Source organism: Vibrio lamellibrachiae (assembly GCF_050337265.1).
Lineage (GTDB): Bacteria > Pseudomonadota > Gammaproteobacteria > Enterobacterales > Vibrionaceae > Vibrio > Vibrio kyushuensis.
Genome location: NZ_JAKJSU010000008.1, coordinates 1 through 115,343, shown reverse-complemented (window position 1 = coordinate 115,343; position 115,343 = coordinate 1). Strand labels below are relative to the sequence as shown.

The following is a 115,343-nucleotide window of genomic DNA, read 5'->3' as shown; positions in this document are numbered from 1 at the left end:
GGCCTCTAAAGCAGACTCCAGCATATAACCAGAGATACGAGTATCTTTACCTATGATTACTTTCTTGGTGCCTTGCTTAGCAAGTACACGACCCGCAGCCCAACCGAGTTTCAATACAAAATCTGGAGTAATTGGATATTGGCCTACTTTTCCTCGTACACCGTCAGTGCCGAAGTAACGTCTTTTATCTGACATTTTTATTCCTTGGTTTCTTATTTTTCGTTATACAGTTTTTGCGCTATACGTTTTTTCAGTTCTAAACTTAATTAGAACTATATATTGCTGTTCATCGTGGTAATGATTTTCATTGCTTCTAATGTTTCATCCACGTCATGAACTCGTATGATTTGTGCGCCTTTTAATGCAGCAATTGTTGCACAAGTGACACTTGCCACCATGCATTCTGAAGGTTTTTTATCTATTAATTTAAATATCATCGACTTACGAGACATACCCGCTAATATTGGCATACCTAATTGATGAAACTTATCTAAATGCGCAAGCAGATGGTAATTATGCTCTAAAGTTTTGCCAAAGCCAAAACCGGGATCAAGAATCAACTGAGATGAATCAATTCCAACGGATTTACACGCTTTAACACGCTCGGCGAGAAACAGACTGATATCTTCGATAATATCTTTGTAGTGCGGTTTATGCTGCATCGTCCGAGGTTGACCTTGCATGTGCATGAGACAGATCGGCACTTGTGCTTTTGCAGCGACTTCTAATGTACCGGGCTCTTGCAGCGCTCGAACGTCATTGATGATATCGGCACCGGCCTCAATCGCCTTTTCCATCACTTTCGCTTTGCTAGTATCGATGGATATCCAGACATCATGTTTATCACGGATCGCTTTAATCACCGGGATCACTCGATTCAACTCATCTTCTAGAGAGACGTCTGGCGCACCCGGCCTCGTTGATTCGCCACCGATATCAATGATGCTGATACCCGCTGCTATCATTTTCTCAGCTTGCTCAAGAGCTGTCGCCAATGAAGAAAATTGGCCACCATCTGAAAATGAGTCTGGTGTGACATTAAGAATGCCCATAACTTGTGGGGTCGATAAATCTAACTGCTTATTGTTTGCTGTAATTTTCATAGATCTAATATCTAGATAGCCTAAAACACAAAAACCCCGAGAGAGCTCGGGGTTTTATTAAAGGACGGTCGTTACTCTGCGTCTTTTTTGTCTGCTTTTTCTGCAGATTCTACAGATGGCTCTTCAGTGCTATTACTTTCAGATGATGCTGCTTCTGCTTTATCTTCTGACGTTTTTTTAGCTGATTCTTTATCGCTATCCGTTTGAGGCTTGTCTTGATCATCACCCCAACCAGCTGGCTCACGAATTTCTGATTTGCGCTCCATTAGATCATCAATCTGTCCCGCATCAATGGTTTCGTACTTAACAAGTGCGTCTTTCATTGAGTGCATTAGATCCATGTTATCTTCTAGAATCTGCTTAGCGCGTGCGTAGTTGCGATCGATAATCACGCGAACTTCGTCATCGATAAGCTTCGCAGTATCATTCGATACATGCTTAGTTTGCGTTACCGAACGGCCTAAGAACACTTCGCCTTCATCTTCTGCATACAGAAGAGGACCAAGTTTTTCAGAGAAGCCCCACTGTGTCACCATCTTACGAGCAATATCAGTTGCACGTTCGATATCGTTTGATGCACCAGTAGATACTTTATCCATACCGTAGATTAGCTCTTCAGCTAGACGACCACCGTACAGACTAGAAATCATAGATTCTAAATGCTGACGGTTCATACTTACACGATCTTGCTCTGGTAAGTACATAGTGACACCAAGTGCTCGTCCACGTGGGATGATAGACACTTTGTATACCGGATCGTGCTCAGGAACCAAGCGACCAACAATAGCGTGACCCGCTTCGTGGTATGCCGTTGACTCTTTCGTCTCTTCAGATAGAACCATAGAACGGCGCTCTGCACCCATCATGATTTTATCTTTCGCTAATTCAAACTCAACCATAGTCACGCTACGTTTATTACCACGTGCAGCGAATAGAGCTGCTTCGTTAACTAGGTTAGCTAGGTCAGCACCAGAGAAACCAGGCGTACCACGAGCAATCAATGATGGTTCAACATCGCCACTTAGAGGGACTTTACGCATGTGAACTTTAAGAATCTGCTCACGACCACGGACATCTGGTAAACCAACCACAACTTGACGGTCAAAACGACCAGGACGAAGCAGTGCTGGATCCAATACGTCAGGACGGTTGGTTGCAGCGATAACGATGATACCTTCATTACCTTCAAAGCCATCCATCTCAACCAGCATTTGGTTTAGTGTTTGCTCACGCTCATCGTGACCACCACCAACACCTGCGCCACGTTGACGACCTACAGCATCGATTTCATCGATAAAGATAATACAAGGTGCTGCTTTCTTCGCTTGTTCGAACATGTCACGAACACGTGATGCACCAACACCAACGAACATTTCTACAAAATCTGAACCAGATATAGTGAAGAAAGGAACTTTAGCTTCGCCAGCGATAGCTTTAGCAAGAAGTGTTTTACCCGTACCAGGAGGACCAACCAACAAGATACCTGTTGGAATTTTACCGCCTAGTTTTTGGAATCGGCTTGGATCACGAAGGTAATCAACCAGCTCTTTCACATCTTCTTTAGCTTCATCACAACCTGCGACATCGCCGAACGTTGTTTTGATTTGTTCTTCGCTCATCATACGAGCTTTACTCTTACCAAACGACATAGCACCTTTGCCACCGCCGCCTTGCATTTGACGCATGAAGAATATCCATACACCAATGAGTAAGATCATAGGGAACCAAGAAATAAAGATAGTCCCTAGAAGGCTTTGCTCTTCTGGAGGTGTACCTTGAACTTTCACGTTTTGGTTAATGAGGTCATCTAGAAGCTTTTGATCATATACCGGCATGTATGTGACAAAACGAGAGCCACCTCCACGACGAGTAAAGGCAATTTCTTGACCTTTAAATGTTGCTTCTTGAATCTGGCCTTGGCCAACTTCCTGTACAAACGTGGTGTAATCTACTGATCTACTGTTGCTTTCACCAGGGCCAAAGCTCTGGAACACAGACATCAATACGACAGCGATAACTAGCCACAGAATTAAATTTTTTGCCATGTCACTCAAGGTGCAAGCCTCTCGATAACTAATTGTAATTAAAGGTAGGGTACTACAGTTTGAAACCTGTAGCTATAGTGTTAACTTTCGCCTTTAGTGGCTAAATAGTTAACCTTTGTAACCAGTGGCTACAATGAATACTTCACGAGAACGAGCTCTAGAAGAATCAGGTTTTCTCACTTTGACGGTTTTGAACATTTCACGAACGTCTTTCACGTATTGATCAAAGCCTTCGCCTTGGAAAACTTTAACAACAAAGCTACCATTTGTGGCTAGAACTTGTCGACACATATCCAACGCTAATTCTACTAAATACATTGCTCTAGGTTGATCAACTGAATTATTGCCAGCGATATTGGGTGCCATATCTGACATCACAACATCAACCATATTCGGTTGAATTCTTTCAAGCAATGCTTCTAGAACTGACTCTTCACGAAAATCGCCCTGTAAAAAGCTTACGCCCGCAATTGGATCCATAGGCAATAAATCACAAGCAATTATTTGCCCATTGTCACCTACTATTTTAGCAGCATATTGAGACCACCCACCAGGAGCTGCGCCTAAATCGACGACGGTCATACCAGGTGTGAACAACTTATCTTTAAGATGGATCTCTTCCATTTTAAAGTAAGCACGAGAACGGTAGCCTTTCTTTCTAGCTTCGTTTGCATACTTATCGTCGAAGTGTTCCTTCAACCAACGACCAGAGCTGGCCGAATGTTTCTGTTTACTCATTAGATACCTAATTTAGTGGGTAAAACCCAATTGCTATATACATAAGACTAATAAATTATAGTCTTCAGCATTAGATGGCGTTAAAATGGTTTTTTTCAACCCTAATAGAAAATAAATTGGCCGCGAAATGAACCTAAGCAACAAACAAAAGCAGCATCTTAAAGGCCTAGCGCACAGTCTAAAACCTGTCGTGCTTATGGGCGCGAATGGACTCACTGAAGCTGTTCTAGCAGAAATCGAAATTGCACTTGATCACCATGAACTGATCAAAATTAAAGTCGCTTCTGAAGATCGTGATACTAAGCAACTGATTATTGATGCAATTATTCGTGAGACTAAAGCAGAGAAAGTACAAACCATTGGTAAAGTACTAGTACTGTTTCGTCCATCAGAGCAACGTAAAATCGAAATCCCACGCAAGTAATTACACTTTAGATTACTGCAGTGAGAAAAAAGGTCGCATGTGCGACCTTTTTTTTATCTTTAACATTTCAACCGACAAGAGCCAGCCTTTCTACTAGTTAAATATATTCTACTTTATCAATTTCGAAGTCTTTGTCGCCGCCTGGAGTCGAGATCATCACCTCATCACCTTCAAGCTTACCAATCAGACCACGTGCAATCGGTGATTTCACTGAGATACGACCAGATTTAATATTCGCTTCATCTTCAGAAACGATTTGATACTTAACTTCTTCGTCAGTATCAACGTCGATCAATGTAACAGTAGTACCGAAAATAACTTTTCCAGTATTTTCCATCTGCGTCACATCAATAATTTGAGCTACAGAAAGCTTGTATTCGATGTCACGAATTTGAGCTTCGCATATGCCCTGCTCTTCACGAGCGGCATGATATTCAGCATTCTCTTTTAAATCGCCTAGCTCACGAGCTTCACCAATCGCAGCTGAAATAATAGGACGCTGCTTAAGTAATTTTTCTAAGTCGTCACGTAGCTTTTTTTCGCCACGTACAGTCATTGGAACCTTTTCCATATATACCTCTATGCCAAAGGGAACTTTGGACAAAACAAAACTACCTGATCCAAACGGCCAGGTAGTTAATTTGTGCATTGATTTCTTTTAGTTTAAACAAACTTGGCAGGTAAATCATTAAAATTCCCCTGAGATAAATCCCAAAAAAGAAAATCCTCACAATTTTTACGCTAGCCAAACAATCCTAGTGAGGCTAAATAACCAACAGAAATAAAGAAAACTTATCAATACATATAAACTCACGCTCTCAAGAAGATTCACCAGCCAGCGCCTTTTAAAACCCAAAAACAACGCAATATCAACCACTTAAAACAAAAACCAATTTTCGACCTCATTTTTGTCTCTAAAGGTCACATTATATCACTAACGTTTTCAATCACTTAACGGTTAAAACGTAGTTGCGTCTGACTTCTTGCTTCATTTAGTAATAACAACTTCGTCTTAATCCATATATACGAAAAGTTAAAGCGAGAAGTCAGGCCAACACAATATAGTGTGAGGGCAGCTTGCCTTTACTCATAAACACTATTTATGGACATAAAATAGGACAACAAAATGAACAAAACTCTGATCGCTTTAGCTGTATCAGCTGCTGCAGTGGCTACTGGCGTAAACGCAAACACAGTTCAATCTGACAACGTTGAAGGCTCTTCTGTATACAGCAGCAATGGTCAATCTCTAGAGATCGGTGGCCGTGCTGAAGCTCGTCTATCTATGAAAGATGGTAACGCTGCAGACGCTAGCCGTGCACGTTTAAACTTCCTAGGTAAAACTGAGATCACAGATGGTCTATACGGTAAAGGTTTCTGGGAAACTGAACTGACTACAGACGGTACAGAAACTCGTTACGTATACGCTGCTATCGGCGGTCAATACGGTGAAGTTGCATACGGTAAAACTGACGGTGCTCTTGGCGTAATCACAGACTTCACTGACATCATGTCTTACCACGGTGCTACTGGTCTTTACAAATTAGACGTTGCTGACCGTGACTCACACATGATCGCATACAAAGGTTCATTTGCTGATCTAGATCTTAAAGCAAGCTACCGTTTTGCTGAACGCGTAAATACAGATGAAAGCGGCGCGATCGATAACGATGGTGAATTCTACTCAAATGATAGCACTGACGGTTACTCATTATCTGCTGTTTACACAATCGCAGACACTGGCGTAACTATCGGTGGCGGTTATGCTGATCAAAGTGGCGAGCGTAAAGTAGATGGCGAAACTATTTTTGCAGATAGCACTCAATTTGTTCTAGGTGCATCTTACAACACTGACAGCTACTACTTCGGTGCAGCCTTTGTTGATGGCCAAGATAAAGAACTATCAACTGGTGAAAAAATAGACATTACCGGTTACGAGTTTGCTGCGGCTTACAAGTTAAACAACATGGCATTCACTACAACTTACAGCTTCCAAGAAGACAAAATTGACGGTGATAAGCTAGACCTTGCAGACAATATTGCTATTGATGCAACATACTACTTTGCTAACAACGTACGTACTTACATCTCTTACAACTTTAACCTACTTGATTCAGACAAAGTTGGTAAAGCAGCAGCTGAAGACGAGCTAGCACTAGGTCTACGTTACGACTTCTAATTTTTCATTATTTGAATGAAAACATCTTTAAGCCTGCTTTTATAGCGGGCTTTTTTACCCTTAGCTCTTAAGCTTTTGGTTTCACTCGTTACTTTCCCACGACCACCAAAGAACACACATCGCAGTACTGATAGTCATTCTCATCACCATTCCTTCGCTGAATAAAATATCTTTATATGTTTCTGATGACATATAAATTCTTAAAATATATAAAAAACCATATAAACCCCACCACTCCAAAACTCGATAAAAAAACACTTAATAAACAATAGCTAACCTGTGATTTTATCGTAATAAAACACAATGCGATTAATTCGTTCAGATCATTTTACTAACGCTGTAGGGAACTTTAGGAGTAAAACGTAATAACACCTTATGCAGTTGAAATGCTTATCAATGTCATTATTGACATAAATCTTACATATGAAACTTGATTAAAGCTGATGTAGGGTCGACGATACTAGCGTGAAGGTTTTATTTACCTCGCAAAATAATAACTATTTATGGACAATAAAATAGGACTAATAAAATGAAAAAGACTCTAATTGCTCTAGCGGTGGTAGCTGCAGCAGGTACAACTACAGTAAACGCGGCTGAGCTATACAACCAAGACGGTAACTCAGTAACAATGGGTGGCCGTGCTGAAGCTCGCTTATCTTTGAAAGATGGCAAAGCTGACGACAAATCTCGTATTCGTTTAAACTTCCTTGGTAAAGCAGAAATCTCTGAAAACCTATACGGTGTTGGTTTCTGGGAAGGCGAGTTCACAACTAGCGAACAAGGTGGTGTTGATAACAGCAACAGCCTCAACACTCGTTATGGCTATGGCGGTATTGGTGGTAGTTTTGGTGAAGTTGCTTACGGTAAAACAGCCGGTGCTCTTGGTGTAATTACTGACTTCACTGATATCATGGCATACCATGGTAACTCAGCAGCGTACAAAATTGCCGTTGCTGACCGTTCTGACAACATGATTTCTTACAATGGTCAGTTTTCAGATCTAGCATTAAAAGCTAGCTACCGTTTTTCTGATCGTCTTACTGTCGATGAGAATGGTGTTTCAGACCCTGATGGTGAGTTTTATTCCGATAACAAAGCTGACGGCTTCTCGTTATCTGGTATCTACGCAATCGGTGATACTGGCATCAAATTAGGTGGCGGCTATGCAGACCAAAATACTGGTACAAATGCATCTAAAGATCAGTATATGTTGGCAGCTTCTTATTCAATCAACGATTTATACTTCGCTGGTACATTCGTTGATGGACAAGAAAAAGATTCAGGCTCAAAAACCGATAAGACAGGTTATGAATTTGCAGCCGCTTACACTATGGGTAAAACCGTCTTTACAACTAGCTATAACTATCTAGAAGCTAAGGCTTCTGGTATTAAAGAAGATGCTGCTGACAACGTAGCCGTTGATGCAACATACTACTTCAAGCCAAACTTCCGCAGCTACATTTCATACAACTTCAACCTTCTTGATTCAGACAAGGTAGGTAAAGTAGCTTCTGAAGATGAACTCGCTCTTGGTCTACGTTACGACTTCTAAGTTATTGCTACAAATTAATAATAACAATGCCTGCATCTAGCAGGCATTTTTTTATCTCGCTATACTCATCAGTCACAGTTTCTTCATGTTAATTTCTCATTAAAGCTAGCTTAGGTTTTACACCATGCACTCTATTTTTCGATTTAGCCCTGTTTTTGTCTTGTTTGTTTTATTCTCTGCGAACAGTGTTGCTTACCCACATGTATCAAAACTCCCTGACGGCAGCCGAAACAGCCTAGTACTTGAAAGTCTAGAAAGCCCACGTGCAACTTCTTTGTCTGAAAACACTCAGCAGTTTTTTCCACCCGCGAGTACCTTAAAGCTCGTCACAGCACTTGCTGCAAAGCTAGAGCTTGGCGATGAGTTTCACTATCAAACCTCACTGTTTCAGCACAGTGATGACCTTGTGATTGAATTCACCGGTGACCCAACCATCACCACACAAGATCTAAAAAATCTGCTTACAACTGCCAAGAAACAAGGCATTAAAAATATTAAAGGCGATATCTGGTTAGATGACTCTAGCTTTACTGGCTACGAACGCGCAGTTGGTTGGCCATGGGATATTTTAGGTGTATGTTACAGTGCGCCAGCCAGTGCTATTACACTGGATGAAAACTGCGTTCAAGCCAGTATCTATACGTTAGACAATGGGAAAACTCGTGTCTACGTGCCTGAACAATTCCCTATTCATGTATCCACCAAAGCTCAAACGGTCAGTAAATTAGAGCAAGAGAGCAGCCAGTGCGACCTTGAACTGACGACAGAGAACAACAACCAGTATCAGCTTAATGGTTGCTTAGTTGAGCGAAGTAAACCTCTTCCGCTTAAGTTTGCTGTGCAAAACCCTGCGCAATACACCACTCGTATGGTTTACACGCTGTTAAATCAGCTTGGTATTGATCTTCATGGTTCGGTTAAGGTCGGTCAACCTAAATATTCATTTGATAGCTCAACAGCAATGCTTATCGCCAGGCATAACTCGCCAAAGCTCCCTGAACTGCTCGATACCATGCTCAAAAAATCAGATAATCTCATTGCCGACAACTTAACAAAGACCATTGGCAGTACCTTCTACCTACAGCCGGGAAGCTTTAAAAACGGCACGTTAGCGATTAAACAGATTATCTTAGCAAAGACAGGAATTGATCTTGAAAAGGCACAGCTTGTCGATGGTTCAGGTCTTTCGAGAAACAACCGCATGACCAGCCAAGATATGGCGGATGTATTGCGTTATATTTGGGATCACGAATCAGATCTTAATCTGATTTCGGTAATGCCAACCTCAGGCGAGACAGGCACGCTGCAATATCGAAGAAGTATGCGTAAAGCGCCAATTAAAGGCCAATTGATTGCTAAAAGTGGTTCTCTATACGGTAGCTATAACATGGCAGGGTATGGGCTTGATTCACAAGGTCAACCTACCTCGTTATTTGTTCAGTTCGTCTCAGATTACCACCCAATAAAAAGGAGCAACGACAAACCTGTCATTGCTCCTATTACTCACTTCGAAACGCTCTTTTATCAAGATATCGTTTCATTTAGTCAGACTGTTTCTACTCAATAGCCAACGTTGCTCAATAACGATGCTTCTGCTTCCTACTCATCTGCTATTTAGCCGATGCCTAGGAAGTAGTTCACTACCGTGAAATAGATCCATATCCCTGAAATATCAACGATAGAAGCTAGAACCGGGCTAACAAGTACTGCTGGGTCTAGTTTCACCGCTCTTGCAATAATAGGTAAAATTCCGCCTAGCGTGGTTGAAATGGTTACCTGAATAAACAGAGCGATGGCGATTGCTAACGCTATGATATTAATATCAAAGCCGCCAGTGGATACGGAATCACTAAATAGCAAAATTCGCCCAATCATCACAATGGATATTGCCAAAGCAAGACAAACCGCTACTCGGCTCTCCTTCCATAAAACAGCTAACCACTGCCTCTTTTTCAGCTCACCAGTTGCTAACGCACGTATAACCAAAGTCGCCGCTTGTGTTCCCGTGTTACCACCAGCTGCCGCAATCACTGGCATATAAATAGCCAGTAAAATCAGCTGACTTAATGTATCTTCATACTGCGCAATAATAAGACCTGAAACGATGCCTAATAGTGCAAGTGCGATGATCCAACCTATACGCTGCTTTACGTGCTCAAGAACACTGGTTGTTAAGTAGCCCTCGGCGGTCTCCACTTCAGAGTGAATAATCCCAAGCTGGTGCGCATAGTGTCTGGCTCTTTTGTCGTGCCCTTCCGCTTCTAGCAAACTAATAAGTTGCTGAACATAACCGACAGAGCAGTGATGTAAGATCGCCACCGCTTCTTCAATTGGCATTACCGTTAATAGATGTAATTGCTTCTGTTGGTCATATTGTAAAAAAGCGTTGCGTGCTGCACCGATCTCTTCTTGTGAAAAGTTTGGTGTGTTTTCAATGTAAGTATTGCTCATTACCGTCATGGCGAATCTCCCGATTGGCAAAGGTAACGACCATCACGCATAAGTGTTTTAAGTGGTTAAAGAATAGTGACTCTGTGAATCGTTATTAATTAAAACTCATAACAAACCCTACAACAATATTTCGTCGCAAGCTTATGGTGTCTAGAGGGAAATGGAGAAAAATAGAGGGGAATATGAAACATGCCCTACCGCAAGGCAGGCGCGAAGATCGACAATACCGAAGCGGTTACTTTTCTCCCTTCATACTAGGAGGATGGTCGGTATTGTTCATAGTTATCTCCGAATGAACTGCTGTAATAGCAGCGCGCGCATAATATCAAATCTCAAAGATCAGATCAGCTAAATATCGACTATTTTTGTTAATAATTTGCCAATTCAATTCAACTCAACCAATACTCTTATATAACAACAAAGAACTAGCTAGGTGATGAATGAGTGATGGAAAAAAAAACCGTCCACTTTCCAAAGAATATGTAAAACGTAAAGGGTATATCTGTGTTGGTTGGACTTGCGTTATTCTTGGATCCATAGGTATCACCGTTCCTCTTCTGCCAACGGTCCCATTTATTTTATTAGCACTCTACTGTTTTGGCTCAGCCTCTCCAAAATTCCAACAATGGTTACTCGATCACCCACGTCTTGGACCTCTCGCTCGGCGATTAAAAGAAAACCAAGGTTTAACCCCTCTGGAGAAAACACAGTCTCTAATTTTAATTTGGCTCTCTATGGGCAGCGTTTTGTACTTCATTGCCTACGGAACTCATTGGCAATATGCCATTGCCGCTCTACTTATATTTGAAACATGGTTTATCCTGCGCTTTAAAACATGCATAAAAAAAGCGCCCTAAGGCGCTTTCTTGTGATTACATATCTACCATCGAACTTAAGCTAATTCGTTTTAAACAATTTAGCGTTAAAGTACGTCAGTTTTTAAGCAATCGTAATACGTGCAAATTTACGTTTACCAACTTGGAATACGTAAGTACCCGCTTCTGGTGTGAATTTCGCGTCTGCTACTTTCTCACCTTCAATCTTAGCTGCGCCTTGCTTAACCATACGCATCGCGTCAGAAGTTGAACCACAAAGGCCTGCTTCTTTTAAGATGTTTGCAACAGGTAGACCGGCTTCAAAGGTAAACTCTGGCATCTCATCAGGAATTTGGTTTTTAGCAAAACGGTTAACGAACTCTTGCTCGGCCGCATCTGCATCTGCTTCTGAGTGGAAACGCGCAATGATCTCTTTCGCTAGAAGCACTTTCACATCACGAGGGTTTTTACCCGCTTCAACGCCAGCTTTGAATTGTTCGATCTCTTCTAATGGGCGGAAAGATAGCAGCTCATAGTAGCTCCACATCAATACGTCAGAGATAGACATAATCTTACCAAACATATCGCTTGGTGCATCGCTAACACCAATGTAGTTGTGTGCAGACTTAGACATCTTCTTCACGCCATCAAGGCCAACTAGAAGAGGCATCGTCAATACAACTTGTGGTTTCTGACCATGACCTTTTTGCAGTTCACGACCCATCAGAAGGTTGAACTTCTGATCAGTACCACCAAGCTCAACATCTGTTTCCATGGCTACAGAGTCATAACCTTGCAGTAGCGGGTACATAAACTCGTGAATTGCAATTGGCTGACCACCAGCATAACGCTTTTTAAAGTCATCACGCTCTAGCATACGTGCAACCGTTAGGTTTGAAGCCAGACGAATCATGCCTTCAGCACCTAATTCAGACAACCATTCAGAGTTAAACTGAATTTTAGTTTTCGCCGGATCTAGGATCTTGAAAACTTGCTCTTTATAGGTTTCTGCATTGCGAAGTACATCTTCGCGAGTCAATGGTGGGCGAGTCGTATTCTTACCCGTTGGGTCGCCAACCATGCCAGTGAAGTCACCAATCAAAAAGGTAACGTCATGGCCTAGCTCTTGGAACGCTCGCAGTTTATTTAAAATAACTGTGTGGCCCAAGTGGATATCTGGCGCCGTTGGATCGGCACCTAATTTAATTCTTAGTGGACGGTTCTCTTTTAACTTCGCAATTAACTCTTCTTCTGGAATTAATTCGTCAACACCACGTTTTATTTCTGCCAATGCAGCTTCGATACTCGCCATTCTTGTTCACTCCCACAGATTTGGCAAAAATTTTATAGTTTGCCATCTTACTCGAATAGCGATGTGTTTTGAAACCAGTTAGACTAAACGGCTAGCTATTTTATTAACTTTTATAGAACGAACGCTAAAATGCTGTCTATTTTTAATCGTCTCCCATGGGTTCACCGTGCACTTATTGCCTTTTTTAGTGCGGTGATCACTATTGCTCTCTTCTTTCTTCCTGATCCAAAAGATTTACGACAGGAAAAAAGCACCTATGAAATAGGTCGTCATTACCCACTCACCATTAATGCCGAAGCTCTTTCACCGGGTACATCCATTTCACCTTTGGCTGGTTTACGTTGGGAAAAGCATAAGATTGGTTCTGGAGAAAGTGCCGCTATTTTGTTTCAGCGGTTAGGGCTTTCCTCTCGTCTGCTATATAACTTAACCACCACCAACGATGATATAAAAAATCAGCTGACTCGAATTAAACCCGGTGATGTTTTTCAATTTGGTTTTAATGAAAACAATGAGTTGATTCAACTGAAACGGAAACTGAGTGCTTACGAGACTTTCGTTATATCTAAAACAGCAGATGGTTTTGATTCAACCTTTGATAAAAAAGAGCTTCAGTACCAATACAACTACGCTGAAGCGGATATCACCTCTAACTTCTGGAATGCAGGCGTCAATGCAGGTTTAACCGCAAACCAAATTATGGAGCTAGCAGGGATTTTTGGCTGGGATATCGATTTTGCTCTCGACATACGCAGTGGCGACCAATTTAAGATGCTCTATCAAGAACAGGTCGTTGAAGGTGAAGTCATTGGCCGAGGTAAAATAATCGCCGCCATATTCAGTAACCAAGGGGATACCTTCACTGCTGTTCTCGATGACAACACAGGTAACTACTACGATGAGAATGGTCGAGCAATGAAGAAAGCTTTCCTTCGTTCCCCCGTTGATTTTCGTCGTGTGACGTCAAACTTTAACCCAACTCGTCGGCACCCAGTAACAGGAAAGGTTCGTGCACACAGAGGGACCGATTACGCGGCACCTGTTGGTACGCCTATTTGGGCCGCGGGTGATGGTATTGTACAGAAATCGAGTTACAACCAATTCAATGGTAATTACGTCTTCATTCGCCACAGCAGCACTTATATCACTAAGTACCTTCACCTAAGCAAACGACGAGTTAAAACCGGTGAACGCGTTAAACAAGGACAGACCATCGGTACACTTGGTGGTACGGGTCGTGTGACTGGTCCTCATTTACACTATGAATTCCTTGTTAATGGCGTACACAAGAATGCGCGAACAGTGAAGCTACCAGAGTCTAAGTCTCTAACAGGAAAAGCAAAAGCGACCTTTATTGCCAATTCTGAAATTCGTTTAGCGAGACTAGACCGTTACAGCGAGCTCTTGTATGCCAATAACTAGCCGCAGTATTAATTAGTAACGACTCAGCCGTGCGGAAAGTTAAATTACAGCGCGTTATCCATACAAAAATGCCCATCACGTGATGGGCATTTTTATCGCTAAATATACTCTAAGCATTAGTTGCTTGCTTCAGTTACCTCAATCGGTTTTTGGTCATTTCCCTCAAGCTTATGCTTTTTACTTAACATCAATAGGCAAGGTGTTAATACCAAGGTCAGTACCGTTGCAAATGCGAGTCCGCCCGCTATTGCTGTCGCCAGTTGTGACCACCACTGAGTACTTGGTGCGCCAAACTCTACCTTCTGATTAATCAAGTCGACATTCATCTCTAAGACCATCGGCATCAGACCTAAGATCGTTGTTACCGTTGTCAGCATAACTGGACGTAGACGTTGTACACCCGTTCTTAGAATCGCTTCTTGACGGCTTAAACCGCGTCGAACAAGTTGGTTAAAGGTATCAATCAGTACGATGTTGTTGTTCACAACAATACCAGCAAGCGCAATCACACCAATTCCCGACATCACAATACCAAATGGTTTTTGGAAGATTAGCAGACCAGCAAAAACACCCACTGTTGAAAACAGCACGGCACTTAAGATTAAAAACGCTTGGTAAAAGCTATTAAACTGAGTCACTAAAATTAGCGCCATAACAGCTAATGCAACAAGAAAAGCATTTTGTAAGAATGCCGAGGAGTTCTCTTGCTCTTCGTTCTGTCCGCGAATCTTAAACTCAACCCCACTTGGTAGCCCAAGTTCATTGATTGCCTGTTGGATTTTTGGCAACTCAAGCGCAAGGTTATAACCTTCACCAATGTCCGCCATTATATTGATAACACGATTACCATCTATACGACGAATTGTATCTTGCTTATGGTCAGGAACAATTTGAGCAAAGTTTGTGATGGGAACGAGTCCAGCCGCTGTCTTAACCCGCAACTGATCGAATCGCCCAATATCACGTTTCTCTTCAGGATATCGAACCAGAATATCTACTTCTTCGTTTGCGTCATCCGGTAAGTAATCACCAATTTTAAGACCATTTGTCACAAACTGAACCGTATTACCGACTAATGTCGCGTCTGCCGCAAAGCGAGAAGCATCATCACGTCTGATATCAATTCGCCAATCAATGCCCTCTTTACTAGAGGTATCACTAATATTGGTAAAGGCAGGATTATTATCAGCCCAGTGACGAACTATCTTAGCAGCGTCATCAAGTTGATCCGGTATTCTAGCCGACATCTCTATCACTAGATCATGTGCAACTGGCGGCCCTGCGTCTGGGAATTTATATTCAATCTCAACACCTGCAAACTTATCAGTGGTGAGTTTAAGATCTTCAATAATATCTTTGACGCGGCGACGGTGCTGCCACTCAACAGGAGTAATTTGAATCTGACCAATCTCTTCTGTACCGCCTGTCTTGGTGTAGACACTTTCGAACTCATCATGACCCAGCATAACGGTTTCGATTTCACGCATGATGACATCTTTTTCATTAATCGAGAGATCACCAAATGAACGTACTTTTACAGTAAAAAATGGCGGATCAACTTCAGGGAAGAACTCAGCCCCTAACCCGGCTTTAGAGTAAGTGAAGCCAACACTGATGGATAAAATAATCGCACCGAGCAAGATTTTAAGTGGATGCTTAATCGCGATCGCTAATGTGTTGTAATAAAGCTTGGTAAACCCTTCGGCTTTATCAAAGTCACCATCATGCAGTGCCACCATTCGACTACGGCTTGCCGTTGTGACATTTTGTGGCTTACCAATCAATCCACCAAGTACTGGAACAAACAGAAGCGCCATTACCAGTGAAGCGGATAGTGTGGCGATTAGAGTCAGTGGAAGGTACTTCATAAACTCGCCTGTAATATCAGGCCAGAACAGTAGTGGTGCGAACGCGGCGAGTGTTGTGGCTGTCGACGCAATAATCGGCCATGACATTCGTTTTGCAGCGTCTCGGTAGGCTTGCCTTCTTGGTGTCCCCTCTTGCATTCGCCTATCAGCAAACTCGGTCACGACAATCGCGCCATCCACCAGCATACCCACCGCCATGATCAGCGAGAACAGTACCACAATGTTGATAGTTAACCCGAAGAGCGACAGAACCAACAAGCCAGTAAGGAATGAACCCGGGATGGATATGCCCACCAATAAGGCGGTACGAACACCTAAAATTGCGATGATGACTATAACAACCAAGATGATGGCTGAAAGAATATTATTTTGCAGATCATTAAGCATCAACTTAACGTCTTTTGACTGATCCCAAGTGTATTTCACCAAGAGATTATTTGGCCACTCTGGACGTTTTTGCGCTTCAGCTAAGACCGTTTTTACTAATTCAACGGTATCAATAATGTTTTCACCAGCGCGCTTTTTAACGTCCATGACAACCGCTGATTTACCATCCAAACGGGCGTAGCTTTCTGGATCTCTAAACGCTCGTCTAACTGTCGCTACATCACCAAAGGTAATGACTTGTTTGCCATCTACTTTGACTGGTAGCTCAAGCACATCTTTCAGCGAATCAAAAACGGAAGGCACTTTAACCGAGAAACGGCCATAGCCAGTATCAACAAACCCTGCTGCTACTACCTTGTTATTCAGTGCTATTAAGTTGTAAATATCCCCTTGATCAAGACCATAGCTTTCCATTAGCAGTGGATCGACAATAATCTCGACAATGTCATCACGATCACCCGCGATATCAACTTCTAATACCTGTCGGTAGCTTTCAAGTTTGTCTCGTATCTGACGGCTAATTTGTACAATGGTACGCTCAGGTACAGTGCCATAAAGCACCACAGACAGCGCAGGCTCTTCTGACGCCAGAGTCACCTCGTTGACCGTTGGCTCATCACTCTCAGCAGGTAACTTAGGCTTGGCAAGATCGACCGCATCACGAACGTCCGCCATTGCTTTGGTTAGATCGGCACCAACATTAAACTCTAGAGTGACCGAACCGTGACCTTCAGAGGCAGTAGAGGTCATCTCTTTTACGCCTTCAATAGCACGTAGTTCTTGCTCAACAGGTCGAACTAATAGGCGCTCAGCATCTGACGGAGAGATACCTTGGTGACCAATCGAAACATAGATAATCGGGATGGTAATATCAGGGCTCGACTCTTTAGGAATCGTAATGTAAGTACCAGCCCCGGCGATTAAAATGAGGATCAGCAAGCTGATCATTGTCCGTGTACGAGACAATGCAGCATCAATTAATGAGTACATAATCGCTCCTAAAGCTGCTGTTCTGTCGGTAAGAACTCGACAGCTTCAACTGAGTCACCATCTCGAACAAAGCCTTGTCCAACGGTAATGATCTTCACTTCATCACCAAGGCCAGATAGCCAAACCCCATCTTGCTCTGCTTTCACTAACTGTATCGGAACAAATTGAACGATGTCGTTAGTCAACGTTTTAACACCAAGGTTGCCAACTTCATCGAGTGCTAACATTGCTGGTGTCACTTTTATCGCTAGTTTCTCATCGAGTGTCAGCTCTACTTCAGCGCTAATACCAGCTGGGATTTTTTGATCAGGGTTAGCAATTTCAATTTCAATGGGAAAGGTGTTAGTCGACGTTGACGATACACGAGAGATATAGCGAAGCTGACCTTCAACGGTTGCGCCATTGATAAAGCGAATCTGAGCTGTCTGTTTCGCAATGAGTTTTTGAATATGACGCTCACTTACATCAGCTTCAATAACCAAACGATTAAGGTCGATAACTTTGGCAACAGGATCGCCAATTCCTACAAAATCACCTTTTTCAATGAAGAGGTGCTCAACAATGCCGGAAAACGGCGCGGTAACCTGAGTATTATCAAGCGCCACTTTGACGTTACTGACCATTGCTTTCGCTTCAACTAAAGAGGCTTCGGCTGTCGCATAAGCAACCTCGCCTTGTAGACCTTTCTTTTTCAAAGACTGAGCAGCATCAAACTCTTTTTTACGTACTTTTAGCATCGCTTGAGCACGTTGAAGTTGAATGGCTAAGTCGCCTTTATCGATGGATGCTATTACCTGCCCTTTTTTAACAGAGCTGCCTTTGCGTACCACTAACTTGTCTATCTTTCCCGCTATCTCTGCACCAATTTGGGCTTGTTTATCCGGCGCGGTTCGACCGTAAAGATCAATTCTTCTTGGAGTTTGTTCGGCAATAAAGGTTTGGTAGACCACTTTAGCTAAAGGAATTGCAGGCTTTGAATCAGTGGGTTTACTCTCTTCTGCGTTGAGTGAACCTAAACCAAGCCAAGTCGTTAATAGTAGAACTAGAATTAAAGATACAAGCCATGGGCGCTGCGAAAAGAATCGAGCGATGGGGAAGCTGGGCATATAACATCCTTTTTGTATTACCCGCAATACATCCTCATTCGCGGGTTGCAGTTAGATCAAATACCTAACTGCATCATCATGTTTTATTACGTAAATATCTAAACGCTAAACGATGCTCCACAACCACACGTTGTTGTTGCGTTCGGATTATCGATAAAGAAGCGCGCACCTTCTAGCCCCTCTGTATAATCCACAACACCACCAACTAAGTACTGTAAGCTCATTGGGTCAACCACCAAAGTTACACCACTATTTACGATCGTTGTATCGCCATCATTTACATTTTCATCAAACGTAAAGCCATATTGGAAACCACTACAACCACCGCCGGTAATATAAACGCGCAGTTTAAGTGCTGGATTTTCTTCTTCTGAAATCAATGTCTGTACACGCGTTGCTGCTGCATCAGAAAAAGACAATGGTACATTTACTTCGCTCACGACGACCTCTCTTACTTCGTGTAATCCCCGCTCGCATCATTATGTGTTAATCAAATAACGAATGGGTGTATCTTTTTTAATAATGACTCGATTATCTAATACCTGACTTTTTCGTTCAAGTATTCCTAGCCTTGAATCGACTTTTCCATAAATTTATACCCGTAATTAACGATGAAGATGTGAAAAAGAGCAGAAAACGCAGCAAAAGATTTCTAGTTCCTAATCGGATCGGTACAATGCGAAGCAACTTGGTCCTAATAATCAAACGAGGATGTACCGATGACCAAATCAGCAGAACTCTATCAAAAAGCCCAGAAAACTATCCCAGGAGGAGTTAACTCTCCTGTTCGCGCTTTCAACGGTGTTGGTGGCTCTCCAATTTTTGTAGAAAGAGCAGATGGTCCTTTGATTTTTGATGCTGATGGCAAAGCGTACATTGATTATGTTGGCTCTTGGGGACCAATGATTCTAGGCCACAATCACGGCGTTATTCGTGAAGCAGTAATCGATGCAGCTCAACGCGGTTTAAGCTTTGGCGCACCAACAGAAACAGAAATCAACATGGCGGAGCTTGTCTCTGAGCTTGTCCCTTCTATGGAACAACTTCGTATGGTGAGCTCTGGTACTGAAGCAACCATGAGTGCAATTCGCCTTGCTCGTGGTTATACCAATCGTGACAAAATCCTTAAGTTTGAAGGCTGTTACCACGGCCACGCAGATAGCCTATTAGTTAAAGCAGGCTCTGGCGCTCTAACGCTTGGTCAGCCAAGCTCTCCTGGTGTTCCTGAAGATTTTGCTAAGCACACGCTAACAGCAACCTTTAATAACCTTGATTCAGTCCGTGAGCTATTTGCAGCCAATAAAGGTGAGATCGCATGTATCATCGTTGAGCCTGTCGCTGGCAACATGAACTGTATTCCACCGGTTGAAGGCTTTCACGAAGGTCTACGTGAGATTTGTGATCAAGAAGGCGCACTGCTTATTTTTGATGAAGTCATGACAGGATTTCGCGTCGCTTTAGGTGGTGCTCAAGCGCACTACAACATCAAACCAGATCTAACGACTCTTGGTAAAGTTATCGGTGGCGGAATGCCAGTCGGTGCTTTTGGTGGTTCTAAAGAAGTGATGCAACACATTGCTCCTACTGGTCCAGTGTATCAAGCAGGCACCCTATCAGGTAACCCTGTAGCAATGGCTGCAGGTCTTGCGTGTCTTAACTTGCTAAAAGAAGAAGGCAACGAAAAGCGTCTTGCAAACAAAACAAAATACATTGCGGATGGTTTCAAATCTTTGGCTGACAAACACGGCATTCCACTGGTGGTTAACCAAGTCGGCGGCATGTTTGGCTTCTTCTTTACAGAACAAGGGACAGTAACTTGCTATGAAGATGTGACTAAGTGCGATGTAGAACGCTTTAAACGCTTCTTCCACCTGATGATTCAGCACGGTGTTTACCTTGCACCTTCAGCTTTTGAAGCTAGCTTTCTTTCATTGGCTCATGGCTCAAAAGAGCTTGAAGCAACACTAGAAGCAGCGGATCGCTGTTTTGCACTGATTGCTCAAGAAGCATAAATAGATAGCGTTATCGCCCATTCTAATATGGGTTGATACTTGTTAGTTAAAGCGAGCTGAAATAGGCCCGCTTTTTTATTGCCAATTTACAACGACTAGCACGAGCAATATAAATAGTGTCAGTTTAAACCAGCTAATGGGAAGTCTCTTTTTCAGCGCTGATTTACGCTGGCCACATTGACCACTCTCATATTTATTGCAGCATCCCATTCGTTTTTCCTCATTAATGACAGATGGCTTTGTAATATCTTACTTCGCTTCCGTTGATAACATTTTGTTTTACGGTCATTATGTTTCTATACACATACAGAGATAGGCTACCCTGTGAACGATAAAATCAAAATAAACTCCAGTCATTGGGTGTTAATCGCCGCATTAATCGCATCCGCTTATGCCTGCTATTTACTTATTGAACCTTATGTTAACTCAATTGTAATGGCGTTTATTATTTCACTACTTATGTTTCCCATCCATGAGTGGCTTGAAAAGAAACTTCCTAAGCACAGAAACACAGTGTCTCTGCTCTCTTGTGTCATCTTAACCTTTATTATTGTGCTGCCCCTGCTTGTCGTCTTTGCGGCTATTGTTCAGCAAGGATCGACTTTTTCCCAAAGTACTTATCAGTGGGTCACTCATGGCGGTATCAATACCTTACTTGAACATCCACTCGTTGTTAAAGCACTGGCGTTCGCTAATACCTACTTACCATTTGACGAAATAAAGCCTCAAGAGATTGCTTCTAAGGTCGGTCAACTTGCCACGTCTCTTGGCTCAAACCTTGTTGCGATTAGTGCCAAGATCTTAGGCGATGCTACGCATTTCTTAATGGATTTCTTCTTAATGCTGTTTGTGCTGTTCTTTTTGCTTCGTGACCACGACAAGATCATTGGTGCTGTTCGCCATATATTGCCACTCTCTCGTAGCCAAGAAGATCGCCTGTTAACTGAGATTGAGCAAGTATCAAAATCGGCAGTGATGGGTTCATTTCTTACGGCCATCGCACAAGGTTTTGCCGGTGGTATCGGTATGTGGTTAGCAGGATTCCCAGGTCTATTCTGGGGAACGATGATGGGGTTTGCTTCATTTATCCCTGTCGTCGGCACCGCATTGATCTGGATACCTGCCACAATCTACCTTTATTTAGTTGGTGAAGTGAACTGGGCAATCTTCCTAGCGATTTGGAGCATTGCTGTTGTAGGGTCAATTGACAATATTTTACGACCACTATTAATGCAAGGTAGCGCAGGGATGAATACCTTAATGATCTTCTTCTCACTGCTAGGTGGCATTCAACTGTTTGGTTTAATTGGTCTTATTTATGGTCCACTTATATTCGCTATCACCATCGTCTTGTTTACTATCTATGAAGAAGATTTTAAAGGCTTTCTGACCAAACAAGATAATAGTTAGTCGTAACACTAAATAGCGACGACACAGGATAAACACTTCTAGCAGAGGGCAGATTATGAGAAAATCAGCCCTCACTTGACCTACTACTGAATTCAACCATGTCTGCTTATACTGCCCCTAGTCAAATTGCCCAACGTCAACTCGCCTACTTTGAAGGAAAGCACGTTCTTGTTGCTGGTGAAGCTGAGGATCTTTTTCCTCTTGAATTGGTTGAACACTGTGAATCAGTATCGATTTACACCACTAACTATGGCTACTACAGACAAGTAAAGCCTCATGCTCAAGTGAATTGCTATTTCGGTGCTGAGCTAACAGAGCAAACTCAAGCAGACATGATTTTGCTTTACTGGCCTAAAGCGAAAGCCGAAGCTGATTACCTACTTTCAATGCTCATGAGCAAGTTAGGTAAAGAGACAGAGATCATCGTGGTAGGTGAAAATCGTTCCGGGGTTAGAAGCATCGAAAAGATGTTTAAGCCTTACGGTCCAATCACTAAATTCGACTCAGCAAGACGCTGCTCTTTTTACTGGGGCCAATGCGTTGAGCAACCAGCACCGTTTGTCTTAAATGAATGGTTCAAAACTTACCAAGTCAGTTATAACGATCAAGACCTTATCATTAAGAGCCTACCCGGCGTGTTCAGTCATGGTGAGTTTGATATTGGCAGTAAGTTGTTGCTAGACACGTTGCCAACACTTAGAGGAAAAGTACTCGATTTTGGCTGCGGGGCTGGAGTTCTTGGCGCTGTAATGGCAAGCCTAAATCCTGATATTAAGCTTGAGATGTGCGATATCAGCGCCTTAGCTGTTGCATCCACTCAGCAAACGCTCATTGCAAACGGGCTTTCGGGCCATGTGTTTGCGACCGATGTCTATTCTGACTGCGCCAACGATTATCAGTTTATTATCAGCAACCCTCCTTTTCACTCAGGGTTAGATACTAGCTATAGCGCGACAGAGACCTTACTCGCTGATGCACCAAAGAAGCTTAAACCTCGAGGACAACTGTTTATCGTTGCCAATAGTTTTCTCAAATATATCCCGATTATTCAGCAAGCATTTAGTAATTGCGAGACGCTAAATAAGACCAGCAAGTTCGCTATCTATTCAGCACATAAAGCATAGCTTTCGTTAAAACCGACAAAGCTCAGCCTACAAACGGTTAAAACAACCTCAACTCAACGCATATTGGCGCTTTTATGCGCCTTTGAACACGAATTAGTAGTGACTTACTTGTCAAAGTAAAAAAACTCGTTAATTTTGTCATTTTAACGGTTTTACTTTGCTCGATGATTATTAGAATCATCACTCTGCCTCAGGGAAAGTCACCTTTTATTATGTTCAGGTTTTATCGTAAACAGAAATTCAAACGCCTACAGAATACGTTAATGTTGGCGTTTCTAGTCTTGAGTATTACTCCCTTAACAGTCGTAGCGCTGTTTTTTCTCCATTCCCACAGTAAAGACTTACAAGAACAGAGCACCTCTCACGTTACCTCTGTTCGTGATACAAAGCAGCAACAAGTTATCGACTATCTATATGCGAAAGAGTCTGAAGTTATGGGCTTTGTTCGTTCAGAACTTGCCTACGCCAGTGGCGGCCGATTTTATGGTCTGGTCAATGCATTCCAAAATTTAGGTCTCGATATAGAACAAGCCCGCGAACATGCCCAGCAACGCTACATTGAAGGATCTGGTGATCAGATTCGAACCTCCATTCTTCCTCAATCAAGCGCATATATTGGTAGCGAACGATATCGATTACTCCACAAGCGGTATCACTGGGCCTATCAAGAGCTATTAAAACGTTCCGACTTTGACGATATTTTATTAGTCGATCGTACCGGCAACGTAACCTATTCGATTTTTAAAAATGATTACTACGGGACTAACTTGGTCAGTGGTAAGTACAAAGATAAAAACTTAGGTGAGAGCTTTCAAAAGCTCAAAAGCCTTGTAAAAGAGAAACACTCAAAAAATCCAGATTTTACTCCGGTCATTATTTCCGATTTTTCTTCATCTGATGGAAAACCCGTTGCATGGCTAGGTGCTCCCATTATTCAGCAAGGCTATCTACATAGTTATGCGATGTTCCGCCTACCAAACAATGGCATCACAAAGCTCATCGCTGATATCAATAAAACCTCTTCAATGAGAACATTGTTGGTCGGTGAAGATCATCAAAGTCGTTCAATGGCCTTTCAACAAGAAGAGATCGACACCAGCATTGAAGTCATTGATCTCGCGCTTAAAGGGCTTAGTGCTGTCGGTACCTATACCAACACTGAAGATGAGCAAAATATCGCCGCGTATGCACCTATTTCATTTAAGGGCATAAATTGGGCAATGGTTGTAGAGGTCCCAGAAAAAGAAGCCTTTGCACGTGTAAGACAGTTAGAGAAACTGTTTGTCATCGCTATGTTTACTGCACTGGTTCTGGTTGTGATCGCCTCTCACTACTTATCCAACTTCATCACGTCCCCTTTGTTAAAGCTGACTTGGGCGGCTGAAAAGGTTTCTGCGGGAGATCTTGATGAGACGATGATCAATACCGAACGTAAGGATGAAATTGGGCGATTGGCAGTAAGTTTTGAGCGAATGCAGCGTTCTATTCGTGAGAAAATGAAACTGATCAAGTCGCAGAATAAAGAGCTTGAAAGCAACCTGAATTTAATCCAGAAGCAAAACGAAGAGCTTCACTTAGCCAATAAACTCAAAGATGAATTCCTAGCAACAACCTCTCACGAGCTTAGAACGCCATTGCACGGTATGGTCGGCATTGCTGAGTCTTTGGTCTCTGGTGCAAACGGCCCGATCACGGCCGATCATAAATATCAGTTAAATATCATTATTAGTAGTGGTCAGCGTCTTGCTACCTTGGTTGATGACTTACTTGACTACCATAAGATGCGTTACGGCAACCTTGATATTCAATGCTGCGCTGTCGACTTATCAAGTGCAACACGTTTAGTTCTTGAGCTGTCTAATCACCTTCTTGGTAACAAGCCGATTCGGATCATCAATCAAGTCCCTGACGAAATGCTATGGGTATCAGCAGATCCTCAACGTTTAGAGCAGGTACTTTACAACCTTATTGGTAATGCCATTAAGTACACCTCAGAAGGTAAGATCGTTATTTCTGCCAATGTGGTCGATGATAACCTTCGCGTACAAGTGGTTGATACCGGCCAAGGGATCCCCGCCGATCAACTTGAACATATATTTGAACCACTCATTCAAGCAGGTAGTGACTCTAGTCGTTATCGTCAAGGTACAGGGCTTGGGTTATCAATTAGTCGCCAACTGATAGAACTTATGCATGGCTCTCTATACGTAAGCAGCCAGCCAATGGTTGGAACAACCTTTAGCTTTACGCTTCCACTTGCTTTAGGCAGTGAGATTGAGGCCGCTGGTTTTGGAGAGACAAACCACTTCCATGTACCTGATCTCAACGAAGTAGTGCTTCCAGATCAAAGTAGTTTGCCAGAGAATCCACAAGGTCCGCTTCTTCTTGTTGCTGACGATGAACCCGTTAATTTACGTATTCTCGACAGTTTCTTGCGTATGGAAGGTTACCGAGTAAGAACAGCTAAAGATGGTAATGATACTCTCGAGCAAGTAGAAAAAGAGAAACCGGAACTTCTACTTCTCGATATTATGATGCCCGGGCTTTCAGGCTACAGCGTTTGTGAAAAATTACGCGAACAGTACGACCATTCTGCTCTGCCTATCATCATGTTAACCGCACTTAACCAAACAGATGACCGAGTTCGAGGCTTTGACGCTGGGGCAAATGACTATCTATCGAAACCATTCAACAAACAAGAGTTAGCCGCTCGAATTACCGCACACTTATCAGCAAGCCAAGCGGAAAAGCGTCGCATAGAGAACTCTCAACTACAGATAGAGTTGAAACGACGCGCAATGGTCGAAGCCAGCTTACTTGAAACACAAGGGCGTTTGCTAGAGCAACTAGAATCAGCTCCTGAAGCAATCGTGTGTGTGCGTGATGATAATAAAGTCCGCTTTGCCAATGAAGCGGCATCAAAGCTATTTAGACGCAGCCCTGAACAGTTAAAGCGTTCTAATGCCGATGAGATGATTGCGCCAAAATACCTCACGGTAGAACTCGAACATTACTGCGGTAACATTGATATCTACGTTGAAGATATTCGCCAAAATATTTCAACAGACATCCTTAAATTACCTGAAGAATCAGGACTAAAAGCGATGTACATCTTTAACGTAGGAGGAAGCGTCAACGCCGCTAGAATTGGCAACCTTGAAACAGCGATTGAAGCACTATCTAGCTATGCGTTTGAAGGTGATAAGGAAAAACTTCAACAGTTAAAAGAGTTAGGTGGCGAATTTACCAGAATTGCCGACCGTGTTGGTGGTGAAAATAAATCGAAGCAAGAAGTAATGAGAGAAGTCTTAGTCGAAACGATGACCAATGCCATTGATTATTGGGAGCGAGTGACAGGGCAAAGTAAGTTCGCATTTGCAGAGCAAAGTGGTTTGTGGCGTGTTTATCTCGACAGAAGCACCTTACAGACAAGAACTTTGGACAAATACCTTCGTAAAGAGACACTGCCTAAAACACCAAGATGGCGAACTGTACTGAGTTCTATTGAATACATCCTTGAACACTGCCAAGAGCAAGGCCCTGAGCGAACTCACATCATCGCATTGAGAGATAAGCTTCAGCATCTACTTACAAGCTAATCAATAATCACCCAATAACTCTATCTAGGCCTGCATCTTTGCAGGTCTTTTTTTGAGTGTACGAGCGCCGTGACTTCGATTAGTTCTCGATACCTACCCTGCAGCCCTTTCAAAGTCATCTAGGGTTATAAGCCAGCACAGAGAGTCGATCTCCTACTGCTAACAAGGTTTGTCTATTTGGCTTTTGTCTGGATTAATTGATATCTCAAACTAGTGGCAGTTTTAAGTAATGCAACGAAGCGCTAAGGCGATTTAATGGGGAGAAAAATTGGAACCATGATCATTTAATCTTTCATACCTCGTGACAAGCAACGCTCTTTCACTAGGCAGAAATTATACGCTCGCTATCGTTCTTTTACTGCATAAATTAAGCCACATATACGTGGTAAATATCACCTACATCCACACGAAAACTTGTACAAATCCATGAAACTTTCACGCCAAAATTCAAATATCAATTCAGTTTGCGAACTTTATCACAACAAATCGTCAGAATAATTTTGCACGGGAAATTTGACGTAACAACACACTAGTGAACTTGATCTCACTATACCCTAAAAACTCCACAGACCATAAAACCAGAAGATCAGCAAGTTAGTAAGCACTTACGAAAGACTAGGAATTACGTTAAAATGAGACATGACGCACTGAGCAAAAAACATGCTGTTATTGTTTTATTAGCACGCTTTTGACGTTTATAACGAGAACATAGGTGGTTTTAACGTTTTTGACGGGAATCGTAATTGCTAATTTTGTCGTTACGGTGTTTTCTTAGTGTGCCTAAGGCCTACAGGCCACTCCTATTTATTGATTCCTCCGATTAATAAATGATGAAAAGAGGTAGGTCTTAGAGAGTGTTAATCAATTGATAACATTCCTTCCATAAGTGAAACGAAAGCAAATAGTAAGGAACAGCTATGCTTGCCAATATAAAAAAAACAGTACTAGCAACTGCAATTATTGCAACTGCGACAACGGGTTTTGCATCAGTAGCAACTGCTGCTGAGCGTAGTGAACTAACAGTTCACCCAAAAGAGTTTACGACGTTTGTACGTAACTTTAACCCATACTTAGGTGCGACTAACCTACATACAACTACAGACTTCATGTACGAACCACTAGTTGTATTTAACGAAATGCACGGTAACACTCCTGTATTCCGTTTAGCGACAGGCTTTGAAATGTCTGACGACCTAATGAGCGTTACTTTTGACATCCGTAAAGGTGTTAAATGGTCTGATGGCGAAGCATTCAGCGCAGATGACGTTGTTTTCTCATTCAACCTAGTTAAAGAGAAACCTGAGCTTGACCAAAGTGGTATCAATGCTTGGATTACTGGTGTAGAAAAACTTTCTGACCATAAAGTTAAATTCCGTTTAAGCGAAGCGAACTCAAACGTACCTTACGAAATCGTTAAGGTTCCAGTTGTTCCTGAGCACGTATGGAAAGATGTTAAAGAGCCATCAACGTTCACTAACGAAAACCCTGTAGGTTCTGGTCCATTTACTGTTGTAGATACCTTTACTCCACAACTATACGTTCAGTGTGCAAACCCGAACTACTGGGATGCTGATAACCTAGATGTTGACTGTCTACGTGTTCCACAAATTGCGAATAACGACCAATTCCTTGGTAAAGTTATCAATAGTGAAATGGATTGGAGTTCATCATTCATTCCTGATATTGACCGCACATACGCAGCAGCAAGCGAAGAGCACCACTACTGGTACCCGCCTGCAGGTACTCAAGCGTTTGTAGTTAACTTTAAGAACCCAGACGCAGCGAAAAACGAAGCTCTAAACAACGTTGAGTTCCGTCGCGCATTCTCTATGGCACTTGACCGTCAAACAATCATTGATATCGCATTCTACGGCGGCGGTACTGTGAATGATTTCGCATCGGGCATGGGCTATACGTTCGAAGCTTGGTCTGATGAAAAGACACACAAAAAATATCAAGGTTTCAATACATACAACGCTGAAGGTGCTAAAGAGCTTCTAGCTAAAGCTGGCTTTAAAGATGTAAACAATGATGGCTTTGTTGACACTCCATCAGGTAAAAGCTTTGAGCTATCTATCCAATCACCAAACGGTTGGACCGATTTTAACAACACAGTTCAACTTGCAGTAGAGCAGTTAACAGAAGTTGGTATCAAAGCACGTGCTCGTACACCTGATTTCTCAGTGTACAACCAAGCTATGCTTGAAGGTACTTACGATGTAGCTTATACAAACTACTTCCACGGTGCTGATCCATACCTTTACTGGAACAGTGCGTATAACTCAGCGTTGCAAGACGGTGAAGGTATGCCACGTTTCGCGATGCACTACTACAAAAACACTGAGCTAGATAACCTACTAAACAGCTTCTACAAAACAGCTGATAAGAACGAGCAGCTTGCTATCGCTCACGGTATCCAGCAAATCATTGCTGCTGACCAAGTAACGATTCCTGTACTGTCTGGTGCTTACATGTACCAATACAATACAACTCGCTTTACTGGCTGGTGGAACGAAGAAAACTCGAAAGGTCGTCCAAACATTTGGGCTGGCATCCCTGAGCGTCTACTACACGTACTGGACCTAAAACCAGTTAAGTAATAGAAGTTCATTTCTAGCGACGTACATCCAGTGCGTCGCCTATTAAAATCCCCACTCTGTATTAAACAGTATGGCGCTAGTCGTCAGGGGATTTTTCGCTCTAAATTTTCGCTAGGAGCGACCTGAATCCAGAAACAGGGAAACAATCTGGGTGAGTAAGGTGTGAGTTATGGGTTATTTTTTTAGACGTTTGTCATTTTATTTTATTGCGCTGTTAGTTGCAGCTACACTTAATTTCATCATCCCCCGCGCTATGCCGGGTGATCCCGTTACCATGATGTTCGCTAATGCTTCGGTTCAAGTAACACCAGAGCGTATTGAAGCGATGAAACAGCTATTAGGTTTTGTAGATGGTCCTATTTGGATGCAGTACTTTGCCTACATGAAAAACATTCTTAGCTGGGAACTTGGTACTTCAATTCAGTTCTACCCGTTATCAGTAAATACACTTCTAGGTGGTGCATTTGGTTGGTCACTGTTCCTAGCTGGTACTGCGGTTGTTTTATCTTTCTCATTAGGTTCAATTCTAGGCATCTTTGCAGCCTGGAAGCGTGGTAGTAAATACGACGCTTTTGTAACCCCGGGAATGCTAATTCTTCAAGCTGTTCCTCAGGTTGTTATTGCGATGATTGCACTGTTTACTTTCGCAATTGGACTCAAATGGTTCCCGACAGGCTACGCTTACACGGCAGGGACTCTTCCTGACTGGACAAGCTGGACCTTTATTAAAGATGTCGCTTATCACGCATTCTTACCTCTACTTTGTGCCTCTGTCGTTCAAATTGGTGGTTTCCTTGTCAACATGCGTAACAACATGATCAACCTTCTTGCCGAAGACTACATCACCATGGCAAAAGGTAAGGGCCTAACCGAAAACCGCGTTGTCTTTAACTACGCAGCACGAAATGCACTACTACCAAGTGTCACGGCGTTATCGATGTCTCTTGGTATGGCAATCGGTGGTCAGCTCATTATCGAAATCATATTCAACTATCCAGGCCTTGGTAGCGTACTGTTTAATGCAATTAACGCTCGTGACTACCAAGTACTTCAAGGTCAACTACTTATCATGACGCTATTTATGCTGTTCTTTAACTTAGTGGCCGACATGCTATACGTTGTTCTAGACCCTCGCCTACGTAAGGGTGGTAAATAATCATGAAAGAATTTGCAAAACTAATTTGGCGCAATCCAATGGCGCTAACTGGGGTCATAATCCTAAGTACGTTTATATTCATCGCACTAGCGGCTCCTCTTATTACTAAGCATGCTCCAGATAAGCGTACTGGTAATCCACATGAATACCCTAGCTTTGTTGTAAAAGCTGCAAAAGCGAGCCCTGATGGTTGGGTTGCGGAAAACTTGGCAACAGACCGTCGTACGCTAATTATGTCGAAGAAAGCCGACCACGTATTAGGTACTTCACGTATGGGCCGTGATGTTTGGTCTCAGGTTGTATACGGAGCACGTGTTTCTCTAGCGGTAGGTTTTGGCGCGGGTATCACTGTATGTTTCTTAGCAACGGTTATCGGTGTTTCAGCCGGTTACTTTGGTGGACGGGTTGATGACATTCTGACCGCTGCCATGAACATCATGCTGGTTATTCCACAATACCCACTGCTCTTTGTAGTAGCGGCCTTTATCGGTGAAGCAGGGCCATTAACGATAACCCTGGTGATCGGCTTTATGTCCTGGGCTTGGGGCGCAAGGGTTGTTCGCTCCCAAACACTAGCACTACGTGAAAAAGAGTTCGTCAAAGCGGCTGAAGTTTTAGGTGAGTCATCTTTCCGAATCATCTTTGTAGAGATTCTACCTAACCTAGTTTCAATTGTAGGTGCAAGCTTCATAGGCTCAGTTATGTACGCCATCATGATGGAAGCAACACTGTCATTCCTAGGTCTTGGCGATTCAAACACCATCAGCTGGGGCATCATGCTCTACAACGTTCAAACGTCATCATCAATGCTAATCGGCGCATGGTGGGAACTACTTGCTCCATGTATCGCGATAACGCTACTGGTAACAGGTCTGGCACTACTGAACTTCGCTGTTGATGAAATTGCTAACCCTCAGTTACGTTCACACAAAGGCATGAAGCGTTGGAAAAAACTTGCGAAGCAAGACCAAGAAGAGCGTAAACCAGAACTTCCACCACAAAACGCACTTTGGAGCGGAGATAAATAATATGACTGAACCACTAATTTCGGTCCGCAACCTTTGCGTAGACTACATTACTGAAGCCGGTGATGTCCGTGCTTGTAACAATGTTAGCTTTGACTTAGCGCCTGGAGAAGTCTTCGGTTTAGCAGGTGAATCTGGTTGTGGTAAATCAACCGTTGCATTCTCATTGATGCGCCTGCATAAGCCGCCAGCATTCATCACCGGTGGTGAAGTTATCTTCAACGGTGAAGACATCCTGAAATACAGCGATGAGCAAATGCAATCATTCCGTTGGAGCCAGATGTCGATGGTGTTCCAAAGTGCAATGAACGCGCTTAACCCTGTACTAACAATGGAAGAGCAGTTTTGCGATGTGATCATGCGTCATACCAATATGACTCGTGAACAAGCAAAGCTACGCGCTGAAGGTTTACTAGAAATCGTTGATATTCACCCAAGTCGTCTGAATGACTACCCTCACCAATTCTCTGGTGGCATGCGTCAACGTTTAGTTATTGCGATTGCACTAGCACTAAACCCGAAGATGATCATCATGGATGAACCAACAACGGCACTTGATGTTGTTGTTCAACGTGAAATTCTACAAAAGATTTATGCACTAAAAGATGAGTTTGGTTTCTCTATTTTGTTCATTACTCATGATATCTCGTTAATGGTCGAGTTCTCAGACCGTATCGGCATCATGTATTCAGGTGAACTTATTGAAGTAGCTCCTTCAAAAGAGATACTGACCAGCCCTTACCATCCTTACACTAAGGGGTTGTCTAGCTCGTTCCCTCCATTAATCGGCCCTAAAACAAAATTGACAGGTATTCCAGGTAGCCCATTGAACCTATTGGAAATTCCACAAGGTTGTCGCTTCCAAGCACGTTGCGACCGTGTCCATGAGGCATGCACGAAGATACCGACAACTTTACGTCAAATAGAGCCTAATCGTTTATCAAATTGTCACCTATACGGTGAGCCTATTGCTCAAGCCAAAGCTTAAGTAGTTAGAGATAAAACAATAAAAAAGATTCTGGAGACAATTATGAGCAAACAATACGGTGAATTACTAATTGAAGGGAAGAACGTCGTAAAAGACTTCCCTCTAAACAGTAACTCCATAAAACAGTCAAAGATGCGTGCGATTAACGACGTTTCTTTCAAAATGTACAAAGGTCGCGGATTGGCCGTTGTTGGTGAATCAGGTTCTGGTAAATCAACTACCGCAAAAATGATCGCAAAAATGTATGCACCGACAGATGGTGTGATCGAATACAAAGGTCGCGACATTCAAGATATCTCGTCTAGAAAAGATCTTATGCACTACCGCGAAGGTGTGCAGATGGTTTGGCAAGACCCGTTCGGCTCGTTAAATCCAACACACAATATTTTCCATCATATTGCTCGTCCGCTGCTTATCCATAAAAAAGTAACGCCGGGTAATAAGAAAGAGTTGGAAGAGCGAGTTCACAGCCTTCTTGAACAGGTAGGTTTGATTCCACCAAAAGAGACTGCAGCTAAATTCCCACATCAGCTTTCTGGTGGTCAGCGTCAGCGTGTCAACCTTGCACGTAATATCGCTGTAGGTGCTGAAGTTGTTCTAGCCGATGAGCCAACATCAATGCTTGATGTTTCTATTCGTGCTGGTGTTTTAAACCTTATGGAAGAGATGAAGTTTGAAAAGCAGATGTCACTTCTTTACATCACTCACGATATCGCAACAGCGCGTTACATCGCTGAAGATATCTCCGTGATGTATGTCGGTCACATGGTTGAATGGGGCGACACAGATGAAGTCATCGCTAACCCACAGCACCCATACACTAAGCTGCTTATTTCAGCAGTACCCGATCCAAGTAAGTCGATCCATACCAAGCTAGACGGCAACAAAGGCGAGATTCCATTATGGACTCCAGCTTCTGTTGGTTGCCCATTTTCAGGCCGCTGTACTCACGCAACATCAAAATGTACTGAGCGTCTACCGGATGTGACACAGCTTTCTGACAATCACTTTGTACGCTGTTACTTATTTGAATCGTAATCATTGAATCCTAGCTACTCATTGGATTTATAACGCACAACCTAGAGCCTAATGAGTTCATTGGGCTCTAATTTAAACCCCATAATAATCATAATTAATTCGGAGATTTTTGATGCAATTACTCACTAACCATATCGGTTATGAAGTACAGGGTGCTAAACAAGCAATCATCATGACGAAGGCTGAAACGCTCTCTTCGATGAGCGCCACTCTTGTACGTGCAGGTGATCATCAAGTTGTTCTATCTCTTACCGTAAGTGAAGGGCAAAGCTGTGCACAGTGGCATCAAGGCCATTTTTATACTGTCGACTTTTCTCAATTAGTTACTTCCGGGCACTACTACATTACATTTGAAGATATCCGTTCAGAGACATTTGAAGTCTCTGAAGGTCTACTCATGCAGCGTACGTTCTCTGACGTATTGCATTACTTCAAATCTCAGCGTTGTGGTGGAATTTATGATCAACAAGACAAGCAAGTACCGCTGCTAGGCACAAATGTCACTGCCGACGTGCATGGCGGCTGGTACGATGCTTCTGGAGACGTAAGTAAATACTTAAGTCACCTCTCTTATGCCAACTACTTAAACCCTCAACAAATACCGATGGTGGTATGGAACATGTTGAAAGGGTTAACACTTTTAGAGAATCACTCAGGTTTTGCTCCATTTTCTCGCACTCGCCTTAAGGAAGAGGCTTTGTTTGGTGCTGACTTTTTAGTTCGGATGCAAAACTCTGAGGGATTTTTTTACATGACGGTCTTTGACAAGTGGAGCAAAGACATCAAACAGCGTGATATTTGTGCCTACGAAACTCAAGACGGGCACAAAAGTGAAGACTATCAGGCAGGCTTTCGCCAAGGCGGCGGGGTTTCTATTGCCGCACTGGCCTCTGCAGCTCGCTTAGAAGAGCATGGTGAATACACTCAAGCGGATTACCTAAAAGCAGCAGAAGCAGGCTACTGGCATCTAAATGAGTTGAATACTCAATACCTCAATGATGGTGAAGAGAATATTATTGATGAGTACTGCGCTCTGCTTGCTGCCATTGAGCTTTTCCGTACAACCAACAGTGAAAAGTATTTAATTGAGTCAAGAGCTTGGGCAAAACGCCTAATCGCTAGACAGCACTCAGACAACAACAACGAACACTTCTGGTCAGCCAATGCAGATGCATCTAGACCTTACTTTCACGCAGCAGAAGCCGGGTTACCCGTTATTGCTTTGTGTGAGCATTTGCAAATCGAAACAGATAAAGATGTCATCAATCAGGTCAAACAAGTAATTGAAGCAGCTTGTCAGTTTGAGCTTTCAATTAGTACAAAAGTAGCCAACCCATTTGGCTATCCTCGCCAGTACGTTAAGTCTGTTGATGGTGATAAACGCGACGCCTTCTTCGTTGCTCAGAACAATGAATCTGGCTACTGGTGGCAAGGTGAAAATGCTCGATTAGGCTCACTCGCGAGCATGGCATTTATCGCTCAAGAACACCTTGACGATAGCGCTCTTAAACAACAACTTAATCACTATGCACAGAATTCTATTAACTGGATTCTAGGCCTGAATCCATACGACATGTGCATGCTTGATGGCCACGGCCACAACAACCCTGATTACCTGCCTAATCTAGGCTTTTTCAATGCCAAAGGGGGGGTCTGTAACGGCATTACCGCTGGCTTTGATAACGAACAAGACATCGCCTTCAATCCTGACGGCCAAAAGGATGACATGCTACAGAACTGGCGTTGGGGTGAACAATGGATCCCACACGGTGCGTGGTACTTGCTCGCCATCATTAACCAATACAAGCATTTTGTTTCGAACGCGGGAGAGAAATAATTATGACGCTTTATTACGTTGGTATTGATGGTGGTGGCACTTCGTGCCGAGCACGTATTCGCACTCAAGACGGCCAGTTTATTGGTGAAGCCAAAAGTGGTAGTGCCAATATCCTGTTAGGGGTTGATGTTGCGATGTCCTCTATTATGAACGCTATTGACTCGGCCGCTCAACAAGGCGGGCTAAGCAGCAGCGATTACACGTCAATGCATATAGGGCTTGCTCTTGCAGGGGCTGAGCAAAAATCGGCATGGGTAGACTTCATGGCCCAGCCTCATCCATTTGCAAGCATGACACTCAATACCGACGCTTATGGCGCATGTGTGGGTGCTCATAATGGCAAAGACGGCGCAATCATGATCGGCGGAACCGGATCTTGTGGTATTTTGCTAAAAAACGGACAGCAGCATGTGGTTGGCGGCCGTGAATTCCCAATTTCAGATCAAGGTGGTGGCGCAGTCATGGGCTTAAGGCTCATTCAACAAGTGCTACTCACTCAAGATGGCATTCGCCCTGACTCTGCCTTATCTAAGCATGTTATGGAACACTTCAACAACGATGTCGATCAAATTGTTGAATGGTCTAAAACTGCTATTCCAAAAGATTATGGTCAATTTTCTCCGACCATCTTCCAGCTGGCCAATGAAGGTGACGATCTTGCTATTGAAATGCTCAAGCAGACTGCTGCCGATATAGAGATGTTTTTAGTTGCGTTGAATAAGAAAGGAGCAGACCGAATTTGCCTAATGGGCAGCATTGCACAACGTATCACCGCTTGGTTGTCTCCCCCTGTTCAACAGTGGATTGTTGAGCCTCAATTTGATGCGATTGAAGGCGCATTAATGTTTGCTGGCGACACCAAGCAAAATTTGTACTGAGGAATCTTAAATGAGCTATCGAGTAGATTTAGCAGTACTTTCCGAGCAAAAACAGTTTTGCCGATTTGGACTGACGTTACATAACCTAAGTGATCAAGACATCAATAATTGGTCATTTAATTTTATTATGGATCGGTTTATTCAGCCCGATAGCCTATCTAATGCTGTATTGAATCAAACGGGCAGTTACTGCGTTTTAACCTCTAATAACCAAACACTTAAAGCAAATGCACACTTTTACTGTGAATTTAGCATTAACACCGCGCCATTACGCTTCTACACCGATGGATTAAAAGATGCAGTTCTCATTAATACTACGACGGATCAACACCATACTATTGCCATCACTCCGATAGCTCTTGCCTCGCCTCATCGACATAGAACAGAGCTTCCTGTGGTTGAAGCGGCTGATATCGCAATTATTCCTAAGCCTTTAAAGCTAGAGACTTCGTCTGGTTATTACGTATTGAGTGATAAAAGCCAAATAACACTGCAATCAAACCGTGCTGAAGGTGCAGCTAATTGGTTACAGTTAGAGCTCAATGCCCTATTTAATATTGAGATGCACTCTATTGGCAAAGGGGACATTCGTTATCGTACTAGTCCAATACTCGATGAAAGTGAGTATCAACTAACCATTAATCAAAATGGTGTCTGCCTAGAAGCTAATTCCGCATCAGGTTTTGTTCACGCTAGTGCCTCTTTTATTCAACTTCTAAAACAGAGTGAAGATAAAAATCAGCTCACAGCACCTTTTGTAAAAATTTCAGATGCGCCACGATATAAGTACCGCGGCATGATGCTTGACTGTTCGCGTCACTTTCACCCAGTGGAACGAGTTAAACGTCTGATCAATCAACTTGCTTACTACAAGTTCAATACCTTCCACTGGCATCTTACCGATGATGAAGGGTGGCGTATTGAAATTAAGGCATTTCCACAACTGACAACCGTTGGCTCTCATCGATCTATCGAATCAACTTTAGCGCCACAATTTAGCCATATTGATCAACCCTATTCTGGTTTTTACAGCCAAGATGAGATCAAAGAGATCGTTGCATTTGCTGATCAACGTGGCATCACTATCATTCCAGAGATCGACGTTCCCGGTCACTGCAGAGCAGCAATTAAAGCTCTACCAGAATTACTGGTTGATCCTAACGATCACTCTGAGTATCGCAGTATTCAAAACTATACCGACAACGTGCTATCCCCAGCGTTAGAAGGCACTTATGAGTTTTTAGGCAAAGTGCTTGAAGAAGTTGCACAGCTATTCCCTGCTCCATGGGTTCATATAGGGGCCGATGAAGTACCCAAAGGCGTATGGGAAAAAAGCGCCAATTGCCAAGCGTTAATGAAAGAGCAAGGTTATAGCGATACTAAAGAGCTTCAGGGCCACCTACTTCGTTTTGCTGAGAAAAAGCTTCGCACTCTAGGAAAACGCATGGTCGGGTGGGAAGAAGCTCAGCATGGTGACAAAGTCAGTAAAGATACCGTTATTTACTCGTGGCTTAGTGAAGATGCCGCACTGAAATGTGCTAAGCAGGGCTTTGATGTCATTTTACAACCCGGTCAATACACCTATCTGGACATGGCACAAGATTATGCTCCCGAAGAACCAGGCGTCGACTGGGCCAATGTACTGCCATTAGAGCAAGCATATCGCTATGAACCTCTAGCCGATATCTCTGATGGCGATCCGATAAAGAAACGCATTCTTGGTGTTCAATGTGCTTTATGGTGCGAAATTATTACCCATCAAGAGCGCATGGACTACATGGTTTTCCCTCGTATCACAGCGATGGCGGAAGCGTGTTGGACCAACAAACCCCAACGAGATTGGACAGACTATTTAGCACGATTGAAGGGTCATTTACCCCTGCTAGATAAGCAGGATATTCAATACCGTTCACCGTGGAAATAAGACTAAAGCTAAGTGTTGCAGCAGCACTTAGCTAATTTCACTAGCATTAAATTTAGCTGTTGGATTAGCAGCTTATATAAAAGGATAGAACCATGAAATACGGCTATTTCGATAATGAGAATCGTGAATACGTCATTACTCGCCCTGACGTTCCAGCACCTTGGACTAACTACCTAGGTACTGAAAAATTCTGTACAGTAATCTCCCACAATGCCGGTGGTTACTCATTCTACAACTCACCAGAATATAATCGCGTCACTAAATTCAGACCAAATGCATCGTTTGATCGCCCAGGACACTACGTTTATCTGCGCGATGATGAGACGGGCGATTATTGGTCAATTTCATGGCAGCCAGTTGCTAAAAGCTTAGATGAAGCGAACTACGAAGTTCGACACGGTCTTTCTTACTCTAAGTTCAAATGTGAATACAACGGTATTACTGCTGAAAAAACTCTGTTTGTTCCAAAAGGCGAAGATGCAGAAGTTTGGGATGTAGTCATTAAGAACACATCAGATAAACCACGTACTATCAGTGCCTTCTCATTTGTTGAGTTCTCTTTCAGCCATATTCAATCAGATAACCAAAACCACCAGATGTCACTTTACTCTGCTGGTACTGAGTACAAAGATGGCGTTCTTGAATATGACCTTTACTACAACACTGACGACTTTGAAGGCTTCTACTACCTAGCATCTACGTTTGACCCAGATTCATATGATGGTCAACGTGACAGCTTCTTAGGTCTATACCGTGATGAAGCAAACCCGATTGCCGTTGAGAAAGGCCAATGTTCAAACAGCGCGCAAACTTGTTATAACCACTGTGGTTCTCTGCATAAGCAATTTACTATTCAGCCAGGTGAAGAAGTTCGTTTTGCTTACATATTAGGTATTGGTAAAGGCAACGGCGACCGTCTACGTACCAAGTACCAAGACTTAGCCAATGTTGATGCTGCATTTGCTGGCATTAAAGATCACTGGAATGAGCGTTGTGACAAATTCCAAGTTAAATCACCAAATGAAGGTCTAGATACCATGATCAATGCTTGGACTCTATACCAAGCAGAAACCTGTGTTGTCTGGTCGCGCTTTGCATCCTTCATTGAAGTGGGCGGTCGTACTGGCCTTGGCTACCGCGATACTGCGCAAGATGCGATTTCAGTACCACACGCTAACCCAGAGATGACCCGCAAACGTCTTGTTGATCTTCTACGTGGTCAAGTAAAAGCGGGCTACGGTTTACACCTATTTGATCCTGATTGGTTTGATCCAGAAAAAGCAGATGTCGTGCCATCTAAATCTCCAACTGTCGTTCCGACTCCATCTGATGATGACAAGATCCACGGTATTGATGATACCTGTTCTGATGATCACCTTTGGATTGTCCCTACCATCTGTAAATATGTGATGGAAACTGGCGAGCACAGCTTCTTTGATGAAGTGATCCCATACGCTGACGGCGGCGAAGCGAGTGTTTACGAACACATGAAAGCTGCCCTAGATTTCTCTGCAGAATATGTTGGTCAAACGGGTATCTGTAAAGGTCTACGTGCCGACTGGAACGACTGTCTAAACCTTGGTGGTGGCGAATCATCAATGGTTTCATTCCTGCATTTCTGGGCACTTCAAGAGTTCCTTGATCTAGCCAAGTACCGCGGTAACGACGCTGATATTGCAAAATATACCGAAATGGCAGCTAACGTTCGTGAAGCGTGTGAAACACACCTTTGGGATGATGAAGGTGGTTGGTATATCCGTGGTCTAACTAAAGACGGCGACAAAATTGGTACGGCACAACAAACTGAAGGTCGTATCCACCTTGAATCAAACACATTGGCTGTTCTATCTGGCGCTGTATCTCAAGAGCGCGGTGAAAAAGCGATGGATGCGGTTGATGAAAACCTTTACTCAGAATATGGCTTACACCTAAATGCTCCGTCATTTGCAACGCCAAATGATGACATTGGTTTTGTAACACGCGTTTATCAAGGCGTTAAAGAAAACGGCGCGATCTTCTCTCACCCTAACCCTTGGGCTTGGGTTGCTGAAGCAAAACTTGGCCGTGGTGACCGTGCGATGAAGTTCTATGATGCGCTTAACCCATACAACCAGAACGACATGATTGATAAGCGTATTGCTGAACCATACTCTTACGTTCAATTCATCATGGGTCGTGATCACCAAGATCATGGCCGTGCAAACCACCCATGGTTAACGGGGACATCAGGTTGGGCTTACTTTGCGGTAACGAACTTTATTCTTGGCGTTCGAGTGGGTTATGAAGGTTTAACCGTTGATCCATGCATTCCAACTGACTGGCCTGGCTTTGAAGTGACGCGTCAATGGCGTGGTGCGACGTACAACATTAAAGTTGAGAACCCAAACTCTGTGAGCAAAGGGGTTAAGTCTATGACACTAAACGGCCAGCCTATTGAAGGCGCTCTTCCAATACAGCAAGACGGCAGCGTTAACGAAGTTATTGTCACTCTAGGTTAATCAACTGACCAACTCTAGTTGCTACTTAAAGTCAGCCTCTAAACCTATTTAGGGGCTGATAGATCAAGTGGCTAAAAGGATTTAATTATGATCAAATTTGGTACCGGTGGCTGGCGCGCTTTTATTGGCGAAGAGTTTACCAAAGATAACGTTCGTCTTGTCGCTCAAGCACTTTCCAACATCATCAATAACGAAAACGTTGCTGAGAAAGGATTCATTGTCGGTTATGACCGCCGCTTTCTCTCTGATAAAGCGAGCCGTTGGTTTGCTGAAGTTTTAGCAGCCAACAATATTCCTGTGAGCTTTATCGATAAGTTTGTTCCTACCCCTATCGTTATGTTCCAAGCAAAAGAGATGGGATGTGCTTATTCAGCGTGTATTACCGCTTCTCATAACCCAGCAGATTACAACGGCATCAAGATCTTTATCGAAGGTGGTCGCGATGCAGATGAAATTATTACTGAAAAAGTAGAAGTACAAATCAATCAGCTGACGGCTTCTGATGTTAAATCGGTTGATTTTGAACAAGCTCTAAATGATAAATCAGTTGTCATCATTAACCCGATGAACGCCTTTGTTGATTCAATCATTAACTTTATCGATATCGAAGCAATTAAAAAAGCCAACCTTAGAGTGTTGATTGACCCGATGTTTGGCGTGGCTAAAAACGCTCTGCAAACAGTACTGATCAATGGTCGCTGTGATGTTGATGTAATTAATGATGGAAAAAACCCTGACTTTGGCGGGTTGATGCCATCACCGAATGCATCAACGCTATACCGTTTAAAGCACTTAGTTGCCGCGGAAGGTTATGACATCGGTATTGGCACCGATGGTGATGCAGATAGACTCGGCATCATCGATGAAAAAGGTAACTTCATACATCCAAATGAAGTGCTTATCCTGCTTTACTACTACTTGCTTGAGTACAAGGGCTGGAAAGGCTCTGTTGTCCGTAATATCGCAACCACACATATTCTTGATAAAGTCGCTGCCGACCATGGTGAAAAGAGCTTTGAGGTTCCTGTAGGCTTTAAGCATATTAGCTCACAAATGGAAGCTGATGATTCGCTTATTGGTGGTGAAAGCTCAGGAGGGCTTACTATTCGTGGTCACATCTTAGGTAAAGATGGTGTATTTGCGTCTAGCTTACTGGTTGAGATGATTTCAGTAACAGGCAAAAAATTATCTGAAATGTTAGATGAAATCTACGCTAAATACGGGTATGCCTATACCGCCGAAGGGGACTGTACTTTCAAACCCGCTCAAAAAGAGGCGCTATACAACAAGATCTACGTTGAAAAACAACTGCCAGAATTTGAATACGAGATAGAGAAAGTGAGCTACGACGATGGTGCTAAAGTATATTTTAAGAATGGCGGCTGGGTGATAGCTCGCTTCTCAGGTACTGAGCCTCTATTAAGAATTTTTGCAGAGATGCAAGACAAAGACACTGCCGAACGTGTTCTTCAACAGGTAAAAAGCTTCTTGTCTCTTTAAGTCTTAAAAGATATAGCTCTTTTAAGATCAAGCAAGACAGTGATTACCGAACTTCACGCTCAATTTGAGCACCCTATAGGTGGAGAACACTTGCCCGGCGAAAGCCGGGCTTTTTTGTGCCCACGAATAAAACCTAATTGATACGCAGGCTGTAGTAACCGACTACTACCACTAGGTGTAAACGAATTGTTAACTTAGTTTCTCGCTTACCCTAAATGGAAATTAAAATATGGCACGTATACTCATTCTTGCTGGTGATTTTGTCGAAGATTACGAATTGATGGTCCCTTTCCAAGCGCTCGGCATGGTTGGACACAGCGTCAGTGTCGTGTGCCCCGAGAAGCAAAAGGGCGACACCATAAAAACCGCGATTCATGATTTCGAAGGCGATCAAACATACACAGAAAAGCCCGGTCATCTGTTTACTCTCAATGCAAACTTCTCTGATATATCATCGGCTGAGTATGACGCACTTGTCATTCCAGGAGGAAGAGCCCCTGAATACTTAAGATTAAATTCTCAGGTCATATCACTGGTACAAGCCTTTGCTGAGCAGAAGAAACCAATAGCTGCTGTTTGCCATGGGGCACAATTGCTCGCGGCTGCCAATATTATTGAAGGACATTCTATTTCGGCCTACCCCGCTTGTGCGCCGGAGATTAAGTTAGCGGGTGCTCGCTACGCTGAATTACCAATGGATGAGGCCATCACTGATGGAATTTTCATTACAGCACCCGCATGGCCTGCTCACCCAAGTTGGTTAGCACAATTAAACCAATCACTTCTTTAGACTAAAGACGTAGTGAGTTATTAGAAAAAAGCACTAAGCTGACGTCATAAGGTTGTCAATGGAGTGAACCATGTGTGAGATATATTCGGGTGCAGAAGATAAACTTTTTGAACTGAAAACACGTTCAGTACGAATCGATGGGGTTGTCACCAGTATCCGGCTTGAAGCGGTATTTTGGAAAATTATTGAAGATATTTCAGCTGAGTCTCATATCTCCGTTGCAGAGTTTCTAACTCGCATCTACAACGAAGTCATTCAACGAAGAGGTGAACTAGGTAACTTCACCTCTTTGTTGCGTGTTGCCTGTACCACTTACTTAAATGGAGGTAAGAGAATTAATGTGTAAGTGAGGACTCGTTTTTGTATCCTGTATAAGCCAATTCGTTAAAACGCCAAGATACCTTGTTCGTCAACGTTAACCCTGACGGTTTGCCCAATAGATAAAGCTTGAGATGAGCTCGCAGTTAATTTATTGCCATTCACCTTAATAACGTAACGACAATGGTCCCCCATAAAATGCTGCTCTTGTATGCGGGTATCACTCTCTTGAGCCGCTTCAATTTGTATATGTTGCGGACGAAGCAATAACTCACAATCTTGATTCACTTCAATAGCATTTTTGGCAATTGCTTCGACTGTGCCTAGCACTGTTTCAAACTTATACTCAGAAACACGAGTCGCAGGTAAGTAACTTCCACCACCTAAAAAATCTGCAACGAACTTACTTGATGGATGGTAGTAAAGCTCAGATGCCGTACCATATTGCTCAATAACACCATGATTCATTACGGCCATTTTGTCTGAAAAGGCAAACGCCTCTTCTCGGCTGTGAGTAACAAAGATAGCAGTAACACCTTGAGATTTGAAAATCCGTCTGATCTCAGCAATCAATTCATGACGTACTTGAGTATCAATATTTGAAAACGGTTCATCAAGTAGCAATAGATCAGGCTTGTAAGCTAGCGTGCGCGCAATGGCAACCCGTTGCTGTTGGCCGCCAGAAAGTTGATGAGGAAAGCGGTCACCAAAGTCAGTGAGATGAACAAGTTCCAACATCTCTTGGACCTTGCTTTCTTTTTCTTCTTTGCTCGCCTTTCTTAAGCCAAATGCAATATTCTCTTTCACAGTTAAGTGAGGAAACAAGGCGTAATCTTGAAAGATCATACCAATATTACGCTGCTCTGGTGGCAACCAGTTCTCACCATCATCGATGGTCATGCAATTAAGGCTCATTACACCTGAACTCAATGGCAATAATCCTGCAACGGCTTTTAGTAACGTCGTTTTTCCGCAACCACTGGCTCCTAGCAAGCACACAATCTCGCCGTGGTTTACTTCCAAAGATAACTGTTCGAGCACCGTTTGAGTTTCGTACTTACACGTTAAGTTTTGAATAGAAAGAGCACAACTCATCAGTGGGTTTTCTCCAAAGAACGGTTAACAATAATAAGCGGAATTAATCCCACTAAAACTAATAATACAGCAGGCATAGCTGCTAATTCCAAATGCTCATCTGATGCAAAATTAAAAACATACGTTGCTAAAGTTTCAAAGTTAAACGGTCTTAATAATAGTGCAGCGTTAAGCTCTTTCATCGATTCGATAAACACCAATAAACCAGCAATCAATGAACCACGACGGATCAATGGGAAATGGACTCGCCAAAGCATTTTATTGGTATTGCACCCCATTGTTCGTGCTGCCATATCTAACGATGGCGGTATTTTACTTAGGCTACTTTCAATACTACCAATAGCAACTGCCGAGAAGCGGACAACTAGAGCAACAATAAGCGCAAACATTGAACCTGAGAAAACCAGTCCAGGGCGATTCCACTCCATAAACCTAGCAATGTCGTTGACAAAGTGATCCATAAAGATCACCGGAACTAACACACCAATCGCTAATACTGTTCCCGGTACAGCGTAGCCCATTGAAGAGAGTCTCATGTATGCCAAACTACGATGACTAGGGCTAACACGATGATTGAAGTTAACAACAAGCGCTATAAATACGCCGACAATAGCGGCGATCGTCGAGACCTGTAAACTGTTGATAGCATATTCTCTAAACTCTGCCGTCCAACTCTGTTCAAAGTACTTATAAGCATAAATACAGAGTTGCATTAAAGGCAAAATAAAGGCAATAGAAACAATTCCCCAACACCAAGTGAGTGCCGCCCACTTCTTCCAACCAGTTAAGCGGTAGCGAAAATCTTCACGGCTACTAAATTGATTTTGAAATAGTTTTTGTTTTCGACGGCTATATCGTTCTGCACTGAGCAATAAGATAACGATCATCAACATCATGGCGGATATTTTGGCCGCCGCATTGAGGTTTGAGTAGCCCAGCCAAGTGTCATAGACGGCGGTTGTTAATGTGCTTACGGCGAAGTAACTCACTGTACCAAAGTCACCAATCGTTTCCATAGCCACAAGTGATAGGCCAACTGCCATAGAAGGACGCACAAGCGGTAAAGAGATACGTTTAAAACTCTCCCAAGGGGTACACTTTAAAAGTCTTGCTGACTGTAGCAGCGAGACGTTCTGCTCCATGAATGCAGCGCGGCAAAGAAGATAAACATAAGGATACAACACCAGCGACAAGACAATAGTCGCGCCGGTTAAGGTGCGAATATCAGGGAACCAGTATTCACCAGGCCCCCAACCTGTCATATCACGCAGAAGAATTTGAATTGGCCCTGCAAAATCGAACCAGTCAGTGAAGATATAGCCAATGATATAACCCGGCATTGCTAAGGGAAGCACCAATGCCCATTGAAGAATTTTTTCACTAGGCAGCCGGCACATTGCCATAAACCAAGCACTTGGGATACCAAGCACTAAAGAGAGAACCATAACACCAACCGTCAATACAACCGTATTGTAGACATACGTTGGCATAACGGTGGACATCAGATGTGAAAAAACCTCATCGGTGTCACCCATTGAGGTATAGAAGATAGCTAAGATCGGCAAAACCAGCAGCAAAGCTAGGCTTGCACTACTGGTTTTCCATATATAATTTTTTTCGTTCATCGCCTAACTACAATAAGGCTGTATGAAACATAAACGCGATTGCAAATACATCTCATATCCTTTTGAAAAACAGGGGTACTTTATACCCCTACTCCTCATCAAAGGTCAAATTTCACTTCATCAAGAAGTCGAATTGCCGCTGAGTGATAAGATGCAATATCGTCTAAAGAAACAGCATCTGACTTAAATTCACCCCAAGAAGCTACAAGCTCTGAAGGCTTAACTTCTGCTTTTACTGGGTACTCATAGTTTACTTCAGCATACATACCTTGCGCAGTATCATTACTTAAAAACTCCATCAACTTCTGAGCATTCTCTTTATTTGGAGAGTACTTAGCCATTGCCATACCAGAGATATTTACATGAGTACCTTCAGCATTTTGGTTCGGGAAGTTAATGTAAACCGCATCAGCCCAAGCTTTTTGCTCTTTATCGTTAACCATTTTACCAAGGTAGTAGCTGTTACCTAAAGCAACATCACATAGACCTTCTTTAATTGCTTTAACTTGTGCACGGTCATTACCTTGAGGCTTACGTGCTAGGTTTGATTTAACGCCTTCTAGCCACTCTTTCGTTTCTGCTTCACCGTGGTGAGCAATCATAGAAGAAACAAGAGAAACGTTGTAAGGGTGCTTACCACTACGAGTACAAATCTTGCCTTTAAACTCAGGCTTAGCTAGGTCTGCGTATGTAAAATCATCACCTAGACGACCAACACGGTCACGTGATGAGTAGACAGAACGTGTACGAGTAGTCAGTGCAAACCACTCATTATCTGTGTCTTGGTACTGAGCTGGAATATTTGATTCTAAAACTGGGCTATCAACTTCTTGTACTAAGTCTTTCTTGGTCAGTTCAGCAAGGCGGCTGATATCGACTGTTAAAATAACATCAGCAGGGCTTAAATCGCCTTCACGAGCTAGAGTCTCTGCAAGGCCTTTCTTAGCAAACTTCACATTTACTTTAATACCAGTCTCTTTAGTAAACTCATTAAACATTGGTTCAACCAAGAATGGTTGACGGTAAGAGTAGACGTTTACTTCTTCAGCAAAAGCCATTGCTGTTGGAACTAGAGCGCTGCATGCAAGTGCAGAAAGAGTTAGCAGTTTTTTCATCAGTTTAATCCTTTACATCGTAATGATAATGTTTATCAGTTGCATTATTATATTCATGAAACTTTTAATTACAATAATCTTAGTCAAAAAAAACCGACATTTTTGGGAAGTTTTCCCCCATCACTTTGTAACAAAATATTATATGAATTAAGCAATTATCATAAAATTTCCAAATACTTGTTTTATTCCCAATAAAAAAACCTGCCAACAAGTGACAGGTTTTTCTAGTTAACCATCTCTATTTATCTAATGTTTTAACCATCTAGATAAAAAGCTTGAGGTGCTTATTTTACCGTAACAAACTCAGGGTAAGCACCAACACCACAATCATGCATGTCCATACCTTCTTGCTCTTCGTCTTCAGTAACTCGAATACCCATGGTTGCTTTTATTACACCCCATACCACAAGGCTTGCACCAAATACCCATGCGAAGATAACCGCTGCGCCAAGTAGTTGAGCACCAAACGTTGCATCACCATTACTTAGCGGCACAACCATTAGACCAAAGAAGCCACATACACCGTGTACTGAGATAGCGCCTACTGGATCATCGATTTTCAGTTTATCTAGAGCAATGATGCTAAACACAACTAGCGCACCAGATGCACAACCAATCGCTACTGAGTAAAGTGGTGACGGTGATAGAGGGTCTGCAGTGATTGCAACAAGACCAGCTAATGCACCATTAAGAATCATAGTTAGGTCCGCTTTGCCCCATGTTGTTTTACATACAAGTAGCGCTGCGATTGCACCGGCTGCGGCTGCAGCATTGGTGTTTAGGAAGATTTGACCTACCGCTGTTGCATTTTCAAAATCAGAAAGCATTAACTGTGAGCCGCCGTTAAAGCCGAACCAACCAAACCATAGAATAAATGTACCTAACGTTGCTAGCGGTAAGTTAGAGCCTTGAATTGGGTATATTTCGCCTTTCTTACCGTACTTACCTTTACGAGCACCAAGTAGTAGTACACCTGCTAGAGCCGCTGCAGCACCTGCCATGTGAACGATACCAGAGCCAGCAAAGTCACTAAATCCAGCTTCAGATAGGAAACCACCGCCCCAAGTCCAGTAACCTTCCATTGGATAGATAAACGCTGTTAGAACAACAGAGAACACTAGGAAAGACCAAAGTTTCATACGTTCAGCAACCGCGCCTGAAACTACTGACATTGCTGTAGCAACAAATACGACTTGGAAGAAGAAGTCAGACTCTAAAGAGTGATCCGCACCTTCGCCTTGTGTACCTATTAATGCGCCAAATGACGGTAAGTAGCCACCAGCGTTATTATCAACATACATGATGTTGTAGCCAACCAGTAGGAATGTTGTACAAGCAATCGCATACAAACAGATATTTTTAGTTAAGATTTCAGTGGTATTTTTTGAACGAACTAAACCAGCTTCTAGCATGGCAAATCCGGCTGCCATCCACATAACCAACGCACCTGAAATGAGGAAGAAAAAAGTGTCTAGTGCGTAACGTAGTTCCGTTACTGTTGTTAATAATTCCATAATATTACTCTCCAATCCTTAGAATCTTTAAAGTGCTTCAACGTCCATTTCACCAGTACGGATACGAACCGCTTGGCTAAGGTCATACACAAAAATCTTACCGTCACCAATTTTTCCGGTTTGCGCAGCTTTGGTAATCGCTTCTACAACGCGATCTACATTTTCTGCTTGAGTTGCAATTTCAAGTTTTACTTTCGGTAGGAAATCAACTTGGTACTCTGCACCACGGTATAATTCGGTATGTCCTTTTTGACGACCAAAGCCTTTCACTTCAGATACTGTCATCCCTTCGATACCCGCATCAGCAAGAGCTTCACGTACATCGTCGAGTTTAAATGGTTTGATTATGGCGTTAATTAGTTTCATCGTACCCTCTCTAGGTCATTAATCCTTTAACTGTTGCTTTCTATAATCCAAGGTACGTGCCAACTCTTTAACTCATTGTTTTAAAATGATTTAGATAAATTTTTATTTTATAAAACAAAAAAGACGCACCATATTGGTGCGCCTTTTTCACTATAACAATGCATTAACATCTCTCTTCACCATGACGGTGCAGGTGACCAGTTATTAGCGCATTATTCTATATCGTTGTTCATGCGCCCGACTTTTCAGGCTCACTTTGAGTCAAGTCACGCGTACTGCTACGCCTTGTTTGCATTCGGTATACTAACAGAGCCAGTAGTAATGCCGGAATGTAGACCAATTGCTTAGCAAAACGTTGATTTGGTTCTTGAACAGCGAGGATAATCTCATCAAAGTCCAGTCCGGCTTTTTCTGCAATACTTCCCCATCCAACCATATCAATGACGGTTTGACCTTTGTCATTTTCCTTCAGCATTAAGCCAGTTCCATCAAGGCGTTGCGTGCCTGTTCCTTCTGAAGGAATATCTAACACCACAACTCGCTGTTTCTCTTCACCTCTAAACGTGGTGGCACTAATGTGCAGTCTTAAACTCTGATTATCATCCAATCTCTCGATAACTTGAGCAATCTCGTTTGCAGGTTGATCGACAAACTCTGGCGCATAACGGTTTTGCCAGAAGTCAGGACGAGCTAAAGAGAATGCAGCGACGATAAGCAGTAAGGCTTCAACGCGAGTATTACGTGCGAAGAAGTAGCCTTGCATAGCTGCCGCAAAGAAGCACATGGCGATGAGTGTTGTTAAGAAAATGAACGCAGCGTGCCAGAAACTGTCTATTCCTACCAAAATAATATCGGTATTGAAAATAAACATGAAGGGCAGAACAGCGGTCAGCATCGCGTACTTAAAGGCTTGAATACCTGTTTTGATCGGATCTGCTTTTGATATTGCAGAAGCAGCAAAGGCAGCTAGACCAACAGGTGGCGTAATATCAGCCATAATACCAAAGTAAAATACAAACAAGTGAACAGCAATCAACGGTACAATGACACCGTGCTGCGCGCCTAAGGTAATAACCACTGGCGCCATCAAGCTAGATACCACAATGTAGTTCGCGGTCGTCGGTAAGCCTAAACCTAGTATCAGACTGATCACTGCAATCAAAACCAGCATGACAACAAGACTTCCGCCCGAGAGTATTTCTACAAGTTCAGTCATCACAGGGCCAAGGCCTGTAAGCGTTACCGCCCCCACAACAATACCCGCAGCTGCCGTCGCAACACCTATACCGATCATGTTGCGTGCACCGGTTTCTAAACCACTTTTTAGATCGTGAGCACCTGCTTTAAAGGCATCTGCGTAGTCGTTACTCTTTCTGAAAAAAGAGAACAACGGCTTTTGCGTCAGCAAGATAAAGATCATAAATGCGGTCGCATAAAAGGCAGATAGGCCAGGAGACAATTGCTCTACCATCAAGCACCATACTAAGGTCACGACAGGTAGCAGAAAGTGCAAACCAGACTTAACCGTTGGGCCTAACTCAGGAAGTGACACTACGGGTTGACTTGGATCATCGACTTCCAAATCTGGGTATTTCGCACTATGAGCCACCAAGCCAATATAAGCTGCCAAGACTAAAATTGAGACAACAAATACCGCCATACTTCCTAACGCTGATTGGATAAATTGAAGGCCAAAGTACACCACGCCAGCCAAAATGAGCAGGCTTGATAGCGTGATCCCTGAGCGTAGTAAACGAACCTTCCAAGGTGCAGGCTCTTTTGCTCGTTTAATACCTTCTAGATTCGCTTTTAACGCCTCTAAGTGCATGATGTATAGGAACGTAAGGTAAGCAGCTATTGCTGGAACAAAGGCATGCTTAATTACCTCAACGTATGGAATTCCCACATACTCCACCATTAAGAAAGCGGCCGCTCCCATTATTGGTGGCATGATCTGCCCGTAACAAGATGAAGCAACCTCAACCGCACCCGCTTTAGATGCAGGTAAGCCCATACGCTTCATTAGCGGAATAGTAAACGTACCCGTTGTAACAACGTTAGCAATGGATGAACCTGAAATAATACCGGTCATCCCTGATGCTAAAACCGCTGCTTTTGCTGGCCCGCCACGCATGTGACCTAGTAGCGCAAACGCCACCTTAATAAAGTAGTTACCCGCGCCCGCTTTTTCTAACAGAGCACCGAATAGAACAAATAGAAAGACAAAACTGGTAGATACGCCAAGCGCAATACCAAACACACCTTCGGAAGTGATCCATAAATGACTCGCGGCTTTAGCTAACGACGCGCCACGGTGTGAAATAACTTCTGGCATCATTGAGCCAGCAAAAATATAAAACAGAAAAACGCCCGCGACAATCATCAAAGGTGGACCTAAAGATCGGCGAGTCGCTTCTAGCAATAACATTACCCCTAGTACCGCAGCCACTATGTCCATAGTGATAGGTGCACCTGGGCGAGTTGATAGTTGCTGATAGAAAACAAAAAGGTACATTGCACATGCTGCGCCTAATAAGCCCAGTGCCCAGTCTTGTAGTGGCACTCTATTTCGAGGTGAGCTTTTTAGTGCGGGGAACGCTGTAAAAGATAAGAAAATAGCAAATGAGAGATGAATTACTCTCGCTTGAGAATCGTTAATAATGCCAAAATTTAGGATAAACGGGAGTGGTGAGGCATACCATAATTGAAATAGTGCCCAAGTCAGAGCGACCACCGAGATAAGCTTACCGCTTAACCCTAATGGCTGACGTGCCCCTGAATCGGCATTCGCTGCCAATTCTTGTAATTGCTGAGATGTCTGATTACTTTGCATAACACTGCTTCTTTAAGAGGAAGTCACCTTTGCCAATGGGTTAACTTATTAAATGGGAGGGATAAATAAAGCAGCACCTAAGTGCTGCTTATTCAGTAATTAAAGAATTAAACCCGCTTCTTTAAAGTACTTAGCAGCACCATCATGTAGAGGTGCTGTATTACCTTCTAGCATTTCTTCTGCTTGAATTGCAGCGAAGCCAGGGTGCAGACGACGGAACGTGTCTAGATTTTCAAAAACAGCTTTAACTGTGTGGTAAACAGTCTCGTCGTTTGTTTTTGCGCTCGCAACCACTGTCGCTTTAGCACCTAATGTCGTTACAGACGCTTCGTTACCACGATACATTCCAGCAGGTACATCATACGCAACGTAGTAAGGTGTTTTTTCTATTAGACCCTTAATTACGTCATCGTTGACGCTAACTAGGTTTGTGTCACATGACGTTGTCGCTTCTTGGATTGCACCATTAGGGTGACCAACAAAGTAAACCATTACGTCAATTTTGTTATCACACAACGCTTGTGCTTGCTCAGCAGCTTTCAGTTCAGACGCTAAACGGAAATCACTACGATCCCATCCTTTTGCATCCATAAGTACTTCCATAGTCGCACGTTGACCAGAACCCGGTTCACCGATATTGACACGCTTTCCTTTAAGGTCATCAAAGGTCTGGATATTGGCATCTTTACGAGCAACAACCGTGAATGCTTCAGTATAAATAGAGAAAACACTTCTCAAATCTTCATACTTTCCAGCATTAGCAAAAGCACCTTCACCGTTGTACGCATTAAACTGTTGATCAGATTGCGCAACACCAAGATCGAGCTCGCCAGCACGAATGGTATTTAGGTTGTATACAGAGCCGCCTGTACTTTCAACATTACAACGCAGACCGTGTGTATCACGATCTTGATTTATTAGTCGGCAAATACCACCGCCCGCTGGATAATAAACACCAGTTACGCCACCAGTACCGATTGTTAGAAAGTCTTGTGCTTGAGCAAGGGGAGCAGCAAGTGCCACTGTAAATACTGCTGATATTAATGATTTCTTGTTCATTATATTTCCTTTTATTTATGACATTAATTAACCCAAGTTCAACCATATACAAATGAGTTATAGCTATCCGTAACTTGTGAACGCCATGTTAGCGATGGTTTTATATATTACAAGCATGACAAATCCGAATTTAATTCCTACTTATCTTTCAATCTCTCAATATATAAAGAGTTTTTTCTCACCAACACCTGTTTTTTACCATTTTGTTTCAAATTGAAACAGCGTGACAACTATCACGAAACAATTATAAATATAAATTCAAACCCATTTGTTATTTGTATTTATAACAGTAAAACCATAAACTTACTGACGATCAACATATGAGTCAAGACCCTCTTTAGTGACAATTGGTTAGCAGGTATTATTCGTCATGTGAATTCATTACACTTTATACTGCATCCACTAGCAGTATTAATAATTGCCAGAGATTAATAACAGGTTTTCATTACATTTTAAGGATGTTTAATAAACTTAAATAAGAATATATCCATAAGTGTTTTCAATGTAATTTTAAGGATTGAAATTTAGATAAGTAATTCACATGGTATGAATTAATAGTAACGTGATATTTAGTCGATAAAGCGGGTTATCATGGAAATAAATTAGCTAGATGACAAAGGGGAAGTTCAAGTTTAGACAAGTAATATCCTTATTAACTTGCCGCTTATATTTAGTCTATCTATACCCTAAAAATTCAATCCAACGCTCGATAAGAAGTTCAAAATCATCAATACCACAACCGGCAGTACTTTCGCAGTTATAAAAATGAAATTCGCTTCCCTCTTCAAGTTCATCTCCATGGCTTAAGACGTTTTCTTGAATGGTGACTTCGTCAGATAAAATTACCAACGAAATTTCGCTCCCCAGTAATGTATGCTCTTTAGCGGGTTCCGCTTGCGATTGAGCAATTAACTGTTCGACCTTAGTAAGATTATCTCGATGTTTGCCTATCTCATCTTGCAGCCAGCGACCAACGATTTCATGCCCCATGCTGCATTTAACATAGTACTCGCCCATTAAGGTGTTACGTGTAAATTCAAATTCCATAATGGTTCCAAATGAGACGGTTAAGAAGTGAAGGCGGATTATATAGTCATTTATAGATGCCGACTAGTTACTAGAAAAACAAAAGCTGCACCAAATAGGCACAGCTCTTAAACGACCAAGTTAAAAACAGTGATTTACTTGTTCGCCACTACCTTTTTAAGCTCAGGTACTTGATAAACTTCCATCGCATCAACATCCGGCCCGTACGCTCGAACCATGAAGTGCCAGTTATCCTCAGGGGTATTGATGTAATTCATTCCATTAACTCGACACTCTTCAGCACCAAACATGATTTCAAATGAACCGTCCTCTAACGCAATAAATTCTTTATGTTCAGTACCAATGGCGTTAGGCGCTTCTCTATAATTGGTCATCAAGTAACGATCGTGGCCATAGACCGTTACCGAAGAAAAGTCGCTGTATGGGACAGGAGCAAACTTGCCGTAGTAGCAATCGCCCCCTTTCGCTTCTGGGAAACCATTGGTATACATTGCAGCTGTATGGTGTGACAAACCAAACGAGTTTGCTACAACATACACCTTATTCTCCCAATTCGGTACATCGTCTTGAGAATACTCTACCCAACCAAAAGGAGTATCTAGCTTCTGAAACTGCTCAATAAACTCACCACGCATGGTTAGCATGAGTTCAGAATTCACAGGCACAATGTGTAGGTCGGGCTGTCCGTCCGTTTCAATTTTCATCTCTGGCTGAAGGTCAGCAGCTATAAATGCCGCATCTTCAACTGTTGCATCAGTACCAGTACGAATGCCAACAAGTACATAGTCCGTATCAATATCTTCTGATTTAAAATGGTACTCACCGCCACCGTTCTCATACGCGACAAAAACATGATTAAAATCTTGAACCTGTAACGATATAAATCGATCGCTAACGTCAGGTAAGGTTACCGTAAAATCATGACGAGCATCGACAACGGCCATTGAATAGAGAGTGTCTTGATTCGGTGATACAACCCAAACCATATCCTTCGTCGTAAAGTCTTGAAAATGGAAGAAAGTATTAATGCCGACTTGAGACTGGAATAAGTTGGCAAAAAATTGGTGCTCCATATGAATATACTCGATGGCTGATACGCCCCACTTTTTCACTGGGTCAACACTCCAACTTTCGCTATTGATCACTGGGATATTATCACCTAGTAATGGAACCTGTGCATCAGCTACCGTCATCAAAGGTAATGCCGCTAGTGTCGCGATTAATGTTTTCTTCATCATGAACTCACTTAAGTATTGGATTAAATAAACACCGCCAATGTATACTAACCAAATGGAATGAAAAGTGACCTTTTAGACAGGGTAACTTTCCAATTTGGAATAGTATTGTGACTATGATTGATGAAAGACGTCTATTTAAGATGGACTTTAACCTGTTGTTACTTTTGAAAATTCTTGGTGAAGAGCGTAATAGTCGTAAAGCTGCCGAGCGAATGTTTGTGACTCAGTCAGCCATCAGTAAGGGGCTAAAGAAACTGCGTGAACAATTTGATGACGAACTCTTTATTCGCCATAAAAGAGGGATCGAACCCACTGAATACTGTGAGCGATTACTGGTTCAGCTTCCACGTATCATTGATTCTATTTCAGGACTGCTAGATGAGAAACTTGATAGCTTCGAACATGATTATGATGGCGTTATTTGCCTAGCGATCAGCCCTACTTTCTATAAACCCTTTAGCACCGAGATCCTCAAGCATTTCCATGAAAAAGTCCCTAACGCTACGTTAAAAATTGTCAATTGGAGCTGGCAGACTGAAGATGATTTGATCAATAAACATATACACGTTGCCATCAACTACTACCCTCTTGATATATCGAAAGAGATCACGCAAAAACCAATCAGCGATGTGACCTTTAAACTATGTGTTCGAAAAACACACCCGCTTGCACAGCTCACTCCTACATTAAATCAAATTGCTTCTTTTCCGATTGTTGTCGCAATTCTCCCTAGCTACGCCAGTCGAGAAAGTCATATAGAGCGAATATTGCTAGATGCAGGGCACAATACCAAAGTCAGTTTTCAATCGGATCAAATTGCCCTTTGTTATGAGAAGCTAAAGATCAGTAATGGAATTATGCCAATCCATAGCAGTGCTGCGGTGGCTCTTCCTGAAGAGCTGACTTTAATTGATATTGAGCAGCAAGAGATTGTGCCGATCAATAAAATGGGAATTTATTACTCAGCTCCAACAGAAGGAGCAAAGTTAACTCGGTGGGTTGCCCAAGAGGTTACTAACGTGATTAAAAAACTAAACTAAGCGTGCTAGGACTAGAGTTAAACAAAAAAGACCTCAAATAAGTTTGAGGTCTTTTGTCACTTTATAAAGCGAGTTAGTGATTAAGCAGGTTCTTGGAAGATTACCGTGTCTGCTTTATCTGTGTACTCGCTCATTGTATGGAAGTTTAAGTAACGGTATGTATCCGCTGCTGTCGCGTCAATCTTCTGAGCATACTCTAGGTACTCTTCTTTAGTCGGAATACGACCAAGGATTGCGCCTACCGCTGATAGTTCAGCAGAAGCAAGGTATACATTTGCACCTGTACCTAAACGGTTCGGGAAGTTACGAGTCGACGTAGACATTACCGTTGCAGCGTCAGCTACACGTGCTTGGTTACCCATACATAATGAACAGCCAGGAGTTTCGATACGTACGCCAGCACGACCGAAGATACCGTAATAACCTTCTTCTGTTAGCTGATCTCTATCCATCTTCGTCGGTGGAGCAACCCATAGGCGAGTATTTAGTGAGCCGTTAAACTCCTCTAACATCTTACCTGCCGCACGGAAGTGACCAATGTTCGTCATACAAGAACCGATGAACACTTCTTGAATCTCTGTACCTTGAACGTCAGAAAGAAGGCGAGCATCATCAGGGTCATTTGGTGCACATAAGATAGGTTGATCAATATCAGCAAGATCAATCTCAATTACATGTGCATATTCAGCGTCAGCATCAGCAGACAGTAGATCTGGTTTCGCTAGCCACTCTTCCATGCCAGTAATACGGCGCTCTAGAGTACGAACATCGCCATAACCTTCAGCGATCATCCACTTCAGCATAGTGATGTTAGAGTTTAGGTACTCTTCAATAGACTCTTTAGAAAGCTTCACTGTACAACCTGCAGCTGAACGCTCTGCCGATGCATCTGAAAGCTCAAACGCTTGCTCAACTGAAAGATGTTCAACACCTTCAATTTCTAGCACTCGACCAGAGAACTCATTGATCTTACCTGCTTTTTCAACAGTCAGAAGACCTTGCTTGATGCCGTAAAGTGGAATCGCATGTACTAGGTCACGTAGAGTGATACCTGGCTGCATTTCACCTTTGAAGCGAACCAAAATTGATTCAGGCATATCAAGAGGCATAACGCCTGTTGCAGCAGCAAATGCCACAAGACCAGAACCTGCTGGGAATGAAATACCAAGAGGGAAACGAGTATGCGAATCACCACCTGTACCAACAGTATCAGGAAGAAGCATACGGTTTAGCCAAGAGTGAATTACACCATCACCCGGACGTAGCGACACACCAGCACGATTCATAATGAAATCAGGTAGCGTATGGTGAGTGTTTACATCAACTGGTTTCGGATATGCAGAGGTATGACAGAAAGATTGCATTACAAGGTCTGCTGAGAAACCAAGACAAGCGAGATCTTTTAGTTCATCACGCGTCATTGGGCCAGTTGTATCTTGAGAGCCAACGGTTGTCATTTTAGGTTCGCAGTACTGACCTGCTCGAACACCCTCAACACCACAAGCTTTACCAACCATCTTCTGAGCAAGTGTATAACCTTTATCAGAAGCAGATGGGTCAATTGGTTTCGCAAATAAATCCGTTTCTTCTAAACCAAGCGCTTCACGAGCTCGGCTTGTTAAACCACGACCGATGATCAGTGGAATACGGCCACCAGCGCGTACTTCATCTAGCAGTACTTTACCAAGTTCAAAGCTAGAAATGTCTGCACCATCTTTACGAACAACACCTTCATAAGGGAAGATATCAATCACATCACCCATATTCATGTCTTGAACGTTCAGTTCAATCGGTAGTGCACCTGAATCTTCCATTGTGTTGTAGAAGATTGGCGCTATTTTTCCGCCTAGACAAACACCACCAGTGCGCTTGTTTGGTACGTAAGGGATATCATCACCCATAAACCAAAGTACAGAGTTGGTTGCAGACTTACGCGACGAACCAGTACCGACTACATCACCAACGTAAGCCAGTGGAATGCCATCTTTTTGCAGATCTTCGATTTGGTTTAATGGACCAACGTTACCTTGCTCATCAGGCTTGATGCCATCGCGTTCCATCTTCAGCATTGCTTTTGCGTGTACTGGGATATCAGGGCGAGACCAAGCATCTGGAGCTGGTGATAGGTCATCGGTGTTCGTTTCACCAGTGACTTTGAATACTTTAACGGTAATTTTTTCCGCTACTTTTGGTTTTGATGTAAACCAGTCAGCATCAGCCCAAGATTGAAGTACTTGCTGTGCAGACGCGTTGCCTGCTTTCGCTTTCTCTTCAACATCATAAAACGCGTCAAACATAAGCAGGGTATGAGACAGCGCTTTTACAGCTAGAGGAGCTAAATCTGCGTCTTCAAGTAATGAGACAAGAGATTCAATATTGTAACCGCCTTGCATAGTACCAAGCAGTTCAGTAGCTTTTTCACGGCTAACGAGCGGAGACGTTACTTCGCCCTTAGTGACGGCTGTTAAGAAGCCCGCTTTTACATAAGCAGCTTCATCAACACCTGGTGGAATGCGATTCTCGAGTAGATCAAGAATGACTTCTTCTTCCCCTTGAGGAGGATTTTTTAATAATTCAACAAGTCCTGCGACTTGTTCAGCATTTAGGGGCCTAGGTACAACTCCCTCAGCAGCACGCTCTTCGACGTGTTTACGGTAGGCTTCAAGCACGACTTTTTCCTCTCATTGCGGTTCATCCATAGCGATAAAAACTAGGAGTGAACATCCTTGGAAACTTGGCTCTCCATTGCCATAGAAGTCATTCAATTGAATTGATGAGCAGCGCCAGAGAGGCCAAACTGTGGGACGCAGGATAGCAAATTTAACCTAAAATTAAAATCTTATCATTTTGACCAACATAGCAAGTTAAGACTAAAGTTGGATGATTTTACGAAATCAACTCAGCCAATTTGCTACTTATACGTCGTCCCTATGATTAAATATATTGAATTATAGTTCTCTTCAGTAAACCCATAACCAAACATAATTGGTCCTATCGGTGAGTTAACACCAACAAACACGGAAGCCGCTTGATACAAAGGTGCATCTTGAACATTCACATTTGGATCAGACCAAACACCACCATACTCTATCGAGCTTCCTAGATAGAATGGAGAGCTAAATAATCCGAAATCATTGTCAAACCAACGGTATCGATACACTAAGCTGGTGTAAGCGAGGTTTTGGCCAATTAAGCTATCGCGAGGGATACCAGATAAATTAAGAAAACCACCAATTTCTTTGGGATCAATGGGCATTGATGCATTTTCAGTTTCCGTTAAACCTATATCTATATTCCCCACTAAAGTATGACGTTCATGGGTATAAGCACCGATAAATTTGGCACTAATTTCTTGGACAGTATCACTGTTCTGGCTTTTCTCTACATCTAGGCAGAATGACTCTCCATTGACCTCGTCTTGAGAGACTAGATACTCAAAGTCGGCGTAAATACCAGAGCGAGGCATACTGAAATCATCAAGTGTGTCATAACGGTAACCGACAAAAGCACCTTGACGAGTAAAGTCTAAATCCACACAACTCGGTAAGGTCGATAGCTCACCGTACCCCTGAATATAACGTAGCCCAACTTTAAACTCAGTCCAAAGTGTCTCTTGGTAACCAAGCGCTAGCTCTCCCTTCCATTCTCGATAGGTTATAGGAAGGTAATCTTCTGTCGCATCAAGTGATGGCTCTAGAACAGGGCCTCCAATAGGCATATTTCGCTTATCATTGCTGTAGCTAGCTCCCATTGTGGTAAAAATCTTTTGACTGGACATGAATGGGGAATAAAGCTCGGCTTCAATGAGCTTATCTGTACCCATCTCTAAATTGAGCATTAACTCAGCGCCATCAGAGTTAAAGTCGGTAAAATTACTCGATACACCCAGAGAGTATTGGCTGTCGGTAGTGAAATCATCCTCTAAGAAGAAACGGAAATTAACGTAATTCGGCCCCCACGATTTTTCATTCACATCGACGATCAGTATATCGTTGCCTTGCTCATCTTTATCATATTCGTAAGTAATAAGCTCAAAGCGGTCTAACGCGTATAGGTCCTGAACACTAGCTTCAATCTCTTCTGTTGTCAGCGCTTTACCTTCTTCTAGCCCTAAACGAGAGCGCAATAACTCTTCACTGTAGTGAGTGTTATTATTGATGACGATGTTATCTACAGCAACTTCATCACCGTAGACTAGTGTTTTACGCGCTTCCTGCTTTTTTTCTACGTAAGCTTGATAGTCACCGGAAGAAAGAGAAAGGCGAGATAACCTTAGAGACTCTTCCATCGCGACTTCATACCCTTCCAGATACGCGCCCGGCATTTTTTTAAATTCGGTCGTTTGCATCTGACCGACATCCGGCTGAAGGAAGATATCTTTATCAGTTAATGTTTCCTGCTGCAGAACGGTACTTCGACGCACAAGATAATTAGACAGTTGATCGGCAACGGTTAGGAATGAACTAAACTCTTCTTCGTTTTTGTAATCACTACTGATATCAATCGCAATTACGATATCTGCACCCATTTCTCGTGCAATATCGACAGGCATGTTGTTAGTCACACCTCCATCGACTAGCTGCCGCCCATCGATTTCGTATGGAGGAAGCACACCGGGCACTGACATACTCGCCATCATGGCGTCAACAAGGTAACCCTCACCGATAACAACCGGTTCTAATTCGATAATATCGGTGGCTACGGAGCGAAAAGGGATAACCAAGTCATCAAATGACTCTAATGGTGGGAGGTTGCCGGAGGTTTCACGCAAAATACGCAACATGTTTTGCCCTTGAACCACACCCCTAGGGACTTTAACTTCACCCCAACGTAAACCAAGGTCAGTGTTTATTTGGTATCGGTCTTCATACTCTTTATCACGAGTTCGCCTTTCGCTTCGATCAACGCGATCTCGATAGCCGTGACTCCACTCAACCGAGTAAATTAAACTCTCGATTTCATCGGCGCTCATACCTGAAGCGTATAAACCACCAACATAGGCACCCATACTGGTACCTGTAATAATATCGATAGGAATATGCATTTCTTCTAGCGCTTTCAATACGCCAATGTGTGCGGCACCTTTGGCACCGCCTCCTGCAAGGACTACCGCTATTTGGGGTCTTTCATACTTTTTCTCAACTGGCGCAACTTCATTTGCCCAAGAAATAGAGCAAGTTGAATACGCGAGTAAAACCGAAAAGCTGAATAGAAAACGCACAACATTAATCCTTTAATTGCTTGAAATAGCTTGAGATAACAAAAAGCTAAATTGATATTACTTGATTAAACTACCATGTGAATATCTTTTTAAGCCAACCTGCAGGTTTATTTTCGCAGTTCTGTTTAATCACACCTTTCGGATCCCACATTGGCAATTTGAATTTGTTATCACAATCAAGCTCTAGCGGCCCCATCTTTGTTTTGCTAAATCCAATCGTACTGATCTCTCTAGGCCACGGCAGTACTAATCTTTCAGGAATACGATGATGGAGGTATTCAGAATATACCCTTAACGCGCCGCTCGATCCTGTTAATTTGGTTGGTTTGTTGTCATCTCTACCTAACCAAATCGCCGTCACCTCTCGCCCATCAACACCTACAAACCAACTATCACGTGTATCGTTACTGGTTCCTGTTTTTCCAGCGAGTGCTGCCCAAGAATATTTTCCATGCAGAAAACGCCCTGTTCCCTCAACGACTGCAACCTTCATCGCATACGTTGTCAGCCAAGCCGCTTGCTGAGAAACACGCTGTTGAACACGGGGAATCGATTCATACAGCACGTTGCCATCCTGATCCAATACCGATCTAAGTGCAGATAGCTCTGCTTTTCTGCCAGAGTTAGTCAGCGTTTGATACATCTGCGCCACTTGGAATGGCGTTAAAGTAAATGAACCTAAGAACATAGAAGGTACTGGGCGAATTTCAGAGCGATCGACACCAAGCTTCTCTAAAGTCTTCATGACTTCGGGAATCCCTAACTGCATACCTAAATAGACAGTCGGCACATTCAATGATTTCGATAAAGCGTCGATTAACGGCACTTCACCACGAAATTCTCGATCGTAGTTTCTTGGAGACCAGACATCGCCTTTACTGCCTTTTAAGCTTATCGGCTTATCTTGTAATGTCGTTGCTAAGTTATACTTCTCGGGCTGCTCTAGTGCTGTTAAATAGATCGCAGGCTTAGCCAGTGACCCAATTTGACGACTGGCATTGAGAGCTCGATTAAAGCCATCATAACCCGTGCGCTTACCACCAACCATGGCACGTATTTCACCACTATGTCGGTCAACCGCAACCGCCGCGCCTTCTAATGAGTCTCCCGCCCTTTTAGCAAGGTCTGGGACTTTCTTCGCAATGGCTCTTTCAAGCTCTTGCTGAGAAACTGGATCAAGCGAAGTAAACACACGTAGCCCAATTTCTGACTGGAACGCACTGCCCACTTTTTCTCTAAGCTCGATATTCACTTGTTGGAAATAGGCAGGCTGACGGCTAGCGATCCTCGGGTTATCTTGAATATCGAGTGGTCGACTTGCTGCTTGATCGTATTGATTAGCCGTTAAAATGTCTTGCTGCATCATCATTCTAAGCACTAAATCTCGGCGTGCTTTGGCACGTTCTGGCTGACGAATGGGGTTGTAGTATGACGGGCCTTTTACCATACCAACCAAAAGTGCTAGCTGATCGATTCTTAATTCATTAATCGGCTGACCAAAATAGAGTCGAGACGCTAAACCAAAACCGTGAATCGCCTCACCACCGCTTTGCCCTAGATACACTTCATTTAAATACGCTTCTAAGATACGATCTTTGCTGTAACGATGATCCAAAATGATCGCAATGTACGCTTCTCTAATCTTACGCCACAAGGTTCGATCGCTCGATAGGAACAGATTTTTTGCCAACTGCTGGGTTAACGTACTACCGCCTTGAACGGTACGCCCCGCTTTCATATTGACCACCATCGCACGGGCAATGGCTAACGGCGATACTCCATCATGCTGGTAAAAATGACGATCTTCGGTCACAAGCAGTGCATCAACCATCACTTCTGGAAACTCTTCACGTCGTAAGAACAGCCGCTGTTCATCGGTATTTTTTTCAAGCATTCCCAACATTTTTGGATCGATACGCAGATAACCTAAATTACCACTCTGCTCTAACGATTGAATTCGAGTCACGCCGTTAGAGTCGAAATGAATCATCACATGACGAGAAGGCTCTGGCCCGTCAGAGAACTCAAAAGGACGACGAATTACCTCCAACTTATTAGAAGAAGAAGAGTACTCCCCTGGGTAGCGTGGCTGGCGTACTTTACGATAGTTAAGTACATCTAATTCATTGCTTAGCTGCTTAAGTGTCGTGGACGAACCAGGGGTGATATTTAGAATTCGCGCATACACCACTGTCGGCAAGCTAAATAGTTGACCTTCAAATTTCTGTTTAACAACGCTATCAAGGTAAACGCCGACAAAAACCAATACCGCTAACCCAGCAAGACCGAGCTTCCAGCCAACGCTCCACAGCTTCTTAAGCCATGAACGCTGTGTAGAAGTGCTTTTCTTTCGTGCTGGTTTTCTTTTAGCCGCTTTACGAGGAGCTGGCTTTTTCTTAGTGCTCGCCTTTTTTGCAGGCGCTTTTTTATCGGTCATTTATTGAACTGCCGTTTAGTTTTACTGGTGGCGATATGATTTGCAGGATCATCTGGCCAAACATGTTTTGGGTATCGACCCTTCATCTCTTTTTGCACTTCTTTATAAGAGCCAGCCCAAAAAGAGGCGAGGTCTTGAGTCACTTGAAGAGGACGTTGAGCGGGAGAAAGTAGCTCTAAGACAATTTTCTTTTTTCCAAGCGCGATCAATGGTGACTCTTTCTCTCCAAATATTTCTTGCATACGTACCGACAGAATCGGTTCACTTCCTACTTCATAACGAATTCTTTTATTCGAGCCCGTAGGTAGCTTATGAGAAACCGGCAAATACTGATCGATCTCTTGGTTAAGAGGCCAACCCAAGTGCGCTTGCAGCACTTGCACCAAATCTATACTTTTCAGGCCTTTAACTGAGGTTATTCCTGACATATAAGGCGCTAACCAGCTGTCGAGATCATCAAGCAAACTCTCATCATCCATTTTGGGCCACCCCTTTTCAGGAAGCCAATTAGCACCACAACGAATACGAGTTAATAATTCATCTGCCGACTTAGTCCAATTTAATACTGATAATCCCTTTTGTTTTACATAATTAAGTAAAGCATTGGTCATTTTTTGTTTATCAAGCGTGGTTAACTCTTTGCGACTGACAATTAAATCACCCAGTTTTAGCTGCTTTTCTGCTATCAACCGCCCTTTACTGTCATTCCACTCGACAATCTCTTGATGAACAAAAAGAGAAGAAAAACTCTGCTGTAGCAAATCAATATCAAGCTCAACGGCTAAAAATATTCGAGTGGCACTTTGTGTTGAATGGTGTTGGCTTCGCATCAAATCGATAGCGACGATATAGTCACAATCGGACAAGCTATGAGACTGGTCGATTTCAGCGCCATGCCCATTGGAAAGAATAAACTTTCCACTTCTCGCTGAACGCGATTGAGCAATTCTATCTGGGAATGCCAAGCTCAGTACCACCGCAACATAACGCTCTTCAACCAGATGAATAGCGAACCTCTGTTTACATTTACTCGCGAGTTGCTCGGCACGTTTTAATATTGCACGCGATTTCTGATGCGATCCTTGCTTGAGGCGATAAAGGCTATCTTGGAGATCAAGCGTATTTCGCTCGGGCTCCTCAATCAGCGCAGCCACCACTACTGCGGTTTGAAAAAATGCGTCATCGTATTGGAGCGATTTAGCGAGCATGCTGGCGATACGCGGCTCTAAGCCAAACTGATGTGCTTTTTTTCCTAACCCAGTAAGTTGATACTGTTCGTTCATTAGGCCTAGCGACCTCAATAATTGCCTCGCTTGATCCATGGACACTTGTGGCGGCGTATCAAGCCATTTCAATTCATTTATCTCTGCCGTCCCCCATTGGGCAAGCTCCATCGCTAAAGAGCAGAGATCAGACGTTAGAATTTCAGCGCTTGGCACAATAGGCTGCTGTTTTAACTGCCCTTCGCTATAGAGTCTTACACAAATCCCAGGCTCTAATCGCCCAGCACGACCTGCTCTTTGTTCCGCTGATGATTGAGCAATTCGGACTTGATCAAGTTTTGTTATGCCCGTTTTAAGATCGAATTTGGCCACTCTCTCAAGACCGCAATCAAGCACTAAACGAATGCCTTCAATAGTTAAAGATGTCTCTGCAATATTAGTGGCTAACACGACTTTACGTTGCCCACCTTTTATTGGTGCAATCGCATTTTGCTGCTGCGCAAACGTAAGTTGACCATAAAGCGGAAAAACCGCTACTTTTTCATCAGGTTCACCTAGGCCAAGATCGTTTAGCTTATCGGCTACCTGTTTGATTGCCCCAACTCCGGGAAGAAAAACCAGCAGTGATCCCTCTTCACTCGCCATTAAAGACTGTATCTGCTTAACGACACTTGGAATAAGGTAATCATTGGGCTTTAAATCGTTGTAGCGATATTCAACCGGAAAGCTTCTCCCTTGTGATTCCACATATTTAGCTTGTGGCAACAGTGTTGTTAGAGCATTTTGATCCAGTGTCGCAGACATGACGACAATATGAAGATCATCACGCAAGGCATCTTGAACTTCCAAGCTCAACGCTAATGAAGTATCGGCGTGAATACTGCGTTCGTGAAACTCATCAAAAATCAGCAGATCAATACCGGTTAACTCGGGATCTGACTGTAGCATCCGCGTCATGATCCCTTCAGTGACGATCTCAAGTTGTGTATTGCTGCCGACACGTGTTTCCCCGCGAACTCGGTAGCCAACTCTATCACCCACTTTTTCTCCAAGCTGCTGCGCGAGGTAACCTGCGATATTTCTCGCTGCCAGACGCCTTGGCTCAAGCATGATTATTTTACCTGAAAATAGGCCGGCTTTAATGAGTTGCAGCGGGAAGAAAGTCGATTTACCAGCGCCAGGGGCTGCTTTTAAGATCAGCTGATTATGTGTTTTAACACCAGAGAGTAGCTCGGGGATCACACTTTCTATAGGTAGTTGAATCGGTGAAGACAACGGGGACGCCTTATGATGTAATGAGAGCACCATTGTACATAAAAACAGTAAAAATGCATTTTAATCCCCCTCTTGAATCCGCCACATTACTTAAGCGTTACAAACGCTTCCTTGCAGATATCCAGCTGCCCGATCAATCGCAACGTACTATTCATTGCGCCAACACCGGGGCAATGACAGGCTGCGCTGATGAAGGAAATACCGTTTGGTATTCAACCTCTGATAATCTCAAGCGAAAATACCCAAATAGTTGGGAATTGGCTCAAACCAAACAGGGTCACTGGATCTGTGTAAATACGGTTAAAGCGAACCACTTGGCTGTAGAAGCGATTGAAAATGGCATCATCAAAGAGCTTGCTGGCTACAACGAATTGAAAACTGAAGTGAAGTACGGCAGTGAAAATAGTCGCATTGATATCTTGCTCAATTCAGAAACTAAGCCAAAATGCTATATAGAGGTTAAAAGCGTCACCCTACTAGATAATGATAATAGTGGGCAGGGCTACTTTCCTGATGCAGTGACTACTCGTGGTCAAAAGCATTTGAGAGAGCTCACGGAAATGGCGAAAAGTGGAAGCAGAGCTGTACTTTTATTCACTGTTTTACATTCAGGGATTGAAAAAGTGTCCGCAGCCCTCCATATAGACGCCAACTATTCATATTTACTAAACGAAGCAATAGAGCAAGGCGTAGAAGTCCTGTGCTACAAAGCACAGATTTCTGAATCGGAAATCAAACTCATTTCTGCTGTTGATTTTATCAATAACCAGCAAAAAATGATGTCACCTTCACAATGACAAAAAGTTTGCTATCCAAGATTTGCGTCGCCCGATTCTTTTTGCTATAGATAGCCGCCTTAAAATAGACTGCTCAAGCAGTTGACTAGGTGTTAGTAGGAGATGCTGCATGCCAGAATCAAAGAAAAAAGCGATTGGCATCCTAGCCATTGCAGGTGTTGAGCCTTACCAAGCGAAGACAGGTGAAGAGTACATGTCACCTGAGCAGGTAGCTCATTTTACAAAAATTTTAGACGCTTGGCGCAACCAGCTGAGAGTAGAAGTTGATCGTACTGTTCACCACATGCAGGACGAAGCAGCGAACTTCCCAGATCCGGTTGACCGTGCTTCTCAAGAAGAAGAGTTTAGCTTAGAGCTTCGTAATCGTGACCGTGAGCGTCGCTTGATTAAAAAGATCGAAAAAACGCTAAACAAAATCGAAGAAGATGAGTACGGCTTCTGCGAATCTTGCGGTATTGAAATTGGTATCCGCCGCTTAGAAGCTCGCCCTACAGCTGACCTTTGTATCGACTGTAAGACGCTTTCTGAGATTAAAGAAAAACAGATGCAAGGTTAATCCTAGTTTCTGTTACCAATAGTTTTAGATAAATAAATTGGGAGCTTATGCTCCCTTTTTGCAGTTTTATACCAATGTTATTAATTAGATAGTCATTAAATTGCGTAGAAAAAATCATGTAGAACAAGGTAAAGATTGCAGCTAGCTAGTTATCCTAACTACTAAATCTTTAACGCAGTTATCCCTGATTTGAGCCAGCAAGAATGATTAGATAATTGATATTATTGGTGTCATATCAGGCAAATATCATGAATTATGTTGGTCGTTTTGCGCCTTCTCCATCAGGCCCTTTACACTTTGGTTCATTAGTGGCAGCCCTAGGCAGTTACTTTCAAGCAAAATCTCAGCATGGTAAATGGTTAGTCAGAATAGAAGACCTCGATCCACCAAGAGAGATGCCCGGTGCATCTGATCTAATTTTAGCGACATTAGAGGCGTACCACCTGCATTGGGATGGTGAAGTGGTTTATCAAAGCCAGCGCCATCAACTATACCAAGACCAGATAGAACAATGGTTACTCTCAAAAGAGGCTTATTATTGTCAATGTACGCGAAAGCAGATTAAACAGTCGGGTGGCTTTTATCTTGGGACGTGCCGAGGTGCAACGATATCATCGAATGAGCCTTGCTCAGTACGTTTTAAAGTGCCCCAAGCTATTGCTCACTTCATTGACCAAAAACACGGTCGCATCGCCATTCCACAAGCATTGGCAGATGAAGATTTTATTATCAAACGTCGTGATGGATTGTACGCATACAATCTTGCGGTAGTATTGGATGATATTGATCAAGAAGTAACAGAGGTTGTCCGTGGCGCCGATCTAATTGAACCCACAGGTCGACAGATTAATCTCTACCATGCGATGAAAAAACCTGAAGTCAGCTATGTTCACTTACCACTGGCTCTTGATGACAATGGCAACAAGCTATCAAAACAAAACCATGCACCAGCGCTTAATAATGAAGAGCCTATAAAGACTTTATTAGCAGCAATGACCTTTCTCGGTTTTGATATTGATACGCATATTGCCTGTGCAAAATTAGACGAAATCATTACATGGGGATGTCAAAATTGGTCTTTGCAGCAACTGCCAAATACGTTGGCAAGCACAGCAAGATTCTCAAATGGCGCTCCTTAGGCTATTATTAGCCCCAAATTAGGCCTTACTAGGCAAATAATCACTTAATAAAGCAACCTTGGTTCAAGCCAATATTGCCAGAAGCTCATGAATAATAACGAATATACACCAAGCCAATTTCCAGAACTTGCATTGAATGTCATCGCTCGCGATGAGCACAACATTTCACGCAAGCAAATCAGTGACAATGCTCTAAAGGTGCTATACCGACTCAATGGCGCTGGTTTTGAAGCTTACCTCGTTGGAGGTGGCGTCCGTGACCTGCTCCTTGATCTTGCACCAAAAGATTTCGATATCGCAACCAACGCGACACCCGAGCAAATTAAGCACTTATTTAGAAACTGCCGCCTAATCGGCCGCCGTTTCCGCTTAGCTCATATTATGTTTGGTCGAGATATTATCGAAGTGGCGACCTTCCGTGGTCACCATCAAGAACCAAGCAAAAACGTATCAGCACAATCTGATGAAGGCATGCTACTCCGTGATAACGTCTATGGCAGCATTGATGAAGATGCTGAACGCCGTGATTTTTCGATTAACGCCATGTATTACAGCATTGGTGACTACAGCATTCACGACTATGCCGGTGGTGTGGAAGATCTCGAAGACAAATTAATCAGACTGATTGGCGATCCAGAAGTTCGCTACCGTGAAGACCCTGTACGGATGCTGCGTGCAATTCGTTTCGCTGCAAAGCTCGATTTTGATATCGAAGAAGACACGGCTGCACCAATAGAAGAGCTTGCACCACTGCTACAAGGCATTCCTTCTGCTCGCTTGTATGAAGAGTCGCTAAAACTGCTGCAATCAGGTTATGGGCTAGAAACCTATCACCTAATGCGTGAATACAATCTATTCCAGCAGATGTTCCCAGCCATTGCCGAACACTTTACTGAAGATTACTCATCACCAACTGAGCAAATGCTTGATCTTGTGTTTGATTCAACAGATCTTCGTATTGAAGATGAAAAACGAATTAACCCAGCATTCATGTTTGCTGCAATGCTTTGGTATCCGTTAAACACGCTTGCAGACCAACTGATGAGTGAAGGCAAGCTAGGCCACTATGATGCCATTATGGAAGCAAGTAACATCATCTTAGATAAGCAAGTGAAAACCATTGCTATTCCTAGACGTCACACCGCAACCATTCGCGAAATCTGGCAGCTGCAGTTGCGTTTACCACGCCGTAATGGCAAACGTGCCTTTAGATTGATGGAGCTAAACAAGTTCCGTGCAGGTTATGACTTCCTTGAGATGCGTGGCGAAGTTGAAGGCGGTGACACTAAGAAGCTGGCTGAGTGGTGGAATACATTCCAAAACTCAGGACGTAATCAACGTCAAACCATGGCAGCAGATCTTGAAGATAGCGGCCCTAAAAAGCCTTTCCGTCGCCGTAGAAATAACCGCAGCAAAAAGAGTAAGCCAGAATAATGGCGATTGTGTATATTGCGATCGGCAGTAATCTTGCCGATCCAGTCGGACAAGCAAATGGGGCCATTGAAGCATTAAAGCATTTGCCGAAATCTACACTACTCAGCGCATCACAGCTTTATAGTAGTAGCCCAATGGGGCCTCAGGACCAACCTGACTACATTAACGCTGTGGTGGCGATTGAAACCCAATTAACGCCACTTGAGTTACTCGATTGCACTCAAACAATCGAGTTAGAACAAGGGCGAGTCCGTAAAGATGAGCGTTGGGGTCCACGAACCCTAGATTTAGACATCATTCTTTACGGCAATGACGTAATCGATTCCGAGCGTCTTATTGTTCCACACTATGGAATGAAAGAGCGTGAGTTTGTACTCTACCCGCTTGCTGAAATCGCACCAAATTTAACACTCCCGGATGGGACTGAGCTGCAACATCTGCTTTCTAAAGTCGATCGAAACGGCCTCAGCACTTGGCAATCATAGCCAACGCCTTGTAAGGATAAATCATGAAAAAAATTACAATCAACGACCTAATCAAGTGCAAACAAGAAGGTCGTAAATTCGCGACATCTACTGCATACGATGCGAGTTTTGCCCAACTTTTTGAAAGCCAAGAGATGCCAGTACTGCTAGTTGGTGACTCTTTAGGTATGGTTTTACAAGGAAAAAACGATACGCTTCCAGTAACCGTTGACGATATTGCCTATCATACTCGCTGTGTACGTGCTGGTAGCCCTAACTGTCTGCTAATGGCTGATATGCCATTCATGAGTTACGCGACTCCAGATCAAGCCTGTGAGAGTGCAGCGAAGCTTATGCAAGCTGGCGCGAACATGGTTAAGATTGAAGGCGGTGATTGGTTAGTAGAGACAGTGAAAATGTTGACTGAGCGTGCTGTCCCTGTTTGTGCTCACCTAGGCTTAACCCCTCAATCAGTAAACATTTTTGGCGGTTATAAAGTTCAAGGTCGCGATCAAGAAAATGCTGATCGCATGGTAAAAGATGCACTTGCATTGCAAGAAGCAGGCGCTCAAATCGTCTTGCTTGAGTGTGTTCCTGCCTCACTTGCTAAGCGCATCACTGAAGTTGTAGATGTTCCAGTAATTGGTATTGGTGCTGGCAACGTAACTGACGGTCAAATTCTGGTCATGCACGACATGTTCGGTATTTCAGCCAATTACATGCCGAGGTTCTCGAAAAACTTCCTTGCTGAAACTGGTGACATGCGTTCAGCTGTGGCTAAATATATTAGCGAAGTGGAAAGCGGTGCTTTCCCTGATGACGCTCATACCATCGCCTAGGGAGTTCGATTATGCATATTTTAGCTGAGATAGCGTTAGTTCGAGAGCAAATCAAGCAATACAAGCGTGACGGACGTACTGTTGCCTTTGTTCCTACAATGGGTAACTTACATGAAGGCCATATCGCTTTAGTTAAAAAAGCCCGTGAACATGCCGATATTGTTGTTGTCAGTATCTTCGTTAATCCTATGCAATTTGAACGTGCCGACGATTTAACGAACTACCCTAGAACGCTAGAAGATGACATTGCTAAACTGACGGCAGAAGGTGTTGAATTAGTGTTCACGCCGACACCTGAAGTGATGTACCCGCAGGGTTTAGATAAGCAGAGCTTTGTTGAAGTACCCGTACTTTCCACCATGTTAGAAGGTGCTTCCCGCCCAGGTCACTTCCGTGGTGTCGCAACGATTGTTACTAAGCTATTTAATATTGTTCAGCCTGACTTTGCATGCTTTGGTGAAAAAGACTTCCAGCAACTCGCTGTTATTCGTCAAATGACAACAGATCTTGCGATGGACATCGAAATCATCGGGCTGCCAACTGTACGTGAAATGGATGGTGTGGCGATGAGTTCTCGTAACGGTTTATTGACCATTGATGAGCGCCAACGAGCACCTGTTGTTGCTCGTACTATGCGTTGGGTAAGCAGTGCGATTCGAGGTGGACGTAGTGACTACGACTCCCTAATTGAAGATGCAAGCGACCAACTTCGCGCAGCGGGTTTACAGCCTGATGAGATCTTTATCCGTGACGCTCGAAACCTTCAAGCAGTGAGCGATCAGAGTACCCAAGCAGTTATCTTAATGTCAGCCTTCTTAGGGCAAGCTCGATTGATCGATAACCAAGTGGTTGAGCTAGTAACTGAGACTAAAGAAGAAGTTAACACTGAAGCTCAAGCAACTGAATCGGAATAACCCCGCTAAAACACGTTCAAATACCCAATAAAAAGGTCGACTCGATGTCGACCTTTTCTCATTTCATAATAGCTAAAAAACTTAGCTTCTTAGACCTATGCCTCGTGTAACCAAATAATGAGCAACGGCATAAAGTGCTACAACAAACACAATAAGAACGGAGAATGAGGTCACGATATCAACATCGGATACTCCTAAAAACCCGTATCTAAATGCGTTAACCATATAAACAATTGGATTTATTTTAGAAACCGTTTGCCAGAATTCAGGCAATAAACTGATCGAGTAAAATACCCCGCCTAAGTAGGTCAATGGCGTTAAGATAAACGTTGGAATAATCGAGATATCATCAAACGTCTTTGCAAATACTGCATTGATCAATCCGCCCAACGAAAACACCACCGAAGTTAAGAAGACGGTCAGCGCAATAATACCCCAGTGCTCAACTTGAAGGTCAACAAAGAACAGCGAAACAAACGTCACGATAATACCGACAAGCAGACCACGCGTTACACCACCCATGACAAATCCGGCAATAATGACGTAGTTGGGCACCGGAGCGACGAGTAATTCCTCAATATTCTTTTGGAACTTAGCACTGAAGAATGACGAAGCCACATTAGAATAAGAGTTAGTAATAACCGACATCATAATCAGGCCTGGAACGATATATTCCATATAACTAAAGCCGTTCATTTCACCAATGCGTGCACCAATAAGGTTACCGAAAATAATGAAATACAGGGTCATGGTGATAGCAGGTGGAACCAGAGTTTGAACCCAGATACGGGTGAAACGGTTCACTTCTTTGGTGACTAAGCTGCAAAACGCCGTCCAATATATTTGATACATAGTTATTGCTCCTCAGCCTGATCTCTTACGATACTAACAAATAGTTCTTCTAAACGGTTTGCCTTATTACGCATCGAAAGTACTTTAATGCCCTGCTCTGTTAGTTGGGTAAATACATGATTTAACCCCAGAGTTTTCTCTATTTCTATCTCTAGCGAGCCATTAATCAGTTGTTGAGAATTAACACCATCAAGTTCAGCAAGAGATTCAACCCCTTCTAGGTCAAGAATAAAGGTCTCAACGTGCAGCTGATTCAATAGTGCTTTCATACTGGTATTTTCAATAAGCTCACCACGGTTAATGATGCCAATGTTGCGACATAGCATTTCCGCTTCTTCCAGATAGTGAGTCGTCAAAATAATAGTGATGCCCTGCTCTTTGTTGATCTGTTTTAAAAAATCCCACATTGAGCGTCTTAGTTCTATATCAACCCCTGCCGTTGGCTCATCTAAGATCAATAACTGAGGCTCATGCATAAGTGCACGAGCAATCATCAATCGGCGTTTCATACCACCTGATAAGTTTCGTGCGCGCTCACTGCGTTTTTCCCACAAATCGAGCTGAGAGAGATACTTTTTAGCTCGCTCTTTCGCCAGCGCTTTTGACACACCGTAGTAGCCTGCTTGTTGCAGAACGATTTGTTCAACCGTTTCAAATTGATTGAAATTAAACTCTTGCGGCACTAACCCAAGGTTTTGTTTTGCCAGCTCTAGATCGCTATCGATATCAAAGCCGAATACTTTCACTTTCCCAGAGGTTTTATTTACCAGCGACGAAACCACACCAATCGTGGTCGATTTACCTGCCCCATTAGGCCCAAGTAAGGCATAAAAATCGCCTTTCTCGACGTTCAAACTGATGCCTTTTAGGGCTTCAAAGCCACCAGCATAAGTTTTTCGCAGCTGCTCTATTTCTAATGCGTACATAATATGACATTACTCTTTTTCTATTTATGGCTAACAGATGACGTCAGCTAGGCTATTTTTCAACCCAACATCTGAATTAAGCTGATATAGGGATGAATAAATCATGATACGGAATGTCGAGGTTCAGAGTTACATTCTAGAGTACATACAAAAAAGGCGCAGCAAATTGAGTGCTACGCCTTCGTTATAAATTACTCAATGTAATCAGTTCTAAATAGTATTGGTTTGATGTTCATCGCTCTCGACATATTTCAGAGCAGCTCTTAGAGCCTCATAACGAAATGCGTAAGTATTACCTTGCGAGACTAAATCCAACACGTGGAATTTTTCTAACTGGGAGCGCGTCTGCTCGTTAGGGCATAGAAGTAACACCTCACATTGGGCATCTTTTGCATCTTTTATTGCGTTTTCAAGCGCTAGGCCGACTGTCACATCAATCATCGGCACATCGGTAAGGTCTAATATCATAACTTCATAATCAGAAATACTATTATGTTGACGAGAGATCGCTTTAGAGACACTAAAGATCATCGGCCCTGAAAGATAGAAGAATAGAACCTTACCATTCGCTCGGTCTAATAAACCTCGTTCGCTATCTGTCAGTGGGACATCATCTTCATCAGCATCACTGATCGCCTTCACTTGTCTTGCTTGTTCACGGCTCAGTCGTTCAATGATAATGATGTTGGAAATAAAGACGCCTAAGCCCACGGCAACAATTAGATCAACAAATACAGTCAGTAGCATTACGCCATACATGATGCTCATGCCAGCAAAACTCACCTTGTGAGCACGCTGAATAAAACTCCAGTCTAAGATATTAAACCCAACATACACTGCAATACCGGCAAGTACCGCCATAGGGATAGGTTCGGTTAGACCACCCGCGACAAGAACTACTAACATTAAGACTAAAGCGCGAATCATGCCGGATACGGGCGATCTTGCGCCAACTTGAATGTTGGTCACCGTACCCATCGTCGCACCAGCCCCTGGCAGTGCGCCAAAGAGACCTGAAATCATGTTCGCTAACCCTTGCCCTCTTAACTCTTTGTCTGAGTCATGATCTTTACGTGTTAATGAGTCACCGATTACCGCTGTTAATAGGGTGTCAATGCAACCTAATGTACCAAGCACGAGCGCATCAATAACCATTTCAACAAACATCTCAGCGTTAATGTGCGGAATGACTAAAGTAGGTAACCCTGCAGGAATAACACCAATGCGGCGAATGTCGTCCATGTTGAATAAAATAACGGAAAGAAGGGTTACTGCAACTAAGGCAACTAGCTGAGCCGGAACATACTTTCGATACTTTTTAGGAAAGAAAAATAGTATTGCAAGAGTCGAAGCACCTAGAAACAGCTCGCTAAATTTCAGATTAGACACCGTATCAGGAAGTGCATTTAGAGTTCCTATCACACCACCAGAAGGAGCGGCATGCCCTAATAAAGGCGACAACTGCAAAATAATTAATATGACGCCAATGCCAGACATAAAGCCTGAGATAACACTGTACGGCATTAGCGTAATGTATTTGCCGAGCTTTAGAGTACCGAGCAGTATCTGAAATGCGCCCGCCATCATGACAACCGTGAATGTCATTGCCATGCCAGTTTCTGGGTACTTAGCCATCATACTGGTCAAGACCGCCGTCATGATCACAGTCATTGGCCCGGTTGGTTCAGAAATCAAACTGGTTGAGCCGCCAAATAACGCGGCAAAAAAACCAACGAAAATTGCGCCCCATAATCCAGCTTCTGCCCCTGCTCCTGAAGCAACACCAAATGCCAATGCGAGCGGTAGTGAAATAATGGCAGTGGTTACGCCACCAAATATGTCGCCTTTTAAGCGAACGTCTTCAAAACGATTCCCAAACAAACTCAGCTCCCTGCTGATAAAAAAACAAATCACATCACTGTAGCAAATGTAACAGTCACTTTTCACCCTAATTAAGGTAAATGTTAGTTAACAAATAGTAGAGCTGTATTTTAAGTGTGTGATTTGCAGAGCAACAGCTCGTCAGATGAGTTGTCGTCACTCTATTTTTAACAAGATTGAATTTGTTACTTTGTGTATAGTGTGGCGAGTTAAAAAAGGAATTAAGATGCCAGAAATTAAGCAGCTATTTGAAAATAACTCTAAGTGGTCTGATTCAATCACCTCTGATCGTCCTGAGTATTTCGCCACATTAGAAGAAGGGCAAAACCCTGGTTTCTTATGGATTGGTTGTTCAGATAGCCGAGTCCCGGCTGAACGATTAACCGGTCTATATTCCGGAGAGCTGTTTGTTCACCGTAATGTTGCCAATCAAGTTATCCATACCGACTTAAACTGTCTTTCAGTTGTTCAGTACGCCGTTGATGTACTGAAAGTGAATCACATCATCGTTTGTGGCCACTATGGCTGTGGTGGCGTCAATGCAGCAATTGATAATACCCAACTTGGTCTTATCAATAACTGGCTGCTGCACATTCGTGATTTATACCTTAAGCACCGTAATTGGCTTGGTGACATGCCGCGCGAAGTTTGGGGTGATAAATTATGTGAAATTAACGTTGCAGAACAAGTGTATAACTTGGGTAATTCAACTGTATTGCAAGGCGCTTGGGAACGTGGTCAAGATGTTCAGATTCACGGTGTCGTCTATGGTATTGGAGACGGCAAACTTCTCGATCTAGGCGTAAGGTGCTCAAGCAGAGAAACACTCGAAGTATCTTACCAAGCGGCAATGGCTAAAATACTCAGTAACGAGAATAAAACAACTTCATAAAAAAACGCTCACTTTTAGTGAGCGTTTTTGTTTCAATCTATAAGCTATCGTCTCTAGCTTTGACCTATCTGGCGATTATTCCTGTGGAACAACTTTTCCGATATATGGTAAGTGACGGTATTTTTGTGCGTAATCAATACCAACACCAACAACAAATTCGTCAGGGATAGCAAAACCAATCCATTTAGCATCAACTTCAACTTCACGCTTTACTGGTTTGTCTAGCAGAGTACAAACTTGAATCGACTTAGGCTCGCGCAGTGTCAGAATTTCAATCACTTTACTCAGCGTGTTGCCAGTATCAATAATATCTTCAACCAACAGTACATCTTTACCTTTGATGTCATCATCTAAGTCTTTAAGAATACGTACATCACGGCTACTTTCCATTGTGTTGCCGTAGCTAGAAGCCGTCATAAAATCAACTTGATGAGTAATGTCTATCGCTCGCGCTAAATCAGCCATAAAGACAAATGAACCGCGTAACAAACCAACCATAACCAAATCTTCACTACCTTGGTAATGCTGTGTAATTTGCTCACCTAGCTCTTTTACTCGCTTCTGAACTTCTTGCTCAGAAATCATAGGTTCTATCGTATGTTTCATACCATTCTCAATTAAGCGGTTATTGCAGTTTCTGACGTTCTTTGAACTCAGTTCACTGCTCGATTTTGCGGCTATAGTAACACTCCTCCCTTCATGAGTTAAATTTTTCACTCTTTGTCATTATTTCTCATTTATTAGAGCCTTTATAAAATTAAGCACATTGAATCTAAACACTATTCGCATTATTGACTATTATATAACCATAAGGCATTGACCAAAATCATATGCACCATTACACTCATTGTGCTAGATCAAATAACAAAAAACACATTAGAGCAAAGACTCTAAGGTTAAACGTCACAAATAATACGTCAATTGGCAAGGAAAACTCTATATGGACTCTATAGCAAAAAGACCACGTACGCGCCTATCTCCACAAAAACGTAAATTGCAACTAATGGAAATTGCATTAGAAGTATTTGCTAAACGAGGAATAGGACGTGGCGGACACGCTGACATTGCAGAAATTGCCCAAGTGTCTGTTGCAACAGTATTTAACTACTTCCCAACTCGAGAAGATCTCGTCGATGATGTACTCAATTACGTAGTGCGTCAGTTTTCAAACTTTTTAGCTGACAACATCGATTTAGACATACACGCAAAACAAAACTTACGAAACGTCACCAGCGAAATGGTCAGTCTTGTAATTCAAGATTGTAATTGGTTGAAAGTTTGGTTTGAGTGGAGTGCATCAACTCGCGATGAAGTTTGGCCGCTGTTTGTCTCTTCAAATCGCACTAACCAAATGTTAGTGAAGAACATGTTTATCAACGCAATTAACCGTGAAGAAGTATGCAGTGATCATGACCCTGACCACTTAACAAACCTATTCCACGGTATTTGCTACTCTTTATTTGTTCAATCAAACCGTCTGCAAAATGAAGTCGCAATGGAAAGCTTAACCAATAGCTACCTTGATATGCTGTGTATTTACAAAGGCGAATAATACTAAGTATAAACATTAAGCTTCTTGCACAAAAAAACCGCTGAATTCAGCGGTTTTTTATTAATTCAAAAAAGTATTTAAAAAAGAATTACTTCTTCTTTTTCACTGCTTTCTTGTTTGGAAGGTCAGTAATTGAACCTTCGAATACTTCCGCAGCTAGACCAACAGACTCATGTAGAGTCGGGTGAGCGTGGATAGTCAGAGCGATATCTTCTGCATCACAACCCATTTCGATTGCAAGGCCGATCTCACCCAGTAGCTCACCACCGTTAGTACCAACAACAGCACCACCGATGACACGATGAGTATCTTTATCGAAGATCATCTTAGTCATACCGTCAGCACAGTCAGATGCGATTGCACGACCTGAAGCAGCCCAAGGGAATGTTGAAACTTCGTAGTTCAGACCTTCAGCCTTAGCTTCTTTCTCAGTCTTACCTACCCACGCGACTTCTGGCTCAGTGTACGCGATTGATGGGATTACTTTAGGGTCGAAGTAGTGCTTCTTACCTGAAATAACTTCAGCCGCAACGTGGCCTTCATGCACACCTTTGTGAGCAAGCATAGGCTGACCAACAACATCGCCGATAGCGTGAATATGTGAAACGTTCGTACGCAACTGCTTATCAACGTTAATGAAGCCACGCTCATCAACTTCAATACCCGCTTTTTCAGCGTCGATTAATGCACCATTTGGAACACGACCGATAGCAACAAGAACAGCATCGTAGCGCTCAGCTTCTGCTGGTGCTTTCTTGCCTTCCATTGAAACGTAGATACCATCTTCTTTCGCTTCAACTGCCGTTACTTTCGTTTCAAGCATTAGCTTGAACTTATTCTTAATGCGTTTAGTGAAGACTTTAACGATGTCTTTATCCGCTGCAGGGATAACTTGATCGAACATCTCAACAACTTCAACTTTAGAACCTAGAGAGTGGTAAACCGTACCCATCTCAAGACCGATGATACCACCACCCATGATAAGCAGTTTCTCTGGTACTTCGTTCAGCTCTAGAGCATCCGTAGAATCCCAAATACGTGGATCTTCATGCGGAATAAATGGAAGTTTAATTGGACGAGAACCCGCTGCAATGATCGCGTTGTCGAAGTTAACTGTTGTTGCTTCGCCTTCGCCTTCAACAAGAATGCTGTTAGGACCCGTGAACTTACCAAAACCGTTAACAACTGTAACGTTACGCATCTTAGCCATTCCGCCAAGACCGCCAGTTAGTTGATCGACAACTTTCTCTTTCCAGATACGGATCTTGCTGATGTCAGTCTGTGGCTCGCCGAAAACAACGCCGTGCTCAGCCATCGCTTTTGCTTCTTCAATAACTTTTGAAACGTGAAGAAGAGCTTTTGATGGGATACAACCAACGTTCAAACATACACCACCAAGAGTGCTGTAACGTTCAACTAAAACTGTCTCTAGACCTAAGTCTGCACAGCGGAATGCAGCTGAGTAACCAGCAGGACCTGAACCAAGTACAACAACTTGGGCTTTGATTTCTTTGCTCATTGTGACCTCTTGTAGTCATTATCCCTAACAGGCTAAGTAGGTATTCCAAATATATGGACTTTCAAACGTGAAACATTTTACAGAGATGTTAACAGTGTGAAAGAAGCATTCAGTTAGCCTGTGAGCTAGACAACAATTCACCATCAGTTTCTTAGAATTGAATGAAATTGTTATCTAATAATATGCGTTACATAAAACAATTAAGGTGACCCGAAAGTCACCTTAGATTTGCAAACTTTACAGAACCAAACGGCGGATATCTGATAGCGCGCTATTTAAGAATGTAATAAAGCGAGCACCTTCAGCACCATCAATCACACGGTGATCGTATGAAAGAGAAAGTGGAAGCTGTAAGCGTGGTTGGAATTCTTTACCGTTCCATACCGGCTTCATTTCAGACTTAGACACACCTAGGATACCAACTTCTGGTGCATTTACGATAGGTGTAAATGCAGTACCACCAATGCCACCAAGGCTAGAGATAGTGAAACAGCCGCCTTGCATGTCTGCAGCGGTTAGTTTGCCAGAACGTGCTTTCTTAGAAACAGCCATTAGCTCTTCAGAAAGCTCGTAGATACCTTTCTTGTTCACGTCTTTAAATACTGGAACAACTAGGCCGTTTGGCGTATCAACAGCAATACCAACGTTTACGTACTTCTTAAGAATTACGCTTTCGCCGTCATCTGACAGTGAAGAGTTGAAAGAAGGGAATGCTTCTAGTGCTTTTGCTACTGCTTTCATAATGAACACAAGTGGTGTGATCTTCATGCCAGTGTCTTTCTTAGCTTCGATTGCGTTCTGTGCTTTACGGAATGCTTCAAGCTCAGTGATGTCTGCGTTATCCCACTGAGTAACATGAGGGATCATTACCCAGTTACGGTGTAGGTTTGCACCAGAGATTTTCTTGATGCGAGACAGTTTTTGAACTTCAGTTTCACCAAACTTGCTGAAATCAATTTTCGGCCAAGGAAGAAGACCAAGTGCAGAACCGTCGCCGCCTTTACCTGATGCTGCAGCACCAGACTCAAGACGTTTAAGCGCATCTTTAACGTAAGACTGTACGTCTTCTTTTAGGATGCGGCTCTTACGGCCAGTACCTTTAACCTTAGAAAGGTTAACGCCAAATTCGCGAGCAAGACGACGAACCACTGGAGATGCGTGCGCGTAGTCACCGTTCTCTTGGAAGTCGTTCGCTGCAGAAGCCTCAGCTTTAGCTGCTGGAGCAGATACAGCTGCCGGAGCCGCCGCAGGTGCTGCTTGTGCAACTGGAGCTGCTACTGGTGCCGCGCCTTCAACAACGAAAGTCATGATTAGTGAGCCAGTTGACACTTTATCGCCAGCTGCAATCTTGATTTCTTTAACTGTACCAGAGAAAGGAGCCGGTACTTCCATTGACGCTTTGTCGCCTTCAACAGTAATTAGAGATTGCTCTTCTTCTACTGTATCGCCAACCGCTACCATGATTTCAGTAACTTCTACTTCGTCACCACCGATATCAGGAACGTTCACTTCTTTCTCAGCAGATACTGCTGGAGCCGCTGCAACAGGTGCTGCCGCTTGAGCCACTACCGGTGCTACTGAAGCACCAGAGCCTGCAACTTCAAAGATCATCACTAGAGAGCCAGTTGATACTGTATCGCCCGCTGCAATTTTGATCTCTTTAAGAGTACCCGCGAATGGTGCAGGAACTTCCATAGAAGCTTTGTCACCTTCAACAGTCAGAAGAGATTGCTCTTCTTCAATTGCATCGCCGACTGCAACCATGATTTCAGTAACTTCTACTTCGTCACCGCCAATGTCAGGAACATGAACTTCTTTAAGTTCAGAAACTGAAGCTGCCGCAGGAGCAGCTACTGGAGCCGCTTCAACTACAGGAGCTGGTGCAGCTGCTGCACCCTCCGCTTCGAAGATCATGATTAAAGAACCAGTCGTCACTGAATCGCCTTCAGAGATCTTGATTTCTTTAACGATACCCGCTTGAGACGCAGGTACTTCCATTGAAGCTTTGTCGCCTTCAACAGTGATCAGTGACTGCTCTTCTTCAACCTTGTCGCCAACGTTTACCAGAATTTCAGTGACTTCAACTTCATCAGCACCAATGTCAGGAACATTAATTTCGATTGTCATTGTGTTTTCCTACCTTAATGCAAGTCTTATGCGTATTGCGGGTTAGTTTTTTCAGTGTCGATATCGAACTTAGCAATTGCTTCTGTAACAACTGATTTTTCAATATCACCACGTTTAGCCAGTTCAGTTAGCGCAGCAACAACAACGTAGCCAGCGTTCACTTCGAAGTGACGACGTAGGTTTTCACGGCTGTCAGAACGACCGAAACCATCAGTACCAAGTACTTTGTATGACTCAGCAGGAACGAATGCACGTACTTGCTCAGCATAGTTCTTCATGTAATCCGTCACTGCGATTGCAGGTTCGTTACCAAGAACTGTTGTGATGTACGGTACTTTTGCTTCTGCCTCTGGGTGAAGCATGTTGTCACGCTCTACCGCTTGGCCATCACGAGTTAGCTCGTTGAATGACGTTACAGAGAATACGTCAGACGCAACACCGTAGTCTTCGCTAAGGATCTGAGCCGCTTTACGTGCTTCATTCATGATAGTACCAGAGCTCATTAACTGAACTTTGCCCTTAGTACCAGCATGAGATTCAAGCTTGTAGATACCCTTACGAATGCCTTCTTCAGCGCCTTCAGGCATTGCTGGCATTGCGTAGTTCTCGTTCATTACTGTTAGGTAGTAGTAAACGTTCTCTTGGTTCTCACCGTACATGCGACGAATACCGTCTTGCATGATAACCGCTAGCTCGTAAGCAAACGTAGGGTCGTAAGAGATACAGTTAGGGATCGTGTTCGCTTGAATGTGCGAGTGACCATCTTCGTGCTGTAGACCTTCACCATTCAGTGTTGTACGACCGGCAGTAGCACCTAGTAGGAAGCCACGCGCTTGTTGGTCACCTGCTAACCATGCCATGTCACCAATACGTTGGAAACCGAACATTGAGTAGTAGATGTAGAATGGGATCATTGGTAGATCGTTGGTGCTGTATGACGTTGCAGCAGCAACCCAAGAAGCCATTGAACCTAGCTCATTGATACCTTCTTGAAGAACCTGACCAGATGTCGCTTCTTTGTAGTAAGAAACAATGCCTTTATCTTCTGGTGTGTACTCTTGACCGTGTGGGTTATAGATACCAACCTGACGGAATAGACCTTCCATACCGAATGTACGCGCTTCATCACAGATAATAGGAACGATATTTTTACCGATGCCTTTATCTTTAAGAAGGATGTTTAGTACACGTACGTAAGCCATCGTCGTAGAGATTTCACGCTTTTGAGCACCAAGTAGAGGAGCAAATGCATCTAGTTCAGGAACTTTAAATTCTTGAGTGAACTTAGGCAGACGAGCAGGTGTGTAACCGTGAAGTGCCTTACGACGAGCATGCATGTATTCGTATTCTGCCGTACCTTCTTCTAGTTTCAGGTAAGGAAGATCTGATAGCTTCTCATCTGAAAGAAGGTCTTCTAGGCCTAAGCGATCGCGTAGATGTTGGATATGCGTCATATCCATTTTCTTAACACCGTGTGCAATGTTCTTGCCTTCAGCAGCGTCACCCATGCCGTAACCTTTAACAGTCTTAGCTAGGATTACTGTTGGCTTACCGCCTGTTTCTTTCGCATTGTTGAATGCTGCGAACAGTTTAGATGAGTCATGACCACCACGCTTAAGAGCGAAGATTTCGTCATCAGTCATATCTGCAACTAGTGCTGCAGTTTCAGGGTATTTACCAAAGAAGTGCTCACGTACGTACGCGCCATCTTTAGATTTGAATGTTTGGTAGTCACCATCGATAGTTTCGTTCATTAGCTGAAGAAGCTTACCAGTCGTGTCTTTTGCCAGTAGTGAATCCCAGTTGCTACCCCAGATAACTTTAACAACGTTCCAACCAGCGCCTTTAAATAGGCCTTCTAGTTCTTGGATAATGCTGCCGTTACCCATTACAGGGCCATCTAGGCGCTGTAGGTTACAGTTGATTAGGAAACATAGGTTGTCTAGCTTCTCACGCGCAGCAAAAGAGATAGCACCACGTGATTCTGGCTCATCCATCTCACCGTCACCTAGGAACGCGTATACGCGTTGCGCTGACGTTTCTTTCAGGCCACGGCCATCAAGGTACTTTAAGAAGCGCGCTTGATAGATAGCAGAGATCGGACCAAGACCCATAGATACTGTAGGGAACTGCCAGAATTCAGGCATCAGTTTAGGGTGAGGGTAAGAAGGAATACCTTTACCATCGACTTCTTGACGGAAGTTATCTAGCTGCTCTTCAGTTAAGCGGCCTTCAACGAACGCACGAGAGTAGATACCTGGAGAGATATGACCTTGGTAATACACCAAATCGCCACCGTCCGTCTCATTTGGAGCACGGAAGAAGTGGTTGAAACATACTTCGTAAAATGCAGCTGCAGACTGGTAAGAAGCCATGTGACCACCAAGGTCTAGGTCTTTCTTAGAAGCGCGCAACACAATCATGATTGAGTTCCAGCGAATAATCGAACGAATACGACGTTCAAGAGTTACATCACCTGGGTAAGCCGGCTCTTGCGCTGCAGGAATAGTGTTGATGTAGTTTGTATTAACGCCGGTTGGCATATCTACACCGTCTAAACGTGCTTTATCTAAAACTTGCTCTAGCAAATACTGAGCACGTTCTACACCTTCTTCACGAACAACTGATTCAAGGGCCTTTAGCCAATCTTGAGTTTCTACTGCGTCTACGTCATGCTTCATGTCAGACATGGCGATCTATCCTTCTATTGGTTGGATTTTAGATAAACTGTCAAAGAGCCGTACTATGACGACTCTTTGCCTTGCTGAATTCTGCGTAAAGAGCGCTCTCTTCGAGACTCCTCACGAGTCAGATCCAACAATGTTTCTTCGATATAAGCTAAATGTGAATGTGACATTTCTCGCGCCTTTTCAGGCTGACCAGAAACAATCGCATCCACTATATTTGCTCTGTGTTTACTTACTTTTTCAACCACTTCATCGCGGCGATGTAACAACTCTAAATTCTGTAAAACGTTTTGCTCTAGCAGCGGGGCAAGACTGCGAACAATATGCAAAAGCACCACATTGTGTGCTGCTTCAGTCAATGCCACTAAGAATTTCATAACGGCACTGGCTTCTGCTTCAATATCTTGTTTTTTCTGCTCTTCGCTAATTGCCGTTAAACAATCTTGAATGCGAGCGAAATCTTCATCGGTACCACGAAGAGCCGCAAAATAAGCTGAAATACCTTCCATCGCATGACGCGACTCAAGTAAATCTAATTGTGTTTCCGAGTGGCTAGATAATAAATCTAGCAGAGGATCAGAAAAGCTCTTCCAAATACTTTCACTAACAAATGTTCCACCGCCTTGGCGACGAGTCAAAAGTTGCTTTGCTTCAAGGCGCTGAATCGCTTCCCTCACTGAGGGACGTGACACATCAAATTGCTTAGCTAATTCGCGCTCTGGAGGTAACTGCTGCCCAGGGATTAAAGACCCTTCAGCAATCAAGCGCTCTAATTCTTGCTCAATAACATCAGAAAGTTTTGGCTGTCGAATTCTTTGATAAGCCATATTGATTGCTATTCCCAGCTACAAGTAAATTGGTATTACCAATTATTTATTGGCAGGAAAATTAACATATCCAAAATGGCATTGTCCAGTAAAATGTTGATTCAAATCAAGGAAGGAGGGGTGCGATAACAAAAACTTAACTTATTTTATTTATTAATAAATATTTAATAAACAAGATTGGTCAGACCAATCACAGCAAGGCTACAATTAATTTAAGGCAGAAATTAATTTAACTCATTGATTTAAGAAGAGTGAATAAAGTTAGAGGATGTTCTTCGTCGTTACGAGGAATAATATAAAGTAGCCAGAGTGTAATCATTTGTAACTCTGGCCTACCTAAAAGGGTTAATTTGTATCAAGGTGCTCAATCATAAGTTGAAGCGATTGATTTCCTCTAAACTCATTGATATCAAGCTTGAATGCGATGCGAGCCGTCTTCGTGGAAGCATCTGGCCATCGTCTTAAATCAACGTTAAACGCGATACCATCGATCATGACATTGGTCGGGTGACCTTTATGCAGAGGCTCAAGCATTAACTTTAAATGCTTTTCTCCAACCAGTTTTTGATGCAGAATTTTAAATTCACCATCAAAAATAGGCTCTGGAAAGGCTTGCCCCCAAGGTCCACCAGAACGCAATAGCTCTGCCGTGTGCATTGAAAACTGTTCAGGAAGAAGCTCTCCATCAGACAAGACCACACCTTTGAGTGCGTTATCATCCAGCTCTTGCCTTACAATTTGATCAAACAGACGAGAGAACATCTCAAAGTCCGACTCTTTAATGCTTAGCCCTGCCGCCATCGCATGGCCACCAAACTTAGCAATAAGGCCAGGGTTTTGAGTATCAATGCGATCGAGTGCATCTCTCATATGTAGCCCAGGAATTGAGCGACAAGAGCCTTTGATCATCCCTTCTCCACCGTCTGCGAATGCAATGACAGGGCGATGAAATTTCTCTTTAATTCGTGAAGCCAGAATGCCAATAACACCTTGGTGCCAATCTCGTTGGAACAGGACCAGCCCATGGGGTAGCTCACTATTGTCACCAAATTGAAGGCGCTCACAAAAAGCCATGGCTTCTTGCTTCATCCCCTCTTCGATCTCTTTACGTGTTTGATTAAGCCCATCAAGCTCGCTCGCCATTCGACGCGCCGCATGAATGTTATTACTCATCAATAGCTCTACACCAAAAGACATGTCATCTAAACGGCCTGCGGCATTAATCCGTGGACCAAGAGCAAAGCCAAAATCGGTTGCGACCAAACGATGGGCATCTTTCTTTGCCACTTCGATTAAGGCTTGAATACCCGGTCTCGCTTTTCCTGCTCTTATACGTTGTAAACCTTGGTGCACCAAAATTCGGTTGTTCTCATCTAACGCAACTACATCGGCAACCGTGCCAAGGGCTACTAAATCGATAAGCTCCATCAATTTTGGTTCAGTCATATTGTTTGAGCTAAACCAAGCGACTTTTCGCATGTGTACGCACAGCGCCATCATCAGATAGAAAGCAACGCCTACCCCGGCTAGCGACTTAGATGGGAAATTACAGGATTCCAAGTTCGGATTGACCATCGCATCCGCTATCGGTAATTCGTGTCCCGGTAAGTGATGGTCGGTAACGATAACGGTTAGCCCTTTTTCCTTGGCATAACGCACTCCATCAATCGACGAGACACCGTTATCTACAGTCATGATAACCTGAGCACCAATCGCAATGGCTTGGTCGACAACTTCTGGGCTCAGCCCATACCCATCTTCAAAACGGTTTGGTACTAAGTAATCAACATTACTGCTGCCTAGCATGCGAAGGGCAAGTACAGATAATGCTGAACTGGTTGCTCCGTCAGCGTCAAAGTCGCCGACCACAATGATCCGTTGATTTTTAGAAACTGCCTCAAACAACAATTCAACCGCAAGCTGAATACCATCCAGTTTCTGATAGGAGTGCAAGGCTTTAGCGGCTTTATCTAACTGCTGTGAAGAGCGAATACCTCTACTAATGTAGATTCGCTTTAATAACGGTTCAATTGGATCTGAGAGAAGTGAAAGGTCGACGTCAGGTCGACGGAGGATTTCTATCATAAATAAACGTTTAGCAGGTGATCACTCACCTGCTCCTTGTTCTAATATTGTCTTAACTGACAGTCAAATGAAGAGGCAACATGATTACTGCGCTTCTAATTGCTCCAGTAATTTTGCTGGCGGTAAATAGCCACCAACCATCTCACCACTTGGTAAGAATATAGATGGCGTACCACTGATACCAAGTGACTTACCAACGGTATAATGCTGTTTCACTGTTTGCTGGCATTGAGCAAAGTTATCACCCGGCTCTGGCAGGCGACGATTTACCTTCGCATCATGCATGGCTGCTTTTGGATCTTCAGCACACCAAATTGCCGCCATTTGATCACCAACATCAGAGGCTGGTCCCTGACGAGGATATGCTAAGTAACGGACTGTAATACCTAGCGCATTATACCCATTGAGTTGGTTGTGTAATCTCACACAGTAACCACAAGTAATATCGGTAAAGACTGTTACCACATATTTTTCATCATCGGCTTTAAATTCAATAACACTGTCACTTAGAGCCGAAACTTTTTCTGCATTAACAGGCGCTTGACGTTTAGCAAGGACATCGACATACCCACCATTTTCTTTATGCTGGTATAGCGTTCCTGACATGAAATACTCACCATCAACTGACGAGTATAAAATGCCGCCACTGGTTTGGACTTCAAACAAGCCCTCAATCGGCGTCGGTAAAATATCCATCACTGTCAAATTCAGCTTTGAAAAATTGCTTTGAATCTTTTGCTTCGCCTCATCACTCAGCCCGATAAAGTTTGATGCTTCCATCTCAGCGGAATCACTTTGAACTGTCGCAGTTTCCTCAACTTTAACAGTCTCTTCTGCGTTACAAGCCACGATAAAAAATGGCAATGCGAATAACGATAGTCGGCGTAATACGCTCATTAAAATCACCTTAAATTAAGCCCTAGGATGGTGCTCACTATGAATTTGTTTTAGCCGCTCAGTAGCGACGTGAGTATAAATTTGTGTCGTCGATAAATCACTGTGGCCCAGTAGCATTTGTACCACTCGTAAATCGGCTCCGTAATTGAGCAAGTGAGTTGCAAATGCGTGCCTTAGTACGTGAGGTGACAGAAGCTCTGTATCAATCCCAGCAATTACAGCATAGTGCTTTATCCTATGCCAGAATGTTTGGCGAGTCATCTGTCTTGCTCGTTTACTTGGAAATACAACGTCAGACGTTTTCTCTCCAAGTAACGTAGACCGTCCTTGCTCGATGAAAGTTTCAATCCAATCAACCGCATTTTCTCCCATCGGCACTAATCGCTCTTTTCCACCCTTACCCGTAACACGAACCACGCCTTGGCGGATGCTAATGTTTTCCATTGTTAAGCTCACAAGCTCGGTCACACGAAGTCCCGTCGCATATAAAAGCTCAAGCATCGCTTTATCACGAAGTTCAAGCGGATCATTGGGATCGGGGGCGTCTAACAACGCTTCAACTTGCTGTTCCGATAAATCTTTAGGTAAACGCTGCGGTAGTTTAGGGCTAAGCAACAATGCACTTGGATCGTCAGCGCGCACTTTCTCACGATGTAGATACTGAAACAGGCGACGAATAGCCGAAAGCATCCGCGCTCTTGAGGTCTGCTTATAATCTTTATCAGCCAACCAGCTTTGATACTCTTGCAGCCCCGACAAGCTAATCGCATTCAAACGATAATGATTATCTGACATCCACTGAAGCAGTTTTTGCAGGTCATTGCGATATGAAATCAGTGTGTTTTCAGATAACCCTCGCTCCATCCACATAGCATCAAGAAATGATTCCATGATTTTCTGCTCAGGTGATATAGCTTTTTGCTCGAAAGATACAGAGTCTTGCTCTGTAGACGATGACTTTTGTGTTGTTTGCGACACGATTAATCTCTTTAACTTCAATCTGTAAAGGTTATGTGACTGCAGCTACTAAAGCCACAAATTTGTCTATTTGATCAAATTCTCACTGCAATGCTTGCACATTTATGGTTAAAATCCGTTATCGCACATCAAATATGTAACATTATGAAGATTGGTTTGTTTTACGGCTCAACAACCTGCTACACCGAAATGGCAGCAGAGAAAATACGCGCTATTATTGGAGAAGAGCTAGTGGATATTCACAATATCAAAGAGAGTTCTATCTCTTTGATGGCTGATTATGACTTATTGATACTCGGTATCTCCACTTGGGACTTTGGTGAAATCCAAGAAGATTGGAGCGAAATATGGCAAGAAATCGCTGGCGTATCGCTAAAAAACAAATCCGTTGCACTATTCGGATTAGGCGATCAAGAAGGTTATGGCGAGTGGTATCTCGATGCGATGGGTCTTCTTCATGATGAACTAAAGCAGATCGACGCTAATCTTATTGGCTACTGGCCAAATCAAGGCTACGAATTTGAAGCATCAAAAGCGCTCACACCTGACGGCACACAGTTTGTTGGTCTTGCTCTGGATGAAGATTCACAATATGAACTCAGTGATGAACGCATTACAACTTGGGTAGAGCAGATATTAGTTGAGTACCAAGCGACGCTATAATTAGGAGCTGAAGTACTTTATGGCAGAGACCGAAGTACTTTCGCGAAGTCTAATCATTCGTTTTACTTAGCAAGCCTTTAAATTTCCGCCAATCAAATACCAATCCAGGATCAGTTTTACGCAACGGGGCGATATATTGATGCCCCGTTATTCGTTCTGGCGAAATTTGCGGATATTGAAGCATAAGTGCACTAGTTAGCTGTGAGAGTGATTGATACTGCAATTGGGTATAAGCACTAAAATCATCCCCCTCTAGTTCAATTCCAATCGAGTAATCATTGCATCGCGCTCGACCAGCAAAAGAAGAAAGACCCGCATGCCAAGCTCGTTTGGTAAAAGGCACAAATTGAATCACCTTTCCTTGACGATCAATAAGACAATGGGCTGATACCCTCATATTCTCAATCACTTTAAAAAATGGGTGCAGTGACGAATCAAGCTTCCCAGTAAAGAACTGCTCAATGTAAGGACCACCAAACTGGCTCGGTGGTAGGCTGATGTTATGAATGACCAGTAATGAGATATCGCTTAGATCGTCTCGTTCATCACAATGTGGTGATGGAAGATGCTTCGCACTGATGTACCACCCTTGTTGATCAATCATTTACCTAACCCTTTTTAATCAGTATCCAATTGATTTTATCCATTCCAAGATGAAAAGCGAGATTAAAGGCTGAATTTAATTTCGACTGCTAGTATCATGCCCCCACCCTCAAGCCAACGACTAGATTTGCGATGAAAAACACACATAACAGCCAACAACGCCTTGATTATTTAAAAACCCAACTGCCACTTGAAATTACCCGAGCAGTAGCGGAAACACTAAGAGAAGATCTCGGTGGTGTTGTTGATGTAGATGCTGATATTACCGCAAGTCTGATCCCTGCAGATGCGACCAACGTAGCGACGATTATTACTCGCGAACACGGTGTATTTTGCGGCCAAGCCTGGGCAGATGAAGTGTTCAAGCAAATTGGCGGAACGGTAAACATTGAATGGCACGTGAAAGACGGCGATGTGGTTGAGCCAAACCAAACGCTTTGTACCCTTTCAGGTCCATCCCGCGCACTACTAACCGGTGAGCGAAATGCAATGAACTTCATTCAAACTCTTTCTGGCTGTGCGAGTATTACTGCGACCTACGCAAAGCAATTAGAAGGCACAGAGTGTCGCTTGCTAGATACACGTAAAACCATTCCCGGCCTACGTAGTGCACTTAAATATGCAGTCGCTTGCGGTGGCGGTTTCAATCACCGTATCGGTGTGTTTGACGCATACCTTATTAAAGAAAACCACATCATTGCGTGTGGTGGCATTGAAAAAGCTGTCGCTACGGCAAAACAGCTTAACCCAGGTAAGCCGGTTGAGATTGAAACAGAAAGCCTAGAAGAGCTACAAAGTGCTATTGATGCAGGTGCAGATATCATCATGCTTGATAACTTCACCACTGACATGATGCGTGAAGCGGTGAAGCTTAACGCTGGCCGCGCTGCTCTAGAAAACTCAGGAAACGTCACTCTTGAAACGATCCGAGAATTTGCTGAAACAGGCGTGGATTACATCTCTGTTGGCGCACTGACGAAACACCTACAAGCATTAGACTTATCGATGAGATTCCAATCTTAATCGATTAATAGCCAACAAAATTACAAATAAAGAAGAGAGGCTAAGTCTATTGATGCCTCTCTTTTTCTTTCTAGCTTAAAAATACTTCATCGCCCATCACTTTATATGCCACTCGTCGAATAAATTTGCACTGCGAATGTAATATAGGTTTAACTTCAACAATTTGCCTCGCGCTCACTCTCCCACTGCATTTCTAGATTCACTAACACTATTTACTCTGACTGCATCCCTTATACATCGCAAACGGAGAAAATAATGAAAGCGATCAATAAGAAACAGAAAGGCTTTACCCTAATTGAGTTGATGATTGTTGTAGGAATAATTGGTGTTCTTAGTGCTATTGCTGTACCTGCGTATAAAAGTTACTTGCTTAAAACTGAAGCAAATACCGCAGTAAGTATCCCTAGAACTTTACTAACAAATATCGACCTATATATTCAAGAAGAAGGGAAGTTTCCTCCACATGCTGATATTGCAAAAGTGGGAGCAGATCAAGATATGAGTGCTATGGGTAGGTTACTTCTAACTCCTACAGATGCGACCTCTACTACTGGGAGTGTTGCTTTTACAATCGGTGAAAATGCATCTTTAAATGGCAAAGTGGTTACTTTCGCCAAATTAGATAGTGGTTGGAAATGTACACATGATACTGGGCAAACGTTAAAAGGTTGTGCAGCAGTAACCCCATAATGATAACTAACCTCCCTGCAATCTTGCGTCAGGCTAAGCTTTTAAGCTTGGTGCAAGAGCAGACAGTAATGGAACATGTCAACGCTTCCGGTATGTCTGTACCTGAAGCGTTGCTCGATCTTGAGCTCTTCCAATCTAATAATCTCACTAATCAACTGAGCCATATTTTTGGCCTCACTCCAGTGCAGTTAACCCAGTTTGATTTCGCCACTCTTTGCCACTCACTAGGGCTAAGAGAACTCATCACTCGCTACCATGCTCTGCCTCTGCAAAATAATGGCTTGGTGCTCTCTGTTGCAGTTTCTGACCCAACCCACAGTGAAATTGAAGATGAGTTCCGCTTTGCATCCGGGCTTCAAGTGGAACTGGTTCTAGCTGATGTAAAAGAGCTTGAAGCCGCAATTCGTCGCTTATACGGCCACGCTATTAGCGCCTCTACCTCGTCAGCAAAAGAGATAAGCCAAGATGAGTTAGCAAGCCTTGTTGATGTTGGTGATGATGAAATACAGAACATTGAAGATCTCAGCTTAGATGATGCACCCGTCAGCCGTTTTATTAATCAGGTGTTGTTAGATGCAGTGAGAAAAGGCGCATCGGATATTCACTTTGAGCCATACGATGATCTTTATCGTATACGTCTACGTTGCGACGGAATATTGGTGGAGACACAAAGCCCTGCAAGTCAACTCAGTCGTCGCCTCTCTGCTCGGTTAAAGATCCTCGCCAAACTTGATATCGCCGAGCGTCGTCTGCCTCAAGATGGTCGAATTAAACTTCGCCTAGATGATACCACTGCCATAGATATGCGCGTTTCTACTTTGCCAACGCTGTGGGGCGAAAAAATCGTACTGCGCCTTCTTGATAGCAGTAGCGCAAGCCTTGATATCGACAAACTTGGCTACAGTAACAAACAGAAACAGCTCTATCTCAAGGCGTTAAAGCAGCCTCAGGGGATGATTTTAATGACCGGCCCAACAGGAAGTGGAAAAACCGTTTCGCTCTATACCGGGCTTAGTATCCTAAACACGCCTGAAGTGAACATCTCCACCGCTGAAGATCCGGTTGAAATCAATATCTCAGGGATCAATCAAGTACAGGTTCAACCCAAGATCGGCTTTGATTTCTCTAAAGCGCTGCGATCTTTCTTACGCCAAGATCCTGATATCGTCATGGTTGGTGAGATTCGAGATTTAGATACGGCTGAAATCGCGATTAAAGCGGCTCAAACAGGACACTTAGTCTTATCAACTCTGCACACCAACTCTGCGGCTGAAACCGTCATTCGCCTCGGTAATATGGGCATTGAGGCATTTAATCTCGCTTCATCACTAAGTTTAATCATCGCTCAACGACTGGCTCGTAAGCTTTGCCCTCACTGTAAACTTCCTCACTTAGATAGCGTATTAACTGAAAAGCTACAGCTGTTAACGAGCGACACTATTTTTAAAGCCAACTCTACAGGCTGTAACGAATGCAATGCTGGTTATTCTGGTCGAACTGGCATTTATGAAGTAATGCCTTTTGACCATGAACTCGCCGATGCTGTGATCAAAGGGGCATCGATGATTGAAATAGAAAGGTTAGCGAAATCTCACGGCATGCAAACTCTACAAGAGTCAGGGCTCGAGAAGCTAAAGCAAGGCATCACCAGCTACTCGGAACTGCAACGCGTACTCTATTTTTGACCTAATGGATGAAATGATTGATAGATGAGAAACACTAAACCGACTCAATTAAAAAACTATCGTTGGAAAGGCATCAACAGTGCCGGAAAACGTGTTTCTGGTCAGGTGATTGCACTGTCAGAAATAGAGGTTCGAGATAAGCTTAAAGAGCAGCATATCCAAATTAAAAAAATCAAAAAAGGATCAATATCCTTTGTATCGAGAATAACTCATCGCGTCAAAGCGAGAGACATCACCATACTGACGCGACAATTGGCCACTATGTTAGGAACAGGTGTTCCCATCATTCAGGCTCTTAAATTGGTGGCAGACAATAACCGTAAAGCAGAGATGAAATCAATCTTATCTCAAGTGAGTAAAGGCGTTGAAGCTGGGACGCCAATTTCAAAAGCGCTTCGTACCGCAAGTCCTCTGTTTGACTCTTTGTATGTCGATTTAGTCGCAACGGGTGAGCAGTCCGGTAACCTACCTGAAGTATTTGAACGACTAGCAACCTACCGAGAAAAAAGTGAACAGCTAAGAGCTAAAGTCATCAAGGCCCTTATCTACCCTACGATGGTTGTACTGGTTGCGCTAAGCGTCTCCTATTTAATGCTCACTGTGGTTATTCCAGAGTTTGAAAGCATGTTTAAGGGATTTGGTGCGGATCTGCCTTGGTTTACTCAACAAGTGCTCTATCTATCCCACTGGGTTCAAGCCTATAGCCTGACGATTGTACTTACTGTTATTGCCACTTTTTTTATCGTTAAAACGATTCGCAAAAAGTCGTTTCGTATTCGTCTCTCCACCAGCAAATTGAGTTTAAAATTACCTGTTATTGGCGGGGTATTTTCTAAAGCCGCGATTGCCAAATTTAGTCGCACACTGGCGACAAGCTTTAGTGCTGGCATCCCCATTTTAACCAGCCTTAAAACCACGGCGAAAACCTCAGGCAACCTCCATTATCAAACCGCTATTGATTCGGTACACCGAGATACGTCAGCCGGAATGCCAATGTACATAGCAATGAGAAATACCGCAGCCTTTCCTGAAATGGTTCTGCAAATGGTGATGATTGGGGAAGAATCTGGATGCCTTGATGACATGCTCAATAAAGTCGCTACTATCTACGAATTTGAGGTCGATAATACCGTTGATAATTTAGGCAAGATTCTCGAACCACTGATCATTGTCTTTCTTGGCGTTGTCATTGGAGGATTAGTTGTTGCTATGTATTTACCAATCTTTAACTTAATGAGTGTATTAGGATAGTATTAAGCTTTGATATGCTAGTAACTGATATCGTTACCAAATAGCATCAATGGCTATTCTCCTTAATTACTCGAGTAAAAATATGGAAGTGTTTGAGTTACACCCTTGGCTATTCACCACCTTTGCCATCGTATTTGGTTTGATCATAGGTAGCTTTCTCAATGTCGTTATTCACCGACTGCCTATCATTATGGAAAGAGAGTGGCGTCAAGAGTGTGCTGAATCCTTCCCTGAATATAAAATCACACCTCCTGAGGGAGATTACTCATTAAGCATTCCTCGTTCGACATGCCCAAAATGTCAGACTCAACTGAGGCTTATTGATAACGTACCAATCTTAAGCTGGCTATTTCTCAAAGGAAAATGCCATAAATGTGAAGACAAAATTTCAGTACGTTACCCACTTATTGAATTATTAGCAGCGTTAGTAAGTGGAGCTATTGCCTACAATTTTGGCCCAAGCTACTTCTCTATCGCACTAGTACTATTTAGCTTTGTTCTAATCGCGGCTACCTTTATCGATCTAGACACTATGCTGCTACCCGATCAGCTTACTCTTCCTCTTGTTTGGTCTGGCATTACACTGGCACTATTTGAAATAAGCCCAGTGTCACTACAAGATGCAGTGATCGGCGCTATTGCCGGTTACCTGTGCTTGTGGCTTGTCTATTGGGGCTTTAAGCTGATAACCGGTAAAGAAGGCATGGGCTATGGTGATTTCAAATTACTCGCAGCTCTAGGCGCATGGCTTGGCTGGCAGTATCTACCTATGATCATTTTACTCTCGTCTTTTGTCGGTCTGATTTTTGGTCTGATTCAACTTCGACTACAGCAAAAAGGCATCGATAAAGCATTCCCATTTGGGCCTTACCTCGCTATTGCGGGTTGGGTTAGCTTAATGTGGGGAGAGCAGATTATGTCTTGGTACCTTAGTTCATTAGTAGGAGTTTAGTATGACTTTTGTAGTAGGTATCACCGGTGGCATTGCCAGTGGGAAAACAACCGTCGCGGATCTTTTTCATCAACATTTTGATATCGACATTGTGGATGCCGACATCATTGCCCGTGAGGTTGTCCAGCCAGAGAGTGAAGGGCTTAATGCAATCATCGCTCATTTTGGGCCAGACATAGTTGCCAACAGTGGTGAACTAAATAGAGCCAAACTCAGAGAAAAGATCTTTTCACACCCTGAAGAAAAACAGTGGCTAGATAATTTATTACACCCAATGATTCGCCTTAAAATGAAGAACGACATTGAAGCGGTAGACTCCCCTTACGCACTGCTTGTTATTCCTTTATTAGTCGAGAACAACCTACAGCAGATGACTGATCGAATTCTGGTGATCGATGTAGATGAGCAAACTCAAATTGAGCGTACAATGAACCGAGATGGTGTCTCTTTCGAGCAAGCTCAATCTATTCTTTCAGCGCAAACGAGCAGAGAGACCCGTCTTAGCTTTGCCGATGATGTGATTAAAAATGATACGGAAAACAAAAAACTTATGCCTCAAATCACAGAATTACATCAAAAGTATCTAGCTATTAGTAGTGCAAATCTGTGAGAATAGAACAGAGACATTCGAAGGCGATAGCAATGACCACCCATAAGTTTGAACATCCTCTTAATGAAAAAACACGCATTTATTTGCGAGTAGAAGCACTACTCCATCAACTCAAGGTGTCTTCTCAATTTTCAGATGATCTTCAACATTTACTTTTCTTCCGCTCACTGTTTGATTTGCTCGAAATTTTCGAACAGATTCAGCTTAAAAGCGAACTAGCAAAAGATATAGAAAAACAACGCCTTACTTATAAAAGTTGGTTAAACGTCGAAGGTGTCGATCAAGCAATGCTGCTCGATGTCTTAAATGAAGTTGATCTCGTGCATGGTAATCTAATGACGGCTGAGCGTTTTGGTCAGTCACTAAAAGATGACCGTTTCATTAGCACTATTCGTCAACGTTTCAATTTACCCGGTGGCTCGTGCTGTTTCGATTTACCAGCACTGCATCATTGGCTTCACTTGCCAACGACACAAAAAGAGCATGATACCAATGTGTGGTTAGGGACATTAACACCACTCTCAGATGCATTAACGCTATGGCTTAAATTGGCTAGAGAAACTGGGTACTATAAACCTCAACTTGCGAACAATGGTTTCTTCCAAAGTGATGCTGAAGAAGCGAATATTCTAAGACTCGAGATCCCTCTACAATACGGTGTGTACCCTATGATTTCAGGGCATAAAAATCGCTTTGCTATTAAATTCATAGACTTTAAATCAGGCCAAGCATGTACTCAGAATATTCAATTCTCCCTTGCTGTTTGTAGCTAACACTCAGCTTAATACTGCCCTCTTATTCATCGATATCAGCGAGTACACGCTCTAGTTTCGGTTCTAATATCAAGTTGCAATTCAGGTATCAAGAACCGACAATATCAGTAATACCAATACGAGATTGATCCAATGTCAAAGAAAACCACGATTGTAAAATGTCCGCAATGTAGCGCGGATGTTGAATGGGGAGAGCAAAGCCCACACCGCCCTTTTTGCAGCAAACAGTGCCAGATGATCGACTTTGGTGAATGGGCAGATGAAGAAAACGCAATTGCCGGCGCACCAGATATGTCAGACAGCGACGGTTGGTCTGAAGACCCACATTAATGCTACAGCTAACTGCTAACTGCTAACTGCTAACAAATTTAAAGGTTGATGCCATTGGTATTAGCCTTTTTTCTTTTTCCGCTAGATATAAATTATTTGAAGTTTGGACAGTGGAATTTCTGAGAGTTAGGCGCAGGAGGATTTTACTATATCAAGAAGGAGGCGCGGAGTTTACGGCAGTAAATGAGCACCGACGACGTAGATATAGTGAAATATCACCAGCATAACTCCAAAAATAAAAAAACGGGGTCCTATAGACCCCGTTTTTCTTATGAGAACGCTAGTTATAGCATTACTTCTTAGTAAGCTTCTCGCGGATACGAGCTGACTTACCAGAACGCTCACGTAGGTAGTACAACTTGGCACGACGTACTGCACCACGGCGTTTAACTTCGATGCTATCAACCATTGGAGAATGTGTTTGGAACGTACGCTCAACACCTTCACCGTTCGAGATTTTACGAACAGTAAATGCAGAGTGTAGACCACGGTTACGGATTGCGATTACAACGCCTTCGAAAGCCTGTAGACGCTCACGGTCACCTTCTTTTACCTTAACTTGAACTACAACAGTGTCACCTGGTGCAAACTTAGGTAGGTCTGATTTCAGTTGCTCTTCTTCAAGAGCCTTGATGATGTTACTCATTTTTTAAATTCCTAGAATAAACTGATACTAAATAAAATAGGTTACTGCTTACTTTTTATTAGAGCGATGCTCTTTAATAAATTCGGCCAGTAATTGTTCCTGTTCGTCAGTCAGAGCTAGGTTTTCCAAGAGCTCTGGTCTTCTTAGCCAAGTACGGCCCAGCGATTGTTGTAATCGCCAGCGACGAATATCCTTATGGTTGCCTGACATCAATACCGAAGGCACCGATTTATCATCTAACATTTCAGGACGCGTATAGTGTGGACAATCTAACAAACCATTGGCAAAAGAATCTTCTTCTGCTGACGCAAAATCCCCTAATACTCCCGGAATAAACCGAGATACTGAGTCAATCAACGTCATGGCTGGTATTTCGCCACCCGTCATTACAAAATCACCAATTGACCATTCTTCGTCAACTTCGGATTGTATAATGCGCTCATCCACCCCTTCGTAGCGACCACAAATAAGAAGCAAGTTCTCATTAGTAGCCAACTCTTCAACACCTTGTTGGTCGAGTTTACGACCTTGAGGTGATAGGTAAATGACTTTCGTCTTTCCCGGTGAGGCTTGTTTTGCCGTATGAATAGCTTCGCGCAAAGGCTGAACCATCATAAGCATTCCAGGACCACCACCGTAAGGTCTATCATCAACAGTGCGATGTTTGTCGTGAGTGAAATCGCGAGGATTCCATGTCTCTACCGACAAGAGACCTTTTTTAACCGCTTGACCTGTTACTCCAAAATCAGTAACGCTGCGGAACATTTCTGGAAAAAGGCTAATTATGCCAACCCACATGTTTTCACCAATATAAACTTGGTTCTATTCGCAATGTTACTTGGAGTTAGAATCCAGGATCCCAGTCAACTTCGATCCGTTGAGCTTTGCGATCAACTAATTTGATCACTTGCTCTTCAAGAAACGGGATTAATCGTTCCTTTTGTCCGAAAGCATCTTTTAGATTTGCTTTCACTACGAGAACATCGTTGGAGCCGGTTTCCATGACATCCGTCACTTTACCTAAATCGTAACCTTTGGTGGTCACAACTTGCATTCCAAACAATTCACGCCAGTAGAATTCTTCTTCTGACAATTCCGGTAATGATGCAGGATCAATAGCAATTTCGAAATTGGTTAGTAAGTGCGCTTCTTCGCGAACTTCCAAACCGGCTAGTTTAGCCACCATAGCTTTGCTATGACGCTTCCAGCTTTCTACTTTGTACTCAACCCACTCGCCCTTTATTTTAATAAACCAAGGACTGTAATCGAAAATGCTCTCAGCATTGTCTGTGTAGGAAAAAACCTTAAGCCAGCCGCGAATGCCATAGGTAGCACCAAACTTGCCCATAACAATTTTTTCGTTTTGCTCACTCATTGTTTCTTTTCCTTTCATCGACATAAGCTACTTCTCTATAAATAAAGAATTAAGCCGCTTTTTTAGCGTCTTTTACTAGCTTAGCTACGCGGTCAGATACAGATGCGCCTTGACCAACCCAATGGTTAACGCGATCTAGGTCTAAACGTAGACCTTCTTCTTGACCAGTAGCAGTAGGGTTAAAGAAACCTACTTTTTCAATGAAACGGCCAGTTGCAGCGTTGCGGCTGTCCGCTACTACGATTTGATAAAATGGGCGTTTTTTTGCGCCGTGACGTGCCAAACGAATGGTTACCATGTCGTCCTCTTTTGCTTTCTCAAAAATAAAATTAACCCCAAGAACCGTTCATTAAAAGGACAGTTTGGGGTCTCGTGCCAAAATAAAGCCTCGGAATTTTACTCTTATTCCGAGGCAATGCAAGGCTTTTAGCTACTTTTTCGCCACCACAAATGGTGAGTAGAATTTGTGATTTAGCTAACAGGTTGATAATAAAGTTAGCTAAAGTCTGTTTTGCTCGCTAGTGAGTGGTTTCGAAGATCGAAGTTAACGACCAAATGGATTGAAGCCACCGCCTCCACCCATTCCGCCCATACCACCGCCGCCCATCATGCCTTGCATATTGCGCATCATGCCTTTCATACCGCCTTTTTGCATTTTCTTCATCATCTTCTGCATTTGAGTAAATTGCTTTAATAAGCGATTCACATCTTGCACTTGAGTACCAGAACCTGCAGCAATACGCTTTTTACGTGAACCTTTAATGAGTTCAGGGCGTTTACGTTCTTTCATTGTCATAGAGCAGATGATCGCTTCCATCTGCTTAAACATTTTGTCATCTACTTTATCTTTAACGTTATCTGGCACGTTGCCCATACCAGGCAACTTATCCATCATTCCCGCCATTCCGCCCATGTTAGACATCTGACCTAACTGCTCGCGGAAATCTTCTAAATCAAAGCCTTTTTTCTCTTTAAATTTCTTCGCTAACTTTTCAGCTTTGTCGGTATCGACGTTACGTTGAAGGTCTTCAATAAGAGATAAAACATCACCCATGCCTAGAATGCGTGATGCAACACGGTCTGGGTGGAATGGTTCTAGTGCATCGGTTTTCTCGCCAACACCCAAGAATTTAATCGGCTTACCGGTAATATGACGTACAGATAACGCTGCACCACCACGTGCATCACCATCAACTTTGGTTAGGATGACACCAGTAAGCGGTAGCATATCGCCGAATGCTTTTGCTGTATTTGCGGCATCTTGACCCGTCATTGCATCGACAACAAACAGTGTTTCTACCGGGTTGATAGCAGTATGAAGCTGCTTAATCTCAGCCATCATCTCTTCATCGATAGCTAAGCGGCCCGCAGTATCGACAAGAAGTACGTCGTAAAACTTTTTCTTAGCGTGATCAATTGCAGCGTTTGCAATATCAATCGGCTTTTGATCAGCAGACGATGGGAAGAAATCGACACCGACATCTGTTGCTAGTGTCTCTAGCTGTTTGATTGCCGCTGGGCGGTAAACATCGGCAGAAACAACCAGAACTTTCTTTTTATCTCTTTCACTTAATAACTTAGATAGTTTGCCGACGCTGGTTGTTTTACCTGCACCTTGCAAACCCGCCATTAAGATCACAGCAGGTGGCTGCGCTGCTAAATCAAGCGCTTCATTGGATTCACCCATCACGGCTTCAAGCTCAGCTTGAACAATCTTGATGAACTCTTGGCCCGGTGTTAGAGATTTAGAAACCTCAACACCCACAGCGCCTTCTTTAACGCGCTTTACAAAATCACGTACAACAGGAAGGGCTACATCAGCTTCTAACAACGCCATGCGAACTTCGCGCAACGTCTCTTTAATATTATCTTCGGTCAAACGACCTTTACCGCTGATATTTTTCAGCGTTTTGGACAATCGATCAGTTAAATTCTCAAACATCTTTTTACTCTTCGCTATCAGGCGACAAATTATGATGAGTATACATTAGCCACGGTGGTAGTCATACCCGTTGTCACAGCCTTCTTAAGATTTGATATCTCATCTATTGCAATTCTATCTGGATATGCGATAGCCCAAGCGCTTGATGCAGGTTATAATTCGTTAATTAATCGACAAAACTTGTGATATTAATGGATAACTTAGTCGCTGTTACTTCTGCAATTTTATATGCGCTCGCGATCGCAACGATTATTCCTGGGTTAGTCCAACAAACAGGGATCAAATCTAAAACTGTCTTTACGAGTGCTGCTATTGCGCTGGCTTTGCATGGCTGGTTATTAAGTGATCTTATATTTAATGGTAACGGACAAAACCTTAGCATCCTCAATGTTGCGTCATTAATCAGCTTTATTATCTCTCTTGTTATGAGCATTGCGATGCTAAGAACAAGATTATGGTTTTTGCTTCCCGTGGTGTATAGCTTCTCAGCCATCAACTTAATGGGAGCAACATTTATATCCAGTGCCTTTATTACCCATTTGGAAAATGAGCCAAAATTACTCCTTCATATTTCCTTAGCACTGTTCTCGTATTCTACCCTTTCCATTGGTGCACTGTACGCACTGCAACTTGCATGGCTTGACCACAAGCTTAAGGCAAAAAAAGCGTTGGCGATTAATCCAAACTTGCCACCTTTGATGATGGTTGAACGTCAGTTATTTAAGATCATTCTTATCGGAACGCTTCTGTTAACTGGTACGTTGATTACTGGTGCATTTTTTGTTCAAGACATGTTTGCTCAAGGTAAAGCACATAAAGGCATTTTGTCGTTTATTGCTTGGGTTATCTACTCAACCCTTCTTTGGGGTCATTACCAAAAAGGCTGGCGTGGACGTAAGGTAACTTGGTTTGCTGTCGCGGGCGCAACGTTACTCACTTTGGCCTATTTCGGAAGTCGATTTGTCAAAGAGATCATTCTGACTTAACTCATTCACCTGTGACTCACTCATTTTGGTAGTAACTAATTTTATTATATTGTTAGATGACTAAACAAAACGAGTAAGTGACTCTTCTTATTACCTTTTAATAGGGTTCAATGTTATAGCATCATTGACATCTTTATTATTATCGGTCATAAATTAAGCAATAGATAAAAAGGGAAATTTTAGATTGGACGACATCTCCACAGTTTTTTTGTTCACGTTACTTGGCTGTTTGATCGTTATCTCCGGATACTTTTCAGGCTCAGAAACGGGAATGATGTCTCTAAACCGTTATCGGTTAAAGCATTTAGCCGGAACAGGGCACAAAGGTGCAAAGCGTGTTGAAAAACTGTTAAGCCGACCAGACCGATTGATTGGTCTAATTCTTATCGGCAACAACCTGGTTAATATCCTCGCATCGGCCATCGCTACTATCATAGGTATGCGCCTATATGGTGATGTGGGTGTAGCTCTTGCCACCGGTTTGCTGACCATGGTTATTTTGGTCTTTGCTGAAGTGACGCCAAAAACGATCGCAAGCTTATACCCTGAACGTGTTTCCTACGCGAGTAGTATCCTGCTTCTTTTCTTGATGAAGGTGCTTTCTCCATTGGTTATTTTGGTGAACTTTATAACCAATGGCTTTATTCGTTTATTAGGCGTGAAAGCTGAGCACAATAAAGAAGATCATTTAAGCTCGGAAGAGTTGCGCACGGTTGTTAACGAAGCTGGAAACCTCATTCCTCAACGTCACCAAGATATGCTGGTATCCATTCTGGATTTAGAGCATGTTACGGTCAACGACATCATGATCCCTCGAAATGAAATTACTGGTATCGATATCAACGATGATTGGAAGTCTATTGTTCGCCAACTCACTCACTCACCTCATGGTCGAGTTGTTCTTTACCGTGACCAAATTGATGAAGTAGTTGGAATGTTAAGGCTTCGAGAAGCTTATCGCTTGATGCTTGAGAAAAATGAATTCAATAAAGAGACGCTGTTGCGTGCGGCTGATGAGGTTTACTTCATTCCTGAAAGTACCCCTTTGAATGTACAGCTTTTAAAATTCCAGCGTAATAAAGAGCGTATAGGGCTGATTGTTGATGAGTATGGCGACATCAATGGTCTTGTTACCTTAGAAGATATATTAGAAGAAATTGTTGGTGAGTTTACGACCTCCATTGCGCCAAGCTTATCGGATGAAATAACACCTCAAGCTGACGGAAGCTTTCTGATTGAAGGGAGCACCAATATCCGAGATATCAACAAAGGTCTCCAATGGAAGCTGCCAACCGATGGGCCAGTTACCCTTAACGGTCTTATTTTAGAGCACTTAGAAGATATTCCAGAAAGCCATATCAGTGTTCGAGTCGCTGAACACCCAATGGAAATTGTTGAGCTTGAAGAAAATAGAATCAAACTAGTCAGAGTATTTCCAAAGCTGACTTAGTCCTCAGTATATGAATACAGGACACAAAAAAAGCCTTGAGTGTTTCTCAAGGCTTTTTTATTGCGTTTCTTATAATCTGTGACAATCTAAAAACTAGTCGACTTTCAACTCATTTAGCATTGCTTCTGGCAGTGCAAGTTCATCGTTTTTATTTACTAAAATTCCCGCTGCAATAATATTTTTTGCAATTTGTTGAGCGTCAGACAATGAGTGCATTGCAGCCGTTCCACACTGGTACTCGTTCAGCTCTGGGATCTTATTTTGATCAGCCACTTTTAATACATCTTCCATTGCCGCTAGCCAAGCTGCAGCTACCGCATCTTCACTTGGTGTACCAATAAGGCTCATGTAGAAACCAGTACGACAGCCCATTGGAGAGATATCAATAATCTCCACTGAGTCGCCATTTAGGTGATCACGCATAAAGCCTGCGTATAAGTGCTCAAGCGTATGAATGCCTTCTTCTGAAAGAATGTCTTTGTTTGGCGCAGTGAAGCGTAGATCAAACACCGTAATAGTATCGCCTTTTGGCGTTTGCATTGTCTTTGCAACACGAACTGCAGGTGCATTCATACGAGTGTGGTCAACGGTAAAACTGTCTAATAACGGCATTGCTTTTCCCTCAATTATCGATGGGCATAAGTCTTTCGTTACTCATGCCACATACCTGCCCCAGCCCTGCGGCTAGTCTCTTTTAATTATGTTTAACGACTTAGAATATCCCACTATTTCAAATAAGAGAAATAGCTTTCTAAGTACTGGTCAAAGTCATCTGTATCATTCGATTCTTGTGTGGCTTGAGCTTGTCTCGAGCGAACCACCTCAGATTCCATCTCTTGTTGAGAGTATACTTTATATTGATGCTGCTTATATTGCTCGCGATACGTCAAACCAAGTTCACAGCCGAGCTTACCTAAACCACCGTGCTGCTTTGTCATAGCCAGTAATTGTCCGGAAATCGTTAACTCTGGATCATCAATCCATAGAAGCAATTTATCACAAACATCTTGATATGCTCGACCGCCATGCTCTTCATCCATTGAGCGAGCAATCAGAATAAGATCATCAAACACTCGCTTAGCCCAGTCTTGCAGAGTCAATTGCTCTCCGCGACAGCCAATTTGAAGCTCTAGACCCGTCTTACGACCTTCAACAATCACTTTATTCCAATTGTCACGCCAGCACTCAAGCTCACAGTCATCCATAGGATCTGAGTCGCTTAATGTCGCCCACGTTAGGAACAGATCAAGAAAACGAATCTGTTCTTCGGTAATACCTACCGAGCTAAAAGGGTTTACATCTAATGAACGAACTTCGATATATTCAACGCCAGCTCGCTCTAGCGCCTCTGACGGTTTTTCATCAGATCGCGCAACACGTTTAGGGCGGATTGGAGCGTACAGTTCATTTTCAATTTGCAGAACATTACTGTTTAGCTGTCGGTATTCACCCTCAACTTTAATGCCAATATTGGCAAACTCTTCTGAAGGGGTGCGAATCGCTTTATTTAGCCCCTCTAGGTATTGGTCGAGGCTGTTAAAGCCAATCTTCAATATGCTTTGAGCGCTATTGGTATAGCCTAAATCACTTAGCCTTAATGAGGTTGCATGAGGTAGATATAGGGTCTGATTAATATTTTCAAAAGGCAGCTTTGTTTCTCTTCCTTTAAGGAAAGAAGAACATAGCGCTGGTGATGCACCGAAGAAGTACGGGATCAGCCAACCAAAGCGGTAGTAATTACGAATAAGGCCAAAATATGACTCTGATTTACTCGCTTCACGTTCACCTTGCTCTTGCTCGCCATGCAAAGCATCCCAAAACGCTTCAGGAAAAGAGAAGTTAAAATGCACACCAGAGATGATTTGCATCAAACTGCCATAACGGTGTTTTAACCCTTCACGATAAAGAGTTTTCATCTTACCGGAGTTAGACGTACCGTAATAAGCAAGATTAATGTCATCTTCACCACCCACATAGCAAGGCATCGACATTGGCCACATCTTCTCTTCACCCAAATTAGTTTGAGTAAAGTGGTGGATATCTTCCAGTTGGTAAACCAACGTAGAGACATCATTCGATACTGGGGTAATGAACTCTAATAAAGATTCAGAAAAGTCTGTCGTGATCCATTCATTTGAATACGCTGAGCCTAATCCTTCAGGGTGTGGTGTGGTCGCAAGGTGTCCGTTTTGGTGATAGCGCAGAGTCTCACGCTCAACACCACGTCCATATTGCTTAAACACGTCCGATTGTTTGGCTATCAAACCTAGCCTAGCAGCAAAATCAGTCAAAATGAGGGTCACTTATGTTCATATTTAGGCGCTGCAAGAAAAACTCACAGTTTAACTGGCGCTAAATAGGTTGTTAGAATTTGGGCGGAATAGTCCGCCCTTTATAAATGTGTACTCTAACGGATGATTTCAAGCTCTTCTATCGGAATTTCTAATTTTTCTAACTCCGATTTCAAGCTATCGACATCACCAACCACAATTATCTGGTAGTCATCTGGGTTAAACCATTTCTTAGCCAGTTTATCCAACGTTGATTTATTCACGGTATCGACGATTTGATTTCTCTGTTGAAGGTAATCCTCATCCAGACTGTAAGTAAGGATATTACTCAGTAGCGCTGCTTTTTGTGATGGGGTCTCATATTTTAGAGCATCTTGCTGGCCAACCGCCAAGCGTAAAAAATCCAGCTCATCTTCAGTTATGCCCTTTTCACTAAATAGTGCGAGCTCTTTTTGCATCTCCACTATTGAAGCTACCGTTGAATCCGCACGAACTTGAGCGTTGAATACAATAATGCCGACTTCTCTGTTCGCCGCTAAATAACCACTCGCACCATAGGTATAACCCTTATCTTCACGAAGATTCTGGTTGATTCGACTATTAAAATTACCAGCTAAATTAAAGTTAGCCAGTTGGGTTAAATAGGTCTCTCCGGTAGCATCAAATGAGCGCCCTTTTCTTACTAAGCGAACAACACTTTGAGGTGCATGAGGTTTATCTACGAGGTATATTTTTTGCTCTGTTAACGGTTTTACGACTTGAGGTCTAAGCAGTGGTGATACTTCCCCTTCCCAGTCAGAAAAGAACGATAACTCTTTTTTAATATTTTTCTTATTAATGTCTCCCACTACGACAATTTGAGCACCATGTGGCGTGTAGTGTTTATTATAAAACTCTTTCACATCCTCTAAGGTGAGGTTTGACAAAGAGGCTTCTGTTCCGTCACGAGAGCGAGCAAATAGAGAGCGACCAAAGACAACCTGTCGTGTTGCTTGAGAAGCTAACCAGCTAGGTGTTTGGTGACGATAAACAATGCCTTCAAGCATCTGTTTTTTAACTCGTTCAAAGTCATCTTCATCGAATTTAGGCGCAAATAGGATCTCTTCAACAATCGCAAGCGTTGGGGTTAAGTTCTTCTCAAGTGCAGAGACGCTGATTGAGGTCGTGTAAGAGCCAGCACTCACACTAATGTGACTACCTAGTTTATCTAACTCGGCTTTTAGTGCTTCTAAAGTGCGATGCTGTGTCCCCTCTTCCAGTAAAGAGGCCGTCAAATTAGCTAGTCCTTCTTTGCCTTTAGCTACGTGCCTTTCACCAGCGGGTAGATAAAACTCAATTTGAACGGTCGGGGTTTCCGTTGTTTTCGTGCCTAGCAGCTCTGCACCATTGTCAAAGTAGATCTCGTACAGTTTAGGCATCTGAGCCTTCACGCCACCCGCTACCGGCGGCATAATAGAGCGGTCGAAACTGTCTTCTGCTTTGCGTTGCTCAAGCTGGTCATCGGCTATTTTCTGGTATTCTGGAAGTGTTCGCTCAGCTGGAGCAAAGTCCGCCTCTTTTACAGCCAATTCCATTTTACCTCTAGGAATAACACTAAGCGTCACTTTTGGCTTCCCTTGAAGGTAGCTTTGGTACACAGACATCACTGTTTCAGGTGTGACTTCGTGGATCTGTTGTAGACGTGTTTCAATGCGATCTGGCTGGCCATAGAAGGTCTGGTTTGAGGCAAGCTGGGTTACTTTTCCACGAACACTCTCTAGTGCAAATACAGCATTGGCTTCAGACATGCCTGTAATTTGATCAAGACGCTCTTGCTGTACTCCTTGCTGGGAGAACTCTTCCAGTGTTTCCATCAACTCTTGATAAAGAGGTGTCAGGTTACCTTCACCACCAGATGCGCCCATTGCATATACATAAAATGTACATGACAGTTCAGCACAGTCTTGAAATGCGCCTGCATCTACCGCCTTTTGAGTTTTCACTAGGCGTTGGTAGAGCAAACTGTTCGCCCCTCCACCAAGTACATTGGCTAATGAATCAAGAGAAACTTGTTGTTCATGGCCACGATACTCTGTAGGCCACCCAACAACGACCATTGGCTGTTGAATGCGGTCTTCTAAAGTCAAGTAACGGTCTTCTGTTAATTGAGCTGGCTGCTTAGGTGCTTTTTCTACTTCAGGTCCCTTAGGAATAGAGCCGAAATATTGATTAAGCCAAGCAAGCGTTTCATCCTCATCAAAATCGCCTCCTATGGTGATAACAGCATTATTAGGACCGTACCAACGCAGGAAGAAGTCTTTCAAATCATTAACATCAACACGATCAAGGTCTTCTACATAACCGATTGGTTGCCATGAATATGGATGACCTTCTGGATAAATTGCTTCGCCCATCCGTTCCCACATCAATCCATAAGGACGATTATCGTAACTTTGTGCACGCTCATTTTTTACGGTATCTCGTTGAATCTCAAACTTGTGCTGAGAGACTGCATCCAGCAAGAACCCCATACGATCCGACTCTAACCAAAGCACTTTTTCAAGTTGATTAGAGGGTACCGTTTGAAAGTAATTGGTTCGATCACGATTTGTTGTGCCGTTTAATGTGCCACCAGCTTCAGTAATGATCCTGAAGTGCTCTTGATCACCGACATTCTCTGAGCCTTGGAACATCATGTGCTCAAAAAAATGCGCAAAGCCCGACTTGCCAACGTCTTCACGTGCAGAACCAACATGATAGGTAACATCGACGTGAACCAAAGGATCTGAGTGATCTGGAGAGAGAATAACGGTTAAACCATTATCTAACTGATACTTTGAATAGGGGATCATCACTGTGTCAGGTGTTTGAGACACTTCTTCAATTAGAGTCATCCCTTCCGGCACTGAAGAGAAAAAAGGAACGGAAGGAATGGTGTAACTTGAACAGGCTGAAATAGTAAGGAGGGAGAACGCTCCTAACCAAATGTTTCTCATAACGTTTCCTTAAAAAAAACCAAAATAGATTGCAGCTAATAAGCTATATCGAAGTGCTTTGCCGATCAGAATAAGAACAAAACAAGGTAGTAAGCGCATTCTTAGCCAACCTGCGGCTAAGCAGAGTGGATCACCAATAATTGGGAGCCAACTAAATAATAACGTCCAGTAGCCATATCGATTAAGCCAGCTAATAGCTTTATGACCATGCTTTTCTTGTTGAGTTCGATTAGGTAACCATAACCCCAACCAATAGTTAGTCATGCCACCAAGGGTATTACCCAAAGTCGCAACGACAATAATAATCAGAGTAGAGTATTGATTCAGGCTGAGTGTGGCAATTAAACCCGCTTCAGAGCCACCAGGCAATAAAGTGGCACTCAAGAAACCACTAATAAAAAGTACCCATAAAGCTGAATCAGAGAACCAAAGAGCAAAAGTTTCAAACGCGGTAGTAAATGTCTCTAGCATTGCATATCAAGTAACACCTTGCCTCGCGTATGCCCTGTTTCTATTTGCAGGTGGGCATCTTGCGCTTGGGTAAAAGAGAATATTTGTTGGATTTCAACTTTAAGTAACCCAACACTGACCATATAAAGCATAGTATCAAGTTGCTCAGGATCTGGGTCGACTAACATGCCTGTTGCTTCAAACCCAAGCAGTTTGGCTTTTTCACAAATTAGCTCAGCAGAGAGAGTCGGTACAGTAACAACACGTGCGCCATCTTTTAAACACTTCAATGCATCCAAAGCAGCATCACCACCCACTAAATCAATCAACACATCTACTTCTTCAACTCTTTCTGATACTGGAGCGAATTGGTAATTGATAGCATGTGCACCAAGGGTTGCCAAATAATCAAGATTACGCTCACTGCAGGTAGTAAACACTTCAGCTTTTGCAGCAATCGCGATTTGTATCGCTAAGTGCCCGACACCGCCTGCCCCTGCAAGAATAAGAACACGGTCGCCTTCCTTTACTTCTGCTTTATTCAACGCTTGAGCCGCGGTTTGGCCAGCTAAAGGAAGGACTGCAGCCGCTTCTAGTGTTACAGCATCAGGAATGAGGCTAAGCTCACTCTCTGCAACACAGACATACTGGCTATAGCCTCCACCTTGAAGTGGAAAGCCAATAAAGCCTGCAACATTGGCCCCTTGCTCAAAGCGCGATGAATCATCACCCACCGCAACGACTTTACCTGAAATATCATAGCCAGGAACCCAAGGTAAGTTATCTTTATTTTGAGCAGCTGCCCAGCCAAGACCTGCACGTGTTTTTACATCAATAGGGTTAACCCCGGAAAAAGCAACTTTAACAAGTACTTCGCCAGATTTTGGTTGGGGTACTTTGGAAGTAAGAGTGGCAAGGACATCTGCTTCACCAAACTTGGTAATTGCTATTTGCTTGTTTTCCATCTGTTCTATTCCCTATTGAAAAAAAGAAAGGGATGCCGAAGCATCCCTTTGAATATATAACATTTCTTTCAATTAAGTTAACTATTAGCTCGCAATTTAACCATCAACTGACCAAATGCACTTTTGTTAACCAGCTAATCATTATTAACCGAGCCATTCTTATCAGCCGATCAGCTATTATCAACCGACCAAGGCAAGAAGAATACCTGCTGCAACCGCAGAGCCAAGTACACCGGCTACATTTGGTCCCATAGCATGCATCAACAAGAAGTTTTGTGGATTAGCCTGTAAGCCAACCTTATTCACAACACGCGCAGCCATCGGTACAGCGGAAACACCTGCAGCACCAATAAGTGGGTTAATATCTTCTTTAGAGTACTTGTTTAATAGCTTAGCCATCAAAACACCAGCGGCTGTACCTATACTAAAGGCAACAGCACCAAGTAATAGAATACCTAGTGTTTTGAAGTTCAAGAACTGCTCTGCTTGAAGCTTAGAACCAACACCGAGACCTAAGAAGATCGTTACGATGTTAATAAGCTCGTTTTGCGCCGTTTTTGATAAACGATCAACCACACCAGCTTCACGCATCAAGTTACCTAAGCAGAACATACCGACTAAAGGTGTCGCTGATGGTAGGAACAAGATAGTCATCAACAGTACAGCAAGTGGGAAGATAACCTTCTCCGCTTTGCCAACATGTTTCAGCTGAGCCATTTTAATCTGACGCTCTTCAGGCGTTGTTAAAGCCTTCATAATTGGTGGCTGGATAATCGGTACTAATGCCATGTAGCTATAAGCGGCTACGGCAATTGCCCCAAGCAGCTCTGGTGATAGCTTACTGGCTAGAAATATAGCCGTTGGTCCATCTGCACCACCAATGATTGCGATAGAAGCGGCGTCTGGCATTGAGAACTCCATACCAGGAATATAGTTAAGCATAATCGCACCAAATAGCGTTGCGAAAATACCAAACTGAGCCGCAGCCCCAAGCCATAAGGTTTTAGGGTTTGCAATCAGAGCACCGAAGTCCGTCATTGCCCCTACGCCCATAAAGATAAGCAGTGGGAAAACACCTGTTTCAATACCAATGTAATAAACGTAATAGAGCAAGCCACCCGGATCAGTAAATCCTGCATTGGGGATATTTGCTAGTATTGCGCCAAAGCCAATAGGCAGTAAGAGTAACGGTTCAAAGCCACGAGTAATCGCTAAAAACAACAGAATTGCCCCAACTAGCATCATGCATAGCTGACCAAATTCAAAATTAGCAATCCCTGTCTCTGACCATAAGATCATCAATCCTTCCATGGTGATCCCTTACGCTAAGCTTAGAAGTGGTGAGCCAACAGTCACGGCATCGCCCTCTTTCACATGAAGATCTTGCACGATACCACCACGAGCAGCACGTACTTCTGTTTCCATCTTCATTGCTTCAAGTATCAATAACACGTCACCTTCGGCAACTTGAGCGCCAGCTTGGACGTTCACTTTGAAAATGTTACCGGCTAGTGGCGCTGGTACAGCTTCAGCGTTACCCGCAGAGGCTGCTACAGGAGCTGCTTGAGCTGACGCTTGAGTTGGCACAACAGACGTTAGCTCCCCTTGAGGGCCTACTTCAACATCAAATACTTGACCATCTACTTTCACGCTGTAACTTTCAATACCACCTGGAGCCGCTTTAGCAGCAACTTGTAGTTGAGCTTGTTCTACGCTAGGTGCCGGTTCAAATGCTTCAGGGTTACGACGATTTTTAAGGAACTTCAAACCAACTTGTGGGAAAAGTGCATAAGTTAATACATCATCAACTGTATCTTCAGCTAAAGATATGCCATCCGCTTTTGCTTTTTCTAAAAGCTCTGTGGTTAATGTATTGAGCTCATTTTCAATCAAATCAGCAGGACGACAAGTTACCGGCTCAGCACCGTCTAGTACTTTTGCTTGTAGTGCTTGATCAACTTCAGCAGGAGCAGCACCATATTCACCCTTCAGCAAACCAGCTGTCTCTTTAGTGATGCTCTTATAGCGCTCACCCGTTAATACATTAATTACCGCTTGAGAACCTACAATTTGCGATGTCGGCGTAACCAGTGGGATATAACCCAGCTCTTTACGAACGCGTGGGATCTCTTCAAGAACTTCATCAAGACGATCAGCTGCGCCTTGTTCTTTTAGCTGGCCTTCCATATTGGTAAGCATGCCACCAGGAACTTGAGCAATGAGAATTCGTGAATCAATACCTTTAAGTTGGCCTTCCCATTTTGCATATTTTTTACGTACTTCACGGAAGTAAGCTGCAATAGGCTCAATTTGATCAAGTTTTAAATTAGTATCTCGCTCTGTGCCTTCAAGCATCGCGACAACTGTTTCAGTCGGCGTATGTCCGTAAGTACAGCTCATTGAAGAGATTGCGGTGTCAAGAATATCGATACCTGCTTCTACGGCCTTCACCGCTGTTGCAGTCGAAAGACCAGTCGTAGCATGGCAATGGAGTGCGAGAGGAACATCACATGATGCTTTAATACGTGTAATGAGCTCTTCAGCCTCATAAGGTTTTAAAAGGCCAGACATATCTTTAATACACAAAGAGTGACAACCAAGGTCTTCTAAGCGCTTCGCCAAATCTACCCATGTATCTGAATTATGAACAGGGCTTGTCGTATAAGACATAGTTCCTTGCGCATGTGCACCAACATCAATGGCAGCTTTAACCGATGTTTGGAAGTTACGTACGTCATTCATCGCATCAAAGATACGAAATACATCCATACCATTGGTATGAGCTCGTTCGACAAATTTCTCTACCACGTCATCCGCATAGTGGCGGTAACCCAGCAGGTTCTGACCACGCAGTAACATTTGCATTGGTGTATTTGGCATCGCTTTTTTTAATTCACGCAGACGCTCCCAAGGGTCTTCCCCTAGAAATCGAATACAAGAATCAAAGGTGGCACCACCCCAAGTTTCAAGTGACCAATACCCGACTTTATCCAACTCTGCCGCAATAGGCAGCATATCTTCAATACGCATACGCGTAGCGAATAGTGACTGATGGGCGTCACGAAGGACCACATCCGTAATAGCTAGTGGTTTAGACATGCTCATTAACTCCTTTTAATCCTTAAAAAATCTATTTAGCTGTAACTGTACGATGTTGGTGAACGGCAGCTGAGATCGCTGCAACAACTTTCGGACTGATAGCAGAAGGATTTGATTGAACTTTATTATTTTGAATTGGTGTGGAAAACGTCTCTGGTGCTTCTGTTGGCACTAGTTTCGACATTAACCGAACGAGGTATACAAGAATAGTTAGGAAAATAAATACGACTGACATTCCCGTAATCATCAGGGTTGCAGCGTCGCCTAGCAGGCTTCCAATATTTGTCATGTTGCTTCCTTTCTTTGTCATCCTGACAATTTATGTGCCGACGGTTCCAGTAAACAGTGTCGACAGTGATCTAGGATTATCTCGATTGGTAAAAGTTTGTCAATTTTGTTTAATCAACTCTTTATGATAAAACACAAATCCGGTGGATATTTCACCATTCAAATCACATAACTCTGAAAATTTAATGCTTTTTAGGTAATAAAACTAGCCAATTTATGGACGTTAATACAAATTTTGAACGAATACTGAGATGGAGTTAATAGTTATTGGATTTTTCTTTTAAAACAACGAGTTGTGATTTTAAAGTTATCAGAATGATAATGAGATGTTAATAAAAAAGCCTCGCTAATTAGCGAGGCTTTCGTATAGTGGCGCGTCCTGGAGGATTCGAACCTCCGACCGCCTGGTTCGTAGCCAGGTACTCTATCCAGCTGAGCTAAGGACGCGCGGGGTTTTGATATTAATAACTAAGATAAGTATCAACATCAGGATTAATGAAAACCCTTAATAGTGGCGCGCTCTGGAGGATTCGAACCTCCGACCGCCTGGTTCGTAGCCAGGTACTCTATCCAGCTGAGCTAAGAGCGCACAAGGTTTCGATACTGAATTCTCTATTAACTTAGTGTTAATTAAGTTATCAATATCAGGATTAATGAAAACCCTAAATAGTGGCGCGTCCTGGAGGATTCGAACCTCCGACCGCCTGGTTCGTAGCCAGGTACTCTATCCAGCTGAGCTAAGGACGCACAACA

91 protein-coding genes and 3 tRNA genes (1 of these 94 running past the window's edge) are annotated in these 115,343 nt (G+C 43.0%); 43 read left to right on the top strand and 51 right to left on the bottom strand.

All coding sequences use genetic code 11. From position 1 onward, the window contains the following. From glmM to rlmE, 4 genes are all read right to left on the bottom strand, one after another. Positions 1–195, bottom strand: the 5' portion of a protein-coding gene (gene glmM, locus L4C54_RS13775; protein ID WP_428801108.1) for a phosphoglucosamine mutase. It extends 1,146 nt beyond the left edge of the window; the window shows 195 of its 1,341 coding nt (coding positions 1–195); the start codon lies at positions 193–195; its stop codon lies beyond the left edge, outside the window. A 77-nt stretch (positions 196–272) separates the two neighbouring features. After that, entirely contained in the window at positions 273–1,103 is an 831-nt protein-coding gene (folP, locus tag L4C54_RS13770) for a dihydropteroate synthase (protein WP_428808645.1), read from the bottom strand. Positions 1,104–1,174: 71 nt separating this feature from the next. Beyond that, the gene (gene ftsH, locus L4C54_RS13765) at positions 1,175–3,148 is read right to left on the bottom strand and encodes an ATP-dependent zinc metalloprotease FtsH (RefSeq protein WP_428808644.1); all 1,974 of its coding nucleotides are present in this window, start codon (positions 3,146–3,148) and stop codon (positions 1,175–1,177) included. A gap of 108 nt (positions 3,149–3,256) precedes the next feature. Then, entirely contained in the window at positions 3,257–3,886 is a 630-nt protein-coding gene (gene rlmE / locus L4C54_RS13760; protein ID WP_428801111.1) for a 23S rRNA (uridine(2552)-2'-O)-methyltransferase RlmE, read from the bottom strand. Between the two features lie 127 nt (positions 3,887–4,013). On the opposite strand from rlmE, the gene yhbY reads away from it, so the two are divergent. Beyond that, positions 4,014–4,310 carry a ribosome assembly RNA-binding protein YhbY gene (gene yhbY / locus L4C54_RS13755; protein WP_428801112.1) on the top strand — a complete coding sequence of 99 codons (297 nt, stop codon included), beginning with the start codon at positions 4,014–4,016 and terminating at the stop codon, positions 4,308–4,310. 97 nt (positions 4,311–4,407) lie between these two features. On the opposite strand, the gene greA is transcribed toward yhbY, so the two are convergent. Then, entirely contained in the window at positions 4,408–4,881 is a 474-nt protein-coding gene (gene greA / locus L4C54_RS13750; protein WP_428801113.1) for a transcription elongation factor GreA, read from the bottom strand. 555 nt (positions 4,882–5,436) lie between these two features. Here greA and L4C54_RS13745 point away from each other — a divergent pair. The 3 genes from L4C54_RS13745 to dacB all read left to right on the top strand — a co-directional run bounded on the left by L4C54_RS13745 (position 5,437) and on the right by dacB (position 9,608). Further along, entirely contained in the window at positions 5,437–6,489 is a 1,053-nt protein-coding gene (locus L4C54_RS13745; RefSeq protein ID WP_428808643.1) for a porin, read from the top strand. A gap of 529 nt (positions 6,490–7,018) precedes the next feature. Then, positions 7,019–8,041 carry a porin gene (locus tag L4C54_RS13740; protein WP_428808642.1) on the top strand — a complete coding sequence of 341 codons (1,023 nt, stop codon included), beginning with the start codon at positions 7,019–7,021 and terminating at the stop codon, positions 8,039–8,041. Between the two features lie 124 nt (positions 8,042–8,165). Beyond that, positions 8,166–9,608, top strand: coding sequence for a serine-type D-Ala-D-Ala carboxypeptidase (dacB, locus tag L4C54_RS13735; protein ID WP_428808641.1), 1,443 nt, complete (start codon positions 8,166–8,168; stop codon positions 9,606–9,608). 47 nt (positions 9,609–9,655) lie between these two features. On the opposite strand, the gene L4C54_RS13730 is transcribed toward dacB, so the two are convergent. Next, positions 9,656–10,501, bottom strand: coding sequence for a magnesium transporter (locus L4C54_RS13730; protein ID WP_428808640.1), 846 nt, complete (start codon positions 10,499–10,501; stop codon positions 9,656–9,658). A gap of 431 nt (positions 10,502–10,932) precedes the next feature. On the opposite strand from L4C54_RS13730, the gene L4C54_RS13725 reads away from it, so the two are divergent. Continuing rightward, positions 10,933–11,349, top strand: a complete 417-nt coding sequence (locus L4C54_RS13725; RefSeq protein WP_428808639.1) for a YbaN family protein — start codon at positions 10,933–10,935, stop codon at positions 11,347–11,349. An 82-nt stretch (positions 11,350–11,431) separates the two neighbouring features. On the opposite strand, the gene tyrS is transcribed toward L4C54_RS13725, so the two are convergent. Continuing rightward, positions 11,432–12,619 carry a tyrosine--tRNA ligase gene (tyrS, locus tag L4C54_RS13720; protein WP_428808638.1) on the bottom strand — a complete coding sequence of 396 codons (1,188 nt, stop codon included), beginning with the start codon at positions 12,617–12,619 and terminating at the stop codon, positions 11,432–11,434. A gap of 129 nt (positions 12,620–12,748) precedes the next feature. Here tyrS and shyC point away from each other — a divergent pair, with 129 nt between their 5' ends. Continuing rightward, positions 12,749–14,041, top strand: a complete 1,293-nt coding sequence (gene shyC / locus L4C54_RS13715; RefSeq protein ID WP_428808637.1) for a peptidoglycan DD-endopeptidase ShyC — start codon at positions 12,749–12,751, stop codon at positions 14,039–14,041. 116 nt (positions 14,042–14,157) lie between these two features. Here shyC and L4C54_RS13710 read toward each other — a convergent pair whose 3' ends face one another. The 3 genes from L4C54_RS13710 to erpA all read right to left on the bottom strand — a co-directional run bounded on the left by L4C54_RS13710 (position 14,158) and on the right by erpA (position 18,832). Then, positions 14,158–17,286, bottom strand: coding sequence for an efflux RND transporter permease subunit (locus L4C54_RS13710; protein ID WP_428808636.1), 3,129 nt, complete (start codon positions 17,284–17,286; stop codon positions 14,158–14,160). Between the two features lie 8 nt (positions 17,287–17,294). After that, positions 17,295–18,392: an efflux RND transporter periplasmic adaptor subunit gene (locus L4C54_RS13705; RefSeq protein WP_428808635.1), complete on the bottom strand. Its 1,098-nt coding sequence runs from the start codon at positions 18,390–18,392 to the stop codon at positions 17,295–17,297. Between the two features lie 98 nt (positions 18,393–18,490). Further along, complete coding sequence (gene erpA, locus L4C54_RS13700; RefSeq protein WP_248007507.1) at positions 18,491–18,832, bottom strand: iron-sulfur cluster insertion protein ErpA; 342 nt, start codon at positions 18,830–18,832, stop codon at positions 18,491–18,493. Between the two features lie 279 nt (positions 18,833–19,111). Here erpA and hemL point away from each other — a divergent pair, with 279 nt between their 5' ends. The 16 genes from hemL to L4C54_RS13620 all read left to right on the top strand — a co-directional run bounded on the left by hemL (position 19,112) and on the right by L4C54_RS13620 (position 43,117). Then, positions 19,112–20,404, top strand: a complete 1,293-nt coding sequence (gene hemL / locus L4C54_RS13695) for a glutamate-1-semialdehyde 2,1-aminomutase (RefSeq protein WP_428808634.1) — start codon at positions 19,112–19,114, stop codon at positions 20,402–20,404. Positions 20,405–20,728: 324 nt separating this feature from the next. Further along, complete coding sequence (locus tag L4C54_RS13690) at positions 20,729–21,814, top strand: AI-2E family transporter (protein ID WP_428801124.1); 1,086 nt, start codon at positions 20,729–20,731, stop codon at positions 21,812–21,814. Between the two features lie 98 nt (positions 21,815–21,912). After that, a complete protein-coding gene (gene rsmC, locus L4C54_RS13685) occupies positions 21,913–22,938 on the top strand; it encodes a 16S rRNA (guanine(1207)-N(2))-methyltransferase RsmC (RefSeq protein ID WP_428808633.1) in 1,026 nt (341 codons plus the stop codon). A 212-nt stretch (positions 22,939–23,150) separates the two neighbouring features. After that, on the top strand, positions 23,151–26,537 hold the full coding sequence (locus L4C54_RS13680; protein ID WP_428808632.1) for a response regulator: 3,387 nt from the start codon (positions 23,151–23,153) through the stop codon (positions 26,535–26,537). 917 nt (positions 26,538–27,454) lie between these two features. Then, positions 27,455–29,137, top strand: a complete 1,683-nt coding sequence (locus L4C54_RS13675) for an ABC transporter substrate-binding protein (RefSeq protein ID WP_428801127.1) — start codon at positions 27,455–27,457, stop codon at positions 29,135–29,137. Positions 29,138–29,306: 169 nt separating this feature from the next. Further along, complete coding sequence (locus tag L4C54_RS13670; protein ID WP_428801128.1) at positions 29,307–30,293, top strand: ABC transporter permease; 987 nt, start codon at positions 29,307–29,309, stop codon at positions 30,291–30,293. 2 nt (positions 30,294–30,295) lie between these two features. Continuing rightward, a complete protein-coding gene (locus L4C54_RS13665; RefSeq protein WP_428808631.1) occupies positions 30,296–31,321 on the top strand; it encodes an ABC transporter permease in 1,026 nt (341 codons plus the stop codon). Between the two features lies 1 nt (position 31,322). Then, positions 31,323–32,306: an ABC transporter ATP-binding protein gene (locus L4C54_RS13660; protein WP_428801130.1), complete on the top strand. Its 984-nt coding sequence runs from the start codon at positions 31,323–31,325 to the stop codon at positions 32,304–32,306. Between the two features lie 42 nt (positions 32,307–32,348). Next, the gene (locus L4C54_RS13655) at positions 32,349–33,344 is read left to right on the top strand and encodes an ABC transporter ATP-binding protein (RefSeq protein ID WP_428801131.1); all 996 of its coding nucleotides are present in this window, start codon (positions 32,349–32,351) and stop codon (positions 33,342–33,344) included. A gap of 112 nt (positions 33,345–33,456) precedes the next feature. Further along, positions 33,457–35,181, top strand: coding sequence for a glycoside hydrolase family 9 protein (locus L4C54_RS13650; protein ID WP_428808630.1), 1,725 nt, complete (start codon positions 33,457–33,459; stop codon positions 35,179–35,181). A gap of 2 nt (positions 35,182–35,183) precedes the next feature. Beyond that, positions 35,184–36,059: a glucosamine kinase nucleotide-binding domain-containing protein gene (locus L4C54_RS13645; protein ID WP_428808629.1), complete on the top strand. Its 876-nt coding sequence runs from the start codon at positions 35,184–35,186 to the stop codon at positions 36,057–36,059. Positions 36,060–36,069: 10 nt separating this feature from the next. Beyond that, positions 36,070–37,983 carry a beta-N-acetylhexosaminidase gene (locus tag L4C54_RS13640; RefSeq protein WP_428808628.1) on the top strand — a complete coding sequence of 638 codons (1,914 nt, stop codon included), beginning with the start codon at positions 36,070–36,072 and terminating at the stop codon, positions 37,981–37,983. A gap of 92 nt (positions 37,984–38,075) precedes the next feature. Further along, on the top strand, positions 38,076–40,481 hold the full coding sequence (locus tag L4C54_RS13635; protein WP_428808627.1) for a glycoside hydrolase family 94 protein: 2,406 nt from the start codon (positions 38,076–38,078) through the stop codon (positions 40,479–40,481). Positions 40,482–40,568: 87 nt separating this feature from the next. Next, the gene (locus L4C54_RS13630; RefSeq protein ID WP_428808626.1) at positions 40,569–41,981 is read left to right on the top strand and encodes a phosphoglucomutase/phosphomannomutase family protein; all 1,413 of its coding nucleotides are present in this window, start codon (positions 40,569–40,571) and stop codon (positions 41,979–41,981) included. Positions 41,982–42,210: 229 nt separating this feature from the next. Further along, positions 42,211–42,771: a DJ-1/PfpI family protein gene (locus tag L4C54_RS13625; RefSeq protein WP_428808625.1), complete on the top strand. Its 561-nt coding sequence runs from the start codon at positions 42,211–42,213 to the stop codon at positions 42,769–42,771. 70 nt (positions 42,772–42,841) lie between these two features. Continuing rightward, the gene (locus tag L4C54_RS13620) at positions 42,842–43,117 is read left to right on the top strand and encodes a ribbon-helix-helix domain-containing protein (RefSeq protein WP_428801138.1); all 276 of its coding nucleotides are present in this window, start codon (positions 42,842–42,844) and stop codon (positions 43,115–43,117) included. Between the two features lie 38 nt (positions 43,118–43,155). On the opposite strand, the gene L4C54_RS13615 is transcribed toward L4C54_RS13620, so the two are convergent. The 9 genes from L4C54_RS13615 to L4C54_RS13575 all read right to left on the bottom strand — a co-directional run bounded on the left by L4C54_RS13615 (position 43,156) and on the right by L4C54_RS13575 (position 54,981). Further along, entirely contained in the window at positions 43,156–44,184 is a 1,029-nt protein-coding gene (locus L4C54_RS13615; protein WP_428808624.1) for an ABC transporter ATP-binding protein, read from the bottom strand. Beyond that, positions 44,184–45,809, bottom strand: a complete 1,626-nt coding sequence (locus tag L4C54_RS13610; protein WP_428801140.1) for an ABC transporter permease — start codon at positions 45,807–45,809, stop codon at positions 44,184–44,186. The genes L4C54_RS13615 and L4C54_RS13610 overlap by 1 nt, the downstream gene beginning before the upstream one ends. Positions 45,810–45,907: 98 nt before the next feature. Continuing rightward, complete coding sequence (locus tag L4C54_RS13605; RefSeq protein WP_428801141.1) at positions 45,908–46,924, bottom strand: Fe(3+) ABC transporter substrate-binding protein; 1,017 nt, start codon at positions 46,922–46,924, stop codon at positions 45,908–45,910. Between the two features lie 284 nt (positions 46,925–47,208). Then, positions 47,209–48,438 (bottom strand): ammonium transporter, encoded by a 1,230-nt coding sequence (locus tag L4C54_RS13600; protein WP_428801142.1) that lies wholly within the window; start codon positions 48,436–48,438, stop codon positions 47,209–47,211. A gap of 27 nt (positions 48,439–48,465) precedes the next feature. Further along, positions 48,466–48,804 (bottom strand): P-II family nitrogen regulator, encoded by a 339-nt coding sequence (locus tag L4C54_RS13595; protein ID WP_428801143.1) that lies wholly within the window; start codon positions 48,802–48,804, stop codon positions 48,466–48,468. Positions 48,805–49,033: 229 nt separating this feature from the next. Continuing rightward, positions 49,034–51,637 carry a TRAP transporter permease gene (locus L4C54_RS13590; protein WP_428808623.1) on the bottom strand — a complete coding sequence of 868 codons (2,604 nt, stop codon included), beginning with the start codon at positions 51,635–51,637 and terminating at the stop codon, positions 49,034–49,036. Positions 51,638–51,736: 99 nt separating this feature from the next. Continuing rightward, entirely contained in the window at positions 51,737–52,696 is a 960-nt protein-coding gene (locus tag L4C54_RS13585) for a TAXI family TRAP transporter solute-binding subunit (RefSeq protein WP_428808622.1), read from the bottom strand. A 675-nt stretch (positions 52,697–53,371) separates the two neighbouring features. Next, positions 53,372–53,743, bottom strand: coding sequence for a YacL family protein (locus tag L4C54_RS13580; protein ID WP_428808621.1), 372 nt, complete (start codon positions 53,741–53,743; stop codon positions 53,372–53,374). Between the two features lie 134 nt (positions 53,744–53,877). After that, complete coding sequence (locus L4C54_RS13575) at positions 53,878–54,981, bottom strand: DUF1214 domain-containing protein (RefSeq protein ID WP_428808620.1); 1,104 nt, start codon at positions 54,979–54,981, stop codon at positions 53,878–53,880. 113 nt (positions 54,982–55,094) lie between these two features. Here L4C54_RS13575 and L4C54_RS13570 point away from each other — a divergent pair, with 113 nt between their 5' ends. Then, positions 55,095–56,021 carry a LysR family transcriptional regulator gene (locus tag L4C54_RS13570; RefSeq protein WP_428808808.1) on the top strand — a complete coding sequence of 309 codons (927 nt, stop codon included), beginning with the start codon at positions 55,095–55,097 and terminating at the stop codon, positions 56,019–56,021. A gap of 80 nt (positions 56,022–56,101) precedes the next feature. Here L4C54_RS13570 and acnB read toward each other — a convergent pair whose 3' ends face one another. The 4 genes from acnB to hrpB form a co-directional block, all read right to left on the bottom strand. Beyond that, entirely contained in the window at positions 56,102–58,690 is a 2,589-nt protein-coding gene (gene acnB, locus L4C54_RS13565) for a bifunctional aconitate hydratase 2/2-methylisocitrate dehydratase (RefSeq protein ID WP_428808619.1), read from the bottom strand. A gap of 242 nt (positions 58,691–58,932) precedes the next feature. Next, positions 58,933–61,242 (bottom strand): patatin-like phospholipase family protein, encoded by a 2,310-nt coding sequence (locus L4C54_RS13560; protein ID WP_428808618.1) that lies wholly within the window; start codon positions 61,240–61,242, stop codon positions 58,933–58,935. Between the two features lie 70 nt (positions 61,243–61,312). Then, a complete protein-coding gene (mrcB, locus tag L4C54_RS13555) occupies positions 61,313–63,679 on the bottom strand; it encodes a penicillin-binding protein 1B (RefSeq protein WP_428808617.1) in 2,367 nt (788 codons plus the stop codon). Continuing rightward, entirely contained in the window at positions 63,676–66,210 is a 2,535-nt protein-coding gene (gene hrpB / locus L4C54_RS13550; protein WP_428808616.1) for an ATP-dependent helicase HrpB, read from the bottom strand. The genes mrcB and hrpB overlap by 4 nt, the downstream gene beginning before the upstream one ends. Before the next feature lie 20 nt (positions 66,211–66,230). On the opposite strand from hrpB, the gene sfsA reads away from it, so the two are divergent. The 7 genes from sfsA to panC all read left to right on the top strand — a co-directional run bounded on the left by sfsA (position 66,231) and on the right by panC (position 72,320). Beyond that, a complete protein-coding gene (gene sfsA / locus L4C54_RS13545; protein WP_428808615.1) occupies positions 66,231–66,974 on the top strand; it encodes a DNA/RNA nuclease SfsA in 744 nt (247 codons plus the stop codon). Positions 66,975–67,083: 109 nt separating this feature from the next. Further along, complete coding sequence (gene dksA / locus L4C54_RS13540; protein WP_428801153.1) at positions 67,084–67,530, top strand: RNA polymerase-binding protein DksA; 447 nt, start codon at positions 67,084–67,086, stop codon at positions 67,528–67,530. A gap of 248 nt (positions 67,531–67,778) precedes the next feature. Then, positions 67,779–68,669, top strand: a complete 891-nt coding sequence (gluQRS, locus tag L4C54_RS13535) for a tRNA glutamyl-Q(34) synthetase GluQRS (RefSeq protein ID WP_428808614.1) — start codon at positions 67,779–67,781, stop codon at positions 68,667–68,669. An 87-nt stretch (positions 68,670–68,756) separates the two neighbouring features. Further along, positions 68,757–70,103, top strand: a complete 1,347-nt coding sequence (gene pcnB, locus L4C54_RS13530) for a polynucleotide adenylyltransferase PcnB (protein ID WP_428808613.1) — start codon at positions 68,757–68,759, stop codon at positions 70,101–70,103. Further along, positions 70,103–70,588, top strand: coding sequence for a 2-amino-4-hydroxy-6-hydroxymethyldihydropteridine diphosphokinase (gene folK, locus L4C54_RS13525; protein WP_428808612.1), 486 nt, complete (start codon positions 70,103–70,105; stop codon positions 70,586–70,588). Before pcnB ends, folK begins: the two co-directional genes overlap by 1 nt. A gap of 23 nt (positions 70,589–70,611) precedes the next feature. Continuing rightward, complete coding sequence (panB, locus tag L4C54_RS13520; RefSeq protein WP_428808611.1) at positions 70,612–71,406, top strand: 3-methyl-2-oxobutanoate hydroxymethyltransferase; 795 nt, start codon at positions 70,612–70,614, stop codon at positions 71,404–71,406. 11 nt (positions 71,407–71,417) lie between these two features. Beyond that, positions 71,418–72,320 carry a pantoate--beta-alanine ligase gene (panC, locus tag L4C54_RS13515; RefSeq protein WP_428808610.1) on the top strand — a complete coding sequence of 301 codons (903 nt, stop codon included), beginning with the start codon at positions 71,418–71,420 and terminating at the stop codon, positions 72,318–72,320. 81 nt (positions 72,321–72,401) lie between these two features. On the opposite strand, the gene L4C54_RS13510 is transcribed toward panC, so the two are convergent. The 3 genes from L4C54_RS13510 to L4C54_RS13500 form a co-directional block, all read right to left on the bottom strand. Continuing rightward, positions 72,402–73,172 (bottom strand): ABC transporter permease, encoded by a 771-nt coding sequence (locus tag L4C54_RS13510; RefSeq protein WP_428801159.1) that lies wholly within the window; start codon positions 73,170–73,172, stop codon positions 72,402–72,404. A 2-nt stretch (positions 73,173–73,174) separates the two neighbouring features. After that, positions 73,175–74,098: an ABC transporter ATP-binding protein gene (locus L4C54_RS13505; RefSeq protein WP_428808609.1), complete on the bottom strand. Its 924-nt coding sequence runs from the start codon at positions 74,096–74,098 to the stop codon at positions 73,175–73,177. A gap of 210 nt (positions 74,099–74,308) precedes the next feature. After that, positions 74,309–75,979, bottom strand: a complete 1,671-nt coding sequence (locus tag L4C54_RS13500) for a SulP family inorganic anion transporter (protein ID WP_428801161.1) — start codon at positions 75,977–75,979, stop codon at positions 74,309–74,311. Positions 75,980–76,205: 226 nt separating this feature from the next. On the opposite strand from L4C54_RS13500, the gene can reads away from it, so the two are divergent. Next, complete coding sequence (gene can, locus L4C54_RS13495; protein ID WP_428808608.1) at positions 76,206–76,871, top strand: carbonate dehydratase; 666 nt, start codon at positions 76,206–76,208, stop codon at positions 76,869–76,871. Positions 76,872–76,946: 75 nt separating this feature from the next. On the opposite strand, the gene hpt is transcribed toward can, so the two are convergent. Next, on the bottom strand, positions 76,947–77,528 hold the full coding sequence (hpt, locus tag L4C54_RS13490) for a hypoxanthine phosphoribosyltransferase (RefSeq protein WP_428808807.1): 582 nt from the start codon (positions 77,526–77,528) through the stop codon (positions 76,947–76,949). Between the two features lie 283 nt (positions 77,529–77,811). Between hpt and L4C54_RS13485 the strand changes: the two genes are divergently transcribed. Next, positions 77,812–78,423, top strand: coding sequence for a LuxR/HapR/OpaR family quorum-sensing transcriptional regulator (locus tag L4C54_RS13485; protein WP_428808607.1), 612 nt, complete (start codon positions 77,812–77,814; stop codon positions 78,421–78,423). Between the two features lie 88 nt (positions 78,424–78,511). Here L4C54_RS13485 and lpdA read toward each other — a convergent pair whose 3' ends face one another. The 7 genes from lpdA to xerD all read right to left on the bottom strand — a co-directional run bounded on the left by lpdA (position 78,512) and on the right by xerD (position 89,456). After that, positions 78,512–79,942, bottom strand: coding sequence for a dihydrolipoyl dehydrogenase (gene lpdA, locus L4C54_RS13480; protein ID WP_428801164.1), 1,431 nt, complete (start codon positions 79,940–79,942; stop codon positions 78,512–78,514). Positions 79,943–80,179: 237 nt separating this feature from the next. Beyond that, positions 80,180–82,069: a pyruvate dehydrogenase complex dihydrolipoyllysine-residue acetyltransferase gene (aceF, locus tag L4C54_RS13475; RefSeq protein WP_428808606.1), complete on the bottom strand. Its 1,890-nt coding sequence runs from the start codon at positions 82,067–82,069 to the stop codon at positions 80,180–80,182. A gap of 26 nt (positions 82,070–82,095) precedes the next feature. Further along, on the bottom strand, positions 82,096–84,759 hold the full coding sequence (gene aceE, locus L4C54_RS13470) for a pyruvate dehydrogenase (acetyl-transferring), homodimeric type (protein ID WP_428808605.1): 2,664 nt from the start codon (positions 84,757–84,759) through the stop codon (positions 82,096–82,098). Between the two features lie 53 nt (positions 84,760–84,812). Further along, positions 84,813–85,583, bottom strand: a complete 771-nt coding sequence (gene pdhR, locus L4C54_RS13465; protein ID WP_428808604.1) for a pyruvate dehydrogenase complex transcriptional repressor PdhR — start codon at positions 85,581–85,583, stop codon at positions 84,813–84,815. Positions 85,584–85,928: 345 nt separating this feature from the next. Continuing rightward, positions 85,929–87,668, bottom strand: a complete 1,740-nt coding sequence (recJ, locus tag L4C54_RS13460) for a single-stranded-DNA-specific exonuclease RecJ (RefSeq protein ID WP_428808603.1) — start codon at positions 87,666–87,668, stop codon at positions 85,929–85,931. Between the two features lie 84 nt (positions 87,669–87,752). After that, complete coding sequence (locus L4C54_RS13455; protein WP_428808602.1) at positions 87,753–88,565, bottom strand: thioredoxin fold domain-containing protein; 813 nt, start codon at positions 88,563–88,565, stop codon at positions 87,753–87,755. A 15-nt stretch (positions 88,566–88,580) separates the two neighbouring features. Further along, on the bottom strand, positions 88,581–89,456 hold the full coding sequence (gene xerD, locus L4C54_RS13450) for a site-specific tyrosine recombinase XerD (protein WP_428801284.1): 876 nt from the start codon (positions 89,454–89,456) through the stop codon (positions 88,581–88,583). Positions 89,457–89,687: 231 nt separating this feature from the next. On the opposite strand from xerD, the gene fldB reads away from it, so the two are divergent. Beyond that, complete coding sequence (fldB, locus tag L4C54_RS13445) at positions 89,688–90,206, top strand: flavodoxin FldB (protein ID WP_428801170.1); 519 nt, start codon at positions 89,688–89,690, stop codon at positions 90,204–90,206. Between the two features lie 49 nt (positions 90,207–90,255). Here the strand turns inward: fldB and ampD are convergent, their stop codons facing one another. Continuing rightward, complete coding sequence (ampD, locus tag L4C54_RS13440; RefSeq protein WP_428808601.1) at positions 90,256–90,810, bottom strand: 1,6-anhydro-N-acetylmuramyl-L-alanine amidase AmpD; 555 nt, start codon at positions 90,808–90,810, stop codon at positions 90,256–90,258. Between the two features lie 131 nt (positions 90,811–90,941). Here ampD and nadC point away from each other — a divergent pair, with 131 nt between their 5' ends. The 8 genes from nadC (at position 90,942) to yacG (ending at position 98,123) form a co-directional block, all read left to right on the top strand. Further along, positions 90,942–91,832: a carboxylating nicotinate-nucleotide diphosphorylase gene (gene nadC / locus L4C54_RS13435; RefSeq protein WP_428808600.1), complete on the top strand. Its 891-nt coding sequence runs from the start codon at positions 90,942–90,944 to the stop codon at positions 91,830–91,832. 255 nt (positions 91,833–92,087) lie between these two features. Beyond that, on the top strand, positions 92,088–92,522 hold the full coding sequence (locus tag L4C54_RS13430) for a pilin (protein ID WP_428808599.1): 435 nt from the start codon (positions 92,088–92,090) through the stop codon (positions 92,520–92,522). Next, a complete protein-coding gene (pilB, locus tag L4C54_RS13425; RefSeq protein ID WP_428808598.1) occupies positions 92,522–94,207 on the top strand; it encodes a type IV-A pilus assembly ATPase PilB in 1,686 nt (561 codons plus the stop codon). Before L4C54_RS13430 ends, pilB begins: the two co-directional genes overlap by 1 nt. A 24-nt stretch (positions 94,208–94,231) precedes the next feature. Continuing rightward, positions 94,232–95,458, top strand: coding sequence for a type II secretion system F family protein (locus L4C54_RS13420; protein WP_428808597.1), 1,227 nt, complete (start codon positions 94,232–94,234; stop codon positions 95,456–95,458). 82 nt (positions 95,459–95,540) lie between these two features. Further along, positions 95,541–96,410, top strand: a complete 870-nt coding sequence (locus L4C54_RS13415; RefSeq protein WP_428808806.1) for a prepilin peptidase — start codon at positions 95,541–95,543, stop codon at positions 96,408–96,410. Position 96,411: 1 nt separating this feature from the next. Continuing rightward, positions 96,412–97,020, top strand: coding sequence for a dephospho-CoA kinase (coaE, locus tag L4C54_RS13410; protein WP_428808596.1), 609 nt, complete (start codon positions 96,412–96,414; stop codon positions 97,018–97,020). Positions 97,021–97,052: 32 nt separating this feature from the next. Continuing rightward, on the top strand, positions 97,053–97,793 hold the full coding sequence (gene zapD, locus L4C54_RS13405) for a cell division protein ZapD (protein ID WP_428808595.1): 741 nt from the start codon (positions 97,053–97,055) through the stop codon (positions 97,791–97,793). 132 nt (positions 97,794–97,925) lie between these two features. Beyond that, positions 97,926–98,123: a DNA gyrase inhibitor YacG gene (yacG, locus tag L4C54_RS13400; RefSeq protein WP_428808594.1), complete on the top strand. Its 198-nt coding sequence runs from the start codon at positions 97,926–97,928 to the stop codon at positions 98,121–98,123. 292 nt (positions 98,124–98,415) lie between these two features. Here yacG and rplS read toward each other — a convergent pair whose 3' ends face one another. The 5 genes from rplS to ffh form a co-directional block, all read right to left on the bottom strand. Beyond that, complete coding sequence (gene rplS / locus L4C54_RS13395; RefSeq protein ID WP_428801179.1) at positions 98,416–98,769, bottom strand: 50S ribosomal protein L19; 354 nt, start codon at positions 98,767–98,769, stop codon at positions 98,416–98,418. A gap of 48 nt (positions 98,770–98,817) precedes the next feature. Further along, positions 98,818–99,567: a tRNA (guanosine(37)-N1)-methyltransferase TrmD gene (gene trmD, locus L4C54_RS13390; RefSeq protein ID WP_428801180.1), complete on the bottom strand. Its 750-nt coding sequence runs from the start codon at positions 99,565–99,567 to the stop codon at positions 98,818–98,820. A gap of 46 nt (positions 99,568–99,613) precedes the next feature. After that, positions 99,614–100,168 carry a ribosome maturation factor RimM gene (gene rimM / locus L4C54_RS13385; protein WP_428801181.1) on the bottom strand — a complete coding sequence of 185 codons (555 nt, stop codon included), beginning with the start codon at positions 100,166–100,168 and terminating at the stop codon, positions 99,614–99,616. 25 nt (positions 100,169–100,193) lie between these two features. Further along, positions 100,194–100,442 carry a 30S ribosomal protein S16 gene (rpsP, locus tag L4C54_RS13380; RefSeq protein WP_017036646.1) on the bottom strand — a complete coding sequence of 83 codons (249 nt, stop codon included), beginning with the start codon at positions 100,440–100,442 and terminating at the stop codon, positions 100,194–100,196. Between the two features lie 246 nt (positions 100,443–100,688). Then, on the bottom strand, positions 100,689–102,086 hold the full coding sequence (ffh, locus tag L4C54_RS13375; RefSeq protein ID WP_428801182.1) for a signal recognition particle protein: 1,398 nt from the start codon (positions 102,084–102,086) through the stop codon (positions 100,689–100,691). A 191-nt stretch (positions 102,087–102,277) separates the two neighbouring features. On the opposite strand from ffh, the gene L4C54_RS13370 reads away from it, so the two are divergent. Together L4C54_RS13370 and L4C54_RS13365 are read left to right on the top strand one after the other, a co-directional pair. After that, complete coding sequence (locus L4C54_RS13370) at positions 102,278–103,072, top strand: cytochrome C assembly family protein (protein ID WP_428808593.1); 795 nt, start codon at positions 102,278–102,280, stop codon at positions 103,070–103,072. 184 nt (positions 103,073–103,256) lie between these two features. After that, the gene (locus tag L4C54_RS13365; RefSeq protein ID WP_428801184.1) at positions 103,257–104,522 is read left to right on the top strand and encodes an HlyC/CorC family transporter; all 1,266 of its coding nucleotides are present in this window, start codon (positions 103,257–103,259) and stop codon (positions 104,520–104,522) included. 93 nt (positions 104,523–104,615) lie between these two features. On the opposite strand, the gene luxS is transcribed toward L4C54_RS13365, so the two are convergent. From luxS to L4C54_RS13310, 11 genes are all read right to left on the bottom strand, one after another. Beyond that, a complete protein-coding gene (luxS, locus tag L4C54_RS13360; protein WP_428808592.1) occupies positions 104,616–105,134 on the bottom strand; it encodes an S-ribosylhomocysteine lyase in 519 nt (172 codons plus the stop codon). 113 nt (positions 105,135–105,247) lie between these two features. Next, complete coding sequence (gene gshA, locus L4C54_RS13355; protein WP_428808805.1) at positions 105,248–106,813, bottom strand: glutamate--cysteine ligase; 1,566 nt, start codon at positions 106,811–106,813, stop codon at positions 105,248–105,250. Positions 106,814–106,929: 116 nt separating this feature from the next. Continuing rightward, entirely contained in the window at positions 106,930–109,788 is a 2,859-nt protein-coding gene (locus L4C54_RS13350; RefSeq protein ID WP_428808591.1) for a M16 family metallopeptidase, read from the bottom strand. 9 nt (positions 109,789–109,797) lie between these two features. After that, on the bottom strand, positions 109,798–110,259 hold the full coding sequence (locus L4C54_RS13345; RefSeq protein ID WP_428801187.1) for a YqaA family protein: 462 nt from the start codon (positions 110,257–110,259) through the stop codon (positions 109,798–109,800). Beyond that, the gene (locus L4C54_RS13340) at positions 110,253–111,203 is read right to left on the bottom strand and encodes an NADP-dependent oxidoreductase (RefSeq protein WP_428808590.1); all 951 of its coding nucleotides are present in this window, start codon (positions 111,201–111,203) and stop codon (positions 110,253–110,255) included. Before L4C54_RS13340 ends, L4C54_RS13345 begins: the two co-directional genes overlap by 7 nt. A 180-nt stretch (positions 111,204–111,383) precedes the next feature. Next, the gene (locus L4C54_RS13335) at positions 111,384–112,514 is read right to left on the bottom strand and encodes a sodium ion-translocating decarboxylase subunit beta (RefSeq protein WP_428801189.1); all 1,131 of its coding nucleotides are present in this window, start codon (positions 112,512–112,514) and stop codon (positions 111,384–111,386) included. Positions 112,515–112,523: 9 nt separating this feature from the next. Then, the gene (oadA, locus tag L4C54_RS13330) at positions 112,524–114,302 is read right to left on the bottom strand and encodes a sodium-extruding oxaloacetate decarboxylase subunit alpha (protein ID WP_428808589.1); all 1,779 of its coding nucleotides are present in this window, start codon (positions 114,300–114,302) and stop codon (positions 112,524–112,526) included. A gap of 31 nt (positions 114,303–114,333) precedes the next feature. Further along, positions 114,334–114,591 (bottom strand): oxaloacetate decarboxylase subunit gamma, encoded by a 258-nt coding sequence (locus L4C54_RS13325; RefSeq protein WP_428801191.1) that lies wholly within the window; start codon positions 114,589–114,591, stop codon positions 114,334–114,336. A 369-nt stretch (positions 114,592–114,960) separates the two neighbouring features. Then, a tRNA-Arg gene (locus tag L4C54_RS13320) sits at positions 114,961–115,037 on the bottom strand. Positions 115,038–115,102: 65 nt separating this feature from the next. Further along, positions 115,103–115,179 (bottom strand) — tRNA-Arg (locus tag L4C54_RS13315). Positions 115,180–115,260: 81 nt separating this feature from the next. Then, positions 115,261–115,337: transfer RNA gene (locus tag L4C54_RS13310), tRNA-Arg, on the bottom strand. Positions 115,338–115,343: the final 6 nt, after the last annotated feature.

Bases quoted from the DNA above. Each gene is read 5' to 3' on its own strand.
- L4C54_RS13325 (WP_428801191.1), bottom strand. From the start codon at position 114,591: ATGACAAATATTGGAAGCCTGCTAGGCGACGCTGCAACCCTGATGATT.
- rimM (WP_428801181.1), bottom strand. From the start codon at position 100,168: ATGTCGATGAAAGGAAAAGAAACAATGAGTGAGCAAAACGAAAAAATT.
- L4C54_RS13665 (WP_428808631.1), top strand. From the start codon at position 30,296: ATGAAAGAATTTGCAAAACTAATTTGGCGCAATCCAATGGCGCTAACT.
- L4C54_RS13655 (WP_428801131.1), top strand. From the start codon at position 32,349: ATGAGCAAACAATACGGTGAATTACTAATTGAAGGGAAGAACGTCGTA.
- L4C54_RS13575 (WP_428808620.1), bottom strand. From the start codon at position 54,981: ATGATGAAGAAAACATTAATCGCGACACTAGCGGCATTACCTTTGATG.
- L4C54_RS13620 (WP_428801138.1), top strand. From the start codon at position 42,842: ATGTGTGAGATATATTCGGGTGCAGAAGATAAACTTTTTGAACTGAAA.
- nadC (WP_428808600.1), top strand. From the start codon at position 90,942: ATGAAAAACACACATAACAGCCAACAACGCCTTGATTATTTAAAAACC.
- L4C54_RS13600 (WP_428801142.1), bottom strand. From the start codon at position 48,438: ATGGAATTATTAACAACAGTAACGGAACTACGTTACGCACTAGACACT.
- zapD (WP_428808595.1), top strand. From the start codon at position 97,053: ATGACCACCCATAAGTTTGAACATCCTCTTAATGAAAAAACACGCATT.
- L4C54_RS13590 (WP_428808623.1), bottom strand. From the start codon at position 51,637: ATGCAAAGTAATCAGACATCTCAGCAATTACAAGAATTGGCAGCGAAT.
- L4C54_RS13345 (WP_428801187.1), bottom strand. From the start codon at position 110,259: ATGCTAGAGACATTTACTACCGCGTTTGAAACTTTTGCTCTTTGGTTC.
- aceF (WP_428808606.1), bottom strand. From the start codon at position 82,069: ATGACAATCGAAATTAATGTTCCTGACATTGGTGCTGATGAAGTTGAA.
- hrpB (WP_428808616.1), bottom strand. From the start codon at position 66,210: ATGGTGCTCTCATTACATCATAAGGCGTCCCCGTTGTCTTCACCGATT.
- shyC (WP_428808637.1), top strand. From the start codon at position 12,749: ATGCTGTCTATTTTTAATCGTCTCCCATGGGTTCACCGTGCACTTATT.
- L4C54_RS13625 (WP_428808625.1), top strand. From the start codon at position 42,211: ATGGCACGTATACTCATTCTTGCTGGTGATTTTGTCGAAGATTACGAA.
- folK (WP_428808612.1), top strand. From the start codon at position 70,103: ATGGCGATTGTGTATATTGCGATCGGCAGTAATCTTGCCGATCCAGTC.
- mrcB (WP_428808617.1), bottom strand. From the start codon at position 63,679: ATGACCGATAAAAAAGCGCCTGCAAAAAAGGCGAGCACTAAGAAAAAG.
- L4C54_RS13370 (WP_428808593.1), top strand. From the start codon at position 102,278: ATGGATAACTTAGTCGCTGTTACTTCTGCAATTTTATATGCGCTCGCG.
- ampD (WP_428808601.1), bottom strand. From the start codon at position 90,810: ATGATTGATCAACAAGGGTGGTACATCAGTGCGAAGCATCTTCCATCA.
- sfsA (WP_428808615.1), top strand. From the start codon at position 66,231: ATGCATTTTAATCCCCCTCTTGAATCCGCCACATTACTTAAGCGTTAC.
- L4C54_RS13670 (WP_428801128.1), top strand. From the start codon at position 29,307: ATGGGTTATTTTTTTAGACGTTTGTCATTTTATTTTATTGCGCTGTTA.
- rlmE (WP_428801111.1), bottom strand. From the start codon at position 3,886: ATGAGTAAACAGAAACATTCGGCCAGCTCTGGTCGTTGGTTGAAGGAA.
- rplS (WP_428801179.1), bottom strand. From the start codon at position 98,769: ATGAGTAACATCATCAAGGCTCTTGAAGAAGAGCAACTGAAATCAGAC.
- coaE (WP_428808596.1), top strand. From the start codon at position 96,412: ATGACTTTTGTAGTAGGTATCACCGGTGGCATTGCCAGTGGGAAAACA.
- L4C54_RS13740 (WP_428808642.1), top strand. From the start codon at position 7,019: ATGAAAAAGACTCTAATTGCTCTAGCGGTGGTAGCTGCAGCAGGTACA.
- L4C54_RS13420 (WP_428808597.1), top strand. From the start codon at position 94,232: ATGAGAAACACTAAACCGACTCAATTAAAAAACTATCGTTGGAAAGGC.
- L4C54_RS13650 (WP_428808630.1), top strand. From the start codon at position 33,457: ATGCAATTACTCACTAACCATATCGGTTATGAAGTACAGGGTGCTAAA.
- rpsP (WP_017036646.1), bottom strand. From the start codon at position 100,442: ATGGTAACCATTCGTTTGGCACGTCACGGCGCAAAAAAACGCCCATTT.
- L4C54_RS13680 (WP_428808632.1), top strand. From the start codon at position 23,151: ATGTTCAGGTTTTATCGTAAACAGAAATTCAAACGCCTACAGAATACG.
- L4C54_RS13705 (WP_428808635.1), bottom strand. From the start codon at position 18,392: ATGCCCAGCTTCCCCATCGCTCGATTCTTTTCGCAGCGCCCATGGCTT.
- tyrS (WP_428808638.1), bottom strand. From the start codon at position 12,619: ATGGCGAGTATCGAAGCTGCATTGGCAGAAATAAAACGTGGTGTTGAC.
- L4C54_RS13485 (WP_428808607.1), top strand. From the start codon at position 77,812: ATGGACTCTATAGCAAAAAGACCACGTACGCGCCTATCTCCACAAAAA.
- luxS (WP_428808592.1), bottom strand. From the start codon at position 105,134: ATGCCGTTATTAGACAGTTTTACCGTTGACCACACTCGTATGAATGCA.
- panC (WP_428808610.1), top strand. From the start codon at position 71,418: ATGCATATTTTAGCTGAGATAGCGTTAGTTCGAGAGCAAATCAAGCAA.
- L4C54_RS13640 (WP_428808628.1), top strand. From the start codon at position 36,070: ATGAGCTATCGAGTAGATTTAGCAGTACTTTCCGAGCAAAAACAGTTT.
- aceE (WP_428808605.1), bottom strand. From the start codon at position 84,759: ATGTCTGACATGAAGCATGACGTAGACGCAGTAGAAACTCAAGATTGG.
- L4C54_RS13340 (WP_428808590.1), bottom strand. From the start codon at position 111,203: ATGGAAAACAAGCAAATAGCAATTACCAAGTTTGGTGAAGCAGATGTC.
- lpdA (WP_428801164.1), bottom strand. From the start codon at position 79,942: ATGAGCAAAGAAATCAAAGCCCAAGTTGTTGTACTTGGTTCAGGTCCT.
- oadA (WP_428808589.1), bottom strand. From the start codon at position 114,302: ATGTCTAAACCACTAGCTATTACGGATGTGGTCCTTCGTGACGCCCAT.
- greA (WP_428801113.1), bottom strand. From the start codon at position 4,881: ATGGAAAAGGTTCCAATGACTGTACGTGGCGAAAAAAAGCTACGTGAC.
- L4C54_RS13635 (WP_428808627.1), top strand. From the start codon at position 38,076: ATGAAATACGGCTATTTCGATAATGAGAATCGTGAATACGTCATTACT.
- L4C54_RS13725 (WP_428808639.1), top strand. From the start codon at position 10,933: ATGAGTGATGGAAAAAAAAACCGTCCACTTTCCAAAGAATATGTAAAA.
- panB (WP_428808611.1), top strand. From the start codon at position 70,612: ATGAAAAAAATTACAATCAACGACCTAATCAAGTGCAAACAAGAAGGT.
- recJ (WP_428808603.1), bottom strand. From the start codon at position 87,668: ATGATAGAAATCCTCCGTCGACCTGACGTCGACCTTTCACTTCTCTCA.
- pcnB (WP_428808613.1), top strand. From the start codon at position 68,757: ATGAATAATAACGAATATACACCAAGCCAATTTCCAGAACTTGCATTG.
- L4C54_RS13630 (WP_428808626.1), top strand. From the start codon at position 40,569: ATGATCAAATTTGGTACCGGTGGCTGGCGCGCTTTTATTGGCGAAGAG.
- L4C54_RS13730 (WP_428808640.1), bottom strand. From the start codon at position 10,501: ATGACGGTAATGAGCAATACTTACATTGAAAACACACCAAACTTTTCA.
- yhbY (WP_428801112.1), top strand. From the start codon at position 4,014: ATGAACCTAAGCAACAAACAAAAGCAGCATCTTAAAGGCCTAGCGCAC.
- L4C54_RS13570 (WP_428808808.1), top strand. From the start codon at position 55,095: ATGATTGATGAAAGACGTCTATTTAAGATGGACTTTAACCTGTTGTTA.
- dacB (WP_428808641.1), top strand. From the start codon at position 8,166: ATGCACTCTATTTTTCGATTTAGCCCTGTTTTTGTCTTGTTTGTTTTA.
- L4C54_RS13350 (WP_428808591.1), bottom strand. From the start codon at position 109,788: ATGAGAAACATTTGGTTAGGAGCGTTCTCCCTCCTTACTATTTCAGCC.
- L4C54_RS13645 (WP_428808629.1), top strand. From the start codon at position 35,184: ATGACGCTTTATTACGTTGGTATTGATGGTGGTGGCACTTCGTGCCGA.
- trmD (WP_428801180.1), bottom strand. From the start codon at position 99,567: ATGTGGGTTGGCATAATTAGCCTTTTTCCAGAAATGTTCCGCAGCGTT.
- L4C54_RS13615 (WP_428808624.1), bottom strand. From the start codon at position 44,184: ATGAGTTGTGCTCTTTCTATTCAAAACTTAACGTGTAAGTACGAAACT.
- yacG (WP_428808594.1), top strand. From the start codon at position 97,926: ATGTCAAAGAAAACCACGATTGTAAAATGTCCGCAATGTAGCGCGGAT.
- L4C54_RS13455 (WP_428808602.1), bottom strand. From the start codon at position 88,565: ATGAGCGTATTACGCCGACTATCGTTATTCGCATTGCCATTTTTTATC.
- pilB (WP_428808598.1), top strand. From the start codon at position 92,522: ATGATAACTAACCTCCCTGCAATCTTGCGTCAGGCTAAGCTTTTAAGC.
- gluQRS (WP_428808614.1), top strand. From the start codon at position 67,779: ATGAATTATGTTGGTCGTTTTGCGCCTTCTCCATCAGGCCCTTTACAC.
- L4C54_RS13610 (WP_428801140.1), bottom strand. From the start codon at position 45,809: ATGAACGAAAAAAATTATATATGGAAAACCAGTAGTGCAAGCCTAGCT.
- hemL (WP_428808634.1), top strand. From the start codon at position 19,112: ATGACCAAATCAGCAGAACTCTATCAAAAAGCCCAGAAAACTATCCCA.
- ffh (WP_428801182.1), bottom strand. From the start codon at position 102,086: ATGTTTGAGAATTTAACTGATCGATTGTCCAAAACGCTGAAAAATATC.
- xerD (WP_428801284.1), bottom strand. From the start codon at position 89,456: ATGGAATCATTTCTTGATGCTATGTGGATGGAGCGAGGGTTATCTGAA.
- L4C54_RS13585 (WP_428808622.1), bottom strand. From the start codon at position 52,696: ATGAACAAGAAATCATTAATATCAGCAGTATTTACAGTGGCACTTGCT.
- can (WP_428808608.1), top strand. From the start codon at position 76,206: ATGCCAGAAATTAAGCAGCTATTTGAAAATAACTCTAAGTGGTCTGAT.
- L4C54_RS13595 (WP_428801143.1), bottom strand. From the start codon at position 48,804: ATGAAACTAATTAACGCCATAATCAAACCATTTAAACTCGACGATGTA.
- L4C54_RS13605 (WP_428801141.1), bottom strand. From the start codon at position 46,924: ATGAAAAAACTGCTAACTCTTTCTGCACTTGCATGCAGCGCTCTAGTT.
- rsmC (WP_428808633.1), top strand. From the start codon at position 21,913: ATGTCTGCTTATACTGCCCCTAGTCAAATTGCCCAACGTCAACTCGCC.
- folP (WP_428808645.1), bottom strand. From the start codon at position 1,103: ATGAAAATTACAGCAAACAATAAGCAGTTAGATTTATCGACCCCACAA.
- L4C54_RS13415 (WP_428808806.1), top strand. From the start codon at position 95,541: ATGGAAGTGTTTGAGTTACACCCTTGGCTATTCACCACCTTTGCCATC.
- pdhR (WP_428808604.1), bottom strand. From the start codon at position 85,583: ATGGCTTATCAAAGAATTCGACAGCCAAAACTTTCTGATGTTATTGAG.
- L4C54_RS13710 (WP_428808636.1), bottom strand. From the start codon at position 17,286: ATGTACTCATTAATTGATGCTGCATTGTCTCGTACACGGACAATGATC.
- L4C54_RS13745 (WP_428808643.1), top strand. From the start codon at position 5,437: ATGAACAAAACTCTGATCGCTTTAGCTGTATCAGCTGCTGCAGTGGCT.
- ftsH (WP_428808644.1), bottom strand. From the start codon at position 3,148: ATGGCAAAAAATTTAATTCTGTGGCTAGTTATCGCTGTCGTATTGATG.
- L4C54_RS13510 (WP_428801159.1), bottom strand. From the start codon at position 73,172: ATGTATCAAATATATTGGACGGCGTTTTGCAGCTTAGTCACCAAAGAA.
- L4C54_RS13430 (WP_428808599.1), top strand. From the start codon at position 92,088: ATGAAAGCGATCAATAAGAAACAGAAAGGCTTTACCCTAATTGAGTTG.
- L4C54_RS13675 (WP_428801127.1), top strand. From the start codon at position 27,455: ATGCTTGCCAATATAAAAAAAACAGTACTAGCAACTGCAATTATTGCA.
- L4C54_RS13335 (WP_428801189.1), bottom strand. From the start codon at position 112,514: ATGGAAGGATTGATGATCTTATGGTCAGAGACAGGGATTGCTAATTTT.
- fldB (WP_428801170.1), top strand. From the start codon at position 89,688: ATGAAGATTGGTTTGTTTTACGGCTCAACAACCTGCTACACCGAAATG.
- dksA (WP_428801153.1), top strand. From the start codon at position 67,084: ATGCCAGAATCAAAGAAAAAAGCGATTGGCATCCTAGCCATTGCAGGT.
- L4C54_RS13580 (WP_428808621.1), bottom strand. From the start codon at position 53,743: ATGGAATTTGAATTTACACGTAACACCTTAATGGGCGAGTACTATGTT.
- L4C54_RS13660 (WP_428801130.1), top strand. From the start codon at position 31,323: ATGACTGAACCACTAATTTCGGTCCGCAACCTTTGCGTAGACTACATT.
- L4C54_RS13505 (WP_428808609.1), bottom strand. From the start codon at position 74,098: ATGTACGCATTAGAAATAGAGCAGCTGCGAAAAACTTATGCTGGTGGC.